Source organism: Pseudomonas azadiae, assembly GCF_019145355.1.
Lineage (GTDB): Bacteria > Pseudomonadota > Gammaproteobacteria > Pseudomonadales > Pseudomonadaceae > Aquipseudomonas > Aquipseudomonas azadiae.
Map to the genome: position 1 here is coordinate 1,417,092 of NZ_JAHSTY010000002.1, position 114,716 is coordinate 1,531,807.

Consider the following 114,716-nt stretch of genomic DNA (forward strand, 5'->3'; position numbering starts at 1 on the left):
GCGACGCATGGGCTCAAGGACGCGAAGCAATCTCATCCAGGTGCTGCAACATATCCAGCGGGTCTTCGTAGACGCGCAGCGCACCGGCGCGCTCAAGCTCACCGATGTCATAGCCGCCGGACAGCAAGCCAATGCCGGTGGCTTTTGCGCGACGCGCGGCGAGCATGTCCCAGACCGCGTCGCCGATCACCAGGCACTCGTCGATCGGCACCTGCATGCGCTCGGCGGCGGCGAGGAACAGGTCCGGGTCAGGCTTGCCGTACTTCACATCGTCACGGGTAATGATGTTGACCTGCTCAATGTCCAGTTGCAGCGCCTTGAGGTTGATCTTCGCGGTATCGACACCGCCGCTGGTGGCGATGCACCAGTTGAGGCCGGCCTCGCTGAGGGTCTCGAGCAGCTGCAGCGCACCGGGCAGCGCAATGATCTGGCCCTGCAAGCGTGCGTAGGCCTCGGCATGCAAGTCTTCGAGACGCCGGGCCTGCGGCTCGCTGATGTCCAGCCCGGTTTCACGGGACAAGGACTTCAACATCAGGCCGCCGCTCATGCCGATCCTGCGGTGAACGCGCCACATCGCCAAGGGGATGCGTTCGGCGTCCAGCGCTTCTTTCCAGGCGGCGACGTTTTGATAGACGCTGTCGGTCAGGGTGCCGTCGAGGTCGAAGATAAATGAAGTGTGCGGTCGCATGGGGCTGTTCTCCAATCAAAACGGGGTGATGGGATATCAGCTTGAGTGACATCACGTGGCTTGGAGTGCGCTGCGGTGTTGGGGTTCGATTTTTCGCGCAGTGCTGCGCGTAGTGCAAAAGCCTGAACTTTGCGCGCAAACCCCTCATAATGGCGGCCATTTTTGTCTAGCCGTTATTCTGGTGTGCCCCCATGGAAATCAAGGTCAACTTTCTCGACAACCTCCGGCTCGAAGCCAAGTTCGATGACTTCACGGTGATTGCCGACCAGCCCATTCGCTACAAAGGCGATGGCTCGGCACCGGGACCTTTCGATTACTTCCTGGCGTCGTCGGCGTTGTGTGCGGCGTACTTCGTCAAGCTCTACTGCAGCACGCGCAACATTCCCACGGACAATATCCGCCTGTCGCAGAACAACATCGTCGACCCGGAAAACCGTTACAACCAGATCTTCAAGATCCAGGTGGAGTTGCCGGCGGACATCAGCGACAAGGATCGCCAGGGCATCCTGCGTTCCATCGACCGCTGTACCGTGAAGAAAGTGGTGCAGGCCGGGCCTGAGTTCGTGATCGAAGAAGTCGACAACCTCGACGCCGATGCCCAGGCACTGTTGATGCCGGCTGCTGCCGGCGCGACGCCTACCTACATCGCCGGCAAGGACCTGCCGCTGGAACAGACCATTGCCAACATGTCGGCGATCCTGGCCGGCCTGGGCATGAAGATCGAAATCGCCTCGTGGCGCAACATCGTGCCCAACGTGTGGTCGTTGCACATCCGCGACGCGCATTCACCGATGTGCTTCACCAACGGCAAGGGCGCGACCAAGGAGGGCGCCCTGGCGTCGGCACTGGGCGAGTTTATCGAGCGGCTCAACTGCAACTTCTTCTATAACGATCAGTTCTGGGGTGAGGAGTTGGCCAATGCGCCGTTCGTGCATTACCCGGACGAGCGCTGGTTCCAGCCAGGCCCCAATGATGAGCTGCCCAGCGAAATCCTCGACGCGTACTGCCTGAAGATCTACAACCGCGAAGGTGAACTGCGCGGCTCGCACTTGTTCGACACCAATTCCGGCAACGAAGCGCGCGGCATCGTCTCGCTGCCGTTCGTGCGCCAATCGGACGGCGAGGTGGTGTACTTCCCGTCCAACCTGATCGAAAACCTCTACCTCAGCAACGGCATGAGCGCCGGCAATACCTTGGCCGAAGCCCAGGTGCAGTGCCTGTCGGAGATCTTCGAGCGCGCAGTGAAGCGTGAAATCATCGAAGGTGAGTTCGCCTTGCCGGACGTGCCGGCCGAGGTGCTGGCCAAGTACCCGGGGATTCTCGCCGGTATCCAGGGCCTGGAAGCCCAGGGTTTCCCGGTGCTGGTCAAGGATGCATCCCTGGGCGGCGAGTTCCCGGTGATGTGCGTGACCTTGATGAACCCGCGCACTGGCGGCGTGTTCGCCTCCTTCGGCGCGCACCCAAGCCTGGAAGTGGCGCTGGAGCGCAGCCTTACCGAACTGCTGCAAGGCCGCAGTTTCGAAGGCTTGAACGACCTGCCGCAGCCAACCTTCGAAGGCCAGGCGGTGACCGAGCCGAACAACTTCGTCGAGCACTTCATCGACTCCAGCGGCGTGGTGTCGTGGCGCTTCTTCAGTGCCCAGTCGGACTATGAGTTCGTCGAGTGGGATTTTTCGGGCGAAGGCGAAGACTCCAATGCCCAGGAAGCCGCCACCCTGTTCGGCATTCTCGAAGGCATGGGTAAAGAATCCTATATGGCGGTGTACGAGCATCTGGGTGCCACCGCGTGCCGGATCCTGGTGCCGGACTACTCGGAGATCTACCCGGTGGATGACCTGATCTGGGACAACACCAACAAGGCGCTGTTTTTCCGCGCCGACATCCTCAACCTGCACAGCCTGGATGACGCCGAGTTGCACGCGCTGGTCGAGCGCCTGATCGAAAGCGAGCTGGACGACTACACCGACATCACCACCTTGATCGGCATCGAGTTCGACGACAACACCGTCTGGGGCCAGCTCACCATCCTGGAGTTGAAGCTGCTGATCTTCCTGGCCTTGAAGCAATACGAAGAGGCTAAGGAATGCGTGGAAATGTTCTTGCAGTACAACGACAACACCGCCGACCGCGGCCTGTTCTACCAGGCGATGAATGCGGTGCTGGAGATGGAACTGGACGACGACCTGGACCTGGCGGACTACGAAGCCAATTTCCGGCGCATGTTTGGTAACGAGCGCATGGACGCGGTGATTGGTTCGGTCAACGGCAGTGTGCGTTTTCATGGCTTGACGCCGACCAGCTTGAAACTGGAAGGACTGGAGCGGCATCAGCGCTTGATAGAGAGCTACAAGAAGCTGCACGCGGCGCGCGCCAACCTGGCCTCAAGCTAACGCAAATCCCCTGTGGGAGCGGGCTTGCTCGCGAATGCTGAGTGTCAGTCGACAGATTAATCGACTGACCCACCGCATTCGCGAGCAAGCCCGCTCCCACATTTGGATCTCCGCTGTCTGCGCTGTTTATATATGAGCCAAGGCCTGCGCCAGATCGGCACGCAGATCTTCCACATCCTCAACCCCCACCGACAGCCGCACCAAACCATCCCCAATCCCCAACTGCGCCCGCGTGGCCGCCGGGATGCTTGCGTGGGTCATGATCGCCGGGTGTTCGATCAGGCTTTCCACGCCGCCGAGGCTTTCGGCCAGGGCGAAGAGCTTGACGTTTTCCAGGAAGCGCCTCGCGCCGGCCAGATCGCTGTTCAGGTCGATGGAAATCATCCCGCCAAACCCGTGCATTTGCCTGAGTGCCAGTTCGTGCTGCGGGTGTGTTGCCAACCCTGGGTAGTAAACCCGCGCCACTTGCGGTTGCTGTTCCAGCCAGGTGGCCAGTTGCAGGGCGTTGCTGCAATGGCGCTCCATGCGCAGCGCCAGGGTTTTCACGCCGCGCAGGGTCAGGAAGGCATCGAAAGGGCCGGCGATGGCGCCGACCGAGTTCTGCAGGAAACCCAGGCGTTCCGCCAGTTCGGGGTTGTCGCCGACGATGGCGATGCCGCCGATCACATCGGAGTGGCCGTTGAGGTATTTGGTGGTGGAGTGCACCACCACGTCAAAGCCCAGCTCCAACGGGCGCTGGACCCAGGGGCTGGCGAAGGTGTTGTCGGCGACGCAGAGGATGCCGCGGTCGCGGCAGATGCGCGCGATGGCGCTGAGGTCGGAGAGGCTCAACAGCGGGTTGCTTGGCGTCTCGACCCAGACCATGCGGGTGTCGTCCTGCACGCTGGCTTCAAACGCCGACAGATCACTCAGGTCGACATAGCTGAAGCGGTGCCCGGCGCTGCGTTGGCGCACCTTGTCGAACAGGCGGAAGGTGCCGCCATACAGGTCATTGCCGGACACCACGTGGGCACCGGCATCGAGTAATTCCAGCACCGTCGAAATCGCCGCCAGCCCGGAGGCAAACGCGAACGCCTGGCTGCCGCCTTCCAGATCCGCCACGCAGCGCTCCAGGGCAAAGCGCGTGGGGTTGTGGGAACGCCCGTAGTCGAACCCCTTGTGCACACCGGGGCTGTCTTGCAGGTAGGTGGAGTTGGCGTAGATCGGCGGCATCAGCGCGCCCGTGGTCGGGTCGGGAGATTGACCGGCGTGGATCACACGGGTAGCAAATGCGCTTTTATCGGGCTGGCTCATGCAAGGGACCTCCGTAGATGGTTGAGCAGGTCGACGCGGGTGATCAGGCCGTGGAAGCCCGAGGCGTCGGCGATAATGGCGACCAGGCCGCGATCCAACTCCGCCTGCAGCTCGCCCAGGCTGGCGCTGGGGGGCAGGGTGTGCAGGGTGTCGGTCATGGCGCTGGCGACGATCATGGAAAAATGCGCGGCGTCTTGATGCAGGCCCAGCAGGATGTCGGATTCATCGATCACACCGACCAATCGCTTGCCGTCCACCAGCACCGGCAGCTGTGAGACGTCCGCCAGGCGCATGCGCTGGAACGCGGTGAGCAGCGTGTCGTCGGGGCTCACGCTGATCACGCGGCCGTCTTCGAAGCGCCGCGCGATCAGGTCGCGCAGGTCGCCGTAGTGCTTGTAGCGCAGCAGGCCCGCGTCGTTCATCCATTGGTCGTTGTACACCTTGGACAGGTAGCGCGTGCCGGTATCGCAGACAAAGGTGACCACGCGTTTGGGCTCGGTCTGTTCGCGGCAATAGCGCAGGGCGGCGGCCAGCAGGGTGCCGGTGGAGGAACCGCCCAGAATGCCCTCGGCCTTGAGCAACTGGCGGGCGTGATCGAAGCTTTCCTCATCGCTGATGGAATAGGCGTGGCGCACGCTGGACAAGTCGGCAATCGACGGGACGAAATCCTCGCCGATGCCTTCCACCGCCCATGAACCGGGCGTTTCCAAGCGGCCGCTGCGGCTGTATTCAGCCATCACCGAGCCGACGGGATCGGCGAGCACCATGGCCAGTTCGGGCTGCACGCGTTTGAAAAAACGGCTCAGGCCTGTGAGCGTGCCGGCCGAGCCGACGCCCACCACGATCGCGTCCAGGTCATGCTGGGTTTGTGCCCAGATTTCCGGCGCGGTGCCGGTCTCATGGGCCAGCGGGTTGGCCGGGTTGTTGAACTGGTCGGCGAAAAACGAACCGGGCGTATCCTTGGCCAGTCGCGTGGCGACATCCTGGTAATACTCGGGATGGCCCTTGCCCACGTCCGAGCGGGTGATATGCACCTCGGCGCCCATGGCCTTGAGGTGCAACACCTTCTCCGTGGACATTTTATCGGGTACCACCAGGACGACGCGGTAGCCCTTGGCCCGGCCGACCAGCGCCAGGCCCAGGCCGGTGTTGCCGGCGGTGGCTTCGATAATCGTGCCGCCGGGGCGCAGGCGGCCGTCGCGTTCGGCGGCGTCGATCATGGCCAGGCCGATGCGGTCCTTGATGGAGCCACCGGGGTTTTGCGATTCCAGCTTGAGAAACAGCGTGCACGGGCCGGTATCGAACCGGCTGACCCGAACCAGCGGTGTGTTGCCGATCAGTTCGAGGACGGCGGGGCGGGGTAGGCTGGGCATGTCGTCACCTGAATACGGATGGGATGGACAGCAAAAAGATAACAGCGTGGGTTCGACGATAGGCCGGGATCGGGCCGGTCGCAACCGGACAGTCCTTTGGTTGTCTGGATTTGGCGCATCAGGCCGCCAAGCGCGGTGTCGCGAAGGTTACATTCAGTAATAAACTATTCACTGACCAAACCCAGGGTTCATTGCTCCGCGCTGCCGGGGGCGACGGACGGTCCTACAGGCAGCCAGATCAGTGGCGACACAGGAGAACCAATAAGGAGTTTTCCCCATGTTACTGCGTAAACTTGACCTGGCGCCCCGATCCGCTTTCTGCTTTGGCTTCTTCTGCGTGCTGATCATCGCGCTGGGCGGTATCGCACTCATGCAGGCTTCCAGTCTGAACGCTTCCGAAAAGTTCGTGGAGACCAACGTCGTGCCCAGCATGTCGCTGTTGGGTCAGATCGACAGGGAGTTCGTCAGCATCAGGGGCAGCAACGCACGCTTGCGTAACCCGATCGAACCGGCGGATCGTAAGGTGCAGTCGCTTGAGGAGGTAAGGAAATCGAGGGCCCATCTGCAGGAACTGCTGTCCCAACTGCAGGCCCTGATCGTGACGCCCATGGGCAAGCAGAACTTCGCCGAGCTGACCCAAACCTATGGCAGTTTTCAGCAGGTACAGGATCAGTACCTGGCGCTTATCACCGCCGGCAATCTGGAGGCGGCGGTCAAATTTTCCAGTGAGACGATGAAACAGTCGGCCGATGCCGTAGAGAGCGGCATCAAGACGATGATCGAACTCAATAACAACAAGGCCAAAAAAGCAGGCGAAGACGCCACACACACCTACAACCAGGCAAAGCTCACGGTCGGTGGATTTATCCTGGTCAGCACGTTGATGGCCATCGTGCTGGCGCTGATGTACACCCGCAGCATTACCCATCCCTTGGGCCGGTCGCTGGCGATCGCCGAGCGCATCGCTGAAAACGACCTCAGCGAAGCCATCGACGTGCAGGGGCATGACGAAGTCGCCAGGCTCATGCAGGCCTTGAAAGCCATGCAACAGGGCCTGCGCAACACCCTGACGCTGATCTCCGATTCGTCCAACCAACTGGCTTCGACCTCCGAGCAGATGCACGCGGTCACCGAGGACGCGAACAAAGGCATACAGCGCCAGAATAACGAAGTCGAAATGGCAGCCACCGCCGTTACCGAGATGAGCGCAGCGGTCGAAGAAGTCGCCAGGAATGCCTCGGCGGCCTCCGAAGCCGCCAATCGCTCCAACAGCGCGGCACTGGCAGGGCGCGCACGGGTGGACGAGACCGTGGCCGCGATCAGCCTGATGGTCGCCAATGTGGAAAACGCTTCCCAGGAAGTGCAGGGGCTGGCGGTCATGGCCACCGACATCAGCAAAGTGCTGGACGTGATCCGCGCCATCGCTGAACAGACCAACCTGCTCGCGCTGAACGCCGCCATCGAAGCCGCCCGCGCAGGCGAGGCGGGCCGAGGGTTCGCCGTGGTGGCCGATGAGGTACGGGCCCTGGCGCATCGTACCCAGCAGTCGACCAGCGAAATCGAGCAAATGATCAGCTCGATTCAAAAAGGCACGGGCGCCGCCGTTTCGGCCATGACCAGCACCAACGCCCAAGCCCAGAAAACCCTGGACACCGCCCAGGGCGCCGGCACCGCGCTGGTGGACATCACCGAATCCATCGACAACATCACCGAGCGCAACGTGCTGATCGCGACCGCGTCGGAAGAGCAGGCTCAGGTCGCCAGGGAGGTCGACCGCAATCTGGTGAGCATCCGCGATCTGTCCAACCAGACCTCCGAAGGCGCGAGCCAGACTGCGATCGCCACGTCTGAACTGACCAACCTGGCCGTCGAGCTGAATCGGATGGTCAAGCAGTTCCGCATGTAAGCCTGACCCGGGCTTTACCCTGAGGGATGCGCGGCGGCGCAGCCCTCATGCACGGCGCGCCGTCAACAACACCGTCGCCGCCGCCGACAACAACCCCGCGCAGCAGCGATTGAACAGCCGCTTGCCACGGGGCTCGGCAAACCAGCGGCGCATATGCAGGCCCATGTAGGCGTACGCGCTGATGGCGACCCATTCCAACAGCAGGAACAACGCGCCCAACAGGGCGAATTGCGCGGCAATCGGCTCGCCAGGTACCACGAATTGCGGCAGGAAGGCGGTGAAGATCAGGATCGCCTTCGGGTTGCCCGCCGCCACCAGAAACTCCTGACGCGCCAACGCCCACACGCCCACCGTGGCGTCAGGCGATTGCTCTTGCGCTTCCGGATTGGCCCGCCACAGCTGGTACGCCAAGTAGAACAAATACGCCGCGCCCAAAATCTTGATCCCGAAGAACAACAACTCCGAGGTTTGCAACACCACCGCCAAGCCCGCCGAGGCGAGGGCGATCATGCCGGCGAAGGCCAGCAGGCGGCCGATACCGGCCAGGCATGAGGTGCGGTAACCGTAGCGGGTGGCGTTGCTGACGGACAACAGATTGTTCGGCCCGGGCGCCATGTTCAGGGCGAAGCAGGCGGGGAGGAAGAGGGCGAGGGTGGCGAGGTCCATGGCGGCTCCGGGTTCGCGTGGGCGGGAGATGCGAGGATAAGGGCAATGGAGGCGGTTGGACAACGTGCGCGTTGGGTCTGCAATGACGCCAACGCGCGCTGATGTGCTTAGCTCTCGCTTGGCGGCGCTTCTTGGGTCGTTGAAACTTCGGCACGTAAACGTTGACCGATAATGTCCATCAGGTCACAGCCGTCACGCAATGGGATTGCCAACAATTGCGCGAAGTCGGAAAGCACGACGGTGTCAGCTTCCAATTCGCTTCGAAAGGCAATATTTTCCAATACCTGAGTCACGGTGCGTATGCGGTAATCCGCCATCGCTTGCAGGACATCGAGTGGGGCTTCTGAGTCAATCAGCAGAGAGGCGGGAATCAGGTCGATTCCAGTGAGGGGGACGTATCTTTCCATTTTGAAACTCCGATAAGTGCAGTGGTTAACCGCCACTCAGTCGTCGCCAAACGATGGGGTGGCAGCTGTACGCAGGTTGGCGAACCGGTATCGGAGAACCCGGCAGACCCGAAGGTCTCCCGCGCACAGCCACCATCAAGGCAGCTTTGCAGGCGTGCAACAGCATCCACAAAAAAGCGCAGTGCTTTTGCATCCGATAGACAGGTCGCCAAACCTGATCGCCATATGGGCGACGGGGCGGACTATAAGCGGCATTGGGTTTGGGGGGCAACTGGAAGGTTGTAAGCGATATGGATAGGAGGGGCGGTGCGACGATTCGACTTGCTCGTTAAGGCGGTGTGTCAGCGGCTAAATCTGTCATTGACCCGCTTTCGCGAGCAAGCCCGCTCCCACAATTTTGACTGAGTTCGACACGCAATACCGGTCGGCCTTACGGCCGCCGGGAGAGCAAGCCGTCTCTCCACAGATCGCTAAAAAGTTGTGTAAATACCCCTGCTGCGATGACACCAACGCGAGCGGACCGCAGAATCGAAGCAGTTTTCAGATTCCGACGCTTTCTGCTCACCAGAACAACATCCTCAATGCCAAAGCGATCACGATTGTATTGAAAACTGACTCCATCCATTGGTCGCCCTTCTTTAGCGCGAACTTCGCGCCGGCATCCGCACCCAATAGCGTGCCAATAACCAGGCAAGCTCCGTACGGCCAGTTAATGATGCCATTTACGCCGAAGATTATAAGTGAGCCCGCCGAGAGGATGAGCCCGCCGACTTTGCGGGTACCCACCGATTCGCTGATGGTTTTTCTGAAGAAGATAATGAATAGATACGTCGAAAGTTTGGCTTGTCCACCGAATAACCCGCCGATCATTCCTACCGGAATGAAGAGGATATAGCCAAACAGACGCCTGATCGCTGAGGAAGGTGTTTCGCTGGCAGAAGGTTTTCTTATCAGGGACAGTGCGACGAGCAGCAATGTCAGCGCGCCAATGACTTTGTGCAGCAGTGCTGGATCTATTTGAAGGAGCAGGCTCGCTCCTCCCAGAGCGCCGGCCAGCCCCAATGCCGCAGCCGGAACGGCCAACGCATAATCGACCTTTCCTTGAGTATGAAAGTGTCGCAGTCCGGCAACCATGGTCCCTACCGAAGCCAGGCGCGCGGTAGCGATCGACGACTGGGCCGGAATTCCCAGCCAGATCATCACCGGGACGGTTAAAAAAACACTCCCTCCCGTGTTGGTCCCAACGAACCCCGTTATTATTCCGAGGAGAACCAGACCGACGCCTGTCAACCACTCATGACCCATCATGTTGAGGTGCTCGCATTGCTGTATCGGGAATCGGCGGTCACATGAAGCTTTGCGGGTTGTCCCGATTTCGAGCTACTGCGCCGTTTGCGACGCTGCACGAATCACATCCGCCGCCATCTGCTCCGCACTGCTCATCCCGTCAACGCGTATGATCGGGACCGTCTGGCGTGATAGCCACGCCTCGTGCCGCGCTCGGTTGCGTTCTGGAAAGTTCGGGTCGTCATACTGCGAAGCCCATTCCCGAAAGGCCACATGTATTTCATGCATGTCACCACCCGGTGCGATCCGGTCTCCAAACTGCGCGTTTTCACGTGCAGCGAGCCGTTCAAGGCGAACAGTGGTCGGGGTCACAACGAATACAATCAGATCCGCATCGCCAATCAACGCATCTCCCCAACCCATGCAGGAACCGCTCAGCACCCAATCGCCGCTACCGAGTGCTTGCTGCATCAATGACACACGATCACGGGGTGGACGTTTGGTTGTAAACGGTGGGTCCGTTGGTATCCAGTAGAAGTGATCGACATCGACCTGGCGTATATCAAGCTGCGTTGCGAGGTTTCGACCCAGGGTGGTCACGCCTGCGCATGAGGCGCCGGTGATGTAGAGCCGCATTTTTCCTCCATTTGTCATTCTGGCTATCAATTTGCCGCTGAGTGTCGTGATGCCAGACACCTAGCCACCCATGCTCAAAACACCCTCTTGATTGCGACGCACGTCCACTAGCTCATCTTCCATCTCGCCAGCAAAGAAGCCACAGGTATACGAGGCGGTACCGTCGGGCTCAATCCAGATATCAAACACTTTTGAAGGGGCGGCACTTTCAACCGCTCTGGCAGCCATGACTTCTACTGCACTCAAATCTGCGATCAAGGCAGGCAACAGCGCATCTGCACTGCGTAAACGCGCCGGGTAATCGGCGCCGATGGGCACACGAACGCAAACACGCAAGCTGGAGCTGTTGCCGGGAACCAGTGCTTCAACAAACCCGTGTTCCTGGAATTCGCCAATGATGGAGTTTTTGAGGGGTTCCACTGAGGTGTCCTTTGCTGATTCGAAGTCAGGATGTCAGGTGTGGAGCCGATCGAACAATTGTTGCAGGAATGCGTCACCCGCCGTGGAGTCTGAAAGCAAATAATGCCCAGACCAAATGTCCCAGCCAGCCGCGAGGCTGAAATCGGCGCACTGGAAGTCGGGGTGAATCTGTTCATCCAAGCCGAAGCCTGGCGATCCGACTCGTTGGAATCCGTGTTGATTGACGAGTCTGTCGGCCAGCGAGTGCCAAAACGCGTCAGGCACCTCGTTGAGGTCCAGAGTCAGATGACCATTGGCTGCGGTGTGAAGGGTTGGGCTCATGGATCACCGTTCAATCTGCTCGAAGAGTGCTCACGCATTCGCAACGCTACTCCTGCACGGTCCAGACCGCCAGTTCATACCCGTCAGGATCGGTGAAGTGGAACCTGCTGCCTCCGGGGAACGAAAATGTCTCGCGGGTGATGACAGCGCCCAGGCCTTTGAGCCGCTGCTGCGTGGCGTCGAGGTCATCGGCGTACAAGATGACCAGAGGGCCACCTGGTCTTACCGGCTCTCCGGTGGTCAAGCCACCGGTGAGGCGGCCATCGCTGAATTCGCTATAGCTGGGGCCGTAGTCGACGAATGTCCAGCCGAACGCCTGGCCGTAGAATGCTTTGCTGCGGGCAATGTCGCTGACGTTGAACTCGATGTTGTCGATTTGCCGGTCTTTACCGCGGACGCTCATGCTTGCCTTCCTGGCTGATGTGTAGAGCGGCAAGTGTAACGTAAGTTTATTTCTTGATGAATGCGGGAACTAAGGCGGCAGCGTAGTGCATTGCCTTGCGCCGTCGGTCTGCCTCAGACTCAATGCACAATCGATTGTTCAGGGAAGCATGGAATGACACTCAGGGTGATGGTGATCGGTGGCTACGGCAACTTCGGCAGCATCGTTTGCCGGCATTTGGCGCAAGCGACGGGCATCGAACTGGTGATTTCGGGACGCGACCCCCATAAGCTGCAGCGCAAACTCGATGAGTTGAACGCGCAGTTCGATACCGTTTACGAAGGCTGGTGTGGCGATGCCTTGGGGGCCGGGTTCGCTGGCGTTCTGCGGTCGAACGGCATTGGGTTGGTGATTCATACCGGTGGCCCTTTTCAGGGGCAGCCCTATGCCGTTGCCCAGCACTGCATCGAGGCGGGCGTGAACTACTGCGACCTGTCCGACTGCCGCACCTTCGTCAATGGCGTGGGCGTCTTGGATACGCAGGCCAAGCAGGCGGGCGTGGCGATACTCAGTGGTTGCAGTTCAGTGCCGACGCTGTCGTCCGCGATCCTCGATCAGTACCGGTATCGCTTCTCGCGCATCGACTCGATCGAGCACGGCATTTCTTCCTCGGCCAAGATGCCGGGCCTGTCGACGGTCGAAGGTGTGCTCGCCTATGCGGGTAAACCGATCAAGCAACTGCGCAATGGCCAGGTGCATGAAGTGGTGGGTTGGCAAGACCTGACGCTGCGCAAGTTGCCTCAGCTCGGCACGCGGGTGCTGGCCAATGTGGACGTGCCCGACATGGATATATTCGCCAGCCGGTATGGCGCCCGCACCTTGAGTTTCAAAGCGGGCGCGGGGCTCAAGCTGGGTGGCGTCGCCAACTGCGTGTTGGCCCACGCGCTGCGGGTGGGGATCGTGCGTGATTATCAGGCCTGGGCTGCACGGTTGCATCGGCTGGGCACCTGGTTCGAACGATTGGGCGACGGCAAGAGCGCGATGTACATCGATGTTCAGGGCTTGGGTGCCGATGGCCTTCCCTTGTCGTTGGCGGTGCAACTGACCGCCTTGAATGATAAAGGCCCGCAAATCCCCAGTTGCGCCGCTGTCGCACTGGCGATCAAAATCGCCCAAGGCTACTCGCCGGAACCCGGCGCGCGGCCGTGCGTCGGCGAAGTCACCGTCGATGAGTACCTGACAGCCATCAACGACCCGGCGAACCTTAGCCTGGACGTGCGTTTCTCTGACGCGCATGCCACGCCACTGCACACAACGCCAGCCCGGCCACATTGAGCGATACAGGGTTAAACGCCGCCCTGAGCATCGCTGGGCTGACCAACGCCACATCCACCAGCAGCCCCGTCAATGCCATCGCCGCCACCGCGATCGGCCAGGGGCTGCGCGGCGAAAGCACGATCCATAACGCCAGGGCAATCTCCCCAACGCCCGCCAGCGTCGCGAACAACTGCACCTGCTCGATCCCATGCGCCTGCATCATCGACTGCTCATCCGCGCTGAGCCACAGCAGCTTCGGCACCAGCCCGTGGTAAGCGAACACGAACGCCAGGCCGCCTCGGGCGATCCAGTTGATCCGCGCCAAGGCGTTCACAGCGGCCCCTTCAAAAAGCGCTGTTTATGATCCGGGTGTGGCAACAGGCAGGTGTCGTATCGGCCAAAGAGCCGATAGCGGTTGCGTGCGATGCGATCGTAAGCCCAATCCCGAAGCCTGCGTGGGATGGCGCGCAACAGCAGCAAGGGACGCCAAGCGGCGGGCAGTTGCGCGATGATTTCGAACACCGCGTCCGAGCGCACCCAATAGTGGTGGTCGCGGACGACCGCCAAGGTGTCGAACTGATCCAGTGGCAACCCCGCCCAGGCCAGCAAGGATTGCCCCTCGGGGGATTGCACGGCTGCCAGCCTTAGGCGCCGTTGGTGGTCATGGCGAATCAGGAACCTTGCCCAACCGTTGCACAGCTTGCACACACCGTCGAATAACACCACGGTCTCGCCGGGCTGAAGCAAAGGCGCGGGGGAAGGGCGGGTTTGGGTGGTGGCCATGAGCGTGGGTCCAGTGCGGTCGATTTAGCCTGGATCATACCCGGGTTCTGCACGATTCGTGGGCGCTGTCGAGCCTTGGCGAGACTGGAAGGCGGCGGTATTGCTGGGATTTTCTGCGCCTGACCCACCGCTTTCGCAGCCTCGCTAAAGCTCGACAGCTCCCACAGGGGATTTGCGTTGCCGGCGGAATCTCGGTTATGCCTGCGAACACAATCTCTGCCGCAGCGTAGCCCAACTGTGGGAGCTGTCGAGCCCCGGCGAGGCTGCGAAGGCGGCGGTACGGCTGACGTTTTCTTCGCCTGACCCACCGCTTTCGCAGCCTCGCTAAAGCTCGGCAGCTCCCACAGGGGATTTGCGTTATCGGCGGAATCTCGTTGTGCCTGCGAACACAATCTCTGCAGCGAAGCAGGTCAAATGTGGGAGCTGTCGAGCCCCGGCGAGGCTGCGAAGGCGGCGGTACTGCTGGCACTTTTTTCGCCTGACCCACCGCTATCGCAGCCTCGCTAAAGCTCAGGAGCTCCCACAGGGGACCTGCTTTGTCGGCTGGATCTCGTTGTGCCTGCGAACACAATCTCTGCCGCAGCGTAGCCCAACTGTGGGAGCTGTCGAGCCCCGGCGAGGCTGCGAAGGCGGCGGTATTGCTGGCATTTTTATCGCCTGGCCCACCGCTATCGCAGCCTCGCTGAAACTCGGGAGCTCCCACAGGGGATCGGTGCTCAATCTTGCAGCCGATTCATGAACCTACCGCGAAACCAACGCCGCTGCGCTTTGTTCCTCTGTGCCCACGTCATGCAAGGAGATCCGCGAGGTTTCCGGCAACGCCAACCCGCCTGCCAGTGCCAGTAACGCCACCGCAATCAGGTAGAACGCAGGGGACAGATTGCTGCCCGTGGCGCTGATCAGCCAGGTCGCGACCAGCGGCGCGGTGCCGCCGAAGAGGGTATAGGCCATGTTGTAGGTGATCGCCGAGGCTGTGTAGCGCGTGCGGGTCGGGAACGTTTCCGATAACAGCGCCGCCGTGACTACGCCACACAGCACTGCCCCCACCGCCAGCAACATCACGCCGACAATAGACGCCGCGAACGAACCGGAACTGGCCATCAGGAACGATGGATACACCACGACGATCAACAACACGCACGCGGTCATCACCGTGACCCGACGCCCCACGCGGTCCGAATACAGCCCCGCCAGCGGGCAGATCACCGCGGCAAAGATCAATGCAAGCAGCGACACCAGCAAGGCCAACGCCCGGCTCAGCCCGCCCGCCACTTGCAGGTACGTCGCAAAGTAGGTGGTGAACATATAAAACGACAGCGCCGTCAGCGACACAAAAGCGCCCAGGCAGCAGATCGCCGCACCATGGTTGCGCAAGGTGTCCTTGAGTGGGGAGTGGGCCACCGCGTGTTCCTGTTTCACGGCCTCGAAGGCCGGCGTTTCATCCAGCTTCCAGCGCAGGTAGAGCCCCACCAGGCCCAGCGGTGCGGCGATCAGGAACGGCAGGCGCCAACCCCAACTGCCCATTGCCTCGGCGGACAATGACGCTTCCAGGGCGTACGCCACCACGGCTGCGGCGGCGAAGGCGGAAAACGTCGACACCGGCACGAAGCTGCCGTACCAGGCGCGTTTATCACTGGGCGCGTGCTCCATCAGGTAGGCGCAGGCTCCGGCGTATTCGCCCCCGGCCGAGAAACCTTGCGCGCAGCGGATCAGCGACAATAGGATCGGCGCCGCGACGCCGATGGCGGCGTAAGTGGGGAGCAGGCCGATCAAGGTGGTGGCGGCGGCCATCAACAGGATCGTCATGGCCAGGGTGCGTTTGCGGCCGATCCGGTCGCCAAGCATGCCGAAGAAAATACCGCCCAAGGGCCGGAACGCAAAGGCCACGGCAAACACCGCAAAGGTCTTCAGCAGCGCGGCGCTGGCATCGCCACTGGGGAAAAACTGTTGCGCGATGGTGGTGGCGAGGAAGCCGTAGACGGCGAAGTCAAACCACTCGACGAAGTTACCGATGCCGGCGGCGATGATGACTTTTCGCAGGGTTTGGGGGCTGACCTGTTCGGTGGATGGGCTCGTCATGGGGGAAGGCCTCGGTGTGGCGGGGGATGACCGATTATCCGGGCAGGCGCGCGGGCGACGGGGCCCAAAAGAGTCGTCCGCATAGTCAGCAGCGACTTGCTGGCAATGGAGCACGCACGAAATGGGCCAAGTCAGGCGCAGGGATGACGGTTACCGAGGCGCAGGCCGAGGCGCCTTGCGATACGTCAGCAGCACAATCCCCGTCACGACAATCACACCTCCCGCCAGCTGCCCGGCGCTGAGCATTTGATCGAGCACGATCCAGCCCATCAGCAATGTCGCCAGCGGCTCAATGTTCATCACCGGTGCGTTGCGCGGCATATCCAGGCGCGGTACTGAGATGAACAGCACGATAAACCCGGTCCCATACAGCACCACCAACGTGGCCAGTGCCAGCCAGCCGGTGCTGGTCGCCGGCGGGTTCAGGCCGCCCGGCAGGGCGCCAGTCAAGCCTGCGAGGTTGACGCTGCTGAACACGATGAAAATCGTCAGCAGGCTGCGCACCGAACCGCGTACCTGGGACAACTTGTGATCGGTGATCCACAGCGCGCAGGCGAATGCACAGGCGGCGCAGAAGGCCAGGCTTACACCGAGCAGCCATTGCGGGCCGAGTTCGGTGCTGCTTGAGAGGCGGCCTGGTACGTCAAGGACGAACACCAGGCCCACCAGGATCAGGCCCATCAGCAAGGCGGTGCGAGCGGTAGGACGCGGGCCGCCGCAGGCCCAAGTGAGCAGTGCCAGCAAGATCGGGAACACGTTACCCAACAGCAGCGCCAGCGCGACCGGTACACGTGCCACGGCGGAATAAAGGCACAGGCTTTGGGTGGCGATGAGTACGCCCAACAGCCCTTGCCAGCGCCACGCACCTGGCGGCAGGCGCAGGCTTTGGCGCTGCCACAGCACCAGCACGGCCAGCACCAACAAGGTGCCGCCTGAGCGCAACAGGATGGCCAATAGCACGCCGGCACCATCATCGAAGGCGACGCGCGCGGCGATGTGGTTGCCTGCAAAGGCACAGCCCATGCACAGCAGGATCAACACGGCGATGTGGCGGGAGAAAGGAGTGGGGGCAGGGGGCGTCATGGCGGGCTCGAGCAGTTGGCGCCACCGTCGAGGATGGCAGATTATTTTTAGTTGTCGTACAACATTGCGAGGGATTTGTAGCGCGTTTTAATCGAAGGGGCAAGGAAGTACTTTCTGGAAGTTGCTTAAGACCTTGTATTTACATGTTCTGATTCGGTTCGCGTAAGCCGTTCCGCCGAGTCGAGTAAATCGATTAAAACCGGTAACGGAATAGAGATCGTATGACTGGTCGAGGCCATTCCGCGTCCATAGCCTGGGGCAATTCGACCGCCCCAGTTTCGCCCACCGGAATATTTTTGCTCAACTATGCTTTGAGCGTTAAAGGAGCTTTTTGACCATCGGACGGCCTCAATATGCAACATGGCATGCCGATAGACTTGATATGACCCAAGAGGCGGCTTTCCATGTTCAATACCAAAATCAAGAACCAGCTTCAATCGCAGTCAGCCGAGCTGTCGGAGTTGCGCCAACTGCGCGATGGCCTGGACCGTGAAATGCTCATGTTGAGTATCGATCCGGTGTTCGAAATCATTGCCTGCAACGACAATTTTGCCCAAGCCTTGGGCTATACAAAGGATCAGCTTCTGGGCCGTGCCATGGCCCAGATTGTTCCGCAATACGTGTCCAAGCTGCCGTGCTTTCATAACTTTCGCGCTGCGGTCGCCGCTGGCAAATCAATCACTGACGAATACAGGTACCTGCACGCCGATGGTTCACTGGTGTGGCTGCATGCCCATTGGCGGCCCATAACGGATGCGACCGGCAAGTTGAGCCATGTCACTTGCTATGCGACGAATATCACTTCCCGCGTGGAAAAATCATCGGAAAATGCCTCCTTTATCGACGCACTGCTGCGTTCGACGGCGGTGATCGAGTTCGATCTTTCAGGGCATGTCCTCAAGGCCAATGACCAGTTTCTACAAGCGATGGGTTACAGCCTGGAGCAGGCCAGAGGCAGTCATCACCGTATCTTCTGCACGCCAGAGGAAACGTCGTCGCAGCGATACAAGGATTTCTGGGCAACCTTGAACAGAGGCGAATTTGTCGCCGGCCGATTCGAACGCGTTGACAGTCGCGGCCAGACCGTATGGCTGGAAGCGACGTACAACCCGGTTTACGACACCGAAGGCAACCTGTGCAAGGTGGTCAAGTTCGCGACGGTGGTCAGCGACCAGGTTGCCCGCGAACAAGAGGTCAGTGGGGCCGCCCACACGGCGTTTGAAATATCCCAGCAGACCGATGTCACTGCCCAGCGTGGCGCGGTGGTCGTCAACGACACGATGCACACCATGCGTAAAATCGCGGTGGACATGCAGGCGGCCTCCGGTGGGGTTGAGGCGCTCGGCAAGCAGTCCTTGTTGATCAGCTCGATCATTCAGACCATCAGCAGCATCGCCCAACAAACCAACCTGTTGGCACTGAATGCCGCGATTGAAGCGGCCCGCGCGGGCGAGCAGGGCCGAGGTTTCGCGGTGGTGGCGGATGAGGTTCGACAACTGGCCGGGCGCACCAGCACGGCGACGGAAGAAATCGCTTCGGTTGTGCTGCAGAACCAGAAGCTGGTGGACGAGACCGTCGCCGAGATGGCCAACAGCAAGTCCCAGGCCGAGCAAGGCCTTGAACTGGCCACGCAAGCCGGCCAGGTCATTGTCGAAATTCAGGACGGCGCAAAGAAAGTCGTCGACGCAGTGGGCAGGTTTGCCACCCAGGTGGCTTAGCCAGGAGGAGAACCAGCCATGCCCGACCGGTTCAATCTGTCGCGTTTTGTCGAGGCCCAGCGCCCGGTGTTCAGTCGCGTCATGGCCGAACTGCACGCGGGGCGCAAGACGAGTCACTGGATGTGGTTCGTCTTTCCGCAAGTGCAGGGGCTCGGTCGTTCCGAGATGGCCCAGCATTTCGCTATCTCTGGCGTGGCCGAGGCACGCGCTTATCTAGAGCACGAGGTGCTCGGCCCAAGGCTCGAAAGCTGCGTCAAGGCGGTTCTGCAACACCGCGGAACAAGCACCGGGCAGCTATTCGGCACGCCCGATGACTTGAAGTTTCGCTCTTGCCTGACGTTGTTCATGAGCGTCCAGACCGAGTCCACTGTGTACCAAACGGCACTGGATCAGTTTTTCGACGGTGAACCGGATCGCAAGACACTCTTGTTGCTTGAGGCAGGATAAGCAGGGCGCATCACGCTTGATGAAAGTGCTTGCCCAGCGCATCCAGCCGCACGGCAATCGGCGGCAAGCGCTCGCTGCTGCGGGCAAGGGTTTCGACGTCATCGGCCGTGCTTTGGGCGATGCTCTGCACCGACTGCAACCGCCCGACAATCTCCAGGTTGGCCGAGGTCTGCTCGCGCGTAGTGGTCACGATCCGTCCATTCAGGTCGTTGATGTGCGTGATGTCGTCGCCTACTGCTCGCAGCATGTCCACCGCCATCTGGCTATCTTCCACGCAGCGCTCCACGCCCTGGCGGCTATCGTGCATGGCGTCGACGGCTTCACGGCTGCCTTGCTGCAAGCCTTCAATGATGGTTTTGATTTCCTGGGTGGACACCGCCGTGCGTTGCGCCAGGCTGCGCACTTCGTCGGCAACCACGGCAAAGCCGCGGCCTTGCTCGCCGGCGCGGGCGGCTTCGATGGCGGCGTTGAGGGCGAGCAGGTTGGTCTGGCTGGCGATGCTGCTGATCACTTCAAGCACGCTGCCGATCTGTTCGGCCTGCGCGGCCAGGCCTTGCACGGTCGCGTGGGTGCCGTTCAGGCGTGACGCCAACTGAGTGATTTCCTGCTGGGCGCGGCCGACGCTTTCCTGGCCACGCAGGATCTGCGCGCTGGCCCTGTCGGCGCGATCCACCGCTTGCTCGACGTGCACGGATATGTGGCCCATGGCGTCTTCCATGCGCTGCATCGAGCCGGTCATCTGGGTGATTTCCACCAGTTGATGGCGCGCGCCTTGTTCCAATGTGCCGCTGGCGCTGGCCAGCTCTCGACCGAGCTCGCCAAGGCCCTGGGAGTCGCGGGCGACGCCATCGATCAGGTGGGTGATCTGCTGCAGGAAGTGATCAAAACGCTTGGCCAGCGACACATGCGCCTTGCCTTCGCCTTGGTTGGTTTGCGCGCTGACCTGGGAGGTGACCGCGAGCATTTTCTCGAGCATTTCCTGGCTCTCGACCGCTTCGGCCTGGCTGTGCACGGCGAGGTAGAGCAGGGCGACGGTTTCCATGACCACGTAGAACGCGTGGACGAAGACCATGGTCCAGCCGCCATGGTGCTCCATCACAAACACCGGGAATCCCTGATGTTGCAGAGCATGGAATACCACGTGGTGCACGGCGATGGTGGCCGCCGCGACCAGGATCGGCAGCCAGTCGCGATAAAACGTCAGCACCGCCAACAGCGCGAAAATACCGAAGTGGGCTTCGATCACACCCTGGGCCTGGTTGATATGCAGCGCCGCCATGACCATCAGGCCGGCGCCGAGGACGCAACGCATCACACGGGTTCCACCGATGGCGCGGTAGAGCGCGGTCAGCACCAGGCTGGTGCCGCCGCCCACCATGACGGCCTGCATCAGCGTGTCATGCCAGAACCCCAGCCCCAAGGAAAACAGGAACATCAGCCAGATCAACGCCAGCATGATGCGGTCGGCTTTGCGGTAGTGTTCGAAAAAACGCGTGGGGGTGGGCATTCACACTTACTCCATGGGGGCTGGCCGAAACAAAGCGAGGGCAGGGTGGAGCGAATCGGTGTTTTTGGTTTTTTTATTGGAATCATGGATGCCAACCGTATATCGGCATCAGAGGGCAGGACTTTAGAGGCGGCTACCTGGGAGGGTAGCCGTTGATGGGGCTGGGGTCAGAAGCTGTATTTTGCGGTGAGCATCATGTTGCGCGGGTTGCCATAAGCGTCGCCGCCATAGCTCACGGAGTTGGCAATGGTCGAATAGTACCGACGGTCGAAGATGTTGTTGGCGTTGAGCTGCAGGTCCAGGTGGTCGTTGACCTTGTAGCCTGCCATCAGGTCGGTGACGGCATAGGCGCCTTGCTTGATACGGTAGCTGCCGCCGTTGGCCAGATCGAGGTCGTTGTACATGCGGCTCTGCCATGAGACGTTGCCGCCTACGCGGAGTTTTTCCAACGGGCCCTGAAAGTGGTAGCTGGTGGTCAGCTTGAACAAGTGCTCCGGGGTATCTGTATCGAATTGCTTGTTGACGTTCTGCGGGTTGGCTTCATCTTTTATGGTGTGCGTACGCGCATAGGTGTAGCCGCCGCCGACCTGCCAATGCTCGGTCAAGGCGCCTTGCAGTTCGAAGTCGATGCCCTGGCTGCGGATCTCGCCCGAGGCTTGCGAGCAAGATGCCTGCGGACAGTTGGGCACGGTCACCCCCACGGCACGGTTTTCCTGGTCGACGCGGAACAGCGCCACGCTCGCATTCAGCGCGCCCCCCAGGTATTCGCCCTTGATACCCACCTCGTAGTTTTTGCCGATGATGGGCTTGAGCGGAGTACCGGAGGTATCCTTTTCGCTTTGTGGCGTGAAGATGTCGCTGTAGCTGACATAGACCGAATGATAGTCGTCCAGGTCGTAGATCAGGCCCGCGTAACGGGTGAGATTGCGGGTGACCTTATAGTCGCCGGTGTCGCTGCCATGGGCATCGTAGTCATACCAGTCCAGACGCGCGCCGAGGATCAGCTTCAACGGATCTGCCAAACTCAGGCGCGTAGTGACATAGAGGCCGTCCTGGGTCGTGACGTCGCGGTCATTGGTGGTGTGGGTGAAATCCGGCTTGCCAGCAGTGAGTGGCCAGTTGAGGTTGTACGGGCTGTAGTTGTGGGTGGTCATGTCGTAGATGCGCCGGCTGGCGCCCACCACCACCTCATGGGTACGCCCGAACGCTTGGAAGGGCCCGCTGGCAAACGCGTCGACACCCGCCTGGTTTTCATCGTAGGCCGCCTGGTAGACCGTGCGTGCCGGTGTGTTGGCAACCCAGCGGGACTGGTAGGAGCCGGAGAACAATGCGTTTTGTTCGGCGTAATTGGCGTTGACTTGTAGCTTCCAGTCATTGGCCAGGCGTTGACGCAATTCTGCGAACACCGTGTTGATTTCCTGGTCTTTGTTTTCCCAGTCGGTGCCGGGGTTGTAGGAGCGCGGCAGGTTCAGGTGATGGCCGTCCTGGCCGACCATCGATGAACCCCAGAAGTAATTGGTCTTGTCCTTCTGGTTCGAGAAGCCAAGGGTCAGGGTGGTGTCTTCGCTCAGGTCGGCTTCGGTAACAGCATAGAACAGGCCGTGATATTCCTCGGCGTTGTCGATGAAGCTGTTGGCATCGCGATAAGAGGTCACGACGCGCCCGCGCCACGTGCCGCTGTCATTGAGCGGGCTGGACGCGTCCAGCTCGCCGCGATAGTCGTCCCAACTGCCGGCGGCGCCGGTGAGGGTGACTTTCTGCTCGTTCAGTGGCCGTTTGCGTACTAGATTAATGGCAGCCGAAGGGTTACCCGCGCCGGTCACCAAGCCGGTAGCACCGCGCACGACTTCGACCCGATCGAACATCGCCAGGTTCGGCTGTGCACCCACCGAAACACCGTTATAGCCGCTCGGGATGCCGTCATACATGAGGTTGTCGATGTCGAAACCGCGCGAAGTGTAAGACTGTCGGCCAGGACCGCTGGAGAAGTTCAGGAACAGTCCCGGCGTAGCCTTGACTACATCGTTGATGCTGGTCATCGCCTGGTCATCCATACGTTGGCGGGTGATCACGGTCACGGCCTGCGGTGTCTCACGCATGGTCAACGGCAGCTTGGTCGCGGTTTTCATCGCCCCCGTGGTGTAGGACTGCGTACCTTCGGTGGTTTCGCCCAGTTGTTCTTCGCCGGAAATTTGCGTGGCACCCAGTTCCAGGGTGGCCGTCGGCGCTTGCGTATCGGCGGCGAATACCGCTTGCGAGCTTGCGAGACAGACAGCCAGCGCCACAAAGCTGGGTGCAAAACCTGTACGACCGTGATATTGCGCAGACATGAAACTGACACTCCCCAAATGCCGTCCTTGGCGAATAATAAAGATGTTGATAATTATTCGCATAAGTCTGGCAGATTGTGTCTTGGGGAAAAAGCCTTTTGGGATAATTAGTTAACGAATTTTTCACATCACAGCTGACCCGCGTCCAGCAGGCCGGCTTGATGTGTTGGCGCGCACCCGTCGCAATTTGTGCGATGCACGCGTGGAATCTAAAAGTTCACCCTTAGTCCCACTCCGGCTTCTTGGCCGTTGTAGCTGTTGCTGTCCAGATTGCGGTTGTAGCCCATTTCGCCGTACAGGTTCACCCCATCAGCGACCTGCAACGTCGCCCCCAGGCTGACCTGCAGCGTGGTGGATTTTTGTTCGGTATCGATACGGGTGGCATCGTTGAAAATCACGCTATTGTCCCCGGCGCTGGCATGCCAGACGTTCGCGCGCAGATACGGTCGGAATGGCATGTTGCTGGCCAGGAAATCACCGCGTAGCCGCGCACCCAGGCGAGTGGTGACGTGGGTGTCGGCTTTAAATTCAACTTCGGAAATCCGATCGTTCTGGCTGTCGAGTCGGGTCTTGCCAACGATGAGTTGAGCCTGGGGCTCAATCACCCAGCGCTCGCTCACCGGGAACGGCCAGCCGACTTCGGCGGAGCCTGTCAAATTGCGCCCACGGGTTTTCATTTTCACCCCCCGGTCTGATTCGTTGTTGCCATACAAGCGGGTTCCCATCACCACCAGGTCTACATAAGCCTGATTCGCACCGATCAGCGTCCAGTAACCCCCCACGCTGTCACCGCGCAACGTGGTCTTGCCGGCGTCCTTGTCCTCCCAGCCACCGTTAAAGCCCTTTACATTGCCTTTGAGTGTGCTGTGGCCCACGAACAGACCGGCATGCTGAGTTCGGCCGCTGTCGTCGGTGTGGGCATAAACATCAGTGCCCACTTGGAAGCCTTTGACGGAACTGTCCAGCGTCGGGCTTACAGTGCCCTCAAACTGTTGCCGACTACGGTTGCCATAGACACGGCCCCAGCCTCCCCGAGTACCGCCCGTCTGTTGTGCACTTTGGTCGCCCATGCGTTCGTGATAAGTCCCCATCGTTGCACGCACCATCTGGTCGGCAGCCGGAAGCTGCGCTGAGTAAACAGGCACCTCGGGGCGATAGAGCGGGATTTCCTTGCCACCGGGATTGGGCGGTAGCGGCGGGGTGCCGTCCACGGGAATCGGCAACTGTACGGGTGGATCCTCGGGTGTCGGCAGCGGCGTGACAGGAAGGGTGGAACGCAGGTAGTAACTCTGCTCGGTGCCGGCAGTGGCCCCACCTTTAAACAGGTAGTAGTCAAATGCTCCAGCTGACACTGCGTTCCCCAAGGTGAACGCGGTGCCAGGCCCGGTTGCCCCGTTGATCGCCTGGACTACCTGAATACCGTCCTGCAGGGTCGCTGCGCCCGCGCCGCCCAGGTTGGTGACGAACAGATCGGTAGTGCCCTGGATTGCGCCACCGCTGATCACCAGTTTATCGCTGAGCGAAGTCTCGTCACCCAACACTGTTTGCAGGTTGAGCTGGCCGTCCGTGCCGGTGTAGTTTCCGTTTACCGTAAACGTGTCGGACGCGGTGGAACTACCCCTGACCATGTCGATCATTCCGCGGTTGTTCAACGTCGCCAGTTGGGCCGGGTCAAAGGAAGCGAGGACCCCAGTGCTGACCACCAGAACGCTGCTGCCATTGACGTTCATGGTGCCGGTGCCTGTGCCGGCATCGCCCAGGGTAAATGTACCGCCGAGATTGAGCGTTGCGTTGTTGTCCAGATTCACGGTTTCCCAGCTCATGTACCGTTCCGGCGTACTGAGTTGGCTGTTGTCCAAGGTCAGGGTATCAACCCCGAGGCCGCCATCGATCAAGGGGGTAGACGCTACGATGGTTTCGGTCAGGTTCTGTAACAGTGCGGTGTCGTTGTCGCCACCCATCAAGATGAAGGAGTTGACCTGACCGCCACCGACCCATTCGAGCCTATCCTCGCCGAGGCTGGTAAGGATCTGTCCGTTCACGGTACCGCCGGTGATCGTGACGCGATCCGTACCGCCGCTGAGGCTGATATTGCCCCCGATATAACTGGGCCCCGACACCCGAATGGTGTCGTTGCCAAACCCCGTCACAAGGTTGGCGACAATGGTTCCCCCTTTCATGTCGAACACATTGTCATCGAGCAGCATATTGACCCGGCCGATGCTACCGCCAGTCATGGTCGCGCGGTCACCCGATAAAAATGCGCCGACGATTGTGCCGGCGTTCATGACGAAGTCGTCCAGCCCGTCACCCTGATCAACATCTCCGGTGACTGTGCCGGCGCTCATGGTGTAGATATCGACACCGGCCCCTTGGAGCACCTCGCCTATGCTACCGCCACTGAATTGCACAATATCCCTGCCGGCGCCCTGGATAACCGAGCCCGTGATGGTGCCGTTGTTCATCTGGAGGATATTGTCGCCGTCGCCCTGATTGAGCGAACCGTTGATCTGCATCCCTGTGCTGGAGGCGTCGAGAAGGGTGACGATATCGATACCAGCACCAAAGGTGGCATTCCCGGCGATGGTGCCGGTTCCGCTCATGGTCAAGGTATTGTCGCCGCCGGTATCGGTGAAGGCTGCGCTGATCCCGCTATCGCAGATGAAGGTGTCGTTACCGGCAGTGGGTACGATGGCACAGGCGCCGTGTGTGAGCGATGACCATGTGACAAGAGCCGCCGAGCAGGTGATGCCCAAAAACAACAGGTGTGATATCCGCATGCGCATGATCCGTCCTCATCCAGGGAAAGATTGCCCTGCACCTGCAATGGCAGGTGCGGCCAGGCCATGACAACGTGATGCGCGATACGGATCAGGGGACAGCGGGTTACCCGTTTCTGAAAACACCGGCCAATGCAAAGGGTTGGCATGGCTTTCTCGACTGCACCTGAATCCGTGCAGTACTTTTTCCACCATAGCCAGCCATTGCCCAGGCCGCTACTGTCAGAAATAACAGGTACAAAACGAGTCTGGTATTAAGACAGCACAATCTCATAAGGCTCGCGCATGCGCTCCAGCAGTACCTGAGCCAGCATGGGCGCCAGGCCGATCTGCGGGTCACCGGCCAACTGGCTGGCATACGCATGGGCGGCGTGGAGTTTGCGCGCCACGCTCCAGGCGTCCAGGCGCACCTTGCGCGCTCGGTGCCAGGGGATGATCGCCGCTTCACGGGCGGGCCAGTGCCAGGCTCGGATCGGCAGTTCATGCAGTTGCGCGCCCACCAGGCTGCAGGCACTGGCACTGGCGCGGCCGACGCTGTCATGGTCGTCGTTGCCGTCATTGCGCCAGGGGCTGAACACCACATCGCCAGGCTGCAGGTAGCGTGCAATGAATTGGCTCAGTTGCGCTTCCCGCGCGGCCAGGGCGTTATCGCAGAATCCGCCACGGATCCACTTCAGGCTGTGCAACGGCATGCCCAGGCGGCGCAGGGCTTCGACGCTTTCCTGGGGGCGCACGACGCTCAAGCGGCTCGCCGGCCAGACATTGGAGCCCGGATGGCTGGCACTGCCATCGGTGAGGGAGATCAGTTTCAGCGGGTGTTCCAGGTTGCTGAGCAATTGCAGCAGGCCGCCGCAGGCCAGGACTTCGTCACCGGGATGAGGCGCGATGATGACCACGCGGGCGCCAGGGGGCACCAGCGAGGAAGGGGTGATGGGGGGAATCTGCGCCAGCTGGGGGGCGCTGTTCCAGATCTGTGCGGAGCCGCTACGGCCGTCGCTTGGGGAAGCAAGCTTCATGGGGGGCACATCCTTGTCGGTTAGCGCTGGGCCGTGCCGCGTGGGCGCCACGACTCGCTTGTATTCACCACGGGCTCCGCCGTAGTGGTGGCCTGGCACTTCCAATCGTGGAGTGCCAGCAAGACGTCCTCAGCATAGACAAGGATGGGGGCTTTAACATTCAGGCACGCCGTTTTTCAGACGGCATGCCTTCAGGTCATCGCCACACCGCTTTATGTCACGCCTCGTCTTCGCGCTGCAGTTCGAACAGCAACAGCGAGCGGCCGGTGACGCCGTACTCATGTTCGAAATCGAAGCGTTCCTGGCCGCGCACCGCGGGCTCGTTGGTGTCGAGCATGCAGGTCCAGAACTCACCCTCGGGCACCGGCGGCAAGCGGAAATTGACCACGTCATGGTGGGCGTTGACCACCAGCAGCAGCGTGGCATCGGCGCCGGGACGGCGAATCCCGGTTTCCTGGGCGCGACCATCCATCAACATGCCCAGGCAGCGACCGTTGCTGTCTTCCCACTGTTCAGTGCTCATCTCCGAGCCGTCCGGCGACAGCCAAGTGACGTCCTTCACGCCGATATCTTCGTTGTAGTCGCCCACCAGGAAGCGGCCACGACGCAGGATCGGGTAGGCCAGGCGCAGCTTGATCAAGCGCTTCACAAACTTGAGCAAATCCTTGCCGTCTTCGTCCAGATCCCAATTGATCCAGCCGATTTCGCTGTCTTGGCAATACGCGTTGTTATTGCCGTGCTGGGTACGCGCGAATTCGTCACCGGCCACCAGCATCGGCGTGCCCTGGGACAGCAGCAGCGTGGCAAAGAAGTTGCGCATTTGACGCAGGCGCAACGCGTTGATTTCCGGATCGTCGGTAGGCCCTTCGACACCGTGGTTCCAGGACAGGTTGTTGTTGCTGCCGTCCTGGTTGTTTTCGTCGTTGGCTTCGTTGTGCTTATCGTTGTAAGACACCAGGTCGTGCAGGGTGAACCCGTCATGCGCGGTGATGAAATTCACCGAGCTGTACGGACGGCGCCCACGATGGTTGAACATCTCGCCGGAAGCCGTCATGCGCGCGGCGAAATCGGCCAGCTGAGCGTCATCGCCTTTCCAGAACGCCCGCACGGTGTCGCGGAAACGGTCGTTCCATTCCACCCAACCTGGCGGGAAATTCCCCACTTGATAGCCGCCAGGACCGCAATCCCAAGGCTCGGCGATCATTTTCAGCTGACGCAACACCGGGTCCTGGCGGCAGGCGACGAGGAAGCTGTGACGCTCGTCAAAGCCGTCACGGTAGCGGCCAAGAATGGTCGCCAGGTCGAAGCGGAAGCCATCGACATGCATTTCCGTGGCCCAGTAGCGCAGCGAGTCAGTGACCATCTGCAAAACGCACGGGTGGCTCAGGTCCAACGTGTTGCCGGTGCCGGAATCGTTGATATAGAAGCGCTTCTCGTCCGGCATCAGGCGGTAGTACGAGGCGTTGTCGATACCGCGCATGGACAGGGTCGGGCCGCGCTCGTTGCCCTCGGCGGTGTGGTTGTAGACCACGTCGAGGATCACTTCGAGCTTCTGCTCATGCAGGTGCGCGACCATTTCCTTGAACTCGGCGATCTTGCCGCTGGCGAGGTAGCGCGGGTCCGGGGCAAAAAACGCGATGCTGTTGTAGCCCCAGTAGTTGGTCATGCCTTTTTCCAGCAGATGCTGGTCGTTGACGAAGGCGTGCACCGGCAGCAGCTCAACCGAAGACACCCCCAACTGGCGGATGTGCTTGAGCACGTCGTCTTCCATCAGCCCGGCACAGGTGCCGCGCACCGCCTCGTCGACCGAAGGGTGACGCATGCTGATGCCACGCAAGTGGGTTTCGTAAATGATCGTACGGTCCCACGGCACCCGCACTGGCTGGTCGTTGCCCCAGGTGTGCGCGGGGTCGATGACTTTGCATTTGGGCACGAAGGGCGCGCTGTCGCGTTCATCGAAACTCAGGTCGTCGTCCGGGTGGCCGATGGTGTAGCCGAACAGCGCTTCGGACCATTTGAGTTCGCCCACCAACTGCTTGGCGTAGGGGTCGATCAGCAATTTGTTGTGGTTGAAACGGTGCCCGTTGGCCGGGTCATACGGACCGTACACGCGATAGCCGTAAATCAGCCCGGGGTGGGCGTCGGGCAGGTAGCCGTGGAAGATCTCGTCGGTGTATTCCGGCAGCTCTATACGCTCCAGCTCGACTTCGCCGGTGTCGTCGAACAAGCACAGCTCGACCTTGGTGGCATTGGCCGAGAACAGCGCAAAGTTGACACCCAGGCCGTCCCAGGTGGCACCGAGGGGGAACGGTAAACCTTCACGAACCCGTGACGGTTCACCGCCCGGCGTCGCTGGGGTCTTATGGGGTTTGCTCATGTAGGTTGCTCCTGGAAGGGGAAATACTTTGGGCCGAACGGGGCCCTGCCGACGGAAAGTCAGCTGATCGGTATCAAAAACAGAATCCCCTCCTGCCGACGCCGCCGGGAGGAGGGTTATCGAATGACGAGGGTCAGGGTTTGGGCTTTTTCGGCGCCGCCGGCTTTTTAGCGGCCGGCGCCGGTGTCGGTTTGCTCGCAGGCGCCGGCTTGGCTTTGGCGGCCGGCGCTTTGGCGGCAGGCGACTTGGGCGCCGTCTTCGGCTTGGCCGCAGCTTTTGGCTTGTTTGGCGTCAGCGCTTCGGCTTCGGCCAGTTTGCGCGCCATCTCCCAGTGGCGAGCATCTTCACCATGGGGTTTGCCCTCAGACTCCCAGATCTGATGCGCCAGCTCGCGTATGCGTTTGTCTTCAGTACTCATCACAATGCTCCTCGCAGAATTTTTCAGCTTTCTTGATCATCAGAATTGATAAAGACATTGACCGGGAAATCCCCCAGCGCTGTGCTGACCAACAGCTCCTTGTCTGGTGTGACTGCGCCTGTGTGAAAAAGTCCCTTCCAGTGTTGGTTTGGCACGGCGAACGGTAATTTGACCCGCGTATCGCCCCAAACCTGCGCATTGATCTGCGGGTGCACACCGTTTTCAAGCAGTTGATGCGACCAGCGCGGTACCAGCACCAACAGCTGTTTGCCCTCATGTTCGCGACAGAACGCGACCACGCGCTCGGCGTGCTTGCCTACCACTTCCAACGGGGTATAGGCGCCGTCGCGGAATAGCTCGGGATGGGCCGTGCGCAGGGCCAGGGCCTCGGCGATCAGCGCCTGTTTGATACGCCCGTCGCGCCAGTTGAACAGCAGTTCGCCAACGTCCGGTGGCGTATTCAGTGCCTGCTGCCGTGCGCTGAAATCCACCGGGCGGCGGTTGTCCGGGTCCACCAGGCTAAAGTCCCAGAATTCGTCGCCCTGGTACAGGTCCGGCACGCCCGGCACGGTGATGCGAAGCAAGGATTGCGCCAGGCCATTGAGCGCACCGGCCGGCGCAATGGCCTGCGCGGCGTCGCCGATGGCGGTGCGCAGCACCTGGCCTTCGTCACTGAGCAACAGCCGTGACAGGAAGGCCTCGACGCCCTGTTCATAGGCCTCGTTGGGCGCGCTCCAACTGCTCTGCAATTTCGCTTCGCGCAGCGCCTTTTGCTGCCATTGCCACAAGCGTTGTTTATAACCGTCAAAGTCAGCGTCTTGATCCAGCGGCCAACTGCCCAGCAACGCCTGGTAGAGGATCAGTTCATCACCGGCCGACGGCGCATTGGCATCGGTACGCAACGGGGCGGCGAGGGTACGCCACTGTTCGACCTGCTCGACGTACCACGGCGCGCACTCACTGAGCACGGCCAGGCGTGCACGGGTGTCTTCGCCGCGCTTGTGGTCGTGGGTGGCGGTGGCCAGCAGGTTGTCCGGGAACGCCTGCAGACGCTCAGTGTTGACCTGATGAAACTCGGCCAACGGCGCGCTGAACTGCTCGGTACTGAAGCCCACGTCGTTGCGCGACAGCAAGACCGCCGAGCGATAGAACGCAGTGTCTTCCACTGCTTTGGCAGCGGCGGGCGAGGTCAGTTGCTGGAACCGCACGCAGGCATGCTTGAGGATCTTGCGCTCTCGGCCCAGCGGGCGCTTGCGCCAGGGCTGGCCGCCGAGCCATTTTTCCAGGTGATCGAGCACCGGCCAATCGCCTTCGCTCAAGGTCGTGCGCGCGCCTTCCATGGCCTGGCGGAAGATCTTGTCGTCTTCCGCGCTGCGGCCACGGGCGCTGATGTAGGTGCGGTACACCGGGAAGTGCACGATCAATTCCTGCAAGGCCCGGCGGATGGCGCCCAGGGTCATGTCGCGAGTCATCACATCATCGCGTGCCACTTGCAACAGGGCCTGGGCCACGCTTTCAAAGTCGCCGCCGAGGGAACCGTTGAGGATCTGCTGTCGCGCCAGCCGTGCCTCTTCCATAAACGCTGAAGGCCGTTCGCTGTGGCGCGTCCACAGCTCGGCCAACGGCGCAAAGCCGCTCGGGTCATGTTGCAGCAGTGAGAGCTGGTTCATGAATTCGTAGCCGGTGGTGCCGTCCACTTGCCAGTCTTTGCGCAGGGTTTCGCCTTCGCCGAGGATTTTCTCGACGAAGATCGGCAAATGCCGCTGCGGCGACAATGAATCGACACGGCGGCGCAGCTTGCGGCAGTAGCCACGCGGGTCAGCCAGGCCGTCGATATGGTCGATGCGCAGGCCATCCACCAGGCCTTCGCTGATCAGTTCGAAAATCTTGCCATGGGTGGCTTCGAACACAGCGGTACGTTCGACCCGCAGGCCGCCCAGTTCGTTGACATCAAAGAAGCGCCGCCAGTTGATATCGTCCGCCGCAGTGCGCCAGCTGGCGAGGCGGTAGGCCTGTTGTTCGAGCAACTGATGCAGACGTTCGAAGCCCTCCGGCTGGCGGCCGTCGAACTCGCTCAGGCGCTGCTCGATGGCGGGCAATACTTCGGTGGCGCGTTCCGCCAGGGCTTGTTTGAGCCACGCCGCCTCGTGGTAGGCGTCGTCCTGGTAGGCGAGGGCGCTGAAGCGGTCGGCGAGGGGCTTGAGCTGTTCGCCAGTGCCTAGAATCGCTGCGTAATCCTTGGGGCAGATCGGGAAACGGTGTTCGTAATGCTCGACGTAGAACGCACCGTGGCTGGCATCGAAGTGCAAGGTCAGCGTGCCGTTCTGCAAGGCTTCGCCGTAGTCGCTGCCCAGGAACGGCATCAGCAGTTGACCCTTGAGCAAAGGGTCGGGCGAATGCCACTGGATATCGAAGAACTCACTGTAGGGGCTCAGTCGGCCCCACTCCAGCAGGTCCAGCCACCAGGGGTTATCGGCACCGCCCACGGCCATATGGTTGGAGACGATATCGAGGATCAGCCCCATCTCGTGCTCACGCAGTGCAGCCACCAGGCGGCGCAAGGCCGCTTCGCCGCCAAGCTCCGGGTTGACGGTGGTCGGGTCGACTACGTCGTAGCCGTGCATGGAACCGGCGCGGGCGCTGAGCAGCGGCGAGGCGTACAGGTGGCTGATGCCGAGCTGGGCGAAATACGGCACCAGCGGCACCGCGTCATCGAGGGTAAAACCTTTATGGAATTGCAGGCGCTGGGTAGCGCGCAGGGGCAGTGCTTTCATCGGTCACGCTCATAGGCTTGGTTACGCGCGACGGCCAGCAGCTCGAGGCGACGGGCAGCGCCGGCATTGTCGAGCAGGCTGGAGGCCTCACCCGGCAGGCGGCGGCGCCAATTGGGGTGGGTGTCGGTGGTGCCGGGCAGGTTGGCTTGTTCCTCGATGCCCAGCGCATCTTCCAGCGGCAGCAATACCAGGGGCGCACGGGTGTGGCCGAGGTAGCGCACGCTGGCGTCGATCATGTGGTCGGTTTCATTGCGGATCTCTTCGACGAAGTTCTGCGGGTCCTGGCTCAAGGCCTGGCGCAGTGCCTGGCGTTCGCGCAGGCGGTGCTCACTCCATTGTTCCACGGTGGGGGCGTCGATCAGGCCGAGCTGGACGTTCCAGTCGATATCGCGGCTGTGCCACCAACCGTTGAGGGTCGGCAGGTCGTGGGTGCTGGTGGTGGCCAGCGCATTGTCGGGCCAGTCGAGGATCGGCTTGAATTGGCCTTCGTGGTCTTGTTCGAACAGCAGCACACGCATGCCCAGGATCGAGCGGGCGATGAGCTTTTCACGCAGGCCGTCCGGCACGGTGCCCAGGTCTTCGCCGAGCACAATGGCTTGGTGGCGATGCGATTCCAGTGCGAGCAGGCGCAACAGGTCATCCACCGGGAAATACAGGTACGCACCGTCCTGCGGCGAAGCGTCCATGGGCATCACCCACAAACGCTGCAAGCCCATGACATGGTCGATACGCAGGCCGCCGGCATGGGCGAAATTGGCGCGCAGCATTTCGATGAATGCGCGAAAGCCATTGCGCTTGAGGCCTTCGGGGGAGAAGGCGGAAATGCCCCAGCCTTGGCCGGCACGGTTGAGAATGTCGGGTGGCGCGCCCACGGTCAGGTCGGCGAGCAATTCATCCTGGCGGCTCCACGCCTGGCTGCCGCCGCCGTCGGCGCCTACGGCCAGGTCGGCGATCAGGCCCACGCCCATGCCGCTGCCACGCGCGGCTTGTTGCGCGCGCGCCAGGCAGCGGGCGATCAGCCATTGGCTGAACGCGTAGTAACCGATTTCATCGGGATGTTCTTCGGCGAACCTGGCCAGTGCCGGGCTCTGCGGGCTACGCCACTCCTCGGGCCAGTGGCGCCAATCCAGGCTTTCACCGGCGGCGGCACGCGCTGCTTGTACAGCTTCGAAGCGGCAGTGGTTTTCCAGGGCCTCGCCACCGACCTGGCGGAAGCTCAGGAAATCGGCATGTTGCGGGTGATGGCCGTGGCGGAAGTCCTCATACAGTGCGCGCAACAGGCGCTGCTTGGCGTTGGCGGCGGTGGGCCAGTCGATCAGGCTGTGCTGTTCCAAGTCGTGCAGCTCATCGGTCAGGCCGATGGCTTCGATGGCGTTGCGCACTTCGCGCTCGCCCAGAATGCAGCCCGGCGAGGCGTACAAACTGTTGAGGAACAACCGACTCGAGGGCGAATACGGGCTGAACCGGCCGGTGTCGGCGCTGAACATCGCGTGCATTGGGCTGATCGCCAACGCATCCGCGCCGCGCTCGGCGGCCGAGCGGGCCAGGTGTTCCAGCGCCAGGGTGTCGCCAAAGCCGCCATCGCCCAGGCGGCGAAGGGCATAGAGCTGGGCGCTGAGGCCCCAGGCACGGGCGGGTTGGGTGTCGACGGCTTCGGCCACGCTGTAGCAGTGGGCAGGGGCCACAGCGAGGGTGAAGGTCTGGTCGGCGATATGCACCTGGTGATACCCCAGCGCGATGATGCCGGGCAGCACGGCATCGCCATCGAGCCGCAGTTCCAGGGTTTCGCCCTCTTCAAGGCTGACACGGCACAGGGTGTCGGGTTCAAAGTAGCGCGCCAGGTCCAGGCTTTCGCCGCTGTCGATGGTCATCAACGGTGGCAGGACTTTGTTCTGCTGCTCCTGCTCCAGTTCGCGCAGGCTGGCGTCGATCTCGGCGTCCGTGTCGGCCGGATGGCCCAGGCCTTTGAGAACGGCGCGCAAGGCGTCGGGTTTCACTCGTTGCGGGCGGCCGTTTGCGTCGATCCAATCGACGGCCAGTCCCGCTCGGCTGGCGAGGATTTCCAGGTTCGCTTCGCTCAAGGGTGCTCTCCAACAGGGAATAAGGTGACGCGGGCGCTGAACGGCGGCAGGTGTGCGCCATCGTTGACAGGCGTTTCGAACAGGACATGTTCCGTCGCGGGACGATCCAGGGGCGTAGCGCTGAGGTTCAGATCAATCTGCAACAGGCTGCCGTTGCCCAGGCGCCAACGCGCACTCACCGCGCCGTCGGCCAGCACCTCGGCGCCCAGCGTCACGCTGCCGGGCAGGTTCGGCACAATGTGCTGGTGGCGCAGGCTCAGCAGTTGGCGATAGAACTGGGTGTGCGCGTTCTCGGTAAAGCTGGGCGTGGTCTGCAGGAACGTCGCCAAGGCATTCGGATCAGGGATGCGCTCGCGTCGCTGCGGGTCCTTGAAGGCGGCAAAATCGGCAAATTCGTTGCGCCGGCCCTCACGCACCGCTTCGGCCAGTTCGCCATGGTGGTCGGTGAAAAACAGGAAAGGCTCGCTGGCGTTGGTTTCATCGCCCATGAACATCAGCGGAATCATCGGCGACAACAGCAGCAAGGCGGTCGCCGCCTGCAAGGCCTGGGGCGGGCAGAGCTGGTGCAGGCGCTCGCCCAGGGCACGATTGCCGATCTGGTCGTGGTTCTGCAAGAACGCCACAAAGGCGCTCGGTGGCAGATGCCCACTGGGTTCGCCACGCTCATGGCCATGTCGTGTGGTGTGGCCCTGGTAGATGAAGCCTTCACCCAGGCAGCGTGCGAGCTTGGCCGTAGGCTCCTCGGCAAAATCGCTGTAATAGGCGTCGGTTTCGCCGGTCAGCAACACGTGCAGCACGTTGTGGAAGTCGTCGTTCCATTGCGCGTCGAAGTCCAAGTCGTCCTGCAGCAGGCTGGCCTGGTTAAGCTCGTTTTCCAGCATCAGCCACACGTGTCGGCCGGCGTCCACTTGCTCGCGGACCCGGTGGGCCAGCTCCCTGAGAAAATCCGGGTTGTCGATGGCATGCACCGCGTCCAGGCGCAGGCCGTCGAAGCGGTATTCAAGCAGCCACATCAGCGCGTTATCCAGGAAGAAATCCCGAACCTGGCGACGATTGAAGTCGATGCCGGCGCCCCATGGCGTGTGGACGTCTTCCTGGAAGAAGCCCTTGGCATACTGGCCCAGGTAATTACCATCGGGGCCGAAGTGGTTGTAGACCACGTCAAGGATCACCGCCAGGCCCTGTTCATGGGCGCTGTCGATCAGGTGCTTGAGCTGTTCGGGTGTCCCGTAGGAGGCTTGGGGCGCGTAGGGCAGAACCCCGTCATAGCCCCAGTTGCGCTCACCGGGAAATTGCGCCAAAGGCATCAATTCGATCGCGGTGACGCCCAGCTCGGCCAGGCGTGGCAGGTGCTTCTCGACGCCGGCGTAGCCACCCATCGCGCCGACGTGCAGCTCATAGATGACGGCTTCGTGCCAGGGGCGGCCCTGCCAGTTGGCGTTGCGCCATTGGTAGGCGAGCGGGTCGACCACCACGCTCCAGCCATGCACGTCCGAGGCCTGGGCCCGGGACGCAGGGTCGGGGACATCTTTTTCGCCGTCGATATTGAAGCGGTAGCGCGTGCCCGCCGGGCACGCTATTTCGGTTTCAAACCAGCCCTCGGCCTGGGGCAGCATGGCGACCGATTTGCCCCCTTCCAATTCAACGCTGACATAAAACGCATCTGGCGCCCACAAGGCGAAACGCGTGTGTTGCGCGTCCAGCATGATTGCGCCGTGGGGCCAGGTTTCCAGAGTCCGTAAAGGCATCTATAAAAACCTCTCTTTGATTATTTGACTGATTTCCCCAAGGCCTTGGCGACAAGCTGTTCGTACAGTTCGGCGTAGGGTTCCACCGCCTGGCTCCAGTTGAAGGGGCGGGTCATTGCCCGGCAACGCATGGCGTTGAGCAGGTCAGGGAAGGCGAACACCTTGAACGCGCGGCTCAGGGCTTCCTTGTAGCTGTCGACGGTGGATTCATTGAACAGGAAGCCCGTCACACCGTTTTCGATGGTGTCGGCCAAGCCCCCGGTGTTACGTGCAACGGGCAGCGAACCGAAGCGCTGCGCATACATCTGGCTCAGGCCGCAGGGCTCGTAGCGCGACGGCATCAACAGGAAGTCGCTGCCGGCGAACATGCGACGGGCATCGGTCTCGTTGAAGCCGATGCGCACGCCGATCTGGCCTGGGAAGCGCAGCGCCAGTTCACGCATGGCGTTCTCTTCCTCGGGCTCGCCGCGACCGATGATCGCGATCTGCCCACCTTGCTCGACGATAAAGCTGGCAACGGCTTCGGTGAGGTCCAGGCCTTTCTGGAACACCAGGCGGGACACCACAGCGAACAGCGGGCCAGTGGACTCATTCAAGCCAAACAGCTCGCGTACTTGCGCAGCGTTGATGGCCTTGCCTTCCCAGTCGCCCACGTTGAAGTTGTGGGTCAGGTGCGGGTCAGTCGAGGTTTCCCAGCTGTCTTCGATGCCGTTGGGGATGCCGCTGAGCAAACCTTGCTGGGTCTTGCTGGCCAGGAAGCCGTCAAGGCCGCAACCGAATTCAGGGGTGGTGATTTCCTGGGCGTAAGTGGCGCTTACCGTGGTGATGTGGCTGGAATAGGCCATGCCGGCCTTGAGGAACGACATCTTGCCGTAGAACTCCATGCCTTCCTGTTGCAAGGCGTGGGGCGGGATGCCCAGCTCAGGCGTGCAACCCAGGCTCACCACGCCCTGGTACGCCAGGTTGTGGATGGTGAACAGCGTCGGGGTGCGTGAACCACGCCAGTGCATGTACGCCGGCGCCAGGCCGGCCGGCCAGTCGTGGGCGTGCACCAGGTCCGGGCACCAGTGGATCTGCGCCAGGTTGGCGGCCATGTCGGCGGCGGCCAGACCCAGGCGGGCGAAACGAATATGGTTGTCCGGCCAGTCGCGGCCGTTGTTGGCGCCGTAAGGGGTGCCTTCGCGCTCGTAGAGTTCAGGGCAGATCAGCACATAGATGACCAGGCCGTCCTTGAGGTCCATGCGCCCGATCTTGCACGGCGGCAGCGCGGCGTGGCCACCCAGCTCGCCGATGATGTGAATCGGGTTGTCGCTTTCCATCACCTGCGGGTAGCCGGGGATCAACACGCGCACATCGTGCAAGTGAGCCATGGCGCGGGGCAGGGCCGCCGACACATCGCCCAGGCCGCCGGTTTTCACCAGGTCGGCAAACTCGGAGGTAACAAACAGCACCTTCTTTCGATTGGGGTTATGACTGGACACCGGCCGCACCGTATTGAGGTCGACTACCAAAGAGGTCGACCCGCCAACTGGCTGACTAACACGCTCTCCCTGAATACTTGCTGCGGCACTGATCATAGTTCTCTCCAACGTGTTGGTTAGCTAATGGCCCGCTGCCATTAGCTCGATGACCGCTTCCTGCGGCCAAGCGCACAAGCGCACGACAATCTGGCAAGGCGTATGCCAGTTGCACGGTTAACTGAAAAAGATTGGATGGACGGGCATGTAGCGTGAATCGCGGAGTGCTCGCCTTGCCTTAAAACTTGACCAAGGGCCGAGTTGAAAAGTTTAGTTTTTTTGCGGGGTTTTTGTTTTGGAAGGGACCCATCGGTCAGGAGTCTAGGACAGATCCCAGAGCCTGTAGGGTTTTCAGACGAATTTTGTAGGACGAAAAACTTTTAACGATATGCCCATTGCGGTGATCTCACGATTCTGTCGTGGGTGTGTGCGCGTGGATGTAGTGAGCGGGCTTGCCCCGCGCTGGGTGGCGAAGCCGCCCCAACAAGAGACACCGCCGCGTTCCAGGAAAACTCCGGTCGCCCGGTTTGGGGCGGCTTCGCCACCCAGCGCGGGGCAAGCCCGCTCACTACAAGGAATCGCCGGCATCGGGAGATGGCAATGGCGTTGCACCGGGGTAGTGCGTTAGCGGAGCAGGCAGATGTCAAGGGTTTTGCACCAGCGTGGTGCGTCAGCCGAGCAGGCGAATGGGTGCGCCATTGGCCCATGCCTGGATGTCTTCGATCATCTGCCCATAGAACTGCCGATAATTCTGTTCGCTCACGTAACCCACATGCGGCGTGGCCAGTACATTCGGCAAGCGGCGGAACGGGTGGTCCAACGGCAGTGGCTCCTCGGCAAATACATCCAGCGCCGCTGCAGCCAAGCGTCCGCTTTGCAGTGCCTGCACCAGCGCCGCCTCATCCACGATCGGCCCGCGTGCGGTGTTGACCAGGCGGGCGCCGGGTTTCATCCAGCCCAGCGCCTGGGCATCCACCAGCCCGCGGCTGCGCTCGCTGAGCACCAAGTGAATGGTGAGGATGTCTGCCTGTTCGAACAGCGCCTTCTTGCTGACCCACGTCACGCCCGACTCGGCCGCCCGTTGCGGCGTGAGGTTTTCACTCCAGGCAATCACCCGCATGCCGAACACCTGGGCGAACTGCGCGACTTTCTGGCCAATGCTGCCCAGGCCGAGAATGCCCAGGGTCTTGCCATACAGGTCACCGCCCAGGCCAACCTGCCAGTTGCCGGCACGCAACGCGTTGGCTTCGGCCACCAGGTTGCGGGTCGAAGCCATGATCAGCGCCCAGGTCAGTTCCGGCGCCGCTTGTTTATAGCTGTCGGTGCCGCAAACCTGGATGCCCAGGGCCTTGGCTGCGGGGATGTCGATGGCGGCGTTGCGCATGCCGCCGGTCACCAGCAGTTTCAGCGCCGGCAAACCTTGCATCAGGGCTTTGTCGAAGCGGGTGCGTTCGCGCATCAGGCAAATCACCTCGAAGCTCTTCAAACGCTCGATCAGGGTCGCGGTGTCCGCCGGGTAATCGTGCAGGAAATGCACCTGGCCCACAGTGTCCAGAACCGACCAGTCCACCACGCCGCTGGCGACGTTCTGCCAATCATCAATGACCGCGATCTGTACCGACATTCACCAGTGCCTCGAAAAGATGGGGTTAGAGGGCGTTCAATCCCTGCAACAGCGCTTTGTGGAACCGGGCCGGTTCCTCCATTTGCGGTGCATGCCCCAGCCCGGGGAATTCCACCAGGGTCGCGTGGGGAATCAGTTCGGCCACGTGCTTGCCCAGCACCGCATAGTTGCCGAGCTTGGCCTTGACTGCCGGCGGCGCAACGTCCTTGCCGATGGCGGTGTTATCGGACGTGCCGATCAGCAGCAGCGTAGGCATCTGCAGGTTCTTGAACTCGTAGTAGACCGGCTGGGTGAAGATCATGTCGTAAATCAAGGCCGAGTTCCAGGCGACCAGCGTACGCCCTGGGCCGTTGGCCAGCCCGGCGTACATGTCGACCCAGCGTTCGTACTCCGGTTTCCAGCGGCCCACGTAATAGGTGTTGAGCTGGTAGTTGCGGATCCCTTCGGCGTTGACCTTGAGTTCACGCGCGTTCCACTGGTCGACGGTGAGCGAAGGCACGCCCAGTGCCTTCCAGTCTTCCAGGCCGATGGGGTTCACCAGTGCAAGCTGCTCGGTTTGCTCGGGGTACATCAGCGCATAACGCGTGGCGAGCATGCCGCCCGTGGAGTGGCCGAGGAAGGTGGCCTTTTGAATCCCAAGCTTTTCCAGGAGTTGGTGGGTGTTGGTTGCCAGTTGCTGGAAGCTGTATTGATAGTGATCGGGCTTGCTGGAACTGCAGAAGCCGATCTGGTCCGGCGCAATCACTCGGTATCCGGCGTCGCTCAACGCCTTGATCGAGCCTTCCCAGGTGGCACCGCAGAAGTTCTTGCCGTGCATCAGCACCACGGTGCGAGCGTTGGCCTGGCCTGCGGGCGCGACGTCCATGTAACCCATCTGCAAGGACTTGCCTTGGGATTGGAATTGGAAATGCTTGAGCGGGTAGGGGTAGGTGAACCCTTGAAGTTCAGGGCCATAGGTTGCGGCAAGCACCGGGGCGGCGATGGCCGTGAGCAGGCCGGCGATACAGAAAGCGCGGATCAGAGGCATGGGCAGGGCTCCGGGAAAGGTGATCGGATGCTGTTGCGAGGAGATTAAGTGGGGATTAACGCCCACTGCAAGGTCACGGCCGCGAGCACGCCGTATCGAACGCTTTTGGCCAGGGTCACCAGCAGCAGGAATCGCCACAAGGGCTCGCGCATTACCCCGGCGACCAAGGTCAGCGGATCACCGATGATCGGCAGCCAACTGAGCAGGAGTGTCCAATGCCCCCAGCGCTCGTAGTGCGTGCGCGCTTTGCCCAGCTGCCGGTCGCTGACCGGAAACCAGCGCCGCGCCTTGAAGTGTTCAACCCAGCGTCCCAGCCACCAGTTCACCACCGAGCCGAGTACATTGCCCAGGGTGGCAATGGCCAGCAGCAACCACAGGTCGAAATGCCCGCTGACGAGCAGGCCCACCAGCACGGCCTCCGATTGCAGCGGCAGCAAGGTCGCGGCGCCAAACGCCGCGAAGAATAACCCCAGGTAAGCCGCGATCATCGCGCCGGGTAGTCGGCCACCACCACATCTTTACCCTCACGGGTGAGGCCGATGACCTGATAGGCCTCGCCGCGGCCTTCCACTTCCATGCCGGGCGAGCCCAGGGGCATGCCGGGTGCGGCGATGCCCAGCAGGTCGTTGCGTTTGCGCAAGGCCAGCACCTGTTCGGCGGGCACGTGGCCTTCGACGAACTTGCCGTCGATCACGGCCGTATGGCATGAGCCCAGGCGCGGAGCTACACCGAGGCGTTTCTTGACGCCGCTCATGTCGGCTTCCACGTGGTCATTGACCTTGAAACCGTTGCTTTCCAGGTGGCTGATCCACTTTTTGCAGCAGCCGCAGTTGGCGTCGCGGTGTACGTCGATCAGGACCGGTTCGGCGGCTTGGGCCAGGGTGGTGAAAAACAGGGCAGACAGCAGGGCCAGGCGCATTGGGGTTTTCATGGGAGGGCTCGCGTGCAGGAGGTGGCCGTTGGGATGGCGGCGATCATGACGACGTCATCGCAGGCAAGCCAGCTCCCACGGGTAAACGGCGGCGCTGGTAATGTTTCTAAATTATACGAGATTCTACGAGAGGCGGGTTTTCCAAGCGGTGCTTGAGTTGGCCCAGGGCGATGGTCGACAGTTCGACCATGCGCGCTTGCAAGGTCGCCAGTTGCAATTGGGTTTCATAGGTGAGCACGCGCTTGAACAGTGTGCCGCCTTGATGGGGCAACAGGAAAAAGTGAATCGAGCCATCCACGGCCACTGAGGTGAACACCGCCTTGAATTCGCCAGGGCGGCGGTCGATTTGTACGCGGTAACTCAAGGGAACCCGCACACCCAGCAAGTCGATGAACTCGGTAAAGCGTGCACCGGCCGCCAGTGATCCGCGGGTGCCGGTGTCGGCACTCAGCGACGTGGGGTGCCATTCGTGCCAGCGATCCGGTTGGGTCACGTAGTCGTAGGTGGTCTCGATAGGGGCCTGGATAAAGCGTTCCTGACTGATCCGCTCCAAGCGGACCGACTGCTCGGCTGCGCGCATGGCACACCTCCTGTGTGGCGGTACTGAGTACGTCGAACTCTCAGAATAGTCCCACTCCCGCACATTGCACGGGAGTGTTTCATCCGTTTATCACCGCACCTTGAATCGGCCCATCAAGGCAATCACGCGACCGTTCGCCTCCAGCAGGCTCTGGGTATTGGTTTCAGTGGCATGGCCGCTCTGCACCAGCTCTTCGACCATCTGTCGGATCTGCACCATGCTGCGGTTGATCTCCTCGGTCACCGCACTTTGCTGCTCGGCGGCCGTGGCGATCTGGGTGCTGAGGTTATTGATATGGCTGACGGAGCCGGCCATCTCATCCAGGCCGGTGTTCACCCGCGCCGTGGCGTCCGCCGCCGACTGGCAACTGGCCTGGGTGTTTTCCATGGCCGCCACCGACGAACTGACCCCGGCGGTCAGGCGCGTGAGCATTTCATTGATCTGCGAGGTGCTGGCCTGGGTACGTGCGGCGAGCGCGCGGACTTCATCGGCGACCACCGCAAAACCACGGCCTTGTTCGCCGGCACGCGCCGCTTCGATAGCGGCATTGAGCGCCAGCAGGTTGGTCTGGCCGGCAATCGCGCCGATCACGCCGAGGGTTTCGGTGATGCGCGCGGCGTCCTGGCGCATGTTTTCCACACTGTGGGTGGCGCTGGACACTTCGCCGATCAAGGCGCTGACGCTGTTGGACGCTTCACCCACGACCACGCGGGAGCGGTCGGCGTGCTCGTTGGCGCGCTGGGTAAACGCCGCGGTTTCGGCAGCGTTCTGCGCAACGGTGTCGGCGGTGGAGCTCATTTCGGTGATGGCGGTGACCGTCTGGTCGGTTTCCGAAGCATGCCGCACCAGGATCTGGTTGGTGTGCGCCGAGGTCCGTTGCAGTTGCTCAAGGCTCGACGACATGGCGCCGGTGGCTTGGGTGATTTCGCCGATCATGTTTTGCAGGTAAACGATAAAGCGATTCACCGAGTGGCCGATGGCGCCCAGTTCGTCTTCGGCGCGGATGGTGATGCGCCGGGTAAGGTCGGCGTCGCCGGCGGACAGCGCGTCGATATTGCTTTTCAGAGTGGTCATGCGCTGCACCAGCTGGCGGATCGCATACACCGCGAGCAGCACCAGCAGCAATACCATCGGGATTTGCAGCAACGCCAGGGTACCCAGCACGTCATCGCGCTGGGCGGTGATCAGCGAGGTGGGCAGGGCGGTGGCGAGGAACCACGGCGTGCCGGCGATCGGGCGCATGTAAAAGGTGCTGGCCACGCCTTGGTTGTCGAACTCGCTGCGTTGCAGCGCCTGGTCGCGGTGGGCCAGGGCCTTGCTGACCTCGGCGGCGAACGCCGAGGTGCCGGTGAGCTCGCTGATGTTCTTCAAGACCACCGGGCTGCTGATGCGCGTGCTGTTGCTGATGATCTTGCCGTCGCCTTCGACGATCAGCATTTGCCCGCCGATGTCTTTCTCTTTGCTGGCGACCAAGTCATTGAAGAAGCCCAGGGTCACGTCGATGGTGGCGACACCGTACGGCGCGCCGTCGCGCTGGATCGCCATGGCGCAGTTGGTGCGCGGCTCCTGGCTGGCGTCGTCCTTGTAGGCGGCCGCCCACGCGCATTGGCCGCGTGGCGAGGCCAGGCCGCCCTTGTACCAGCTCTGGTCGTAGTAGTTGGGCGCAGGGTCGCTGTTCCAGAAGGTATTCACCGCCAGCTTGCCCGAGGCATCACGGTGCCAGAACGTGCTGTGCTTATTGCGGCCAGGTGTGCGCTGGTTGGGCAACGGCCAGATGCCGCCGCCGAAGACCTTCAGTTCGCCGTATTGATCGACCAGCCCCGGCAGGACCTTGTCGATGGCATCGCTGTCGAGCAACGGGATGGTCTGGGTGATGGTGCGTTGCTGGGATTGAACCTTGTTCAACTCGCCCTGGATCTGTACGGCGACCTCCGCGATGCGGTTGAGCACTACTTGTTCTTCGGTATGGCGCAACGTGGGCGCGACCAACTGGCCGATACCCACCACGGTCAACACAAATAACACCAGGACAAACAGCACCAGGAACAGGGTGTAGCGGGCTTGGATGGAGCGCAGTGGGGGCATGGGGTCGTCCTTACGAAGCGTTTATTGTCGACGCGGCTTTGTTAGAGCTTCGTAGGGCTATCGGCTCGGGAAGGCGCAGCTTTAGGTACGCACGTGCAAGAAAAACCGGGCGCCGGTGATGGCGCCCCCGTCGCTTGTCGACTCAGAGGCCATCACCCTGGGCACTGGGTTTAAGTGCGTAAGTTGTTTTCAAGGGTCTGCCCATTTCTTCATTCAGCGCGTTTTCAGTAAAGGGCCATGGATTCAGGGTGTTGGGCGGGGTGGAAGGATCGTCATCAAGGTCCTGGGGTTGTGCGTCGCTGTGCAAGCCAACGGCCTGACGTTCGTCGTTGTCGACGTAATAGGGCTCGCCGTGTTTCGGGCGCTCAAGGCTCTCACCAGGCAGGAACGTGCCGGTAGCACCGTTATAGGCATGGACCATCTCATGGAAGAGCGAGGTGACAGGAACCATTGTCTCGGTACGGCTGGAGTTCTCGATGATAGACGGTGGGTCAAAATGGATCGTGGCGCGATCCATGCGGGAGCCGGGAACGCCATCCTTGATGTAGCCAAATTTGGGGTCGTAGGTGTCTTCGCTTACCTCCACCGCCTCGCTGTCCAGTTCGGTGCTGCCAGGCCTGTAATCGGTCCCTCCAAAGCCGATGGGCCTGATAGTGACCTTGCCGCCAGCCTCCACCGCGAGTTCATCCATACGAGTAAGGGCTTGTTGGCCTGTGGGGGAACTGCGCAAGAACTCGAAGTCGTCGGCTACGCGCTGTCGGAAATCCTCATCGTCTCCCTCAGTGTCCACGACGAAACCCTGGCGGCCGGCATCGCTCGGTTTCACCTCCGTGAAAGCGGACCCTTTGGTAGGGTCGAAACGATCATTGGCGCCCGCGTAGATACGGTCGTTGCGCTGGTTGTTCCAGACGCGATCGTAGCCTTTGCCGGTATAGAAGGTCGTGCGGTCGTTACCCACCAAGTGATCATCGTCGTTGCCACCATGCAAGACACTGTGCCCGCCTCCGGCATATAGCGTGTCCTTGCCATCGCCACCGTCCAGATAGCTTTGTTTGGTCGCTGCGCCGTGCCCGGCATAAAGACGGTCGTTGCCCTTGTTGCCATACATCACAGCGTTGCCGCGACCACCGATCAGGAGGTCGTCGCCGTCGTTGCCTTCCGCATAACCCAGGCCACTGCCAAGCCGCAGGCAATCGTTGCCGCGTTGCCCATACAGCCGGCTCCGGCCACCTCCCGCCTGGATGTGGTCGTCCCCATCGCCGGCATCCACATCGACGCGGATCATGACGTCATCGTCGATGACGACCGTGTCATCGCCGCCCTTGGCATTGATCCAGAGATGCTGTTCCGGGCCTTGTTCCTCCTTGGCATCGAACAGGTACGGCTCGCCGTTAACGATAATCTGCAGCTTGTCGCCAGGCCAATTGCGCACGTGTACGCGGTCTGCCTTGTCACCGGTCTCCACGACAATCCGGCTTTGCAGAATCTCTGGCTGTTTGGGGGGGTTGGGGACCCAGCAAATTTCCCGACTGATCCTGATGTCTCCCCTGGCATGCAGCGTGTGCATTCTGACGTTCACGATTCCAGGCATCAGGTCGTTGGGCGGGTCATAGGGCGAAGGTGCAGGCATATCGGGGAGTGTTGGCGCAGTGACGCGGTGGCTGGTTGTCGAATGAGCGAGGGTTGGCAGCATGGACACATCCTTACGTGGGTCGGCAGTAGAAACCTGATTGCTTCTCAGGCTGCCCAGTACGTGGAGCATTCAATGAAAGCGTTCCCAACCTGCCAGGCGCGGACTGATGCGCGATATGTCCAGCCGGCGCCCGGCGTTCGACCGTCCTGAGGCTTGTCAGATATCCAGCATCGCCATCACCTCCTTGGGGTAGCGGTGGCCGGCTGCCGCATCGCTCGGGAAAATCGCGTCCAGGGCTGCCAGGTCCGCCGGGCTGAGGCGGATCGCGACGGCCGCCGCGTTTTCTTCCAGGTACGTGCGCTGCTTGGTGCCGGGGATCGGAATGATGAAGTCGCCCTGTGCCAACACCCAGGCCAGCGCGAGTTGCCCGGCGCTGACGCCCTTGTCGGCCGCCATTGCCTGCACCTGCTTGACCAGTTGCAGGTTCCTGGCGAAGTTCTCGCCCTGGAAGCGCGGGCTGAAGCGGCGGTAGTCATCGGCGCCGAAGTCATCCGGGCTTTGCAACGCGCCGGTCAGGAAGCCACGGCCCAGCGGGCTGTAGGGCACGAAAGCAATGCCTAGGCGTTGGCAGGCGGCGAGGCAGCCGTTGTGTTCCTGGTCGCGGCTCCACAGCGAGTATTCGCTTTGCAGGGCACTGATCGGGTGCACCTTGTGCGCGCGTTCCAGGGTAGCGGCGCTGGCTTCGCTCAAGCCCAGATAACGCACCTTGCCCTGTTGCACCAGCTCGGCCATCGCGCCGACGGTTTCTTCGATGGCCACGTCCGGGTCGATGCGGTGCTGGTAGTAAAGGTCCAGCGTGTCCACACCCAGGCGCCGCAGCGTGCCATCGATGGCTTGGCGCACATATTCGGGGCGGCCGTCCACCCCACGCGACGTGGGCTGGGCCGGGTCACGCACGATGCCGAACTTGCTCGCCAGGAACACCTGCTCACGTTTGCCGGCGATGGCCTTGCCGATCAGCTGTTCGTTGGTGTGCGGGCCATACATGTCGGCGGTGTCGAGAAAGTTGATGCCCAGCTCCAGCGCACGGTGCAGGGTCGCGACGGCTTCCCGGGTGTCGCTGCCGGGCGCGTAGAAATCGCTCATGCCCATGCAGCCGAGGCCGATGGCGGAGACGAGCGGGCCGTTGGTGCCGAGTTGACGAGTGTGCATCGGTTGAGCTCCTGTGTGAGTAGGCGCCTATTGTTACGCTCGACAAATCCTGGATAAACCGGCTAAAAGCACTATCACTATTCGTATTATCTAAACAATCTGCTTGAGGAGCTGCGCCGTGGACCGTTTCAACGCGATGCGCGTGTTTACCCGGATCGTCGAACTGCGCGGCTTTGCCAAGGCAGCCGACAGCCTGCAGCTGCCGCGCGCCTCGGTGACGGTGTTGATCAAGCAGTTGGAAACGCACCTGGGCGTGCAGCTGCTGCAACGCACCACGCGGCAAGTCAGCCCCACGTTGGATGGCGCCGCGTACTACAAGCGCTGCGTGCAATTGCTGTCGGACCTTGAGGAAACCGAAGCGGTGTTTTCCTCCCGGCGACAGAACCCGCGCGGCACATTGAGCCTGGATATGCCGTCGGGTATCGGGCGCTTGATCGTGATCCCTGCGTTGCCGGCATTCGCCGCGCGCTACCCGCAGATCGACCTGGAAATCGGCCTTAACGATCGCCCGGTGGACCTTATCCGCGAAGGTGTGGATTGCGTGCTGCGCGCAGGCCTGACGCTGGATGAATCGCTGGTGGCGCGGCCTTTGGCGATGATGGATCAACTGACCCTGGCGAGTCCGGAGTACCTGACCCGCAGGGGTGTCCCTACATCGCTGGAAGATTTGGCTAATCACCAAATGGTCGAGTATGTGTCCGGTGTCAGTGGCAAACGGTTCGGCCTTGAGTTCCAGGTTGGCGGTGAACTGCGAACGGTCAACCTTTCGAAAGGCTTGACGGTGAACAGCTCCGACGGCTACTTCGCCGCGTGCGAGGCCGGGTTCGGCCTGATCCAGGCGCCGCATTACCATGCGATGCGGCAATTGGCCGAGGGGTCCCTGGTGCAGGTACTGCCGTGGTTGACCGTGCCGAAAATGGCCCTGACAGCGCTGTATCCGCCGCACCGTCAACTATCCCAACGGGTGCGAGTATTCGTCGATTGGCTGGTTGAGCTCTGTGCTCGGCCGGGCACCGGTTTGCAGCGGCAGGCATCGCCTGTAACATGAGCGCTGTCGTACCCGGTCGGCGATTCACACTGGCTACATTTTTTCAGGTTCAGGAACCCGTCATGACACAAAAGCAGCGTTTGAAATATTCGATTCTGATTGCCCTGGCCGTCCTGGCAACGATGTTTGGCCTGTCCTACCTGCAGAACACCGGGGTGATCAGCGAGAAGACATTCCAGACCATCGCCATTGCCGTCGCGGTGGTCGTGGTGGTGATCAACGGCGTCATGCGCCGCAAGGTCAAGCTCTAGACCACGGGGCGCGAATCAGGCGCGACCTTCGAGTACCTTCGCAGCCTCTTCATGGAGGCTGTAGCTTTTGTCCGCATTAAGGGTGATCACGCCCTCGCTGCACAAGCGCTTGAGCACTTCGCGCACGCTGAGAAACGACAACGGGATGCCCAGTTCCAGCAAGTGGCTGTGCACGCCGCGCACGCCCAGGGTGCGCCTGTTGTCGGCGGCAGTGAGCAGGGCATCGATGACCTTCAGCCGGATCAGGCTGGTGCGCAAGCCAAAACACTTGAGCAGGTGGCGGATACGCTGGTTGCCTTGCTGTTCGGGCGCCTTGCCGAATGTTTGTGTGCCGTTGGCGAAATTGGCCTCGGCAGCCGGTGAATGTCCGTCCGTGGGCACTTGCGGGTTATACATGCAAAAACTCCTTATCAGAGCCTGATCAGGAAAAAATGAGCGCTCTTGGTTAGTAAGACGAACGAGCGAGCGAAATCATGAAGTCCTGGATGTAGAAATTTCGTCAGTATCGGTTCTGTCACATTCACGCGGCCTTCAATAAACCTCGTCCCCCGCTAAATTATTCCCCCTGGTTTGCGTTCTTACGGTGGGGTGATTGCCCCGTGTAAGACGGTTAAATCTGACGGTGGAGTGTGCGTGATTATTTCCAATGGGTTGTCCAGGGTGGGCGTGGCCGGGGTGCTGCTGGGGTTGAGCCTGGCCGTCTCGGCTCGGGAGCAGGTGGGGCAGGCGTCGGCGGATATCCGTCGCACCAGTTACGGGGTACCGCACATTCGCGCCACCGATGAGCGTGGCCTGGGCTTCGGCATCGGCTACGCCTATGCACAGGACAACCTGTGCCTGCTGGCCAACGAAGTCGTCACCGTGAATGGCCAGCGCGCCCGGTTCTTTGGCCCCGAGCAGGCAACCCTGGAAGAGCGCAACAACCTGGCCAGCGACCTGTTCTTCAGCTGGCTGAATACGCCGGAAGCGGTCGCCGCGTTCTGGAAAGCGCAGAGCCCGCAGATCCAGCAGCGCATTGACGGCTATGTGGCCGGCTATAACCGTTTCCTGAAAGAGCAGGGCGCTCCGGCGCAATGCCAGGCGGCCTGGGTGCGGCCGCTGGTGGCTGAAGATGTGGTCAAATTGACCCGTAGGCTGTTGGTCGAGGGCGGTGTGGGCCAATTCGCCGAAGCCCTGGTCGGCGCGACACCGCCCCAAGCCGCCGTCAGCGTAGCGTCCACAGCCAAGGCCTTTGAGCTGGCCGCCGCGAACCGCGAGCGTTTCGCCTTTGATCGCGGCAGTAACGCGGTGGCGGTGGGGCGCGATCGGTCATTCAACGGGCGCGGCATGTTGCTGGCCAATCCGCACTTTCCGTGGGTGGGCGGCATGCGTTTCTATCAGATGCACCTGACCATTCCCGGCCAACTGGATGTCATGGGTGCCGCGTTGCCGGGTCTGCCGGTGATCAATATCGGTTTTAACCGGCATCTGGCGTGGACTCATACGGTGGACACCTCCAAGCACTTCACCCTGTACCGCCTGACCCTGGACCCCAAGGACGCCACGCGCTATATGCTCGATGGCAAGTCCGTCCCCTTGGATAAAACTACGCTGAGTGTGCAGGTCAAGCAGGCCGATGGCAGCCTCAAGAACCAATCGCACACGGTCTATAGCTCGCAATTCGGCCCGGTGGTGCAATGGCCGGGCAAGCTCGACTGGGACAATCACTACGCCTTCAGCCTGCGTGACGCCAACCTCGGCAACGACCGCGTGCTGCAACAGTGGTACGCGATGAACCGCGCCGACAGCCTCGAAACGCTGAAAACCTCGGTGCACACCCTGCAAGGCATCCCGTGGGTGAACACCCTGGCCGCCGACGACCAGGGCCAGAGCCTGTACATGAACCAGTCGGTGGTGCCCAACGTCAGCGCGGCCAAACTGGCGCAATGCAGCGACCCGCGCGCCGGCCTGCAAATGATCATGCTCGACGGCGCCCACAGCGCCTGCGCCTGGGACATCGACCCGCGCGCGGCCCAGCCCGGCATCTTCCCGGCCGACCAACTGCCGCAACTGCAACGCAGCGACTACGTGCAGCATTCCAACGACTCGGCATGGCTGGCCAACCCCAAGGCGCCACTCACCGGGTTCTCCCCGGTGATCAGCCAGGACCACATCGGCCTCGGCCCGCGCGCGCGTTTCGCCCTGCAACGCCTGCAATCGCTGCATAAACCCATCAGCGTTGCCGACCTGCAAAACATGGTGATGGACAACGAGGTGTACCTGGCAGGGCAAGTCATGCCAGACCTGCTCGCGTTCTGCGCCAAACACCTCGGCGCCGACATCACAGCCCTGTGCACCAGCCTGAAAAGTTGGGACCGGCGCGCCAACCTCGACAGCGGCCTGGGCCTGGTGCACTTCATCAACCTGATTCAATCGCTGCAGCAGACCCCCGATGCCTGGCGCGTCGCCTTCGACCCGGCGCAGCCCATCACCACCCCACGCGGCCTGGCCATCGACCGCGCTGCAGTGGCCAACGCCCTGCGCGAAGCCATGCTGGCCTCCAGCGCCGAGGTCGCCAAACTCGGCTTGAGCGCCGACAGCACCTGGGGCGACGTGCAGGTCAGCGGCCAAACCCCGATCCACGGCGGCCCGCAAGAACTGGGCATCTACAACGCCATGCAAACCGTGCCCCGCGCCGACGGCAAGCGCGAAGTGGTCAGCGGCAGCAGCTACCTGCAAATCGTCACCTTCGACGACCAAGGCCCCCATGCCACCGGCGTGCTCGCCTTCTCCGAGTCCGGCAACCCGGCTTCCCCCTACGCCAAAGACCAGACCCAAGCCTTCTCGCGCAAACAACTGCACCCGCTGCCCTTCACCGAAGCCCAGATCAAGGCCGACCCGCACTACCAACAGCTGCACATCAAGGAGTAGGGCGGGCACGCAAACCCTTGATGCCAATACGAAATATTTTTGAAATCAAGGGGTTGCACGGTATGGTAAATACGTACATAATGGCGCCCATCGAACGCAACGAGGCATTAAAAACCTCAATGTATTCAATGAGTTAGAGTAGAGGCGTGGCTTTATGGCCCGCTCAAGTTTTTATGCGATGAGTGCCGGTAGTTGAGGCATTTGACGTTTGAGGCCGAGTAGCAAAATGGTTATGCAGCGGATTGCAAATCCGCCTACGCCGGTTCGATTCCGACCTCGGCCTCCACTCTTGGAAACCCCGTAGATTAGCGTCTGCGGGGTTTTTTATTGTCTGGGATTTGGTCGTCGCTTCCGCGATTTTTCTGATGGTTTGCGCAATCCTATCTTTTTGTCGGGAAAAATTGAGGCGCCGTTATCGGTAAGTCTCTCCTCGATTGGGCGGGGGGATTGTGCTCAAGACTGAGCACTAACGGCCAAGGCTGTGTAAAAACGTTTCTCAGCGCGATTGGAGCCCTGTATGGGACTGAAAGTCGTGTTTCTACGCAAAATTTAGATAGGCTGAGCAGCCGATAATTTTCAGATTTCGTATAGCGGCGCGAGCCTTAGTTTTGACGAAGCGTTTACACTCTCTGGACCAAAAGCTGTGGGTCAGTGAAGATGGAAAAGGCAACCCCGAGGCTTTTTCACCATCAGCGTCATACAGTTTGCGCAATGAATCTTGATCGTTGAGTTTGTGTAGGTTGCAGTGATTATAGAAGGTTTGGCCCAACCGCTGTTGCTTGAAGCTTCCTTGACCCACAGCCGGATGAACTCGTCATAGGCTGCGCATTCGATCAGCAGCGGAAAATTGTTTTTCATCTTCAGGCAGCCATCAGTGAAGGGACTCAAATTTACGAACCGGTCACGAATCTCTCAATCACATCCGTTGCGCTCTGACAGCGTTTTCGGCCAGAAGCGGACATATCATCACGTGGATAAATAACGTCCGACTTTCTCTTCCAACAGCTTCGTCAGAGCAGGCGCCATGTATCCATAATTATCAGGAATATGCAGGCAGACGATACGTTTATTGGCCAATTCCGAGGCAAAGCGAACCGACAGTTTCTTCCGATGGCTTTGCTCCATCACAAACACGAGATCGGCCCACTCTAGAAGTTCTTGGCTTACGGGCACATCCGCATCGTTATTAACCCCAGCCGATGCTGTCTCGACCCCCGACCAATCAGCGAATAATTGCTCGGCGGTCGGGCTACGCAGACGGTTTTTGCCGCAGATGAAAAGCACGTTCAAATTTGGACTGGCTCCAGACTGTGACGTCGATCCGATGCTCAGATCCGACACGTGGACATACTGACAGCGGAGGATCTGCGAGCCAAGAAACGTCTGCTTTGGGTAGAAATTTTTCAGTTATCAGCACGGAGAACTGCCTCCTCTAGCTGCCCATCGAAATGTTCTGTGTCATCGCGCGACTCTGACCTCAATCGCCGCTTAGCCTCGACCAGCAATTGAGGAACAGCGATCCGCTGATTGAGAAACGTGGCGACCGCGAGGTCTGAAAGCTGATCAAACGGCGTATCCAGGCGTCTCGACATCGCTCTTGTAAGGTTGTCATTGCCACGCCTTTCCAAGGGCCGATGATGCTATTTACTGTCGTCGGTTGGGGCACGGGCGTCGATTTCTCTTGTTGCTTGTATGGGGGCGCTACCACAACTTCCACCACGCTTTCTGAACAATTACCTCAGGCATTGGCGTAAAACGGGGTCAGACCACAATATCGGACCAAGGACCCTTGGTCTGCCCCTTCGATTTCAGCGCAATTTAAACGGGTCGAGTGCTGGCTGGATCGATCTTATCAAGTGCCGCATTCACGAGAAGCCCTGCGTTCTCAATAATCTGCGCCAACCCGAAGGTTTGAAGACGATGCGTTCCACTTGCCGCGAACGCTTGTTCGTTCGCTATCGCTGACGCTGAAGCCAATAGCTCACTCGCGTTCACTAGTGCTTCCTCGGAGCTCAAGCCTGGCTTCACGCTGAACACGCTGGTTGCAAATTCATCATCAATTGGGTGTATTTTCATGAGTGGCGCTCCAGTGCACCGCACATGGATCGAATCACCAGCGCTGAATACTGATGGGGTGTTTTAAAAGTTGCGTTTGGAACCTGGCAGCTTCGATTTGTAGAAAACATCCTCTATACCCTCGGAAAGTTAAGAGGCCACCACCGCCGTTGCGACACGGTTGGGTGGTGGACCGTGCGAGGGTCGCAAACCGGTGTCCGAGGGTACCGGCCGGGCAAAAGCCCGCCTCACACGGTCTACCATAGATGCGGTAAGCAGGCATAAAAAAAGCGCCTGCTACAGAGCTATGGCGCTACCGCGCCTCAGACTACTTCAGGTTGCGACACCCGACCACAGGATTTACTGCGACGGCGCATCCTAGCCAGGTTGCTTCCTATGGCTCAACCTCGGCAAGTTGTGGGAAATGTCCGAAGCTCGGCAGGCCAGTGGTTTGTTATTCAAATTGCAGTGCTTAAGCCACTCGTCGAGGCAACAGCACTTTCCGTCCACGTAAACCCTCTCAACCCTATGCGCAACCCTGCGCTACCGATAGGAGGTGATTCATGGTGGACGACAACAACGGTCCTGCAGCGCCATACCCTGGACCTAAAAAAGAAGTGCCTGATGCTGGCGAGGGTCATGAATCCGGTCTTGATCAAGCCGAGTCCGAGCCCAAGCAGGGTACGGGCGAAAAGCCGTCAGATTGGAACCCGCCGCCTGGCAACCCGGGATCGGATCAGGACGCCCAGACCGACCGTGACAATGGCGGAGCCCGTTAGGCTCAATCCGAACACGTAGAGCTTCACGAAAACCCGGCCAGTGCGCCGGGTTTCTTCGTTTTCGACCCCGCCACACCCCCTGCACTTTATCTGTCTATATCACTGAAGATCTGACGATGCGCTGCTCTTTCACCTCACCCGCATACCCACCGATTTTCCCCTGCTGCGCCGTCAGCAACGCGCAGATTTTCATCAGTGCTGCGGCTTCACTCGGCGTTCTGGCGCCGGCCGCCATCGCGGTCAATTCAACCACCGACCAGCCGATCACCGCCGCTGCGTCCTCCAGGTCATAGAACAACTCCTGCTGAGCGGTCCTGGGGCCGTCAAGGCCTTGTATCAACTCGTCCATCCTGTCTTCCTGGCCGCTTAGGTTTTTATCCCCTGATATCCATCAGAGTCGCTTGCCGAACGTTGAACACAGGCATCCCCGTGTTGCGCTTTCGACGAGCAAGTGTGGCGCACGCGCCCGGCGGGTGTAAATGCCGCGGTCGGCCAGATGCGCAGGCATATTCATAACAAATACCTGGGCGATGTGCTGTACTGGCGGCGATTGTTGAGTCGATCCTGATGCTGAACCCGAGGGAATACGATGCTGATCTACGCCGCTACCATTCCGTGTTTTTCCCAGATGTTGAATACGCTCAAAGGCCTGTTGGCCAAGGGCAATGAGCACGCCAGCGCGCTCGGCTACGATCCGCAGAACCTGCTCGATTCGCGCCTCGCGCCGGATATGCATCATCTGGCGACTCAAGTCCGTTTCGCCTGTACCCAGGCCCAGGACGCTGTCAGTCGGCTTAGTGGGCAGCCTGCATCGGCATTGGAAACCCCGGCGTCAATGGACGAGGCCATCGCGCTGATCGACAAGACGCTGCAGGCACTGGTCGGTGCGGATCGTGAACTGATCGAGGAGCGGGCAGATGTGTTGATTGTTATCGAGCTCCCAGGCGGGATCGTGTTTGAAATGACGGGTAATGAATACGCCGTCAACTGGGCGACGCCACAGTTCTATTTTCACCTGATGACGGCGTATAGCATCCTGCGACATAACGGCGTGCCGTTGGGCAAGGCGGACTATGTACCGCATATGTTTGCTTATTTACGTAAAGGCTAGGGCAGGGTTGGTTTGCGGCAGATTCGTTCGCTCGTGCTCGAATCTGCCTTGACCGTCTTCTCACTTGCCCCCAGTCACATCCAGAAAGGTCCCGGTAATAAACGACGCCTCTGCACCGGCCAGCCAGAGCACCGCGCGTGCCACTTCTTCGGGTTGGCCGCCGCGGCCCATCGGGATGCTGTCCTTGACGCGGTCCACGCGGCCGGGTTCGCCGCCGCTGGCGTGCATGTCGGTGTAGATGTGTCCGGGGCGTATGCAGTTGACGCGTATGCCTTCGCGCGCGACTTCCTTGGACAGGCCGATGGTGAAGGTCTCCAGAGCGCCTTTGGACGCGGCGTAGTCGACGTATTCGTTCGGGCTGCCGAGGCGGGCGGCGCCCGAGGATATATTGATCACGCTGCCGCCCTTGCCGTTGTGACGAAACGACATGCGTTTGACCGCCTGCTGTGCGCAGAGCATCGGGCCGATGGCATTGATCGCGAAGATGCGTTGCATGCGGGGGAAGTCGAGGTCTTCGAAGCGCGATTGCAGCCCGAGGACGGCGGCGTTGTTGACCAGCACGTCGAGTCGGCCAAATGTCTGGTCAATGGCGGCGAACAGCTGTGCGACCTGGTCCGGGTCGGCACTGTCGGCACGTACGGCCAGGGCGCGGCGGCCGAGTGCTGTTACATCAGCCACCACGCCCAGTGCGGCGGCCTCGTTGCTCACGTAGCTGATCGCCACGTCGTAGCCTTGCGCAGCCGCAAGTCGCGCCGTGGCCGCGCCCACGCCTCGGCTTCCGCCGGTGATCAGAATCAGGGGAGCTGAAGAGACAGTATCCATTTCTCGTACCTTTATGAGGGGTGAAGGTCAGCCGATCAGCATCGTGCCGCTGGCAATGACCACGCACGCCAGCAGTTTTCGAACGCTCAGCGATTCGCCGAGGAAGACGTAGCCGATCAACGCCGCGAACACCACGCTGGTTTCGCGCAGGGCCGAAACGGCGCCCATGGGCGCTTCTGCCATGGCATAGATAACAATGCCGTAAGCCAGCAGGGAAACGAGCCCGCCCGCCAAGGCCGTGATGAATCCCGGTCGCTGGGCAAACAGGCTGCGTGCATCGCGCAGGCCGATGTACACCAAGGGCATCAGTACGCCCCAGAGCGCGCACATCCACGCAGTGTAGGCCAGCGGTGCGCCGGAGAGTCTCGCGCCGATGCCATCCGTGACGCTGTAGGCCGCAATGAAACAACCCGTGCCCAAGGCATAGGGCAGGCTGGGCACGGCCAGCCTGCGCTGCTTGAAAGCCAGTGAAATAATGCCGCCCGAGACCAACGCGATGCCAAACAGGGCGCTGGCGCTCACCGTCTCACCGGCAAACGCCAATGCGAACAGCGTGATCAGGATAGGCGAGGAGCCCCGGGCGATCGGGTAGGTTTGCCCGAGGTCGCCGACTTTGTAGCTGCGCACCAGGAACAGGTTGTAACCCACGTGCAAGACGCCCGACAGAACGGCGTACGGCCAACTGGCCACGGCGGGTGCCGGCAGGAATAGGGCGATGCCAGCGCTGGCGACCGCGACCGCCAGGCACATCACGGTCATCGACCACAGCCTGTCGTTGCCGGCACGCAGCAGCGCGTTCCAGCTGGCATGCAGGAGCGCGGCGAAAAGGATGAGTACTACGATAGGTAAGGGCATGCGCAATAGTAGGCACCGGCATCGGCAGTTGAAAGCGAAGTCCCCTCATCCTGCCATGAGCTATTGCTCATTCTATCAGCGATAGCTGTGTTGGGCCCGCGTCGACTCTTCCAGCAGCCAGTGACGAAAGTTGATGATGTGAGGCTGGGACTCGACGCCTTTGGGGCAGACAAAATAGTAAGCGACCGGCGATGCGAAGGGCACCTCGAACAGCCTGACCAGGCGACCGTCGTTGATCTGGGCTTCAACGTGGCCGCTGCGGACCAACGCAATGCCCTGGCCCAGCAGCGCCGCCTCGATGGTCATGTTGGTGTCGGCAAACCTGACGCTTTCATTCAGTGCGCTAATGCCGACGCCGACGTGCTCGAACCAGGCTTCCCACTTGGGCACCAGGTCCGCGCCGTCACGCGTCAGCAGTGGGTAGCGCAGCAGCTCGGCGGGTTCGTGCGGGGTGCCGAAACGGCTAAGCAGGTCGGGGCTGGCCACGGGGAAAATCTGTTCCCTGAGCATGAACTCCGAGTGCAGGCCCGGGTAATTGCCGTTACCCAGGCGGATCGCCACGTCAGGATCCGCGCTGGAGAATTTGATCGCCTTGTCGCTGGTCTCCAGCGTGATCAGGATCTCCGGGTGCTGCTGCGACAGGCTGGGCAACCTGGGGAGCAGCCATTTGAGTGCGAACGAGTAGGTGGTGCTGACCTTGAGCCGGACCCTGCCTTTTTGTTCCCGCAGGTCGGACAGAGTGGCCGCAAGGCTCGTGAGAAACTCACGCACGATCGGCGCCAGCGCGGCACCGGCCGGGGTCAGTCGCAACGATTTTCCACGCTGGAACAACTGCAAGCCCCAGAGCTCTTCGAGGTGCTTCAACTGATGGCTGACAGCGCTCTGGGTGACGTGCAACTCTTCTGACGCCGAGGTGAAAGTGGCATGCCGGGTGGCGACTTCGAAAGCGCGTAGGGTGGCGGTTGGCGGTAGGTCTCTCATCGATTGGGTCCCGGCGATCAGCTTCCATGAGTGAAGCTTCATGGTAACGGTTTTCTGTAGTGAGCGGGCTCGCCCCGCGCTGGGGGGCGAAGCCGCCCCAAAACCAGACGGCTCGATTTTTCCTGAAACCCCCGAGGTGTCTTTGTTGGGGCGGCTTCGCCGCCCAGCGCGGGGCAAGCCCGCTCACTACGGGTTGTATGGAACGTTTACTAAACCTCGGACAAAGAAAAGCCCGCTTGGGGAGCGCGGGCTAAAAGGATGTTCACTAGGAGCTGGGTCCACCATAGGGCGGCGTCTGTGAAAGCTTTGTGAAAGCTTCGGTAAAAAAGTGTATGCCTCAATCGCGCAGTGGCTGTACGGGGCAGGACGGTCGATTACGCTCTACTGTCGCAGGCACATCACACCTTCTGGATGCCGCGTCATGTCTATGTCTACCAGCCTGCTGTCAGCCTTTGTGCTGTTCGCCTTCGTGTCTTCGATCACGCCGGGGCCCAATAACACTATGTTGCTTGCCTCGGGGGTGAACTTCGGGTTCCGCCGTTCGATGCCGCATGCGCTGGGGATCAGCATCGGCTTCATGGTGCTGGTGATTTCGGTGGGCCTGGGGCTGGGTGAGGTATTCAAAGTGTTTCCGTGGGCCTACACGGTGCTGCGTTATGTGGGGGCAGCGTATTTGTTGTACCTGGCGTGGAAGATCGCGACGGCGGGCGGCCTGTCCGACAGCCCCGATGAACAGGGCAAGCCCATGACCTTCCTCGGCGCGGCCGCGTTCCAGTGGGTCAACCCCAAGGCCTGGATCATGGCGTTGGGGGCAATCACCACCTATACGCCAGCCGAGGGCTATGTAACCAATGTGCTGGTGATTGCGCTGGTGTTCGCCGTGGTCAACTTGCCCAGCGTGTGCGTGTGGGTCGGCTGCGGCAGCGGCTTGCGCACGGTGCTGCGTGACCCGCGCTGGGTGCGGCTGTTCAACTGGTCCATGGCCGGCTTGCTGGTGCTGTCGTTATACCCCATGTTGTTTGTGGCTTGAGCCTCAGACCGGCGAGATGGTCGCCAGCAGGCCGATGCCGATGGTCAATACCAAAAAGCCGAACAGGAAAAGTGCCATCTTGGTCATAAGGCCTCCGAAAGGAAGGGGGTGGGGAGGGCGCCATTGTCCGCCCCGACGGCTTTTCGATACAGAGGCAGATAGCAAAGAAAAAACCGTATCAGATGCGTCTGCCGCTGTTCTGCCGTGGGCTTTGCCCGGTTGCGGTTTTTTCCAGCTCAGCGCCTGAGACAGTCGACGCGTTTGCCCCTAAGATGGCGCCATTGCATCAACAATAAGAGTGGGCCAACCCTCGATGGAAAGACGTCAATTCAGCGGCGGCATGAAAGGCAAGAACCTGCGCTACCTCAACGAAACCCAGCAGCCGGCGTCGGTCACCCGCGTCGGCTTCCTGTTGCTTGAACACTTTTCCCTGCCCGCATTCACCCAGACCCTCGACACCCTCGTCACCGCCAACCTGCTGCGTCCCGAACTGTTCGCTTCGCGGACTTTCGGTTGGGACGACGGCGAAGTCACCAGCGACCTGGGCCTGGTGATCCGCCCCGACGCACGCCTCGATGCGGCAACTCTGCAAGACCTGGATTTGCTGGTGATCTGCGGCGGCTTTCGCACTGAACTCAAGGCCAGCGACGACTTCATCCACCTGCTGCGCAGCGCCGCCGAGCATGGCATCAGCCTCGCCGGCCTGTGGAACGGCGCCTGGTTTCTGGGGCGCGCCGGCTTGCTGCAAGGTTATCGCTGCGCCATCCACCCCGAACACCGCCCGGCCCTGGCGGAGGTGTCAAAAGCCACCCACGTCACCAGCGAACCCTACGTGATCGACCGCGACCGCCTCACCGCTTCCAGCCCGTCCGGCGCGTTCCATATGGCATTGGATTGGATCAAGGCCTTGCACGATAAAGCCCTGGTCGAAGGGATCGAAGATATCCTGGCCTTCGAAGAATCGCGCTACCGGCGCATCAAGCCCACCGAAAACGTCAGCGTCAGCGCGCCGCTGCGTGAAGTCGTGAAACTGATGGACGCCAACCTCGAAGAACCCCTGGAACTGGACCAGCTCGCCGTGTATGCCGGCCGCTCCCGGCGCCAGCTCGAGCGGCTGTTCAAGGAGCAACTGGGCACTACGCCGCAGCGCTACTACATGGAACTGCGCGTCACCGAAGCGCGGCGGCTGTTGCAACACACGGAGTTGTCCCAGGTGGAGGTGCTGGTGGCGTGCGGGTTTGTTTCGCCGAGCCATTTCAGCAAATGCTACAGCTCGTATTTCGGTTATCGCCCCTCCAAGGAAAAGCGGTTGGTGAAGTAATATCCCCACTGGCTCATTTTTTCAAGGAAGACCCATGTCTCTGACACTGTTGGATCGTTATCGCGGTAGCTTGCTGGGCCTGGCGTGTGGCGATGCGGTAGGCACCACCGTTGAATTCATGCCGCGCGGCAGCTTCACACCGGTTACCGATATGGTCGGAGGAGGGCCGTTCAGCCTGAAGCCGGGCCAATGGACGGATGACACCTCGATGGCGTTGTGTCTGGCCGAAAGCCTGATACGTAAAGGTGGGTTTGATGCCGCCGACCAGATGGGGCGCTACCTGAACTGGTGGAAGTGGGGCTACTTGAGTTCCACGGGCGATTGCTTTGATATCGGCATGACCGTTCGTACCGCGCTGGCGGAATTTGAGGCGCACGGTGATCCGTTCGCAGGTTCAACGGCGCCTTTTTCCGCCGGCAATGGTTCGATGATGCGCTTGGCGCCGGTCGTGCTGTATTACTTTCCAGACCTTCAACGGGTCGACGATTTTTCCCGTCAGAGTTCGCGTACCACCCACGGCGCCCAAGAGGCGATTGAATGCTGCGTGGTGCTGGCGCGGGCAATCGGCAATGCCTTGAGCGGGGCGACCAAGGAGCAACTGTTGAGCGTCTCATGCGCCGGCCTGACTGCCCCCAAAGTGTTGGCGATTGCCCAGGGGGAGTATCGCGATAAACCCCGCGCGGACATCACTGGCAGCGGCTACGCCGTGGCCTCGCTGGAAGCCGCGCTGTGGTGCGTGCAGCACACAGACAGCTTCGCCGATGCCGTCTTGACGGCCGCTAACCTGGGCGATGACGCGGACACCACGGCGGCCATCGTGGGTCAATTGGCCGGTGCGCATTATGGCGTGCAAGGTATTCCCGAGGGGTGGCTGGAAAAGCTGTGCATGGGCGATGACATAGAAGCAATGGCCGATGCACTGTTCAACGCCGCCGCCCAACACCCCGAATAACTTGTAGTGAGCGGGCTTGCCCCGCGCTCGGTGGCGAAGCCGCCCCAAACCAGGCGACTCGGTTTTATCTGTCATTCGGCGGCGACTCGGTTAGGGCGGCTTCGCCACCCAGCGCGGGACAAGCCCGCTCACTACAAGGGTCCGTTTTTATCAGAACCGATCCAGGCGATACGGCCTGAGCGCCTGGCCGCCATTCGCCAACGCGCCAACCCACTGCGCCGTCACCGCCGCCTGCGTCAACCCCAGGTGCTGGTGCCCGAACGCCAGCAGCACCTTGCCGTCACACACTCGGTCAATCACTGGCAATGAATCCGGCAACGACGGCCGAAACCCCATCCAGGGCGTGGCCCCTTGTGCGCTCAGGTCCTCGCGAAACAGCCCCTGGCTCAGCCGGTGCAACTGCCAGGCGCGCTGCATATTCGCTGGGCGCTCAAGGCCGGCAAATTCCACCGTGCCGGCCAGGCGCAGGCCGTCGGTCATGGGCGTCATGATGAATTTTCGCTCCAGGGAGGTAACGGCGAACGGCAGGCGATGAGGCTCGCTGGGCAGCATGAGGTGGTAGCCGCGCTCGGTGTCCAAGGGCACGGTTCTTCCGGTCAAGGCGGCGGTGAGCTTGGCCGAGTGGGCGCCGCAGGCGATCAGCATCTGGCGTGCGCTCAGCGGGCCCTGGTCGGTGATGAGCGAGACGCCGTGTTCTCCCACGCGACCCTCCAGCACGTGGCGCTTGAGGAACTGCACGCCACAGGCCTCGGCTGCCCGGACCAGTTCGCGCACCACCTGGTAAGGGTCAAGGAAGTGACCGGTGCCGGGGAAAAACAGACCGCCCTGGATGTTGTCGCTCAACTGCGGCGCTGCCTTGCGTATCGCATCGCCAGACCAGAATGCCACGGGCACCTGCTGCTGTTGCATACGTTGCTGCAAGGCATCCACGGCCGGCCGTGACTGCGCGCGCTCAAACACCAGCAGCGAGCCATTCTCACGCAGCAAGTCCGGGCGCCCGATGCTCTGCAGCAAACGCTGCCAGGCGCCCAGGCTGGCTTCATTGAGCATGCGGATCCCCGCGACCGTGCGCCGGTAGTTCGCCGGGCGCAGGTTCAACAGCAGGCGCAAGAACCAGGGCAGGGCGCGCGGCAGGTATCGCCAGTCCAGACGCAGCGGGCCCAAGGGGTCGAGCAGCATGCCGGGCAAACGCTTGAGGATCGACAGGTCGGCAATCGGGAACACTTGCTCGGTCGCCAGATGCCCCGCGTTGCCATAGGACGCACCCATCCCGGGTTCCTGCGCGTCGAGCACCACCACTTGCCGGCCCTGGCGTGCCAGTTGCAAAGCGCAGGCCACTCCAATAATGCCGGCGCCCACCACGACGATATCGTGCTCGGCCATGACCTAGGCTTCTCTTTGGCAATTCTGTTGCGCGGACCAGTCGGCGTACCACTGGCGGAACAACGCGTACTGGCTCCGGGCGTAACGGCGCTGGGCCTCGCTGAGCACGTCGGTTTCGTTGAAATGCACGCTGTAGCCCTGGTCGCCGTTAAGCACCATCAGGTACTTGTAATACAGCACCAAGTCGCAGCCTTCATCGAAGGACGACAGCACTGCCAGCGCGGCCTCCAGTTCAAGGGCCTGGCGCCGGGCCTTGACATCGCCCTTGGCCGCTTGCTTGCTCAACGCCACCAGTTGCAGGACTTCCCGGGGCAGTGCGTTGCCGACTCCGGTGATAGCACCCGTGGCGTTGCAATTGACGAAACCGTGCACCACCTGGGTGTCGACGCCGACCATCAAGGTCACGCTGTCATCCTGGGAGGTGATGTGTTCCGCTGCGTAGCGCAGGTCTGCGCCACCGCCGAACTCCTTGAAGCCGACGAGGTTCGGGTGTTCGCGGCGCAGTTCGAAGAACAGGTCGGCGCGAGTGGCGAAGCCGTAGTAGGGGCTGTTGTAGATCACCGCCGGCAGGTTGGGTGCGGCCTTGAGAATCGCCGAGAAGTGGGCCTTTTGCGCAGTGGCGGATGCGCCACGGGACAGCACGCGCGGAATCACCATCAAGCCGTGGGCGCCCACCTCGGCGGCGTGGGCTGCATGGGCGATCGCTTCGCGGCTGTTGACCGCTCCCGTACCGACGATGGTCGGCACACCGGCCGCTACCAGGCGCGCGACGCCCTCCTGGCGCTGGGCTTCAGTCAGCAACGGCCAGTCGCCCATGGAGCCGCAATACACTACGGCGTTCATGCCGATATCGACCAACTCGCGGCCCTTGGCGACCAGTGCATCGAAGTCCGGCTTGCGATCAAGGGTGCACGGCGTCATCAGGGCGGGGATGCAGCCGGTGAAAATGTCGTCGTTCATTGTTCTTGCTCCTCGAGTCAATTAAGCAGAGCCGGGGCGCCGATGCCCCAGGCGAAAGGGTCGCGTTCGTCGATCAGCAAGGTGCTGTCGGCGGTCATGTAGGCGCTGCCGGTGATGAAGGGCCGTACGTGCTCGCCTTCCCATTCATAGTGGCCGGTGAACTGGCTGCCGGTGATGCTGGCCTGGACCCAGCTTGCGCCGGGCGCAAGTTTTCCGTCGGCCGCCAGGCAGGCCAGCTTGGCGCTGGTGCCGGTGCCGCAGGGCGAGCGGTCGTAGGCCTTGCCGGGGCACATCACGAAGTTGCGGCTGTCGGCCAGGTCGTCGTCGGCGAACAGTTCGACATGGTCGATCAACGCGCCGTCCTCACCGTGAATGCCTTGGGCTTCGAGCGCCCTGAGCATGGCCCAGGTGTACTCGGTCAGGGCGTCGACGTTGTCCATCTGCAAGGCCTGGCCGTGCTCCGATACCAGGAAAAACCAGTTGCCGCCCCAGGCAATGTCGCCGTGGACTACGCCATGGCCCGGCACATCCACCGGCACCTGCTGGCGAAAACGGTAGGCGGGCACATTGCGCAAGGTCACGCTGGCGTCTTCGTGCAGCGTCGCCGCCACCGGGCCGACGGGCGTGTCGATGGTGTGCACGCCGGGCTGGATGAGGCCCAGGTAGTGTAAGGACGCCACCAGGCCGATGGTGCCGTGACCGCACATGCCGAGGTAGCCGGCGTTGTTGAAGAAAATCACGCCGCACACCGCGCCGGGGGTGACAGGCTCGCAGTACAGCGCGCCAACCAGCACGTCATTGCCACGCGGTTCCAACAGGCAAGCGCGGCGCCAGGGGTCGTGCTCGTTGCGCAGGTTCGCCAGTCGCTCGGCAAGGGTGGCGCCGTGCAGGGCCGGAAAGCCGGTCATCACCAGGCGCGTGGGTTCGCCGCCGGTGTGGGAGTCGATCACATGCAGTCGCTTCATAGCGCGTTCCGTGTGTGTGAAGGGGTAGGCTTACAGTGAACTTACGGACGGCGGCGCGATTGATGTTTTTTGTGCGCATCGATGACGAAATCAGCACAGTTTTGGCAGCTCGACAGCGCCCTGGGCATCGGGCAATCTGCTATGCGTCGAGGCAATTTGCGGGGATCCACGGTCATGATGCAGAGCGCGTTTGCGACCCTTTGCCAGGGGGGCGAGGCAAATCGTCCGCACAGCCTTGAGCAGTTGTTGACCGGTGTCGCGCAGCTATTGCCGATGCTGGATGTGATCCCGAATGCGGCGATTTTCATCAAGGACACCCAGGCGCGTTATGTCCTGGCCAACCGCACGTTGGTGCAACGTTGTGGCCTCAAGCAGCTGCAACCGCTGCTGGGCAGGACCAGTGCAGAAGTCTTCCCCGCCCAACTGGGGCCGGGTTACACCGAACAGGACCGCCGCGTGCTGGAGCAGGGTTTCGTGCTGCAAGACCAGTTGGAACTGCACCTCTACGGCACCCGCGAACCCGGCTGGTGCCTGACCCACAAATGGCCGTTGTACAACCGTGGCGGCGCCATCATTGGCCTGGCCGGCATCTCGGTCGACCTGCAAACCGCCAGCGAAAGCCACCCTGCATACCAGCGCCTGGCCGCGGTGGACGCGCACATCCGCGCGCACTTCAACCGCCGTGTCACGCTGGCAGAATTGACGCGCATCGCGGGCATTTCCGTGGCGCAGCTGGAGCGTTACTGCAAACGCGTGTTCCATCTCACGCCCCGGCAGATGATCCAGAAAGTGCGCCTGGAGCAGGCCCACCGGTTGTTGCAGACCTGCATGCCGATTACCGAAGTCGCGTTGCAGTGCGGCTATACCGATCACAGCGCCTTCAGTCGCCAGTTCAAGGCCTCTACGGGGTTTACGCCGAGGCAGTATCGGGAGACCTGCTAAACACCTGACTCCTGTTCTGTAGTGAGCGGGCTCGCCCCGCGCTGGGGGGCGAAGCCGCCCCAATAAGGCCGCCGCAGTCTTTCAGAAAGACTGAGGTGCCTGGGTTTAGGGCGGCTTCGCCGCCCAGCGCGGGGCAAGCCCGCTCACTACAGTTCGTTTCAGGCCAGCCACATCGCAATGCAACGAATGCCCCGCGCAACCCTCATATGTTCACGAGTAATGCATACGACGACAGGTACCAAGCTTATGACTGCGGCTGAAAACAACCATGTGAACTGGCTGGTGGAACAATCGATGCTGCATGCGGCACGCCAGCGCGCCAAGCTCTATTCGGGGCAGGGCCGGTTGTGGCAGCAGCCTTACGCGCACACCCGGCCGCGCGACGCGTCGGCGCTGTCGTCGGTATGGTTCACCGCTTACCCTGCGTCGATCGTGACTCGCGAGGGCGGCACGGTACTGGAGGCGCTGGGGGATGAAGCGCTGTGGCATGCCTTGTCGAAGATCGGCATCCAGGGCATCCATAATGGCCCGCTGAAAAAGTCCGGCGGCCTGAACGGTACCCGACACACGCCGACCATCGACGGTAACTTCGACCGCATCAGTTTCGACATCGACCCGCAGCTGGGCACCGAGGCGCAATTGCAGGCGTTGACACGCATGGCGGCGGCGCACAACGCGGTGATTATCGACGATGTGATTCCGTCCCACACCGGCAAAGGCGCGGACTTTCGCCTGGCCGAGATGGCGTACGAGGACTACCCGGGCCTCTACCACATGGTCGAAATCCGCGAAGAAGACTGGCCGTTGCTGCCCGAGGTCGCCGAAGGCCGCGATGCGCAGAACCTCAGCCCGCTGCAGGTCGACGCGTTGCGCGACAAGCACTACATCGTCGGCCAATTGCAGCGGGTGATCTTCTTCGAGCCTGGCGTCAAGGAAACCGACTGGAGCGCCACCGACGTTGTGGTGGGCGTGGACGGCAAGCCGCGTCGCTGGGTGTACCTGCATTATTTCAAGGAGGGCCAGCCGTCGCTGAATTGGCTGGACCCGACCTTCGCCGCGCAGCAGATGATCATCGGTGATGCGCTGCATGCCATCGACGTGATGGGTGCGAAGATCCTGCGCCTGGACGCCAATGGTTTCCTCGGCGTGGAACGCAAGCTCGACGGCACCGCGTGGTCCGAAAGCCATCCGCTGTCGATCACCGGCAACCAGTTGCTCGGCGGGGCGATCCGCAAGGCCGGCGGTTTCAGCTTCCAGGAGCTGAACCTCACCGTGGACGACATCGCGTCGATGTCCCATGGCGGCGCCGACCTGTCCTATGACTTCATCACCCGTCCCGCCTATCAGCACGCGCTGCTGATGGGCGATGCCGAGTTCCTGCGCTTGATGCTGCGCGAGATGCACCGCCAGGGCATCGACCCCGGTTCGTTGATCCATGCATTGCAGAACCACGATGAATTAACCCTGGAGCTGGTGCATTTCTGGACGCTGCACGCTCATGACACGTTCCTCTATCAGGGCCAGACCTTCCCCGGCAATATCCTGCGCGAACACATTCGCGAACAGATGTACGAGCGCCTGACCGGCGAACATGCCCCGTACAACCTCAAATTCGTGACCAATGGTGTGTCGTGCACCACCGCCAGCATCATCACCGCAGCGCTGGGCATTCGTGACCTGGACGCGATCACACCGGCAGACATCCAGCAGATCCGCCAGATCCATTTGCTGCTGGTGATGTACAACGCCATGCAGCCCGGCGTGTTTGCCTTGTCCGGTTGGGACCTGGTGGGCGCGCTGCCGCTGGCGGCCGAAGACGTCGAGCATCTGATGCAGGACGGCGATACGCGCTGGATTCATCGCGGCGCTTATGACCTGGTGGAGCTGAACCCGGATGCGCAGCTTTCCGCCGGGAACATGCCACGCTCGAAAAGCCTCTACGGCAGCCTGAACAGCCAGTTGCAGGACCCCGAGTCCTTCGCCTCGCAACTGCAAAAAATTCTTGCCGTACGCCGCGCCTACGATATCGCCGCGAGCCGTCAGATCCAGGTGCCGGAGGTGGAGAATCCTGGGCTGTTGGTGATGGTGCACGAATTGCCGGCCGGCAAAGGTACGCAAATCACCGCATTGAATTTCGGGGCCACGCCGATTACCGAAACCTTGCACCTGCCCGATATTGCTGCGGGGATGGTGGTGGACATCATCAACGAGCGGGTCGAGGGGGATTTGACCGCAGAGGGGGCGTTCACGATTACGCTGGATCCGTATGAAGGCTTGGCGCTGAGAGTCGTCAGCAGCGCGCCGATGTAGCGCTCACTGCACTATCGTTGTAGTGAGCGGGCTTGCCCCGCGCTGGGCGGCGAAGCCGCCCCAAAACCCGTCGATCCGGTTCTATCTGACAGACCGCGGCGATCCGATTGGGGCGGCTTCGCCGCCCAGCGCGGGACAAGCCCGCTCACTACAGCACGTTCAAAAGCGCTGGGTCAGTAAAGTTGCGGCACAATGAGTTCCGGTGGCGTCGGGCTGCGCGAATAGTCCTCCTGCCGTTCGCGCTGCGGCAGTTCGATCACCGGTAGCTCAACTTCCTCATAGGGCATTTGCCCGAGCAGGTGACTGATGCAGTTGAGCCGCGCTTTCTTCTTGTCATCCGCCTGCACCACCCACCAGGGCGCTTCGGCGATGTGGGTGCGTTCGAGCATGATCTCCTTGGCCTTGGTATAGGCTTCCCAACGCCGGCGCGACTCCAGGTCCATGGGACTGAGCTTCCACTGCTTGAGCGGGTCATGAATACGGCTGAGAAAGCGCAGGTGCTGTTCCTGGTCGGAAATCGAAAACCAATACTTGATCAACTGAATACCGGAGCGGGCGAGCATACGTTCGAACTCCGGCACGGTGCGGAAGAACTCTTCGTACTGGTCGTCATTACAGAACCCCATGACTTGCTCGACGCCGGCGCGGTTGTACCAACTGCGGTCGAACAGCACGATTTCACCGGCGGCCGGCAAGTGCGAGACGTAGCGCTGGAAATACCACTGGGTTTGTTCGCGGTCATTCGGTGCCGGCAGGGCGGCCACCCGGCAGACCCTGGGATTGAGGCGCTGGGTGATGCGCTTGATCACGCCACCTTTGCCGGCGGCATCGCGGCCCTCGAACAGGATCACCACTTTGTGGCCGGTCTTGACCACCCAGCTTTGCAATTTCACCAACTCGCCCTGCAGGCGGAACAGCTCGCTGAAATAAATCCTGCGCGCGGCTTTTTCGCTGCTTTCACCGACATGCTCATCAAATAGCGTGTTCAGGTCGTGCCCGTCTTCGGACAGTTCCAGTTCCAACTCTTCATCACTGTGATCAAGGAGTTCACGGTGAATGCGCTGCATCAAGGCGTCTTCTACAGAGGACATGGGCGGAACTCGCAGGGTGGGGATGGCCAAGTCATAGACGCAATTTGTTACCAACCAATTACACCGAATCGCATGTTTGCGAGGGAAGAGGGGGGCAACCGGGCGTTTTGCCACTGCACGTTCATAAAACCGTAACAAGATTGTTGCAGAGTTGCCGAGCCCGAAATCACTAGGATTCTCCTTAATGAAACGTCTGATGAAGTCTGCTGCAATCGCCGTCGCGGTTTCTTTGAGTGCCACCTCGGTATTTGCGGCGGAAAACGTCCGCCTGACAGGTTCTGGCGCAAGTTTCCCGGCTCCGATCTACCTCACCTGGTTCAAAGACTTCAGCAAGAAGACAGAAGGTGTCACGGTTGACTACCAATCCAAGGGTAGCGGCGCTGGCGTACAGGACTTCCTGAACAAAACCGTCGACTTCGCCGCCAGTGACTCGGCAATGAAAGACGAAGACATCGCCAAGGTTGCCGAAGGCGTGCAACTGCTGCCGATGACCGCGGGCGAAATCGTCCTGGCGTACAACCTGCCGGGCAGCCCAAAAGGCTTGAAGCTGCCGCGCGAGGTGTACTCCAACATCTTCCTGGGCAAGATCACCAAGTGGAACGACCCGCAAATCGTCGCGGCCAACCCGGAGCTGAAACTCACTGACATGCCGATCACCGTCGTGGTGCGTGCAGACTCCAGCGGTACCACTGCGGTGTTCACCAAGCACCTGTCGGCCATCAACCCTGCGTTCAAGCAGGACCTGGGCGAAGGCAATACCGTCAACTGGCCTGCCAGCGACAAGTTCATCAAATCGCCGAAAAACGACGGCGTGACCGCCACCGTACGCCAGACCCCAGGCGCCATCGGCTACATCGAGTACGGTTTCGCCAAGCTGGCCAAGGTCGATTTTGCCCAGCTGCAGAACAAGGCCGGCAAATACGTGGTGCCGAACGCCGAAAGCGGCGCCGAAGCGCTGGCTGCGGTGAAGATGCCGGAAAGCCTGGTGGCCTGGCTGCCGGATCCGGATGGTGCCAAGTCCTACCCGATCACTTCCTATACCTGGATGATCTTCCGCAAGGACAACGGCAACCCGGCCAAGGCCAAGGCCATGCGTGAAATGGTCGAGTACAGCCTGACCGAAGGCCAGAAAATCGCCGATTCGATGGGCTACATCCCGCTGCCGAAATCGGTTGTCGATCAGGTGCGCAAAGCTTCCGCCAACATTCAGTAAGGCTTGCCAGGCCGCTCCCGGCGTGGGCTTGCCCGCCATGCCGGAAGCGTTCCCCCCTTGTTCCGGAATCAGCCAATGAACTCACCTTTTGTCGTACCGGTTAACCCGGACTCTGCGTGCCGGCCACCGTCCACGAAGGACTTTGTGGTTGACCGCACCTTCCGGGCCCTTGCACGCATCGGCGTAGTGCTGATACTGGCGCTGGTTTTCGCGCTGGTGTTCGAAGTAGGGCGCAAGGCACTTCCCGGCATGGAAAAGCACGGTTTTGACGTGCTGTTCGGCAGTGTCTGGGATGTGAACCAAGGTAAATACGGCATTCTGCCGGCTATTTGGGGCACGCTGTACAGTGCCTTCATCGCGTTGCTGATCGCAGGCTTTTTCGGCGTCAGCATGGCGATTTTCCTGACTCAGGATTTCTTACCGGCCAAGCTGGCTGCAGTGTTTCGCACCATCGTCGAGTTGCTCGCCGCCATCCCCAGCGTCGTTTACGGCCTGTGGGGGATCTACGTGGTGATCCCGGCGATTCGCCCGCTCACGGCGTGGCTGAACAGCGAGCTTGGCTGGATCCCGTTTTTCGGCACCTCCCTGAGTGGACCGGGTCTGCTGCCCGCGGCGCTGGTCCTGGCCATCATGATTCTGCCGACCATCGCCGCCGTTTCCCAGGATGCGCTCACGGCGGTGCCAATGAAAACCAAGCAAGCCGCCTACGGCATGGGCACCACCCATTGGGAGGCGATTCTCAAGGTAATGGTGCCATCCGCCGCGACCGGCATCTTCGGTTCCCTGGTGCTGGGCCTCGGCCGCGCCCTGGGTGAAACCATGGCCCTGGCCATGCTGGTGGGCAACGCGAACAATATTTCCCTTTCGCTGTTTGCACCGGCCAATACCCTGGCGGCCTTGCTGGCGCTGAACTTCCCCGAAGCCGGCCCGAACGAGATCGAGGTGCTGATGTACGCCGCACTGGTCCTGATGTTCATCACGCTTTTGGTGAACATCATCGGTTCGATGATCATGGTCTACGCCCAGCGGGGGACTAAACAATGACTGACCTCTCTTCCCCAATCACCGCCATGCCGAGCCTGCAACGCCGGTTCGAAGGCCGTGCCCTGCGCAGCCTGGTGTTGACCAGCCTGGTGTGGTTCGGCGCACTGCTGGCCAGCGTGCCGCTGATTTCGGTGCTTTACATGCTGATCACCCGGGGCGGCGCTCGCCTGAGCCTGGAGGTGTTCACCGAATTGCCACCGACCGGGTTCGAGACCGGCGGTGGCTTCGGCAACGCCATGGCGGGTACGTTTGTCATGGTCGGTATCGCGGCTGCCATCGCGGTGCCGGTCGGCATCCTGGCCGCCGTGTTCCTGGCTGAGCTGGGGCCGGACAGCAAACTGGCGAACGCTTCGCGCTTTGCCGCGAAAATGCTCACCGGCCTGCCGTCGATTCTGGCGGGCGTGTTTGCCTACGCCCTGGTGGTGATGACCACCGGGACCTACTCGGCCCCTGCCGGCGGCATCGCACTGGCGGTATTGATGCTGCCGATCGTGGTGCTCACGGCTGAAGAGTCGATGAAGATGGTGCCCAAGGTCATGAAGGACGCCGCCTACGGCATGGGCTGCACCCGCTCGCAAGTGATCTGGAAAATCGTCCTGCCCACCGGCATGCCGGCAATCCTCACGGGCGTCATGCTTGCCGTGGCGCGCGCCGCCGGCGAAACCGCACCGCTGTTGTTCACCGCGCTGTTCAGCAACTACTGGATCTACCACGACGGCAACCTGGCGGTGATGAATCCGACGGCCTCCCTTGCCGTGCTGATTTACAACTTCTCCGGCATGCCCTTTGACAACCAGCTCGAGCTCGCCTGGGCGGCCTCATTGGTGCTGGTGATGATCGTGCTGGTCGTGAATATCGTGAGCCGTATTTTCGGCAAGCCCAAGTACTAAGAACGGGAGCAACTGAATTTTGAACACGTCATCTGCGCAAATAGCCGCTCCGTTTATCACCCAGGCGCCTGTGGTCATGGACTGCAAGCTGGACAAGATTTTCTACGGCAACTTCATGGCGGTGCGTGATAGCCATGTGCCAATCGAGAAAAACAAGATCACCGGCTTTATCGGTCCGTCCGGCTGTGGCAAATCCACCGTGCTGCGTAGCCTCAACCGCATGAATGACCTGGTGAAGGGCTTTCGCTTCGAAGGTCATGTGCATTTCCTCGGCCAGGACGTGTACGGCAAGGGCGTTGATCCGGTGGTCGTACGCCGTTACATCGGCATGGTGTTCCAACAGCCGAACCCGTTCTCCATGAGCATTTTCGACAACGTGGCCTTTGGCCTGCGCCTCAATCGCTACAAGGGTGACCTGGGTGACCGCGTCAAGCACGCCCTGCAAGGCGCCGCGTTGTGGGATGAGGTCAAGGACAAGCTCAAGGTCAGCGGCCTGTCGCTTTCCGGCGGCCAGCAGCAACGCCTGTGTATCGCCCGTGCCATCGCCACCGAGCCGGAAGTGTTGCTGCTCGATGAACCGTGCTCGGCGCTTGACCCGATTGCCACGCGCCGCGTCGAGGAACTGATGGTCGAGCTCAAGAAGGACTACACCATCGCGCTGGTGACGCACAACATGCAGCAGGCGATTCGCGTGGCCGATACCACTGCGTTCTTTTCGGTGGATATCTCCCAGGGCACCCGCACCGGCTATCTGGTGGAAATGGGCCCTACCGCGCAGATCTTCGAAAACCCGCGCGAACAAATGACCGGGGACTACATCAGCGGCAAGTTCAGCTGATCCGCCCATGCACCGTTTTTCAGGATTGCCAATGACTGCAACACGTCGTCTTGATTTGCTCGCGATCGAACGCGCACTGCGTAAGGTACAGGGCCGTTTTGCCCAGCTCAGCCGGGACTTTACCGAGCCACGCGACCCGCTGACAGACGAGGTGCTGCAGAATGTGCTTGAAGGCTACGCCCTGATTGACGAGTATGTGGCGCGCGGTGTCGACCTGTTCAACCTTCAGCAACTGAACCTGATGCTGGAGATCAATGCCACCGTGCTCTGCGGTAAAGACCCGCAGCGGCGGCAGGAGTACGCCCAGCATCTGGCCGCGACCGAAGTGCATTTTTTCAACAATGTCGAAGGCGGTATCAAGGATTTGTACAACTGGTACTGCAAGCACCACGATGAATCGGTGTGGAAGCGCGCCGCCGGTGTCTATGTGCGCGTCCTCAGCAAGCCGCAGTTGTTCATTGAAGGTAATCACCGCAGCGGGTCGCTGATTGTCAGCTACCTGCTGATGCGCGCGGGGCTGCCACCGTTTGTACTGACGCTGGACAACGCCGAGGGCTACTTCAACCCATCCTCGGTCATACGCAACTCCGCCAAGCATGGCGTCAAGGCCTTGTACGAATTGCCCAAGATCAAGAAGAAATATGCCGCGTTCCTGGAAGATAACGCCCCTGATCCAACGGAGTTTTTCCTGGGCGACACCCCGGCACCCGTTTATCAAGGTGGCTATTGATATGCTCGGCACTCTCAAGCATGCGTTCAAGCGCCAGCGCATCCGTATCTCGTTCGATATCGATGACACGCTGGCCTGCCAACTGCACCACAGTGCGACCGAACACAGCCGCTTGCCGGCGTGTGTGCACCGCTGGCTGGGCGAACCGCTGCGCAGCGGAACCCGTGCCCTGACCCGCGAGTTACGGCGCCAGGGCTGCAGCGTGTGGGTCTACACTTCGTCCGGCCGCACTCCGTCCTACATCCGCCGCTGGTTGTTGCTGTACGGCATCCACGTCGACGGTGTGGTCAACAGCGTGCGGCACAACCAGGCCCTCACGGACCGTGGCCTGGCGAGCACCCCATCGAAATTCCCGCCAGCGTTCGACATCGACTTGCATGTCGATGACTCCGAGGGCGTGCAGCTTGAGGGCGTCGATCACGGGTTTCGCGTCGTGGTGGTGGACCCGCAAGACACGCAATGGGCGCAGCGGGTGCTGGAGGCGGTTGCACAGGTCCAGACGCAGCTTGCACGCCAGCAACCGCACAGGCACAAGCTGCCGGTGCGCGGTTATCCGGGGCTTACGTTGAACGGGTGAAGAAGCTTGCCGTATAGGCAGGGTTAAGCAGGGGGCGGCTGAGGAATCAGTTGGCCCCCTTTTTTATGCTTGTTCAATACAGCTTTCAGAGACTGACAATTCCCTGTAGTGAGCAGGCTCGCCCCGCGCTGGGCCGCGAAGCGGCCCCAAACCCGGCGATGTGGGTTATCTGAAATTGCGCGGTGTCTTTATTGGGGCGGCTTCGCCACCCAGCGCGGGACAAGCCCGCTCACTACAAAAATGTGTTGATACCTATGTGCATCGCAGGCACGCCAGTTCCCACAGAGAAGCAGCGCGGCGCTTTTTATCTGGCCATTCGTCTAAAGCCCGGCACTCTGAATGGCGTGCCGCCTCTCAAGTGTAAGCGCGGATATCCCGAGCATCAGCAAGGAGAGTCAATATGCACAGCAATGAAAACGCCCCCGCTAACGAAGCCGGGCATGAGCCTGAGCGTGATGAGGACAATATCCCGTTGCCGCCGGACGACGAGGCGCCTGTTGAAGAGGACATGTCCGATGTGGACGCGGCCGATTCGGTCGCGAGCGAGCATCCTGACAACTGATTGTCCTGTGTAATCCGAAGTACCCGCCGGCCTTGTTCCGGCCGCTGCCCCACAGCGGCCGGGACTATGGATTGGCGCCGGTCGAACGGGCGTTCTGCGCGCCCAGTGGAATTTTTCCGAACCTTCCCAGGCGCACACCTATCAGAACTAACAAGGCGGTCGCCCAACGGCACCGCGCGAGGTACGTGGCTTATCGAAATGTTCAGCGTGAGGCCGCAGTTTCAACATGTGCACCGGCGGCACAGTCACAGCAAGGACATATCTGATGCATCAAGATAACCCGGTTGACCAAATCATCGTGATCGGCGCGTCCAGCGGCGGTTTAACGGCATTGCGCACACTGCTGGCCCAGCTCCCGAGCGATCTGCAGGCCGCGGTTTTCATCACCATGCATATCGGCGATCAACCCAGCCTGCTGCCGAGCCTGCTGGCTAAGACGACCTCGTTGGACATCGATTTTGCCTTGTCTGGAGAAGCCATAAAGAACGGTCGTGTCTACGTGGCGCCACCGGACCAGCACCTGCTGATCAAGCGCGGCACCTTGCAGTTGGTCCGCAGCGCTAAGGAAAACCACTCCCGCCCCGCGATTGACCCGATGTTTCGCTCCGCTGCGATCAGCTACGCAGAGGGAACGATCGGCGTAATCCTCACCGGTGAACTGGATGACGGTGTGGTCGGCCTCCAGGCGATCAAGGCTTATGGGGGCAGGGTGTTTGTCCAGGATCCCGAGACGGCCGAAGCGCCCTCCATGCCGATGAATGCACTGCGTCATGTCGAGGTGGACACTTGCTTGCCGCTCGATGAACTGGGCCGCGCCCTGGGTCGCGCTGTTGCGCAGCGCGCGCCTGAAGCGCCCGCGCCCAGGGAGCCCAAGCGTATCGAGCCGTACGCGACTGAAAACGATCTGACTGAAGACCTCAGTTCAGGCGGGGCCTATGCTCTGGACGCGATCGGGAAGGTCTCGGGAATATCTTGCCCGGAATGCGGGGGCTCGTTGTGGGAGGTAGGCGCTGCTCCGCCGCGCTTTCGTTGCCACACCGGCCACAGCTATACCTCGGTCGCGTTATTTCATGGCCAGAACGAAATGATCGAGGAAGCGCTGTGGGTGGCCATTCGGGCCATGCACGAAAAGCAGCTGCTACTCGGTCGGCAGATTCAAAGCAGTAAGGATTTCGGGCGAACGGGCGCGGTAAAAGAATACGAGCTGGCGAGCGAAGGCCTTGAGGGCCACAAGGACACCCTTCGCGCATTGGTAACAACGCTACGCCCGGTTTCGTCCAGTGATGCGCAAACGCCTAAATGAAAGCCGACACTGACACTCGAGACCAGGTCGCGGCGATCTTTGACCAGCTCCTTGCGCTGCGTGAGAGCGTGACCGCACTCGAGCGGGCTGAGGAAGAACGGGCGGGTTCACTGCGTGGTCATCAAACGGTGGATGTGGACGGTGCGTTCCGTTTGGTCTTCCAGAAGCTTCAGGACGAGATCGCCAGCATGGAAGAGACGTTGGCTACCCTTGCTGAAGCGACCGGTGATGGGCCCACGTTCTAGCCCATGTCAGGTGCGCAACCGACCGGCGTCCTTGACCGGCGGAAGGCCGAACATGCGCACATAATCCCGGCTGAATTGCGAAGGGCTCTCGTAACCCACGCGAAAGCCTGCGCCCGCGGCGTCCAGCGCTTCGGCGACCATCAGCCGGCGCGCTTCCTGCAGCCGCAACTGGCTGCGAAACGCCAGCGGGCTCATGGACGTGACGGCCTTGAAGTGTGCATGGAAGGTGGAGCGGCTCATGCCGGCAATGTCGGCGATGGCATCGATCCGGCAGGGCTCGTGGTAGTGGGCGCGCAACCAGGCGATGGCCTTGGCGATCTGGTTGAGGCGGCTGTCGGCCTTGGCCATTTGCCGCAGTGCGCCGTGACCACTGGCTGTGAGCAGGCGATAGAGGATTTCGCGAATCGTCAGCGGCGCCAACGCCTCGATGTCTGCCGGTGTGTCCAGCAGCCGGGCCAGCCTGACGGCCGCGTCCAGCAGCTCGGCGGTGGTGGTGTTGAGTTCGATGCTGGCGCCCGGCTGCGCGGGTTGCTCCAGGGACGCCGGATGACGCATCGCCAGCTCGCTCAGCACGGCCATGTCCAGGTCGAGCACCAGGCACAGGTAAGGCGTTGTCGCGCTGGCCTCGATCACCGACCCCATCACCGGAATGTCCACGGACGCCACCAGGTAAGTCGCTGCGTCGTAGACGTAGCTCGCCGTGCCGGCGACCACTTGCTTGCGGCCCTGGGCAATCAGGCACAGGGTCGGCTCGTACACCACCGGCATGGGCATTGTCGGCGCGGCTGAGCGCACCAGGCTGACGCCGGCGACCGGCGTGGAATGAATGCCGTCAATGGGGGCGTGACGGCTGATCAGGTCGATGAGGTGTGCCAGGGCATCCATGGCGGCTCCGTTGATGGGGCTGGGCAGGGCGGTCCGACTGGTCGGACGATCGTGCAAGGATGCGCGACGATCCTGCTACAGGCAGCCGACCTGCGAGGGGCAGACTCAAGGCTACCGGCTTGAACGCCCTATACACAAGGAGACCATCATGTCCTCAACGACAGCACTCGACCATTACCGCCTGCTCGGACGATCGGGTATGCGCGTTTCACCCCTGGCCCTCGGTACCATGACCTTCGGCGACGATTGGGGCTGGGGCATGCAGGAGGCCGAGGCGCGACAGATCTTCGACGCTTACGTTGATCGCGGCGGCAACCTGATCGACAGCGCCGTCAACTACACCAACGGCGCCTCCGAGCGCATGCTTGGCCAGTTCCTCAAGGGCAAGCGCGAGCGCCTCGTCGTGTCCACCAAATACACCATGGCCCGTGATCCGGGCGACCCCAACAGTGGCGGCAACCACCGCATGAACCTGATGCGTTCGGTGGAAACGAGCCTCAAACAACTGGACACCGATCGCATCGAACTGCTGTACCTGCACGCCTGGGATTTCACCACCAGCGCCGACGAAGTGATGCGCGGGTTGGATGACTTGGTACGCAGCGGCAAGGTGCTGTACCTGGGCATCTGCAACACCCCGGCGTGGAAGGTCGCGCACCTGCAAACCCTGGCTGACCTGCGCGGCTGGTCGCCGTTGGTGGCCTTGCAGATCGAGTACAGCCTGGTGGAGCGCAGCGTCGAGCACGAGCTGATCCCAATGGCTGCGGCGCTGGGACTGGGCGTACTGCCATGGTCGCCGTTGGGCGGCGGCATCCTGAGCGGCAAGTACAGTCACGCCGACCTCGGCCAGGCCAGCGAAGCAGGCGTGTCGGCGACGCGCAAGGGTGTGATCAGTTCGTCCGGGCATTTGAACGAGCGTGCCTTGCACATCGCCAGTGTGGTCGGCGCGGTCGCGAGTGAGATGGGCGTGACGCCGTCCCAGCTTGCCCTGGCCTGGACCCTGCAGAACCCGGCCGTCGTCGCGCCGGTCATGGGGGCCAGGACCCTGGCCCAGGCTCAGGACAACTTTGGGGCACTCGCCACTCCACTGGATGCCGAGCATCTCGCTCGGCTGGACCAGGCCAGCGCGCCGGAGCCGATCTTTCCAGAGCGCTTCGTGTCGCGGCCTATGGTGCAACAGTTGATCTTTGGCGGGACGTCGTTGCGCCACCGCGAGGGCTCGGTATGAAGCGTTCAACGGTTCACCGCATGGCCTCGGCTGCGCTGTTGTGCCTATGGGCGGGCCTTGCCGGTGCGGCTTCGCAGGCGCAAGTCGAAGCCGGCAACAAACAACGCGTGACCGAAGCCTTCGACCACTGGGCCGCCGGCGGCACGCGCTTCTTCAGCGACATGCTGGCCCCGGACGTCGTCTGGACAATCAAGGGATCGGGCCCCAGCGCGGGCGTATACCGCGGCGTCGATACGTTCGTCGAGAAGGCCGTGCGGCCCTTGGTAACACGCCTGGCCACGCCGGTCAAACCGCTGAGTCGGCAGGTCTGGGCCGACGGTGACCATGTGATCATCCAATGGGAGGGCGCCGGCGTAGCGCGTGACGGGCAGGCCTATCACAACAGCTATGCCTGGATCTTCCGGATGCACGAGGGCAAGGCCGTCGAAGTGACCGCGTTTCTGGACCTGGCGCCTTACGACGAGGTGCTGCGGCGGGTCCCGGCGCAGGCGGGGCAGGGATAGCCAGGTCGCTGCCGCGCAGCCAGCGTTGAATGCCGTCACATTTGCCTGGCACAGATACCCATGCACAGATAACCAAAGCCAATACCGGGCGGGCGACGTGTCGTTCCAGAGTGGCCCGCATCTAGTGCTGAGGCGCGGCCCAGATCGAAAGCTCCTTGAGCTTTATTTCGGTGGAGATATCAAATTCGGTTTGAAGCCGCTGTGCCGCATCGTCCGTGATGCTTGCCGAACACTGTAAGCCCAGCACGAAACCGTTCGCCCTTGCGCCGGCCTTGACTGCCATGATCATCGACCCGGACTTCTGAATTTCCGCCATGATTTTTTCCGCCTGGCGAATGATCGAAGCAGGAAGCTCTTTTTTGAAATCGGCCATTTTTTACTCCAAACGCACACAAGGTATTACTGGCTTAACGCCATTACGCGGAGCTGAATGCTCTCTGATGTAGGAGATTCATGGGAGGTAGCTGCGTTCAAAAAATAAGGTCCGATTCCGCTCGACGTGACGCTACTCGGTTCCGGGTGTGCCGTTGGGCGCGCAGACAAGGGGGGCCGACGGCGGCCAGTGGGCCATGCCGTCGGCAGAGTGGATCATTACTCGAAGGTACAGACCCAAAGGTGGTCGTGCCGGTAGGGCGCACGGGTGAAATGGACGTCCGAGACCAAGTACAGCCCCCGCTCCTGGAGTGCCTCGGTCAGTTGTACGAGTGTCTCTGCTTGGATAGTCATTGCCGTCACCTCGTCAGATTATCGCCTTCATAATGCTTGACCGGGAGGGCAACGGGCTAATTCAAAATTTTTACACGGTTGACTAATACACGGTCACATCAGCGCCTGCGTTGAAGCGTGCGCAAGCAAATCGGTGAGTTCAGCCATGTGAGAAAGATCAGGCAATTGAAACTTCTGCCGTCCTGCAACTATCTCCTAAGCATCAGCCAAAAGGAGGTCATGTATGAATTGCTATCTTTGTGGGTTACAGGCGCAAGCGCAGCAATCCGGAGAGGATCAAGGCACTGAGCTTGTCGACTGTTCCGACTGCGGTACCTATAGAATTTCGAGCAGCGTCTTGAAAATGCTGGCGTCGAGGACGTTCAACTATCCGAAAATGCGGGACGACCTGCACCGCCAGCGCCAGTTCAACGCCACCTCTGTGGCTGAGATCAATACGCAGACAGCTATTTGGGCCTGATGCCTAGACTCAGATTCCGTCTCGTTTGCGAAGGGGCCGAGCTGGGCGCAGTCCTCGTGAGCCAAAAGCGTGAACGCGACGAGAGGGTGTCTGAGAATGACGTGCTCGATAGGTCTATTGGTTAAGCAACCTACGATTAATCGAGCTTGGCTTTGCACAGGGCACTGAATGCGGACGGGCGCTTGCCAAATTCGCGGAGATAATACTTACAAAAAGTCTGGTAGTTGTAGAATCCACATAAGCTTGCCACCTCTTTTGGCGAACAGACGGTGTCATCTGCTTCAAGCAGGCATTGGGCTTTTAAGAGCCTTTGTTGCCGTAGGAATGCGATGGGGGTGGTTTTTTTAAAGTGCCGAAATCCCATTTGCAAAGAGCGAACACTTAAACCTGCAAACGCGGCAACCTCGCCGACAGTTAAGTGTGGGTCAGCGTTTGAGGCCATATAATCAGCTGCCTTATTTATCGAGTGCGGCGTTGGCGTGAGCGTGCGATGAGGGCTCAAGATAGCCTGGGTAAAATTATTAGGAAAATTATAGAGAAAAAAACCTATCAGCGTCTCCTTAAGGCTGTTGCCTATGCAGTGAATAGGCGATGATGAGTTCGCAGATAAGTTGATGATTGATTCGGTTAATCGCTGAACAAATTGAATCTGCCACGCAGCGCCGCTGTTCGTGTGAAAAAATATTCTGGTTTTAGGGGGCGTGCCCAGCACTAAGGTGAGTAGTTTGTGTATGTCGATATTGGAAAGATATACCGTTGTGTATTTTGTCCCGGGTGCATAGACGCAATCGAACACTTCTCGTTGATCAGTCAATGCGAGAGCGTTACGTTCCACGCTGTGTTTACCCTTATAAGCCCGCCATTGTACGAAGCCTGAGTGGGGAAGGGTAATCAAGAAACCATCTATTTCATTTTGGGTTTCGTACCCCCACCCAGAGCGGCTAAACGTAAGGCTGACAAAGGAACTGCCAAGTATACAGAATTGCTTGCAATAATCGAATGACCCATCCAGGCCAGGCATAAGTGACATGAAATTATCATATTTTATGAAGTGCTCAGACGCCGTAGCTATATCGTCAAGGTGGAGCTGGGTAAAGCCGTAAGTTTCCATTTTTTACTCCTGGCATAACCACGATTTTCGTTTATGTTTGTGGCGTAATCAAGGCGTCAGTGCAAAGAACGGAAAAATAAAAAACGAAAAATTATAAAAAAACGAAGAAGATTTTGAGGCCAGCGCAGAGCATAAGTAGTTCCTATCTATACCCGCCATCGGAACGCGGTTAGCGTGGCCGCAAGCTGTTTACTGCTGTGCTTCTATTAAAAGCGGAGTGTAAATGGAACAGGTATCGAGAATACCTGCTATTTGGCCGGGCTATCGGAGGTTTTATGTTTAACAGAACGCTTAGGGCTGAGCTCGCGGACACAAGAGCGCAAGTGATTGAGTTGCGGGGCGCTATCGCAACGCTTGAGCAGTCAATGGCCTATGTCGAATTTGGCGTTGATGCAAATGTGATTCGTGCCAACGACCGTTATGCGGCGGCGCTGCAGTATCGACCCCAAGATATTATCGGCAAATCGCATAAAGACCTTTGGTCGATTGATAAAGTTTTGGGTACGGAATACACAGGCGTTTGGGAAAAGCTGCGTTCAGGACGCGTCGTAACTGGAACGTTTCCACACCGTGACAGCCGAGGGGAGAATGGTTGGCTTGAAGCCAGTTTCAACCCGCTGATCGACAGCGCGGGAAATACGATAGGCGTGGTTATGTTAGCCCTTGACGTAACGGCAAAAATTACGCGGGAAGAGGGTATGCGGGCCACGTTGAACGCGCTTGACCGAGTGATGGCTGTCATTGAATTTGACTTGTCAGGAAATATCATCACCGCAAATAAAAATTTTCTCGATACCGTGGGTTATCAGCTGCTCGACCTCACAGGAAAAAATCATCGGATGTTCTGTGAGCAAGCCTTATTAGAAAGTTCGGACTACCCAGCATTCTGGCATCGATTAAATGAAGGGCGGTTTGTGAATGGTCAGTTCAAGAGGGTCGCGAAAAACGGAAGGATTGTCTGGCTGGAGGCCAGTTACAATCCCGTATACAGCGTTGATGGGGCCCTGGTTAAAATAATAAAATTCGCAAGCGACATCACTGAGCGTGTCGAGAAATCTGAACAGGACTCACGTGGCGCCGCTCGCGCATATCATATTTCAGCAGATACAGAGCGAGTGGCGGAGCAGGGCGCGCTTGTAATTGAAAACACGGCGGATGAAATGCGAACGATAGCAGGCAGTATCGCGGCTTCCGCTCAGCTAGTTGGATTGTTGGGTGAACGGTCTAAACAGATTACGGCCATCGTTAACACTATTCGTGGCATTGCGGAGCAAACTAACCTGCTTGCTTTAAATGCCGCGATCGAGGCTGCCAGAGCAGGTGATCAAGGGCGAGGGTTTGCCGTGGTGGCGGATGAGGTCAGGCAACTGGCAGGGCGCACTAGTCGATCAACGGCTGAAATTGCCGACATGATTGGAAAAATCATATCTGAAACTCACGATGCAGTTGAAAGCATGCACAGTACTCGTGACGGGGCGCAAAGAGGGGTTTTGCTGGCTGATGAAGCTAAAAAAGTGATTTTGCAGATTCGCGCCGGTACAGCCAACGCTGTTGAGGCTGTAAGCATGTTTGCGTCAAAGCTTGATGAAAGGTAAGTCCGGCAGACCCTGGCTAAATCCGGCGACTTGTATAGCGCAAAGAATAAGGCGCTGGAAATCGACCCCGTTAAGATCGGACTCGTCCTTTAGGTAAATACTCATGTCCGTCCGGTGTCTACTGATGCATTTCCGTTACGGACATGGTGAACACCAACTTGGATCTGCCAGCGTTGGAATAGGAGTGGGCAACATCGGTTCTCGCCACTGCAGAGCTCCCGGCGGGGATGACCAGCTCTGTTTCTCCCACCACGCATTTCAAGGTGCCTTTCTCGACATGAAACAGTTCAAGCGTGCCTTGAGGGTGTCCCGGTGAAGCGAAGGACTCGCCTGGATGCATTTCCCAGCGCCACAGCTCGATCATGTCAGGGCCTGAGGTTCCCGCCAGAAGGCGCGCCGTTCCTCCCAGGTCGCCGGTCCAGAGCGTGGGGATGTCCTGGCTGTCAATGAGATGAGCCGATGGGGCTTCGGTCACATTGACGATGTCTGCGACGGACATTCCCAAAGCGGCGGCGATTTTGCAAAGGATGCCGATACTGGGGTTGGCCGTACATCTCTCTATTTCGACGACCATTCCTTTGCTTACGCCTGCGCGGCGGGAGAGTTCATCCAACGTGATCTTCTGTGCTTTGCGCGCCTGTTTGAGGGTGCGCGCCACGGCCAGGCTGACGGCTTGAGCATCTGCGCCCGCGGTAGTAGTCGACAGGCTGGTATTGGTGGTCATCGACGGGATCATGAAAAAAATGTGTGATGATTCTCGGCTTTTACCCATCGTCCCGTCAATCTGCTCATGGGTGATGGCACATACGCTGGTCATTATATTGACTTATTCGGTCATTGCTGACTAGCATGAAATGAATGTGGATTTCTGGAGATTCCTGATGCAATCCGTAATGCCGTTGATCGACCAGGCCGTGGCTGAATTGGCTCCGCAGTTCAGGGCCCTGAGTATCGTGGTGGAGGCTGCGCCGCTGGCCCATCCTGAGGTGGCCCAGGCCGCGCTGGACCGCGCCTGCAAGGCCGTGCAAGAAGGTGGCCCCAGCTGGGGAGAAGCCCATCTGGCGGGCTGGGCCGAGACATTTCGAAAGTTCGGGGCCAAGCCACAGCGCACGCCTTGTTCAGCTGACGCACTGCGTAAACGTGTTTTACGTGACGGCAGCTTGCCCAGCCTGGATCCCATCGTCGATCTCTACAACGCAATCAGTATCGAGTACGCCGTCCCGGTTGGCGGGGAGAATATGGCAGCCTATGCGGGCTCGCCACAGCTGGTAGTCGCCGAGGGCACCGAGCCTTTTGACACGATGAAAGAGGGCGCTCCTGCCGTCGAGTATCCAGACGCCGGCGAGGTCGTCTGGCGCGATGACAAGGGCGTGACGTGTCGCCGCTGGAATTGGCGGCAAGGTGTCAGGACCCGTCTCGGTGCCGATGCGAAGTGCATGTGGTTCATTCTGGAGAGTTTGCCGGCGATGCCGCTTGAAGCCTTGACGGAAGCGGGGGACAAGCTGATCGAAGGTTTGCAGCAAATGATGCCAGGCGTCCGGATCGAAAGCTCGCTGATTGGCCCTGGCGCGGAATAAAGCTCCTGGGATAGCCGGGCAGGTCGGAGCCCAGCATCAGCACCATGACCTCACCGTTCGAGTCATGCCGAGAGTGCGTGCCGTCGATCTGGCCAAGCAGTCGATCATTGGGCATCAATGCGGATCGTAGCCAATTGGGATCGACTTTTGAAATGAGGGTTCAGAACGCCCAAAGCCTGACAGCGGATTGGTTGTGTTACTCACTCTCCATTAATGGCATCGCTCAATACAACAGGCTCAGTGCCTCGGCAACGAGTAATGCTTGATGCGGCACGGATAGTCCTTGCCGTCGCCTTTGCAGATGCCGTCCAGGTATCGGTAATCGACGCCGACCACTTGCCCTTCTTGGGGCCAGGTTCGGCGTGGAAGCACAGCCTGATAGTCCGACGTTTCCGGCGTGAACATGATCGTTGCGCCTCGCTCCGGGCAAATGACCGTCGCCGTCTTTGCGCTTACTTTCAGGATCTTGGCCCGCAGCTGTGGATAGGGTTTTGTCACGGTATCAGTGACACGCAACTCCATACTGCAGACCTGCCACGATGAGGCCAGGACAGGTTGGCTGAGCGTTGAAAGCAACGCAGTAAGCAGCACGTAGCAGGGCGCCTGATTTTTCATAGTTGCCAGGTCCTGGATAACCTGTCCCTGGTGGGGGATGAGCACAACATTTCGCGTCGCCATAATAAGCTCCAGCTTCGCTAAACAGTTTCTTAAGGCCATTGGCATATCATGCCATTTACGTGCGAACACATTGTTGGAGATTTTGATCTTACGGACTATGTCATACGGGGCGTCTTTGCATCGAACCGTGTGAATACGTAGCCAGCCGGGTAATGACGATAGCCACCTCAGTGCGGGAGATCGACAGCGTCGAAGCCGTCCCGGCGCTGGAGGCCGGCGACATCGACCGGGCCTTCGCTCGGCTGGACGGTGATCTTGGGGCTTCGATACCTGCAATGCTTTTTCCATGCCACTGCGCTCGTCACGACATTTTGCGAAGCGACGGAACGCACTTCATGCCGCACCCGAGGGGAAAAGCCGCTGGTCCGGCAGGTTGCGATCAGATTGTCGAAATACCAGATCTGCGGTTGCGTTTGCGTCCCCCCTATGGGCGAGTCCACGTTGCCGACAGAACTGCAGGGGTCAGATAGTGGGCAAACAATTACGCAAGTGTTATCTTTTGAAATAGACTGACCTAACGTTAATCAGACTGGGTGTATCAGGATGACATCTTCGACAGGTTGGTCAGCATTGCTCCTCGGGAAAAATGGATTGCGCTCCGCGGCATTGGCAGGAGGCGTTGCGCTCCACGCGATCAATGTCTACTTGGTGACGACGATTCTGCCTTCAGTGGTCGCCGACATCGGCGGCCTCGACTATTACGCCTGGAACACCACGTTGTTCGTGGTGGCCTCGATCATCGGTTCCGTGCTGTCGACCAAGTGCCTGGCAGGATTGGGCCCCAGGGCTGCCTATGTCTGGGCGGGAGTGATCTTCGCCATCGGCTGCGCGGTGTGCAGCCTGTCGCCGAACATGGCGGTCATGATTCTCGGCCGGACGATTCAAGGGCTGGGCGGGGGGCTATTGTTCGCGCTGCCCTACGCCATGATCCGCCTGGTATTTGCCGAGCCATTATGGCCGCGGGCGATGGCATTGATCTCTGGCATGTGGGGGGCGGCAACGCTGATCGGGCCGGCGGTGGGCGGTATTTTCGCGGAGTACGACGCTTGGCGCGCAGCCTTTTTGGCACTCATTCCGATCACTGCGTTGTTCATGTTGTTGGCCTGGTCGCTGCTACCGAAGAAAAGCGTCGAGGCACCTCGACCTGTCGGAGTTCCGATGGCGCAGCTGGTGCTGTTGAGTGGCGTGGTGCTGGCGATTTCGGTAGGCAGTATCAAACCGGATGCGCTGTATAGCGTCCTGGGCCTGGCGGTCGGTCTGTTGCTTCTGTATTTCGTCTACCAAGTGGAAGTGCGTGCGACCTTGCGGTTGTTGCCCAAGGGCGCGATGACGACCCGCCATGCATTGCTGCCGCTGTATTTCTCCATGAGCTTGATGGTGATAGGCATGACCAGCGAAGTCTTCGTGCCGTATTTTCTGCAAATACTGCATCTTCAGACACCGCTGCTGGCCGGTTACATCAGCGCGCTAATGGCGGCAGGCTGGACGTTGGGCGCGCTGTACAGTTCTGGGTTGAAGCCCGATTCAGCGACCCGCGCGATTGGCATCGCACCGTTCTGCATCGTCGCAGGGCTGATCGTGGCGTTTATCTTCGTGCCGCGCTCGGGGCCTTCGATCATCAACGTGGCAGGTGTGTGTGTCGGGATGCTGGTGATTGGCCTCGGAATTGGCCTGGCGTGGCCGCATTTGCTGACTCGCGTACTGGAGAGCGTGTCCGAGGATGAAAAGGAATTGGCGGGTGCGTCGATCACCACTGTCCAATTGATCGCCACGGCCATCGGCGCGGCATTGGCCGGCATGATCGTAAACCTGAGCGGGTTGTCTTCGCCCGGTGGGCTTGCCGGCGCGTCCAGTGCTGCGGCCTGGCTCTTTGGTGTATACGCCGCGCTGTCGGTGCTGATCTTTGTCACGGTCAGGCCGGTCATTCGAAGCAAGACCGAGCAACCGACGTTTGGCCCGGCTTGACGGTGCTTCGCGCAGAGACCGACTGAATATTCAACAATGAGGCCTCGACGCTACTGACACTTTTCGCATTGGCCTTCCAACCACACACCACCGCCGCCAGGACAGTGTGACAGTCTTTCGCGGGTAACCCCCTACAGCCCCTCACGCCGGCTTCCGAGCTTGGCGTGACTGCGCCAAGCACCCCGGCGAGCACTTGCCAGACAGCGTTTTGCAACCTTCCTGAACGATCTCCCGTAGAAAGTTAAATCTTGTATTTAGGCGCCTGCGCTGTATTATCCAAGCAATGTCTTGTGTATATACCTGAGGCTGGATTTACCTTTAGGCAGATACGGAGGTTTGAATGACTGTGGAGGCGTGGGTACTGGGTTACTCGATGTCGGTGTTCCTGGGCGTACAGGCCGTTGGCGTGAGCCTGTGGCTGAGCATCGCGGTGCTTAACAACTGGCAAGCGTTTCGCAGCTCGGTAGGCGCGGTGGGCGCGACCATGGCCATGGAGCCGTTGCGCCAGAGCCCTGCCATCGAGATTCCCATCTTGGTGCGGGCCGTACGCTCACCCCGTTTGCACCAACTGGCCCTGCTGATAGTTCTGGCCCTGCAATTGGTCGCTGCTCTGGCGGCCTGGACCGGCAGCTATCAGCTGATCCTCGGCGACGGCCTGTTGTCGGCACGGCCCTGGCTCAACCTCGCCCTAAGCGCGTTTTCGGCGTTTGTCTTCGCCATGCTGCTGGGGGGCTTATGGTTCGGCTACTGGATTCGCCAAGAGGGTTTGCAATTGACTCATCTGGTGCTGTCGATCTGGGCGGTGTTGGCCTTCTTCCTGTTCAACCACAGCTGGCTGTGAACCGCGCGTAACACTCTCATCGTGATAAGGACGTCCATGAACAAGAAGAAGATAACCAGCCTGGTGTTGATTCCGGTGGCGGTCATTGCGGTGGTGATGATGTCGCGCGCACCATCCCAGGCTCAGCCTGCCGATGCCCCGGCGGGCGCGTTGACCAAAGTCGCGCTGGGGGCGGTGCAATTACGCCCGGCCAATGTGTATTTCGCCGGCGTCGGTGAGCTGGAAGCGGCTTCCCAGGTGCAGGTTTCCGCCGAGGTCGGCGGGCGGGTCACCTTGATCAACTTCGAGTCGGGCCGCCAGGTCAAGGCTGGCGAGGTGCTGGTCAAACTCAACGATGGTCCGGAGCAGGCCGAGCAGCTGCGGCTGCAGGCCCAGGTGCGCAATGCCGAGATCATTCGCAAGCGGGTGACCGGGCTGGTCAGGGAAAACGCTGCGACCCAGGAACAGCTCGACAACGCCCGGGCCGCCCATGACATGGCTCAGGGCGAGTTGAAAAAAGTCCAGGAACTGATTGCCCAGAAGACTATCCGCGCACCCTTCGCCGGAGTGCTCGGCATTCGCCAAGTCAACGAAGGGCAGTACCTCAATGTCGGCGACCGCATCGTCAGCCTGGTCAACACCCAGGTCCTCTATGTCAATTTTTCCCTGGATGAGCAGCTCAGCCGCCGCCTGGCCGTCGGGCAAACCGTGGGCGTGCTGATCGACGCCTACCCTGACCGGGTGTTCAAGGCGCGGATCAGTGCCGTTGACCCGATGATCGGCCGCTCGCGTACGGTGCAGGTACAGGCCACCCTGGACAGATCGGAGGCCACCCTCAAGCCTGGCATGTACGCCAGTGTCAAAGTGGCCGATACCGAAGTGGCCGATGTCCTGACCGTGCCGGAAACGGCGGTGGCCTACACCGCCTATGGCGATACCGTTTTTCTCGCCCGCCCGGATAAGGGCGCCGCGCTGGTGGTCAAGCGGGTGGCGGTGAAAATCGGCCAGCGCCAGGACGGTTGGGTCCAGATCCAGGAAGGCCTGCAAGAGGGTGACCAGGTGGTGACCTCCGGGCAACTCAAGCTCAGTGACGGCATGGCGGTGCAGCCGACCGATGACACCCTGGTCCTGCCTGCGTCCAAACCGCCTGTGACGGGCATCTGATTCTTCGTCCAGAGAACGCTCATGACTTTCACCGATATTTTCGTTCGGCGGCCGGTGCTTGCGCTCGTCGTCAGTATTCTGATCCTGCTGCTGGGGGTCATGTCCTTGCTGCAGTTGCCGATTCGCCAGTACCCGATGCTGGAAAGCTCCACCATCACCGTGACCACTGAATACCCCGGCGCTTCGTCAGACCTGATGCAGGGCTTCGTCACGCAACCGATTGCCCAGGCGGTGTCGTCGGTGGAAGGCGTGGATTACCTGTCGAGTTCGTCGGTGCAGGGGCGCAGCGTGGTCACGGTGCGCATGGAGCTCAACCGTGACTCGACCCAGGCGCTCACGGAAGTCATGGCCAAGGTCAACCAGGTGCGTTTCCGGCTGCCGGAGCAGGCCTATGACCCGGTGATCGAGCGCTCGTCCGGCGAGTCGACGGCGGTGGCCTATATCGGGTTCTCCAGCCCGACCCTGTCGACCCCGGCCTTGACCGATTACCTGGCACGGGTGGTGGAGCCGGTGATGAGCACCATCGAGGGCGTGGCCAAGGTCCAGGTGTTCGGCGGGCAAACCCTGGCGATGCGCCTGTGGATCGACCCCGCACGGCTGGCCGCTCGCGGCCTGACCGCCGCCGATGTGGCCGACGCGGTACGCCGCAACAACTACCAGGCGGCGCCGGGCAAGGTCAAAGGCCTGTTTGTGGTCGCCAACCTGCGGGTCAATACCGACCTGACCAACGTCAATGAATTTCGCGATTTGGTGCTGCGCAACGATGGCAACGGCCTGGTGCGCCTGAAGGATGTCGGCACCGTGGAGCTGGGCGCGGCGTCCAGCGAAACCAGCGCCACCATGGACGGCGTTTCAGCCGTGCACCTGGGGTTGTTCCCGACACCCGGCGGCAACCCGCTGGTGATCGTCGACGGTATCAAGAAACTTCTGCCGGACGTGCGCAAGACCCTGCCGCCGGACGTCAAGGCCGAGCTGGCGTTTGAAACGGCGCGCTTTATCCAGACCTCCATCGACGAGGTGATGAAGACCCTGCTCGAAGCCTTGCTGATCGTGGTGATTGTCATCTACCTGTGCCTGGGGTCGTTGCGCACGGTACTGATTCCGGTGGTGACCATCCCCTTGTCGATGCTGGGCGCCGCGGCGCTGATGCTGGCGTTCGGTTTCAGTCTCAACCTGTTGACGCTGTTGGCGATGGTGCTGGCCGTGGGGCTGGTGGTGGACGATGCGATTGTGGTGGTGGAGAACGTGCACCGGCATATCGAGGAGGGCAAGACCCCGGTGGCGGCCGCTCTGGTCGGTGCGCGGGAAGTGGCGGGCCCGGTGATCGCCATGACCATTACCCTGGCGGCGGTGTATGCGCCTATCGGCATGATGGGCGGCCTCACGGGGGCGTTGTTTCGTGAGTTCGCCCTGACCCTGGCCGGCGCGGTGATCGTGTCCGGCGTGGTGGCGCTGACGTTGTCGCCGGTCATGAGTTCGTTCCTGCTGCAGTCCAAGCAATCGGAAGGGCGCATGGCACACCTGGCCAACCGCGTTTTTGACGGTCTGGCACTGCGTTATGCCAAGGTGCTGGACCTGTCGCTGCGGCATCGCTGGCTCAGCGGGCTGTTTGCCTTGCTGGTGATGATCAGCCTGCCGTGGTTGTACCAGTTGCCGCAGCGGGAGCTGGCGCCCACCGAGGACCAGGCGGGGCTGCTCACTGCGATCAAGGCGCCGCAACATGCCAACCTGGAATACGTCGAGCGCTTTTCCGCCAAGCTGAATGAGGTCTACGGGCGGCTGCCGGAAACCGTCAGCACCTGGATCATCAATGGCAGCGACGGCATCGCCTCGAGCATTGGCGGCATCAACCTGACGCTGTGGGGCGAGCGCGAGCGCACCGCCGCGCAGATCCAGGTCGACCTGCAAGCGGCCACCAACGACGTGGAAGGCACCAGCATCTTTGCCTTCCAGCTGCCGGCCTTGCCGGGCTCCACCGGTGGCCTGCCGGTGCAACTGGTGCTGCGCAGCTCCCAGGATTACCGCGTGCTGTACGAAACCATGGAGCAGATCAAGCAGAAGGCCCGCGACAGTGGTTTGTTCGCCGTGGTCGACAGTGACCTGGACTACAACAACCCGGTGGTACAGGTGCGGGTGGACCGGGCCAAGGCCAACAGCCTGGGGATCCGCATGCAGGACATCGGAGAATCGTTGGCGGTGCTGGTGGGGGAAAACTACCTCAACCGCTTTGGCCTGGAGGGCCGTTCCTATGATGTGATTGCCCAGAGCCCGGGCACTGAGCGACTGACGCCCGAAGCCCTGACCCGCCAGTATGTGCGCACGGAAGACGGCACACTGATTCCGCTGTCGACGGTGATCCAGGTGTCCGAGCACGTCGAACCCAACAAGCTGACCCAGTTCAACCAGCAGAACGCCGCGACCTTCCAGGGGGTGCCGGCGGCCGGGATCACTCTGGGCGACGCCGTGGCGTTCCTGGAAGGCGTCACCGCCGAGTTGCCCGTGGGGTTCAGCTACGACTGGCAATCCGATGCGCGGCAATACACCCAGGAAGGCAATGCGCTGCTGCTGGCGTTCCTGGCGGCGGTGATCGTGATCTACCTGGTACTCGCGGCGCAGTACGAAAGCCTGATGGACCCCCTGATCATCCTGATCACCGTGCCGCTGTCCATCAGCGGCGCGCTGATTCCCCTGGCGCTGGGCTACGCCACGATCAATATCTACACCCAGATTGGCCTGGTGACCCTGATCGGGCTGATCAGCAAGCACGGCATCCTGATGGTCGAGTTCGCCAACGCCCTGCAGGCCCAGGAACACCTCGACCGTTCCGAGGCGATACGCAAGGCCGCGCAGATTCGTTTACGGCCGATCCTGATGACGACGGCGGCCATGGTGGTCGGCCTGGTACCGTTGCTGTTCGCCTCGGGAGCCGGGGCCAACAGCCGCTACGGTCTGGGGGTGGTAATTGTATCGGGCATGCTGATCGGTACCTGCTTCACCCTGTTCGTGCTGCCGACGGTCTACACCCTGCTGGCCCGCAAGCATTCAGTGGCGGCCTCGACCCCACGGGCCCAGTCCCTGGCACAAACCCTGAGGAGCGAACCATGAAGCCCGGCAAAACTGGCACCACCGTGCTGGCGCTGACGCTGCTCAACGGCTGCATGGTCGGGCCGCATTACGAAACGCCCACGACCCCACCGATCAGCCTGGTCACTGCACAAAAGGCGTTGTTCGCCCAACAGGCGCCGGTGCAGGCCCGGTGGTGGTCGTTTTTTGACGACGCCGAACTCGATCGCCTGATCGACACGGCGCTGGCGCATAACCATGACATCCGCCAGGCACAGGCCAACTTGCTGGCTTCCCGCGCGGTGTTTGATGATCGCCGGCTCGACCAGTATCCCGGCGTCACTGCCCGTACCGCCTATGGCCGCAGCCTGGAGCAGCAGTTGCCGTTCGACGGTGGGCCACCCGAGCGGATGCTGTCACAGACCTATCGCGCCGGCTTTGATGTGCAATGGGAGATTGATGTGTTCGGGCGGTTGCAGCGCCTGACGGCCTCGGCCATGGCGCGCTCGCAGGCGGCCCAGGCGGACCTGGCGCTGATGCAGTTGAGCATCGCTGCCGACGTGGCGCGTTATTACTACGAGCAGCAAGGCTTGAGCCGCAGCCTGGAGGTGGCCCAGGCCCAGGTCAGTGCCTGGCGCGAAACGCTCACGCTGACCAGCGCTCAGGTGCGCGCCGGCAGCGGCCAATTCGAGGATCAGCAAAACGCCCATGCCAACCTGCTGCTCAGTGAGGCGGCGATTCCACCGTTGCTGACACGGATCCAGGAAACCGGTTATCGCCTGGACGTTTTGACCGGCCAACCACCGCGTCAACAGCAGGCCCTGGCCAAGGCGCACTTCCTTGCGCCCCTGGCCCGGCAACTGCCCTTGGGCGATGTCGACCAACTGATCCGCAATCGTCCGGATGTGGTCAGCGCCGAACGCCTGCTGGCTGCCAGCACCGAAGACGTCGGCGTCGCCACAGCCGACTTGTACCCACGCCTGAACCTGGGCGGTTTCATTGGCTTCTTCGCCCTGCGCGGCGGCGACCTGGGCAGCGCATCGCGGGCTTATGAGCTGGCGCCGTCGGTGGACTGGCCGGCGTTTCGCCTGGGCAACGTGCGCGCACGCCTGCGCGGTTCCCAGGCCCAGGCCGAAGGTGCCCTGGCGCGCTATCAACAGTCGCTGCTCAAGGCCCAGGAAGATGTGGAAAATGCACTGATGCGCCTGGCGCAGGACCAGACCCGCCTGGGCGCGTTGCTGGCGTCCGCCACACATGCCGAGCACGCGATCGACATCGCCAGCAAACGCTACCGCAGCGGTTCGGGCACCTACATGGCGGTGCTGGAAAACCAGCGCGCGTTTTTCCTGATCCAGAAGGACGTGGCCGATGCGGAGACAGCGTCCTATCTCAACGCCATCGCGCTATACAAGGCGCTGGGCTGGGGCAGTGGCGGTGCGGCTCAGGCTCAATCAGCGGACAAACCATTGGCTAGCAATTGAGCCTTGAGGTCGGGCCGGTAGTTGCGTGCGTACGTGCGGCCCACGGTGCTTGACCAGGACTGGCCGTCCGCACGGCCAATGATCTGCCAATGGCGCATCAGGTGCTGGTCATAGGCACTGATCGCCGGTGCCAGCGCGGCCCGGTTGTAGCGCTCGTCGTGACGGAAGGCCTCGATGCCCATGCGCGGTTTCTGCGGCGCCGGCTCGTGCACATGACCCAGGGCCAGGCCGCACAGGGCGAAGGTCTGCTCGGGCAGCCCGAGCAGTTCGATCATCGCCTCGGCGTTGGCACGAATGCCGCCCACCGGCACCACGCCCAACCCCAATGAGCGCGCGGCGATCATCAGGGCGCTGAGGATAATGCCGCCATCGGTGCTGGCGGCGATCAGCCCTTCCAAGTGCCGCTGGATTTGCTGTTGCTGACCATTGAGCGCGGCACCGACGGCGGTCTTGTGAAAGTCCACCACCAGCGTGATAAACACCGGCGCCGACACGATCCAGGGTTGGCCGCCCGCGACCGCCGCAATGCGCTGGCGGGTGTTTGCATCGCGCACGACCACTACGGAAATATGCTGGGCATTGAATGACGTCGGTGCCAGGTGGCCGGCCCGCAAGATGGCATCCAGGTGTTCGTCGCTGACGGGCGTGGATTGGAAGCTGCGGTCGCTGCGGTGGCTGGCGAGCAAGTCGATGGTCGGGGTCATGGCCTTATTCCTTTAGGGCGGCTGGAGTGGGGGCGGTCAGGCGCGCGGCTGGATGTTATAGACGCAACGCCGGTCGCCGGAGATCAGGTGTTCGCAACGTTCGACAAGCGCGTCCTCGCCCATGGCTGCACGAAATATCTGCAACTCCGAGCGGCAGAAACCCTGGCATTTGCGCGCGGCGGCACAGATCGGGCAATGGTTTTCGATCAGCAGCCAACCTTTACCCGCAGGTTCCATATGCGCCATATAGCCGGCGAGTTCGCGGATGCGCACCAGGATGGCGACTTTCTCTTCCAGGGACGAGGCTTGCGAACACGCCTGAACGTACTCCTGGCGATTGGTCGCTTCCATGCTGGTGATGATTTTCTCGATGCCGTCACTGCCGAAAACCCCCTCGATGGATTCGATCAGGTGCAGGGTCAGCACGCTGTGGGAATCGGGGAATTTGTTGTGCGCAGTGTCCGTCAGAGCCCACCTCAACGAAGGGCGGCCGGCCCCGGAAGTGGGCGCAGAAACGCCGAGGATCAAATCCGATGCCTGCAACTTCTGAATTTGTTGCCGGGCTGCCTCAAACGTGAGTTCGAGCAAGGAAGCCAGTTCGGTGGTTTTCAATGGGCCACGGGTCTTGAGCAAAAACAGGATGCGTTCAGCGGTGGATGGCTGGGTATCGTCGGCAGGTTTGGAGGTCATAAATCGCGTGTAACCATGGGGAGTGAGGGCATCACTGGAGTTCGTCGACCTTTGGCGCCATCCATTGCGTAAGGGGTATTGGACATGAGCATAGTCATTTTTGCTGCTCAGGAAAATAATAAATAAAAGGAATTAATAGTAAATTATAAAGAACAAATAATTATAAAAGGTTTGCCTTGCTTTTGTAGGGCTTACGACTAGGATCGTAGCTAGCTTTTTGGAAGCTGCTCGTAAACGTTCATTTGCACACGACTCCGGACCGTTAGAAAACACGCTACGTCCCAAGCACTGATCGCTTGCCGACGCCGGTGAACACAAAGACCTCCAAGGAAGAGAATCTGTATGAATGCGCAAAAGCCTACGACCATCTATGAGCACGCTGATGAAGTAACCGCTCTGTCCAGCGTGGTCGACCTGGTGAAACTCTCCGACCAGTATCGACAATCCGCCATCCTTCACTTCGCCGTAGCGCAGCACCTCTTCGATCAAACCACCCGCCCGGCTACCGCCGACGCAATCAGCCAGCAATTGGGCTGGGTGCCCAACAAGGCGAAGATCTTTCTCAATGGCCTGGTTGCCCTGGGCCTGTTGAAGAAGTTCGCCGACACCTATACCAACCTGCCCTTGGCCGAGCGTTTCCTGGTCAGCCGCAGCGCCGAGTTCATCGGCCCGATCATTGCTCACCAGCGCTTGCAGTGGCAGAACTGGCCGCGCCTCGGGGAAATCCTGAGCAGCACCGAGTCCATGGATTTCCAGCAAGAGAACCGCTTCAAGCACGACATTGCTGCGCGGGATGCCTTCAACGATGCGATGGTGCGCTTCAGTCAGCCCATGGTCGATGTGCTCAAGGAATTGCCAGTGTTCGATACGGCCAGCAAGGTCATCGACCTGGCCGGTGGCCACGGCACCTACATCGCTGAAATCGCTCGGCGCCACCCCCAGGTCCAGGGCGAAATCTGGGACCTGGCCGCTACGCGCCAGTCTGCCGAAAGCACCATCGAGAATTACCAGTTGGCGGGGCGACTGACGTTCAAGGAACGTAACCTGCTGGACCTGGCCCGTTACGAAGGTGAAAGCGCCGACGTAATCATGGTCAATGACTGCCTGCATTATTTTAACCGCGAAGAAACCAGCACGCTGATCCGCTCGGCTGCACAGTTGGTCAACGACGGCGGTTCGCTGCTGGTGCTGAGCATGACCTTGGAAGACGACGAAATTCATCCGGCGCTGTCGGCGGATTTCTCCTTGCACATGATGGTCAACACGGTGCACGGCGAACTGCATCCCACCCGATGGATTGCCGAGCAGATGGTCTCCCAGGGCTTTGAGGTGGTCCAGGAGCCTATCGGGCGCTACAGCCTGTTGGTGGGTCGCCGTAACGAGGGGAGGGTCGCCTGATGCTGCGCTTTATTACCCTTTACAGCCCCAACACGGCGACACGTCTGAACGGGTTTCTCGAACCGTTGAACACCTGCGCGAAAGCGGCCGGTTTTGAAGTGTGCGCGGCCGTGGAGGGCGCACAGTTACCGCAGGCCGATGGGTTTATCCTGCTGGTGTCAGCGGCAGACAGCCTCGACACCCTGAATACTCGGCTCGCGCAATTGGCGGATGGTTATCACAATAAGGCCGTCTGCGTCGTGCGCCTTACCGAAGGCCGCGCCGGGCAAGCTGCCGGCGATCCGCTGAGCGCGACATTGCTGCAACACGCGGCCTGTTTCATTTACCCCCATGGCCTGGCGATCACTGACGCAGGCGTGTCCGCGGACACCGTGAAAAACTGGCTGGCCGGTTTTTCCAAATTCGCCGCCGCGATCAAAATGTGGCGCTCCCTGGAAGGTGTATCCATCGAGGCTGCCGCACTGGAATCCCAGCGCCCGCAACTCACCCATATCAACATCCTCACCCGTAACCTGGAAGCCTCCCAGGCGTTCTATCGCGAAATCTTCGGCGCCCACTATTGCTACAACCTGGGGCCGCGCAAAGTGGTGATGGAGTTGAACGGATTCGACTTCTTCATCGAACACAATCCCGACTTTGTCTACCCGCCGGGCTACCACATCGGCATTCGTGCGCTGCCGGACGACGTCAAGCGCATCGCCGACAAGGTGGCCGCCGACGACAACATCACCCTGGTCAGGGGCAATGGCCCTGCGCCGGGTTATCACCGCGGCCCGGACAACGTTCGCACGGCGGTGTATTTCGAAGACCCCGATGGCTTGGTGGTTGAGGTGTATTCCACCGAAGTCGAGATGATCGAGACCAATCGAAGGTTGCTGCTCGACCGACTCTGATACCTGACTGACCCACACACGCCGAGCGGTTTCGCGCTCGGTCGTGGACGTGTTCGCTCGGAAAAAAGGTGTACCTATGACGAATCAATACGGTTGGCATTGGCCGACGCTACCGAGCCCTTTGCCAAAGAACGTGTCTGATCGGGTATTGATGGGCTACCCGCAGGCTTACGTCGAATATGAACTGACCCGGCAAATCGCCGACGCCACCGGACAGTTGATGAGCGCGCCTATCGAGCAACTGCTGCGGGTGGTCGAGTCGCTTGCCGAACCCCTGGTGCGGCGTATCGCCGCCGGTGAAGTGCTGGGTTGCAAGGGCGACCCGCGTATCGACGTGTTCAGCCCAGCCATGTGCGACGTTCCCGCTGCCCAGGTCGAGATCGGCCTGGAGCCGCAGCGCGTCGACGCGGTCATGACCGCCTACGCCGGGCTGGGCCTGGACCGAAGTTGGATCGAGAAGGAAACCCCCAACCATCGGGTCAGCCTGGCGAGCTTTCGCATCGGTCGCTACCCGGTGACCAATAGCGAATACCGCGCCTTCCTGCTGGATACCGGTTATCCGTTCTTGCCTACCGGCTGGGCCTTTGGGCGCTTTCCCCAGCACCAGGCCAACCATCCGGTGTACAGCGTCAGTGACGTCGATGCCGACGCCTATGCCCAATGGCTGAGCCGGCGCACCGGGCGCGCCTTCGCACTGCCCAGCGAGGCGCAGTGGGAATACGCCGCGGCAGGGCCGCAGCGCTCCCAGTTTCCCTGGGGCGAAACCTTCAATGTCGAGTACGCCAACACCATTGAGTTGGGGTTGCTCGCTTCGACACCCGTCGGGGTGTTCCTCGAAGGCGCCTCGATGTTTGGCGCGCTGGACATGGCCGGCAACGTGGAAGAGTACGTTGCCGACGATTATCGGGCCTATCCGGGCGGGCCTGAGATCAACGATGACCTGGTGCTGGATGTCGGTCGGCACCGGGTAGCCCGTGGAGGCAGTTTCACCCGCTTCAGGGATCTTGCGCGCAACCAGCGCCGACATGGACGTTATCCAAGACCCATCTATGTCATGGGATTCCGTTTGGTAGAAAACAACGTTGACCAGAACGTCCCACACGCATAGAGGCTTAGTCATGGACACTCCAGTAACGCTCCATACGCAAGTTCCCATCTCCATTCTCGGCGGCTCCGTCAACGCCCACTTCTTCGGGTTCAAGGGCTTTGACAAGAACAATGAACACTTTGCCGTCAAGGCCGGTGAGCCCGATGCCGATGTGCCCCTGGTGCGCGTGCATTCCGAATGCATTACCGGTGATGTATTCGGTTCCCAGCGCTGCGATTGCGGACCGCAGTTACAGGAAGCCTTGAAAGCGCTTGATGCCGAAGGCGGCTACCTGATCTACCTGCGCCAGGAGGGTCGCGGTATCGGCCTGTATTCGAAGTTTGAAACCTACCTGCTGCAAGACGCCGGTATGGACACCTACGAGGCCAACCTGAAGCTCAACCACCCGGAAGACTCGCGCAGTTTCGCCCCGGCGGTCGCCATGCTGCGTGCCCTGGATGTACATCGCTGCCGGCTCCTGACCAACAACCCGGACAAGGTCAAGCAACTGCGCGACGGCGGGATCGACGTGGTCAGCTCAGTGCCGACCGGGGTGTTCCTGACCAAGCAGAACCACAACTACCTGCGATCAAAAGTCAGTAAGTCGAGCCACACCATCAAGCTTTGATTTCATTCCTCAGGAAAAGGACTTTTCGATGAGACACATAGGCCCTATCAGCGGCGTCGCCGCCCATGCTGGTGAGTTCATCGCCACCGCCGGTTACGACAACCAAGTCATTTTATGGAATGCCCATACCGGGCATTCGATCCACCGTGTCAGCCATGACCACTTAGCCAACCAGTGCGCGTTCAGCGCCGATGGCAAGTACCTGGTGAGTGCCAGCAGTGACTACACCGCCCGCGTTTGGGAAGTGCCGAGCATGCGCCTCAAAGCCGTGCTGTCGGGGCATGACGACGATGTGGAAATGGCGGTGTTCTCACCGGACGGTGCGTCAATCGCGACCTGCTCGCGCGATCATCAACTGCGCCTCTTCGACCTCGACGGCAACCTCAAGGGCACCTGCCGCGGGCATCAGGCCGACGTGATTTCCGTGGTCTGGTCGCCGGATGGCAAGCGCCTGATTTCCAGCAGCGACGACGGCACGGTGCGCCAGTGGGACACCACCACCTTCGAGCAATGCGATGAAGTCGACATCGGCGGCGTCGAGACCGATACCGTCGCCATTACCCGTGCCGGCGTGGTGTTTGCCGGTGACGACGAGGGGCGCATCTCGATCATCCATGGGGGCGATATCCGCTCCATCCCTGCCCACGATGCCGGGATCAAGCGCATCGTCTGGAATGATGAAAAACAGCTGCTGGTAACCTTGAGTTATGACCGCCTGGCGATCCTCTGGCGCTTCGATGGCACCGAGCTGGAGCGCCTGCGCAGCACCAATTTGCCGAGCATCGTCTGGCCACGCAGCTGTGCGTTCGTCGGCAGTGATGCCTTGGTGTTCGCCACCTTCGGCTCGCGCTACGCCACCTGGGATTATGAAAACGATCAGTGGGCGGTGGACGGCATCCAGCCGGCGGTGAGCATCAATGCCGTGGTGACCACCGACGGCGGGCAATACAGCATTGGTGACGCGGGCTTGCTGTTTCGCGATAACCAGCCCGTGAGCGGTGTCGGCAGCCTGTGCAACTTCCTGCTGCCGTTCGGCCCGCTGCTGCTGACCGGCGGGCAGATGGGCCAGGTGTTCGATGCCCTGAGCGGGCGCCTGTTGTATCAACATCGCTCGCCGCTCAATTGCGGCACGACGTTCCAGCGCAATGGCCAACTTCATGCACTGATCGGAACCTACACCGGCGAAGGCCTGGTGTTTATCATCGCTGGCGATAACAGCCTGGAGCTGGTGGCGTCGATCCCGATGCACGACAACGCGATCAAAGGCGTGGCGGCCAACGAGCATCACCTGTTCAGCGTATGCGCCTCGGCCGCCGCCGCCCTGCACACCATCAGCGACTTCAGTTGCGCACGGCATATCGAAAATGCCCACACGCGTATCTCCAACGGTTGCTGCCGGGTCGACGGCGGTTTCGCCAGCATTGGTCGCGACCTGAAGCTGCGCCTGTGGCTGGAGTCCGGTGACGAGGTGTATGACACGCCGCACCGCAATTCCATCAAGTGTATTTGTGCCTCGGCCGACGGGGAAGTGATTGCCACTGCGAACTACAGCGGCACCATCGCGCTGTTCGACTTGCCCAGCCGTTCCTGGCAGCAAGTACAGCGTCCCACGGCCAGTGGCATCTCCTGCATCACCCACAGCACGGCCAGCGATGATTTCCTGGCCAGTTCCTACGATGGCCAGATCTACGGGATCGCCACCCGTCGCGCCTCTTGACCCAAGGACTGCCTGATATGAGCAAGCAAGCGCAATTCATGGACGTATCGACGTACCGCCGGGCGCTCGACACCTCATTCGTCCACCGCTACAGCCATGGTGAAGATGAGTGGTCCTGGGACATCGGCATGGCCAAGGCCGCCCGGGTTTTCCTCGATGCACTGGGGCCGAAGCCGGACCAGCACATCCTCGACGTGGGCGTTGGCCGTGCACGAGATGCCTCGGAGTTTATCCTGGCAGGGCACCGGGTGACCGGCCTGGACATCGTCGAGAATTCCAGCTGGCCGCTGCTGCGCAAACGCTGGGGCGAGCGTCTCAGCCTGGTGTGCAGCGCCCTGCAGGATTGGCAGCCACCGGCAGGGGAGGTGTTTGACGGCGTACTCGATAATGGCTGCTTCCATCACCAGCATCCGGATGAGTGGAGCCGTTACCTGGCCAATATCCGCCAGTATGCGCGCCCTGGCGCGCTGATTGGGCTCAACGTCTTCGGTGTCGACGCGAGCAACCCGGAGCCGGGCTGGCGCGAGATGGATAACCAGCGTCAAGGTTATTTCTTCACCGAACAGGGTGTGCGCGACACCCTGGAAGCGTTTGGTTTCACTTGGCAGGACCTGGTGGTGATCGAGCGTCAGCACGGTGAGGCGGTGTACCTGTTGGCGCTGGTTCGCACATGAGCCTGGCGCTGGCGCGCGACATGCACTTCATGCGGCTCGCCCTGAAACTGGCTGACCGGGGCGCCTTTACCACGGCGCCGAATCCCCGGGTCGGTTGCGTGATCGCCAACGGCGACCTGCTGCTTGGCCAGGGCTGGCACGAGTGGGCGGGGCAGGCTCACGCCGAAGTCAATGCGTTGCGCGAGGCGGGCGTCGATGCGCGGGGCGCCACCGCCTATGTCACCCTGGAGCCGTGCGGCGGTCATGGGCGCACGCCGCCCTGTGCCGACGCGTTGATCAAGGCCGGCGTGGCGCGGGTGGTGATCGCCAGTGTCGACCGCTCTCAGCATGAGCATCATGGTGTTGAGCGGCTTGAGGCGGCGGGGGTGCAGGTCGAACATCTGCCGTGCCCGGAGGCACGCGAGTTGAACCAGGGGTTTTTCTCGCGTACCGAGCGCAAGCGGCCGTGGTTGCGGATCAAACTGGCCATGAGCCTGGACGGTCGAACGGCCCTGGGTAACGGGCAATCCAAATGGATCACCTCGCCCGAGGCCCGGGACGATGTGCAAGTGTGGCGCGCCCGGGCCTGCGCCGTGCTCACCGGCAGCGGCACGCTGCTGGCAGACAACCCGCGCCTGACGGTGCGCCTGCCCGACCCACACACGGCGTTTTCCGCGCCGCTGCGGGTGGTTCTCGACCAGCACCTCAAGGGCGATGCCAATGCCCATGTGCTGGATGGCGCGGCACCGACCCTGGTGTTTCATGGGCCCGGCGCACAGCCGTCGCACCCGCCACCTGCGGGCGTGCGTTTCCGACAGGTCGGGCTGGACGGCGAAGGGCTTGATCTGCGGCAGGTCATGACGGTCCTGGCTGAGGAGGGGTGCAACGAGGTCCAGGTCGAGGCCGGCCCGGTATTGTGTGCCGCCTTTGCGGCGGCAGGCCTGGTGGATGAGTGGCTGGTCTACATCGCCCCGATGTTCCTGGGCAGTGATGCTCGGCCGTTGCTGGCGCTGGATGGCTTGACCGATCTGGGGCAGGCGCAACGGTTGTCGATCATCGAGCAATGCCTGGTGGGGGCGGACATTCGGGTGCGATTGCGGCCAGTCAGCGCCCTGGCGTGATCGTTCCCACGCGCGTGGAAACGATCACTGCGCGATTATTTGCGGCAGGTCAAACCGATCTGCAGGCTGTTGCGCTCGAACAGTTGCCAGTACCCCGCACCCATGGTAGTACGGCTGTGTTCACTGATCAGCGGGGCGACCCAGGTGAGCTGGTTGAAACCGGCTACCCGTGCGGCTTCTTCGTACACGCCTTGCTCCCAGCGATAGTAGGTAAACGGTGCGGGGGGCGATGACATGAACTGCGCGTTGCAGCGAAACCCGCCGGCGACCGGGGTTTCATCGAACACCTCAATCCCATAGCGGGTGAAATTGCCTTTTTGCAGTTCGAACGACGGGTTGGCGGTGTAGGCCACCAATTGACCACCGGGCTTCAGGTTGTCGGCCGCCGACTGAAACATCTTGCTCAGTTCGTCGACACTGCTGGCATAGTTGAACAGCCAGGCCGCTGTCACCATATCGTAGGTGCCGATACGGCCCATCTTCGCCACGTCCCGCACTTCGTAGGCGATACCGTCGTTGGCTTGCCGTGCCTGGTAGATCATGTTTTCGGAAATATCCACGCCATGCACCTTTTCCGCCCCCCAGTCCTTCAACTGGCGACTGAAGAAACCATGCCCACAGGCCAGGTCCAGGATACGCAGGCCCTCGACATTGCCGACCATGCTACGGAAGGTGTCGACCTCGACTTTGCGTTGAGAGGCCCTGGTGGTGAAATCCTCGAACTGTTCACTGATGCGTTCGTACACTTCTTTGGATTCTTTCATCTGCATGCCACTCCTTCGAATATGCGGGCTGGGTGATGAGCAAGCCTTGACAGTTTTTACGCAAGGTAAGACTTGCGATATTAGGCGCAACCCCTCGCTTTAACAAACGGCTTAGTGGGCGGTACTGCTCGATTGGATCAGCCTGCTGATGGGAGAGTTGTTTTGGTGTTTGCGAAGATCAATGGAGGTGTTTTCGAGAGGGCACTGCTGAACGTGAGGCTGGGAGCATCCGTTTCAAGCCATCCCATGCATGCCCTCAACTATGCCCAGAAGGTAGCAATTCACTGGAAGTGGATGGACTTCCAGGGTCTACGAAAAAACAGAAGCGATCAGGATGAACAGGCTTCCTGACGACGCTCAAAGGCTCTGAGGGTCGCCGAAAAACATTTTGACAGGTCTCTAGAACGGTGGTTTCAGCCTGAAATAAACGAATTGTGCCCCCAGTTTTGCCCCCATCCACATCGGGTTGCGAGCGATTGCGAATGGTACGCGCGCCTGGTGATTTCCGCCTGAGGCGCATCATCCGCCGTCGTTTGTTCCTCCGATCAGCACTCCTTGCCAGAGCCGTTACAAGGCAAGACCTCATGAGCTCGCCATTCCTTGATAAGCTGGCGTCGGTTACGACTGTAGCGCTCGGCAAGCACTTCCAGTTTTGCGATGTCATCCATCGCTATCACGCGGAAACGGTTGTCCCCTTCACACCACGCCGACAGGAAGCGCTTTGCGTCTATGAAGCCCAGCATGATCGGCCAGATAATTTGTTTATCTGCAGGTGCGTGGGATATCGACAAGGTGATAAGCAGTTTGCGCTGATCACGCAATGCGAATCGGACTTCACTCAGGTCGATTGAAGTGGAAAGGTTGGAGTGGGCGCCCACGTAGAACGTTTCGTCGTCAAAGGTGTGACGCATATCCAGAGGCAACACGGCATTGATTTTGGCCAACGCATTCTTTACCGCGAGGGCAAATTTATCGTCTGTCTGACGACTGACCCACTGGGCACCGACTACAAGCGCCTGTATTTCTTCTTCTGTAAATGCAAGCGGGGGTAACAGAAAACCAGGTTTCAAAATATAACCTAAGCCAGGCTCGCCCTCGATGTCGGCGCCCATCCCCTGCAAGGTCACCACATCGCGACGTATGGTGCGTAATGAAACGCCCAACTCCCGCGCAAGTGTCTGGCCCGACACCGTTCTACGGTGTCGGCGCAGCACTTGCATTAGCTCAAACAAACGGTGACTCCTGGCCATGTCTACTCCATCGCGATGACACCTTTACCGCCGAGCTTACGGCCTTTCTCAAGCTCAGTGATAAGTCGAATCGCCTCGGCCATCGAAACGGTTTCCGCTACTCGGACGTTGTAGCGCTTATCACTGGCAGCCTTGGCAAGCTGATCCAATATATCGGCGCGCGGTGAGCCTATGATCATTTTGAGTCTGCGATCAAAAAAAGCGCGGACAAACTTGCCTGGGCCGGGGTTTAGATCCAGAAATACGCCGCCCGATTTTAGCGTCGCAACGCCTTCAGATATCGACAGCGTTGCCGCGGTGTCGTAAACCACGTCGAATCGAGTGGCAATACTTGATAGCTGCAGGTTCCGATAATCATAAACAGTGTGCATCCCCAACGACTTTGCTCGCTGCATGTCCCTGTCGCTGCAGCTGCCCGAGACGACGGCTCCCTGCATCAGCGCTATTTGTACAGCCGCTTCGCCTACGGCTCCGGCGCATCCATTGACGAAGACATGCTGGCCGGCTCGCAGCTTGGCCTTGTCTATAAGCCCGTTCCAGGCAGTTATACCTGGGGTGCCCAGGCAGGCGGCGTGCTCGAATGACACATCATCCGGCTTATGGGCTAAAAACGCCTCTTTTGTGATAAGGGCTTGGCCGAACGCTCCGCTTTCTTTAAAACGGGCAAGTCCAAACACCGAGTCCCCGACTTTGAATCGCGTGACGCCGGTACCGACCGATATAACCCTGCCAGAGAAATCCATTCCCATCGCGCGAGGGAATTTCCTACCGGTAACGATCTTCATTTGCCCAGTCCGCAGCTTCCAGTCAATGGGATTGATCGCTGAAAACTTGACGCTGACACCGACCTCACCTTCGCCTGGGGAAGGAAGCTCAAAGTCCTGGACCTGCATGACCTCTGGCCCGCCATATCTGCTGTACTGAATGCGTTTCATGATGCGTCTCCAAAATCCGGCATACGACTGGGGTAGTCACCGATTGGAATCTACAGAGCAAGGCGGTCAGTTTTTGTCACCATTCGATCAGTTTTCTTCCTGGTTCGCCTGTGCGGAACTATTGCCGATTTCGATGGCGTGCAATAGTTCGTTGAGGGGGTTGAAGCCGATGGTTTTGCAATGCCGGCAAACGACGTACTCGCACTTGGAGGCTAATTAAAAATCAGCAATAAACTGCACCCCCCCGACCACCGCGCCGGTGGTTTGCGTGAGCCCACCGGGGTATTTCACATATTGCAGGTTGGGACGCACCATCAGCCATTTGGTTGCTTGCACGCCGTAGTTGATCTCGTAGCTGTACTCGCGGCGTTGCTCGGGGACGTACAGCGGGTCGTCGATATCGGTAACGCCATTGGCCGCATTCAGCATTTGAGTGTTGCGGGTATAGCGGTCGCTGACCTGCAGTTTCGAGGCGCCGATGCCAAAGGTGTCGTCCGGGCGTGAGTCGAATGGGCCACGGTAGATCAGGCCGACCTGGATCAGGTTTTTGATCACGCTCTTGTCCGGGTCGTTCATGGTCAGGTTCGCAAACACATTGAGCCCGCGCTTGCTATTGCCGTCCACCGTGGTCAGTTGCTGCTGGCCCGACAGCCACCAGCCGTCGTTGCTGGAGTACAGCCGATAAGGTTTTTGCGAGCTGGCGGCATAGTTGCCATCGGCGTCCTTGAGCATGTCCTTGGTGTCGGCGTTGGCATAGTAGTAGCCGGCGTGATACTCGGAATTCAGCCCGGCGATCTGGCCTTTCCAGATGACCTCGATGGGGAAACTGGTGCCCTGGGAGCCGCTGATAAACGGCTTGAAGCCATTGCTGGCTTCAGCGTTGCCAGGGTTCTTGTCATAGGCACCGACCTGCACCGCGAACTCATCGGTGAACTGGTACTTGGCGCGCACCGCCCATTGGCTGATGGGGAAGCTGTTCCATACGCCGTTCCAGTTGCCCTCCTGGGAACCGCACAGGGTGACGTTCTGGAATTCGCAGGGGAATTGATCGAAGTCTTCACCGTGGCCGAAGCGTCCGAGCTTGAGGGCGAACTTGCGGTCGAAGAACTTTTGCTCGTACCACAACTGTGAGAGCCGCCAGGCGTTACCACCGCCGAACACTTCCATAGTGGAGGTCAGGCCAGTGGCGTTGGGCTGGTGCACGCGGTCGTTGGTGATGTCCTTGCCATGGCGCTCGCCGATGCCGATGCGCAAGGTCGCGTCCTGCCAGCCCAGCAGTTTTTGCAGGTCCATGTTCACACCGAGGATCAGTTGATCGCTCCAGCGTGCGGTGGTGTGTGAGTCGTAGCCACCGCCGAGATTGGAGCCGACTTCGCCGACATATTTGAGGGTGAAGTCATAGCCTTGTTCGGCCAATTGCGGGCGCATGCCGTTCCAATCGCCGAGCATGGCGGGGGAGTTGGGGGCGAGCAGGCCGGCGCTGAGGGCGCAGGTGGACATGGCGCTGCACAGCAGGGCCAGGGGGAGGGTGGGGCGCATGGAGGTGCTCCTGGATTGTTGTTTTTATTGGGGTGAAGCTCAAATTTCAGGCGTGCGCGATCCTTGTGGGAGCCGGGCAAGCCCGCTCCCACATTGGAAGTGTGATGTCTGGGAAGCGGTGGTTACTGCAGGTTTACGAACAACCCGCCATCCACCAGCAACGAAGCACCGGTCACATAACGCGCCATGTCCGAGGCGAGGAATACGATCGGCCCGGCCACATCATCCGGTTCACCCAGGCGACCCAGCGGCGTGCGTGAGGTCATGTAGGCGAGTTTTTCCTCGTCGGCCAGGTCGTCCTTGTTGATATCGGTGGCAATGGTCCCCGGCAGCACCGAGTTACAGCGAATGCCGTAGGACCCCAGGGCAATCGCGCAGGATTGCATCAACGAATGCAGTCCTGCCTTGGTCGGCGTGTAGTGGGTTTGCATGCCGCCGCCAACCAGGGCACTGATGGAGCTGACGGCGATGATCGCGCCACCACGGCCCTGGTTTTTCATCTGATTGGCCGCCGCCTGCACGGCGAAGTAGGCGCCGTTGAGGTTGGTGTTGATGGTTTTCAGGTAGACCTCGCGGGGCATGTCGAGGAACGAGTGGAACGGGCAGATGCCGGCGTTGTTGACGAACACATCGACGCTGCCGAAGGCCTGCACTGCGGCGGCCACCAGCTTGTCGCCGGTGTCCGGGTCTGCCGCGTCGCCCCCCACTTCAATGGCCTGGCCGCCAAAGGCCTTGATCTCTTCGATCAACGAATACGCCGCCTCGGTGCCTTGGCTACTACCGCTATGGCCGATAACCACGCGGGCACCCTGGCGCGCACATTCACGGGCGGCTGCCCGGCCGATACCACGGGAAGCGCCGGTGACGATCACGGTTTTGTCTGCAAGCAACATAAAAACACTCCTTCAAAAATAAGCGGCATCAGCCGAGATAATTGCCGTAGCCGACCATGGCGATTGCACCGAGGATCACCGCGATACCCGCTACCAAAACGCCCTTGTTGGCGGCGCTGGTGCCTTGCCATTCGCGGAAATACAGGCCCCAGCAATTGGACACGATGATGATGAAAGACATGTGCAGCACCCAGGAGCTGGCGTCGTTCTGCAGGCGGCTTTCGCCCATGCCGTAGAAGAAAAACTGCAGGAACCACAGGGTGCCGGCGATGGCCACCAACAGGTAGTTGCCGAGCAACGGTGTGCTGCGGTCGGTGTAGTTATGGAAGGTACGGTTGCGCCAGTTCAGCCACAGGCACCAGATACCATTGGTGGTGAGGCCGCCCCACATGATCACCATGAAGGTCACGTTGTTTTGGAACAGACTGTTGGCACCCTGTTCCACTGCTGCGGCGGCCAGTGGGCGACCGGCGGAAATGCCGTAGCTGAAGCACGCACTGAGCACGCCGGAAATCACCGCCACCAGCATGCCCTTACCCAGGGAGAACTCGCTGACACTGGCGAACTTCACCGCCTGGGACACTTCGCGTTCCTTGATCAGCCCGGCTTTGCCGCACACCGCGATACCGACCAGCGACACCGCCACGCCCCACAGCACCCAATGCCCGCCCTGGGAGGCCAGCATCGAGGTCAGCGTACCTTCGGTTTCAGCGGTGAACAGGTCGCGGTAAAGCGCCGGCATCAAGGCGCCGAGGGCCGAGGTGAGGCCCATGATCAGCGACATGCCCAGGGACAAGCCGAGGTAACGCATGGTCAGGCCGAACGTCAGCCCGCCAATACCCCATAACACGCCGAACATATAGGTCCAGAGCAAGGTGCTGGTGTCGGCGTTGCGCAGGATTTCCACCCAGCCTGGCACCGTCAGTTGGGCGGCGATCAGCGGCACGATCAGCCAGGACACCAGGCCGCCGGTGATCCAGTAGCTTTCCCAGGCCCAGCCGCGGACCTTCTTGTAAGGGATGTAGAAACTGCCGGAAGCGAAGCCGCCGATAAAGTGCAGAATCACACCAAGGAGAATGATTTCCACGTAGTTGAATCCTTTTTATTGTTGTTGTGGGTCGGTTGGATCAGGGGCGCGTCAGTTGGAACATGGGAAGCAGGTCGACACTTATTGGCGAAGCGTCTGCATGGCTGGGCATGATGTCCTGCATGTAGGTCCACCAGCGCTGCATCAAGTCGGTACCGGGCAGTTCATCCAGGCTATGCAAGTCCTCGTGGGTGAGCACGGCAAACAGCGCGTTGGCCGGCTCATCGAGGAAAATCCGGTAATCCACCACGCCCGCGTCCAGCAGGGCTTGGGCCAGTTCCGGCCAGATCTGGTCATGGCGTCGGCGATACTCGGCGGCCTGGCCGGGGTTGAGGTTCATGCGAAAGGCACGGGTCTGCATCACTGGTCTCCATGGGGCGGCGTCGGCGTGTAGATGCGCACCGCGTTGTGCAGGAAGAACTTCGCTTGCACCGCCTCGGGTTTGTCGGCCATGCACTGTTTGACGAGCCCCAGGGTGGTGGCGAAATTCGCCAGGTGATCGCTGTTGGGCCAGTCGCTGCCGAAGAAGCATCGCTCTTCGCCAAAGGCCTCCCACAGCACGGCCAGGCGGTCGTGGTAGAACGCCGTGTCGGTGATCAAGCCGTGCGGTCCGAGCTGGGGGATTTCCGCCAGTTTGGCGAACACATTCGGGCGCTCGCCGAGGCGCAGCAGGTCGGCGTGGTAGGCGGCTTCTTCACCCGCCGGCACTTGGGCGTTGGGCAGGTGATCAACGATGATGCGCAGTTGTGGCAAAGCATCGCTCAGGTGCAACAGCGCCTTGATCAAGCGCGGGTTCGGATTGGCGCTGTCCAGGCCACGGCCGCAGGCGGCCAATTGGCGCAGGCCGTCGATAAAGCCGGGGCGAGTCTGGTCTTGCAGCAGGTCGCGGTCCCACAGGTTGCCGTAGCGCAGGCCGAGGAACAGCGGTTCATCCGCCAACGCCTCGAGGTCGGCGGCGAAGTCGGGGTGCAGCGGGTCCAGGTTGCCGACAAAACCCAGCATGCGCGGCTCACTGCGCAGTGTGTCGAGCAGCCAGCGGTTATCGTCGCGCCACGGGCTGGCTTCCACGGCAATCGCGCCGATCACATTGTGTGGGCCGGCCAGGGCCCAGTAGTCCGCCGGCAGGTGCGCGGCGTACAACCGGTTGCCCGGCTCGGGCCAGGGGATGCCCTGGGGGCGGCGCGGATCAAACAGGTGCAAGTGGCTGTCGATGATCGGGCCGCTATAAAGCGTCAGGGGCATGGCGCAGTCCTTATCAAAAGCAAATTTTGAAGGGCCAGCACGCTAGCGTGCGTGGCCCGGTTTAAACAGCTCAGCCCTGCAGGTACACCACATGCGTGTGGGTGTATTCGTACAGGCCGTGCTTGCCGTCGGCACCGCCGATCCCGGATTTTCGTACGCCGGCATGAAAGCCTTGCATGGCCTCGAAGTTCTCGCGGTTGACGTAGGTTTCGCCAAAGTCGATCTCGCGCACCGCGTGCATGGCCTTGCCCAGGTCGCGGGTGTAGATCGACGAGGTCAGGCCGTAGTCGCAGTCATTGGCCAGGGCGATGGCTTCGTCGAGGTCGTCGACAATCTGGATCGGCAACACCGGGCCGAAGATCTCTTCGCGCATGATCTCCATATCGGCGCGGCAGCCGGCCAATACCGTGGGCTGGAAGTGGAAGCCCGCGCCCAGGTCGGCGATCTGCCCGCCGCTGATCAAGGTGGCTCCCTGGCTCAGTGCGGTGCGAACCTTGCGGTCGACGCTGTCGAGGCCCTGGCGGTTGATCAGCGGGCCCATTTCCACGTCGGCCTGGGCGATGGGGTCGCCGTAGCGCGTCGCGGCCATCGCCGCGCTGATGCGCTCGATAAACTGGTCAGCGACCTTGCGTTCCACATATACCCGTTCGGCGCAGTTGCACACTTGGCCGGTGTTGATGATGCGCGAATCGCGGATGGCTTTGACCGCCAGCTCCAGGTCGGCATCCGCGAGTACGATGGCCGGCGCCTTGCCGCCCAACTCCAGGTTGAGCTTGGTAATGTTCGGCGCGGCGGCGGCCATGATCCGCGTGCCGGTGGCGACGCTGCCGGTGAAACTGATCATGTCCACGCCCTTGTGGGCAGTCAGTGCACCACCGACCTGGCCATCGCCGCAGACTACGTTGAATACGCCGGCGGGCAGGTCGGTTTCGGCCACCAGTTTGGCGAATTCAAAGCAATTGTTCGGGGTTTCTTCGCTGGGCTTGATCACGATGGTGTTGCCAGTGAGCAGCGCCGGGGCCAGCTTGCGGGCGATCAGGAAGAACGGGAAGTTCCATGGCAGGATGCCGGCCACCACGCCCAACGGCTTGCGGAACAGGAAGATATTTTCATTGGGGCGGTCGCTGGTGATGATCTCGCCTTCGATGCGCCGCGCCCACTCGGCCATGTAGTCGAGGTAATCAGCGGTGAAATTCACCTCGACTTCGGCCAGGCCCGTGATCTTGCCTTGCTCCAGGGTAATGGTGCGGGCCAGATGGGCGACGTTTTCGCGCAGCTTGGCAGCAATGCGGCGCAGGTGCCCGGCGCGTTCGATCGCGGGTTTGCGTGCCCAGTTTTTTTGCGCACTGCGGGCAGCGGCGAGGGCCTGGTCGACGTCGGAGGTGCTGGAGGCCGGGACCTTGGACAGCAAGGCGCCGGTGGCCGGATTGAGCACATCGATATGCGCTTCGCTGGAGACAAAGCGGCCGTTGATGAAGTTCTGGTAAACGGGAACGGATGACATGGGCAGGTTCCTCAGTAAGTGCGCGAAGGCGCTTGGGTGTCGGCAGCCGGGCGATAGCGGGCGAGGGTGGCCAGGGCGCTCTGGCGTAGCAGGCTGATATCAATGGCCACCGCGATAAAGCGGCAACCCCAGGCCTGGTAGCGGCGGGCGTCTTCTTCATTGGGCGCCAGAATGCCGCTGACCTTGCCGGCGGCGAGGGTCGCATCCACTGCGTGCCTGATACGCTCCTGCACCTCGGGGTGGCTGGGGTTGCCGGCGTGGCCGAGGCCGATGGACAGGTCGGCGGGGCCGATAAACACCGCGTCCACGCCTTCCACGGCGGCAATCGCCGCGACGTTTTCCACGCCCAGGCGCGACTCCACCTGCACGATCAGGCACAACTCTTCATGGGCGGTATTGAGGTAGTCCGCCACGCCATCCCAACGTGTGGCACGGGTCAGTCCGCCGCCGACACCACGAATGCCGTGGGGTGGGTAACGCATGGCGCGTACCAGGGCCTGGGCCTGTTCGGCGGTTTCGACCATGGGGATCATCAGGGTCTGGGCGCCGACATCGAGCAGTTGCTTGATCAGGCTGGCATCACCGTTGACTGCGCGTACGACGGGCGCAGTGGTGTAGGGCGCTACGGTCTGCAACTGGTTGAGCACGCTCGGCACGGTGTTAGGTGCGTGTTCGCCGTCTATCAGCATCCAGTCGTAGCCGAGGCCGGCGACGATCTCGGCAGCGTAGCCGGTGGCGAAACCGGCCCAGATGCCATATTGGGTGGCGTTCCGAGCGAGGGCGGCTTTGAAGCCATTGCGGGGCATATTCATGGCGACGCTCCTTAGCGGTTGTACGGACGGTGCAGTTGGCAATCAGGGTTCAGGTCAACACCGAAGCCGGGCTTGTCCAGCGCCGACAAACGCATGCGGCCATTCACCGGCACCGGTTCACCGAGCAGTTGCGGGTGGAACATCGGCACCACTTCGTCCGCCTTGGGCGCCATCATCAGGAACTCGGCGAATGGACTGTTATGGCGGGTGGCAACAAAGTGGTAGCTGTAGACCGACGAGCCGTGGGGCACGACCATTGCGTTATGGGCATCGGCCAGGGCCGAGATTTTCACCAGCTCGGTGAGGCCGCCGCACCAACCGACATCGGGCTGGATAATGTCGCAGCAGCCCATTTCCAGGAGCATGCGGAAACCCCAGCGCGTGGCTTCATGCTCGCCAGTGGTCACCAGCATGCCTTTTGGCACGTTGTTGCGCAGGGCGGCGTAGCCCCAGTAATCGTCCGGAGACAGGGCCTCTTCGATCCACTTGAGCCCATGTTCGTGGGCGCCTATGGCCAGTTTGGTGGCGTAGTTCACATCCAGGCTCATCCAGCAATCGAGCATCAACCAGAAGTCCGGGCCGACCCGTTCACGCATGGTCGCCAGGGCTTCGAGGTTTTTGCGCAGGCCTTCTTCACCTTCGCTGGGGCCGTGGTGCAGGGGCATCTTGCCGCCGATAAAGCCCATTTTCTGGGCCAGATCGGGGCGCGCGCCGGTGGCGTAAAATTGCAATTCATCGCGCACCGCACCGCCGAGCAGATGGTGAACGGGCTCCTGGCGGATCTTACCGAGCAGGTCCCACAGGGCCAGGTCGACACCGGAAATGGTATTGATCACCAGACCCTTGCGGCCGTAGAAAAGGGTGGACTGGTACATTTGGTCCCAGATCTTTTCGATATCGGTGACGCGCGCACCTTCGATAAAGCGCGCCAGGTGTTTCTCTACGATATAAGCCGCGGGTTCACCGCCGGTGGTCACGGCGAAACCGACGGTGCCGTCGCTGGCTTCGATCTCCACCACCAGGGTGCCGAGCACGTTGATCCCGAAGCTACGACGGCTCTGGCGGTATTCCGGATATTTGCTCATGGGCGTGGAGATATGATCGTCGATCCAATGGCCGTCGGCTTGATCGTGATAATCGGCGCCGCCGCCTCGCAGTACAAAGGCGCGTACGTGTTTGATGGTGAGATGACCCATAGTGTGACTCCTGGCGTTAAACAGTGGCCGGCGTATTCGACGCGTTACGGCCGGGTGAATGGATGCCCAGCACCAGCAATGCGGCCAGTACCGTGGTAGCGGACAGCAGGTACAAACCGGCTGCCGGGGAATGGAAGGCACCTTCGGCCCAGTGCTTGATGACCGGGGCAATGAAGCCGCCGAGGGCACCGAAAGAGTTGATCAGGGCAATGCCGGCGGCAGCGGCGCTGCCGGCCAGATAGCTTGATGGAAAGGTCCAGAACACCGGTTGCACGGCGATGAAACCCGAGGCAGCGAAACACAGGGCGAGCATGCCCAGCAGCGGGTTGGCGAAGGTCACCGAGCAGGCGATGCCGGCGGCGGCCATCAGCAACGTCAGGCAGGCTGTTTGGCGACGTAAACCGGAGCGGTCGGAATAGGCCGGAATCCACCAGGCAGCGAATAGTGCGCAGACCCAGGGGATGGCCGAGACCAGTCCCACCATCAAGCCCACCTTGGAGCCGAGCAGATCGCCCACTTGCGTCGGCAGGTAAAACACCACGCCATATACGCTGGCCTGGATCAGCAGGTACACCAGGCACAAGTACAGCACCGAGGGTTGGCACAACACGGTCAGCAGGCTGCGGCCATGGGAGGTTTTGTGTTGGTCTTCCAATTCGAGCAAGCGCTGGATTTGCTGGCGCTCCTCGATGCTCAGCCACTTGGCGTCGGCGGGGCGATTGTCCAGATACCAGTAGGCCCAGATGCCGACGGCGGTGGCCATCAAGCCTTCGACGGCGAACAACCATTGCCAGCCGTGAATCCCACCGAAACCGTCCATCTCCAACAGCAAACCGGACAACGGGCTGCCGAAGATGAATGCCAGGGGGGCACCGAAGTAAAAGAAGCCCATGGCCTTGCCACGCACTGCTTGGGGAAACCAATAGGTGAGATAGAGGATCACGCCGGGAAAGAAGCCGGCTTCGGCCACGCCTAGCAGGAAGCGCAACACATAGAAGCTGGTTTCGTTATGGGCGAACACCATCGCCGCCGAGATCAGGCCCCAACTGACCATGATGCGGCACATCCACAGGCGGGCGCCGACGCGGTGCAGGATCAGGTTGCTCGGCACTTCCAGCAGGGCGTAGCCGACGAAGAACACACCGGCGCCAAAGGCGAAGGCGGCATCGCTCAACCCGGTATCAGCCTGGAAGGCTTGTTTGGCAAACCCGACGTTGGCGCGGTCGAGAAACGCCATGATGTACATCAGCAGCAGAAAGGGCAGCAGCCGCCAGGACATCTTGGCGAGCAGGGGCGCAGGCAGGGTCTTCATAAGGGAGTCCGTCGTTTTGTTCTTATGGACC

Annotated in this window: 100 protein-coding genes, 1 tRNA gene and 7 pseudogenes; 45 read left to right on the plus strand and 63 right to left on the minus strand. The window is 60.9% G+C overall.

The features are described from left to right. Positions 1–13: 13 nt before the first annotated feature. Positions 14–688, minus strand: a complete 675-nt coding sequence (locus tag KVG91_RS22840) for an HAD family hydrolase (protein WP_169376941.1) — start codon at positions 686–688, stop codon at positions 14–16. A 191-nt stretch (positions 689–879) separates the two neighbouring features. On the opposite strand from KVG91_RS22840, the gene KVG91_RS22845 reads away from it, so the two are divergent. Next, on the plus strand, positions 880–3,078 hold the full coding sequence (locus tag KVG91_RS22845; RefSeq protein WP_169376940.1) for an OsmC domain/YcaO domain-containing protein: 2,199 nt from the start codon (positions 880–882) through the stop codon (positions 3,076–3,078). Positions 3,079–3,204: 126 nt separating this feature from the next. Here KVG91_RS22845 and KVG91_RS22850 read toward each other — a convergent pair whose 3' ends face one another. Together KVG91_RS22850 and KVG91_RS22855 are read right to left on the minus strand one after the other, a co-directional pair. Next, complete coding sequence (locus KVG91_RS22850; protein WP_169376939.1) at positions 3,205–4,371, minus strand: cystathionine gamma-synthase; 1,167 nt, start codon at positions 4,369–4,371, stop codon at positions 3,205–3,207. Next, positions 4,368–5,744: a pyridoxal-phosphate dependent enzyme gene (locus KVG91_RS22855; RefSeq protein ID WP_169376938.1), complete on the minus strand. Its 1,377-nt coding sequence runs from the start codon at positions 5,742–5,744 to the stop codon at positions 4,368–4,370. Before KVG91_RS22855 ends, KVG91_RS22850 begins: the two co-directional genes overlap by 4 nt. Positions 5,745–6,021: 277 nt before the next feature. Between KVG91_RS22855 and KVG91_RS28105 the strand changes: the two are divergent. Beyond that, positions 6,022–6,792, plus strand: a pseudogene (locus KVG91_RS28105) (MCP four helix bundle domain-containing protein); the annotation flags it as partial. A 129-nt stretch (positions 6,793–6,921) separates the two neighbouring features. Further along, positions 6,922–7,650 carry a methyl-accepting chemotaxis protein gene (locus KVG91_RS28110; protein WP_404822461.1) on the plus strand — a complete coding sequence of 243 codons (729 nt, stop codon included), beginning with the start codon at positions 6,922–6,924 and terminating at the stop codon, positions 7,648–7,650. 45 nt (positions 7,651–7,695) lie between these two features. Here KVG91_RS28110 and KVG91_RS22865 read toward each other — a convergent pair whose 3' ends face one another. From KVG91_RS22865 to KVG91_RS22895, 7 genes are all read right to left on the minus strand, one after another. Then, positions 7,696–8,316 carry a LysE family translocator gene (locus tag KVG91_RS22865; protein WP_169376936.1) on the minus strand — a complete coding sequence of 207 codons (621 nt, stop codon included), beginning with the start codon at positions 8,314–8,316 and terminating at the stop codon, positions 7,696–7,698. 107 nt (positions 8,317–8,423) lie between these two features. Continuing rightward, on the minus strand, positions 8,424–8,723 hold the full coding sequence (locus KVG91_RS22870; protein WP_169376935.1) for a hypothetical protein: 300 nt from the start codon (positions 8,721–8,723) through the stop codon (positions 8,424–8,426). A 561-nt stretch (positions 8,724–9,284) separates the two neighbouring features. Next, positions 9,285–10,031: a sulfite exporter TauE/SafE family protein gene (locus KVG91_RS22875; protein WP_169376934.1), complete on the minus strand. Its 747-nt coding sequence runs from the start codon at positions 10,029–10,031 to the stop codon at positions 9,285–9,287. Between the two features lie 72 nt (positions 10,032–10,103). Beyond that, positions 10,104–10,646, minus strand: a complete 543-nt coding sequence (locus tag KVG91_RS22880) for a P-loop NTPase family protein (protein ID WP_169376933.1) — start codon at positions 10,644–10,646, stop codon at positions 10,104–10,106. A gap of 60 nt (positions 10,647–10,706) precedes the next feature. After that, a complete protein-coding gene (locus KVG91_RS22885; RefSeq protein ID WP_169376932.1) occupies positions 10,707–11,066 on the minus strand; it encodes a hypothetical protein in 360 nt (119 codons plus the stop codon). A 33-nt stretch (positions 11,067–11,099) separates the two neighbouring features. Next, positions 11,100–11,387, minus strand: a complete 288-nt coding sequence (locus KVG91_RS22890; protein ID WP_169376931.1) for a hypothetical protein — start codon at positions 11,385–11,387, stop codon at positions 11,100–11,102. Positions 11,388–11,433: 46 nt separating this feature from the next. Further along, the gene (locus tag KVG91_RS22895) at positions 11,434–11,790 is read right to left on the minus strand and encodes a VOC family protein (RefSeq protein WP_169376930.1); all 357 of its coding nucleotides are present in this window, start codon (positions 11,788–11,790) and stop codon (positions 11,434–11,436) included. A 153-nt stretch (positions 11,791–11,943) separates the two neighbouring features. Here KVG91_RS22895 and KVG91_RS22900 point away from each other — a divergent pair, with 153 nt between their 5' ends. Beyond that, a complete protein-coding gene (locus KVG91_RS22900) occupies positions 11,944–13,104 on the plus strand; it encodes a saccharopine dehydrogenase family protein (protein ID WP_169376929.1) in 1,161 nt (386 codons plus the stop codon). Here the strand turns inward: KVG91_RS22900 and KVG91_RS22905 are convergent. The 4 genes from KVG91_RS22905 to KVG91_RS22920 all read right to left on the minus strand — a co-directional run bounded on the left by KVG91_RS22905 (position 13,034) and on the right by KVG91_RS22920 (position 17,031). After that, a complete protein-coding gene (locus tag KVG91_RS22905; RefSeq protein WP_169376928.1) occupies positions 13,034–13,420 on the minus strand; it encodes a DoxX-like family protein in 387 nt (128 codons plus the stop codon). The two genes, KVG91_RS22900 and KVG91_RS22905, sit on opposite strands and share 71 nt — an antisense overlap. Continuing rightward, positions 13,417–13,869, minus strand: coding sequence for a thiol-disulfide oxidoreductase DCC family protein (locus tag KVG91_RS22910; protein ID WP_169376927.1), 453 nt, complete (start codon positions 13,867–13,869; stop codon positions 13,417–13,419). The genes KVG91_RS22905 and KVG91_RS22910 overlap by 4 nt, the downstream gene beginning before the upstream one ends. A gap of 741 nt (positions 13,870–14,610) precedes the next feature. Beyond that, positions 14,611–15,948, minus strand: coding sequence for an MFS transporter (locus KVG91_RS22915; protein WP_169378710.1), 1,338 nt, complete (start codon positions 15,946–15,948; stop codon positions 14,611–14,613). 150 nt (positions 15,949–16,098) lie between these two features. Continuing rightward, positions 16,099–17,031, minus strand: coding sequence for an EamA family transporter (locus KVG91_RS22920; RefSeq protein WP_169378709.1), 933 nt, complete (start codon positions 17,029–17,031; stop codon positions 16,099–16,101). Positions 17,032–17,531: 500 nt separating this feature from the next. Between KVG91_RS22920 and KVG91_RS28115 the strand changes: the two are divergent. The 3 genes and pseudogenes from KVG91_RS28115 to KVG91_RS22930 all read left to right on the plus strand — a co-directional run. Continuing rightward, a pseudogene (locus KVG91_RS28115) lies at positions 17,532–18,212 on the plus strand (PAS domain-containing protein); the annotation flags it as partial. Between the two features lie 102 nt (positions 18,213–18,314). Further along, positions 18,315–18,749 (plus strand): annotated as a pseudogene (locus KVG91_RS28120) (methyl-accepting chemotaxis protein); the annotation flags it as partial. Positions 18,750–18,767: 18 nt separating this feature from the next. Further along, positions 18,768–19,196 (plus strand): DUF1810 domain-containing protein, encoded by a 429-nt coding sequence (locus KVG91_RS22930; RefSeq protein WP_169378707.1) that lies wholly within the window; start codon positions 18,768–18,770, stop codon positions 19,194–19,196. Between the two features lie 10 nt (positions 19,197–19,206). On the opposite strand, the gene KVG91_RS27900 is transcribed toward KVG91_RS22930, so the two are convergent. The 19 genes and pseudogenes from KVG91_RS27900 to KVG91_RS23020 form a co-directional block, all read right to left on the minus strand. Further along, positions 19,207–20,703 (minus strand): methyl-accepting chemotaxis protein, encoded by a 1,497-nt coding sequence (locus KVG91_RS27900; protein ID WP_169378706.1) that lies wholly within the window; start codon positions 20,701–20,703, stop codon positions 19,207–19,209. A gap of 167 nt (positions 20,704–20,870) precedes the next feature. After that, positions 20,871–23,033 (minus strand): TonB-dependent siderophore receptor, encoded by a 2,163-nt coding sequence (locus tag KVG91_RS22940; protein ID WP_169378705.1) that lies wholly within the window; start codon positions 23,031–23,033, stop codon positions 20,871–20,873. A gap of 209 nt (positions 23,034–23,242) precedes the next feature. Then, the gene (locus KVG91_RS22945) at positions 23,243–25,819 is read right to left on the minus strand and encodes an autotransporter family protein (RefSeq protein ID WP_169378704.1); all 2,577 of its coding nucleotides are present in this window, start codon (positions 25,817–25,819) and stop codon (positions 23,243–23,245) included. Between the two features lie 248 nt (positions 25,820–26,067). Next, complete coding sequence (locus KVG91_RS22950) at positions 26,068–26,829, minus strand: PIG-L deacetylase family protein (protein ID WP_169378703.1); 762 nt, start codon at positions 26,827–26,829, stop codon at positions 26,068–26,070. Between the two features lie 217 nt (positions 26,830–27,046). Further along, complete coding sequence (gene glgX / locus KVG91_RS22955; RefSeq protein ID WP_169378702.1) at positions 27,047–29,206, minus strand: glycogen debranching protein GlgX; 2,160 nt, start codon at positions 29,204–29,206, stop codon at positions 27,047–27,049. 133 nt (positions 29,207–29,339) lie between these two features. Next, on the minus strand, positions 29,340–29,624 hold the full coding sequence (locus KVG91_RS22960; RefSeq protein WP_169378701.1) for a DUF2934 domain-containing protein: 285 nt from the start codon (positions 29,622–29,624) through the stop codon (positions 29,340–29,342). A 23-nt stretch (positions 29,625–29,647) separates the two neighbouring features. After that, positions 29,648–32,398 carry a malto-oligosyltrehalose synthase gene (locus KVG91_RS22965; protein WP_169378700.1) on the minus strand — a complete coding sequence of 917 codons (2,751 nt, stop codon included), beginning with the start codon at positions 32,396–32,398 and terminating at the stop codon, positions 29,648–29,650. Next, positions 32,395–34,479, minus strand: coding sequence for a 4-alpha-glucanotransferase (malQ, locus tag KVG91_RS22970; protein WP_169378699.1), 2,085 nt, complete (start codon positions 34,477–34,479; stop codon positions 32,395–32,397). Before malQ ends, KVG91_RS22965 begins: the two co-directional genes overlap by 4 nt. After that, positions 34,476–36,227: a malto-oligosyltrehalose trehalohydrolase gene (gene treZ, locus KVG91_RS22975; protein WP_169378698.1), complete on the minus strand. Its 1,752-nt coding sequence runs from the start codon at positions 36,225–36,227 to the stop codon at positions 34,476–34,478. Before treZ ends, malQ begins: the two co-directional genes overlap by 4 nt. 20 nt (positions 36,228–36,247) lie before the next feature. Continuing rightward, a complete protein-coding gene (gene glgA, locus KVG91_RS22980; protein WP_169378697.1) occupies positions 36,248–37,804 on the minus strand; it encodes a glycogen synthase GlgA in 1,557 nt (518 codons plus the stop codon). A 610-nt stretch (positions 37,805–38,414) separates the two neighbouring features. Then, on the minus strand, positions 38,415–39,368 hold the full coding sequence (locus tag KVG91_RS22985) for a D-2-hydroxyacid dehydrogenase family protein (RefSeq protein WP_169378696.1): 954 nt from the start codon (positions 39,366–39,368) through the stop codon (positions 38,415–38,417). Positions 39,369–39,393: 25 nt separating this feature from the next. Further along, a complete protein-coding gene (locus tag KVG91_RS22990) occupies positions 39,394–40,395 on the minus strand; it encodes an alpha/beta fold hydrolase (protein WP_169378695.1) in 1,002 nt (333 codons plus the stop codon). Positions 40,396–40,439: 44 nt separating this feature from the next. After that, positions 40,440–40,883 (minus strand): YqaA family protein, encoded by a 444-nt coding sequence (locus KVG91_RS22995; RefSeq protein ID WP_169378694.1) that lies wholly within the window; start codon positions 40,881–40,883, stop codon positions 40,440–40,442. Then, a complete protein-coding gene (locus KVG91_RS23000; protein ID WP_169378693.1) occupies positions 40,880–41,326 on the minus strand; it encodes a DUF411 domain-containing protein in 447 nt (148 codons plus the stop codon). The genes KVG91_RS22995 and KVG91_RS23000 overlap by 4 nt, the downstream gene beginning before the upstream one ends. Positions 41,327–41,432: 106 nt before the next feature. Then, on the minus strand, positions 41,433–41,906 hold the full coding sequence (locus KVG91_RS23005; protein WP_169378692.1) for an SRPBCC family protein: 474 nt from the start codon (positions 41,904–41,906) through the stop codon (positions 41,433–41,435). 90 nt (positions 41,907–41,996) lie between these two features. Beyond that, positions 41,997–42,842, minus strand: a complete 846-nt coding sequence (locus tag KVG91_RS28125) for a methyl-accepting chemotaxis protein (protein ID WP_404822462.1) — start codon at positions 42,840–42,842, stop codon at positions 41,997–41,999. A 15-nt stretch (positions 42,843–42,857) separates the two neighbouring features. After that, positions 42,858–43,991, minus strand: a pseudogene (locus tag KVG91_RS28130) (HAMP domain-containing protein); the annotation flags it as partial. A 142-nt stretch (positions 43,992–44,133) separates the two neighbouring features. Then, positions 44,134–45,684, minus strand: a complete 1,551-nt coding sequence (locus KVG91_RS23015; RefSeq protein ID WP_225927043.1) for a M91 family zinc metallopeptidase — start codon at positions 45,682–45,684, stop codon at positions 44,134–44,136. Positions 45,685–45,840: 156 nt separating this feature from the next. After that, the gene (locus KVG91_RS23020; protein WP_169378690.1) at positions 45,841–46,836 is read right to left on the minus strand and encodes an aldo/keto reductase; all 996 of its coding nucleotides are present in this window, start codon (positions 46,834–46,836) and stop codon (positions 45,841–45,843) included. 118 nt (positions 46,837–46,954) lie between these two features. Here KVG91_RS23020 and KVG91_RS23025 point away from each other — a divergent pair, with 118 nt between their 5' ends. Next, complete coding sequence (locus tag KVG91_RS23025) at positions 46,955–47,884, plus strand: LysR family transcriptional regulator (protein WP_169378689.1); 930 nt, start codon at positions 46,955–46,957, stop codon at positions 47,882–47,884. A 62-nt stretch (positions 47,885–47,946) separates the two neighbouring features. Next, the gene (locus KVG91_RS23030; RefSeq protein WP_049713137.1) at positions 47,947–48,135 is read left to right on the plus strand and encodes a hypothetical protein; all 189 of its coding nucleotides are present in this window, start codon (positions 47,947–47,949) and stop codon (positions 48,133–48,135) included. A gap of 15 nt (positions 48,136–48,150) precedes the next feature. Here KVG91_RS23030 and KVG91_RS23035 read toward each other — a convergent pair whose 3' ends face one another. After that, on the minus strand, positions 48,151–48,531 hold the full coding sequence (locus tag KVG91_RS23035) for a fe2+ zn2+ uptake regulation protein (RefSeq protein ID WP_169378688.1): 381 nt from the start codon (positions 48,529–48,531) through the stop codon (positions 48,151–48,153). A 237-nt stretch (positions 48,532–48,768) separates the two neighbouring features. On the opposite strand from KVG91_RS23035, the gene pvdQ reads away from it, so the two are divergent. Beyond that, entirely contained in the window at positions 48,769–51,045 is a 2,277-nt protein-coding gene (pvdQ, locus tag KVG91_RS23040) for a bifunctional acylase PvdQ (protein WP_169378687.1), read from the plus strand. Between the two features lie 212 nt (positions 51,046–51,257). After that, positions 51,258–51,331, plus strand: a tRNA-Cys gene (locus tag KVG91_RS23045). Between the two features lie 680 nt (positions 51,332–52,011). Here the strand turns inward: KVG91_RS23045 and KVG91_RS23050 are convergent. From KVG91_RS23050 to KVG91_RS23060, 3 genes are all read right to left on the minus strand, one after another. Further along, positions 52,012–52,335 carry a low molecular weight protein tyrosine phosphatase family protein gene (locus KVG91_RS23050; protein ID WP_169378686.1) on the minus strand — a complete coding sequence of 108 codons (324 nt, stop codon included), beginning with the start codon at positions 52,333–52,335 and terminating at the stop codon, positions 52,012–52,014. A gap of 528 nt (positions 52,336–52,863) precedes the next feature. Beyond that, the gene (locus tag KVG91_RS23055) at positions 52,864–53,121 is read right to left on the minus strand and encodes a DUF6124 family protein (RefSeq protein WP_169378685.1); all 258 of its coding nucleotides are present in this window, start codon (positions 53,119–53,121) and stop codon (positions 52,864–52,866) included. A gap of 852 nt (positions 53,122–53,973) precedes the next feature. Next, positions 53,974–54,228, minus strand: a complete 255-nt coding sequence (locus KVG91_RS23060) for a hypothetical protein (protein WP_169378684.1) — start codon at positions 54,226–54,228, stop codon at positions 53,974–53,976. Between the two features lie 240 nt (positions 54,229–54,468). Between KVG91_RS23060 and KVG91_RS23065 the strand changes: the two genes are divergently transcribed. Beyond that, entirely contained in the window at positions 54,469–54,990 is a 522-nt protein-coding gene (locus tag KVG91_RS23065) for a DUF1993 domain-containing protein (protein ID WP_169378683.1), read from the plus strand. 60 nt (positions 54,991–55,050) lie between these two features. Here KVG91_RS23065 and KVG91_RS23070 read toward each other — a convergent pair whose 3' ends face one another. The 3 genes from KVG91_RS23070 to gcvA all read right to left on the minus strand — a co-directional run bounded on the left by KVG91_RS23070 (position 55,051) and on the right by gcvA (position 57,648). Beyond that, a complete protein-coding gene (locus KVG91_RS23070; protein ID WP_169378682.1) occupies positions 55,051–55,812 on the minus strand; it encodes an SDR family oxidoreductase in 762 nt (253 codons plus the stop codon). 27 nt (positions 55,813–55,839) lie between these two features. Further along, entirely contained in the window at positions 55,840–56,667 is an 828-nt protein-coding gene (locus KVG91_RS23075; protein WP_169378681.1) for a DMT family transporter, read from the minus strand. A 75-nt stretch (positions 56,668–56,742) separates the two neighbouring features. Then, positions 56,743–57,648: a transcriptional regulator GcvA gene (gene gcvA, locus KVG91_RS23080; RefSeq protein WP_169378680.1), complete on the minus strand. Its 906-nt coding sequence runs from the start codon at positions 57,646–57,648 to the stop codon at positions 56,743–56,745. A 421-nt stretch (positions 57,649–58,069) separates the two neighbouring features. Between gcvA and KVG91_RS23085 the strand changes: the two genes are divergently transcribed. From KVG91_RS23085 to KVG91_RS23095, 3 genes are all read left to right on the plus strand, one after another. Then, a complete protein-coding gene (locus tag KVG91_RS23085; protein WP_076953898.1) occupies positions 58,070–58,678 on the plus strand; it encodes a LysE family translocator in 609 nt (202 codons plus the stop codon). 340 nt (positions 58,679–59,018) lie between these two features. Further along, positions 59,019–59,999 carry a GlxA family transcriptional regulator gene (locus tag KVG91_RS23090; protein ID WP_178115316.1) on the plus strand — a complete coding sequence of 327 codons (981 nt, stop codon included), beginning with the start codon at positions 59,019–59,021 and terminating at the stop codon, positions 59,997–59,999. A gap of 34 nt (positions 60,000–60,033) precedes the next feature. Continuing rightward, entirely contained in the window at positions 60,034–60,951 is a 918-nt protein-coding gene (locus tag KVG91_RS23095; protein WP_169378678.1) for an ADP-ribosylglycohydrolase family protein, read from the plus strand. A gap of 150 nt (positions 60,952–61,101) precedes the next feature. On the opposite strand, the gene KVG91_RS23100 is transcribed toward KVG91_RS23095, so the two are convergent. From KVG91_RS23100 to KVG91_RS23110, 3 genes are read right to left on the minus strand one after another with little or no spacing between them, the layout of a single operon-like run. Continuing rightward, positions 61,102–62,334 (minus strand): NAD(P)/FAD-dependent oxidoreductase, encoded by a 1,233-nt coding sequence (locus KVG91_RS23100; RefSeq protein ID WP_169378677.1) that lies wholly within the window; start codon positions 62,332–62,334, stop codon positions 61,102–61,104. A 3-nt stretch (positions 62,335–62,337) separates the two neighbouring features. Further along, positions 62,338–63,294 (minus strand): dihydrodipicolinate synthase family protein, encoded by a 957-nt coding sequence (locus KVG91_RS23105; RefSeq protein ID WP_169378676.1) that lies wholly within the window; start codon positions 63,292–63,294, stop codon positions 62,338–62,340. A 17-nt stretch (positions 63,295–63,311) separates the two neighbouring features. Next, the gene (locus KVG91_RS23110; RefSeq protein WP_169378675.1) at positions 63,312–64,259 is read right to left on the minus strand and encodes a 4-hydroxyproline epimerase; all 948 of its coding nucleotides are present in this window, start codon (positions 64,257–64,259) and stop codon (positions 63,312–63,314) included. Between the two features lie 174 nt (positions 64,260–64,433). Here KVG91_RS23110 and KVG91_RS23115 point away from each other — a divergent pair, with 174 nt between their 5' ends. Together KVG91_RS23115 and treS are read left to right on the plus strand one after the other, a co-directional pair. Continuing rightward, entirely contained in the window at positions 64,434–65,201 is a 768-nt protein-coding gene (locus tag KVG91_RS23115; protein WP_178115315.1) for an AraC family transcriptional regulator, read from the plus strand. A 246-nt stretch (positions 65,202–65,447) separates the two neighbouring features. Beyond that, on the plus strand, positions 65,448–67,511 hold the full coding sequence (gene treS / locus KVG91_RS23120; protein WP_169378674.1) for a maltose alpha-D-glucosyltransferase: 2,064 nt from the start codon (positions 65,448–65,450) through the stop codon (positions 67,509–67,511). 173 nt (positions 67,512–67,684) lie between these two features. On the opposite strand, the gene ppk2 is transcribed toward treS, so the two are convergent. Continuing rightward, positions 67,685–68,602, minus strand: coding sequence for a polyphosphate kinase 2 (ppk2, locus tag KVG91_RS23125; RefSeq protein ID WP_169378673.1), 918 nt, complete (start codon positions 68,600–68,602; stop codon positions 67,685–67,687). Positions 68,603–68,786: 184 nt separating this feature from the next. Between ppk2 and pstS the strand changes: the two genes are divergently transcribed. The 9 genes from pstS (at position 68,787) to KVG91_RS23170 (ending at position 76,004) form a co-directional block, all read left to right on the plus strand. Continuing rightward, positions 68,787–69,815: a phosphate ABC transporter substrate-binding protein PstS gene (gene pstS / locus KVG91_RS23130; RefSeq protein WP_169378672.1), complete on the plus strand. Its 1,029-nt coding sequence runs from the start codon at positions 68,787–68,789 to the stop codon at positions 69,813–69,815. A 75-nt stretch (positions 69,816–69,890) separates the two neighbouring features. Further along, on the plus strand, positions 69,891–70,859 hold the full coding sequence (gene pstC, locus KVG91_RS23135; protein ID WP_169378671.1) for a phosphate ABC transporter permease subunit PstC: 969 nt from the start codon (positions 69,891–69,893) through the stop codon (positions 70,857–70,859). After that, a complete protein-coding gene (gene pstA, locus KVG91_RS23140) occupies positions 70,856–71,749 on the plus strand; it encodes a phosphate ABC transporter permease PstA (protein WP_169378670.1) in 894 nt (297 codons plus the stop codon). The genes pstC and pstA overlap by 4 nt, the downstream gene beginning before the upstream one ends. 76 nt (positions 71,750–71,825) lie before the next feature. Next, positions 71,826–72,587, plus strand: coding sequence for a phosphate ABC transporter ATP-binding protein PstB (pstB, locus tag KVG91_RS23145; RefSeq protein WP_010210300.1), 762 nt, complete (start codon positions 71,826–71,828; stop codon positions 72,585–72,587). Between the two features lie 31 nt (positions 72,588–72,618). After that, positions 72,619–73,317: a hypothetical protein gene (locus KVG91_RS23150; protein WP_169378669.1), complete on the plus strand. Its 699-nt coding sequence runs from the start codon at positions 72,619–72,621 to the stop codon at positions 73,315–73,317. A 1-nt stretch (position 73,318) separates the two neighbouring features. Then, positions 73,319–73,894, plus strand: coding sequence for a hypothetical protein (locus tag KVG91_RS23155; RefSeq protein WP_169378668.1), 576 nt, complete (start codon positions 73,319–73,321; stop codon positions 73,892–73,894). A 400-nt stretch (positions 73,895–74,294) separates the two neighbouring features. Beyond that, a complete protein-coding gene (locus KVG91_RS23160; protein ID WP_169375196.1) occupies positions 74,295–74,456 on the plus strand; it encodes a hypothetical protein in 162 nt (53 codons plus the stop codon). Positions 74,457–74,721: 265 nt separating this feature from the next. Next, the gene (locus KVG91_RS23165) at positions 74,722–75,759 is read left to right on the plus strand and encodes a chemotaxis protein CheB (protein ID WP_169375209.1); all 1,038 of its coding nucleotides are present in this window, start codon (positions 74,722–74,724) and stop codon (positions 75,757–75,759) included. Further along, positions 75,756–76,004 (plus strand): hypothetical protein, encoded by a 249-nt coding sequence (locus KVG91_RS23170; protein WP_169375208.1) that lies wholly within the window; start codon positions 75,756–75,758, stop codon positions 76,002–76,004. The genes KVG91_RS23165 and KVG91_RS23170 overlap by 4 nt, the downstream gene beginning before the upstream one ends. Positions 76,005–76,010: 6 nt before the next feature. Here KVG91_RS23170 and KVG91_RS23175 read toward each other — a convergent pair whose 3' ends face one another. Further along, positions 76,011–76,889, minus strand: coding sequence for an AraC family transcriptional regulator (locus KVG91_RS23175; RefSeq protein WP_169375207.1), 879 nt, complete (start codon positions 76,887–76,889; stop codon positions 76,011–76,013). A 148-nt stretch (positions 76,890–77,037) separates the two neighbouring features. Between KVG91_RS23175 and KVG91_RS23180 the strand changes: the two genes are divergently transcribed. Both KVG91_RS23180 and KVG91_RS23185 read left to right on the plus strand, forming a co-directional pair. After that, the gene (locus KVG91_RS23180) at positions 77,038–78,117 is read left to right on the plus strand and encodes an aldo/keto reductase (RefSeq protein WP_169375206.1); all 1,080 of its coding nucleotides are present in this window, start codon (positions 77,038–77,040) and stop codon (positions 78,115–78,117) included. Beyond that, a complete protein-coding gene (locus KVG91_RS23185; protein ID WP_169375205.1) occupies positions 78,114–78,620 on the plus strand; it encodes a nuclear transport factor 2 family protein in 507 nt (168 codons plus the stop codon). Before KVG91_RS23180 ends, KVG91_RS23185 begins: the two co-directional genes overlap by 4 nt. Before the next feature lie 121 nt (positions 78,621–78,741). Here the strand turns inward: KVG91_RS23185 and KVG91_RS23190 are convergent, their stop codons facing one another. Further along, positions 78,742–78,993, minus strand: a complete 252-nt coding sequence (locus KVG91_RS23190; RefSeq protein ID WP_169375204.1) for a hypothetical protein — start codon at positions 78,991–78,993, stop codon at positions 78,742–78,744. 576 nt (positions 78,994–79,569) lie between these two features. Here KVG91_RS23190 and KVG91_RS23195 point away from each other — a divergent pair. Then, positions 79,570–79,806, plus strand: coding sequence for a hypothetical protein (locus KVG91_RS23195; RefSeq protein WP_169375203.1), 237 nt, complete (start codon positions 79,570–79,572; stop codon positions 79,804–79,806). 136 nt (positions 79,807–79,942) lie between these two features. Here the strand turns inward: KVG91_RS23195 and KVG91_RS23200 are convergent, their stop codons facing one another. Next, complete coding sequence (locus KVG91_RS23200; RefSeq protein WP_169375202.1) at positions 79,943–80,917, minus strand: helix-turn-helix domain-containing protein; 975 nt, start codon at positions 80,915–80,917, stop codon at positions 79,943–79,945. A 275-nt stretch (positions 80,918–81,192) separates the two neighbouring features. On the opposite strand from KVG91_RS23200, the pseudogene KVG91_RS28135 reads away from it, so the two are divergent. Both KVG91_RS28135 and KVG91_RS28140 read left to right on the plus strand, forming a co-directional pair. Beyond that, positions 81,193–81,966 (plus strand): annotated as a pseudogene (locus KVG91_RS28135) (PAS domain-containing protein); the annotation flags it as partial. A 108-nt stretch (positions 81,967–82,074) separates the two neighbouring features. Then, positions 82,075–82,512 (plus strand): annotated as a pseudogene (locus KVG91_RS28140) (methyl-accepting chemotaxis protein); the annotation flags it as partial. Positions 82,513–82,630: 118 nt separating this feature from the next. On the opposite strand, the gene KVG91_RS23210 reads toward KVG91_RS28140, so the two are convergent. Further along, positions 82,631–83,329 carry a helix-turn-helix domain-containing protein gene (locus KVG91_RS23210; protein WP_225927044.1) on the minus strand — a complete coding sequence of 233 codons (699 nt, stop codon included), beginning with the start codon at positions 83,327–83,329 and terminating at the stop codon, positions 82,631–82,633. Positions 83,330–83,393: 64 nt separating this feature from the next. Between KVG91_RS23210 and KVG91_RS23215 the strand changes: the two genes are divergently transcribed. Continuing rightward, entirely contained in the window at positions 83,394–84,089 is a 696-nt protein-coding gene (locus tag KVG91_RS23215; RefSeq protein ID WP_169375200.1) for a B3/B4 domain-containing protein, read from the plus strand. Positions 84,090–84,326: 237 nt separating this feature from the next. On the opposite strand, the gene KVG91_RS23220 is transcribed toward KVG91_RS23215, so the two are convergent. Next, on the minus strand, positions 84,327–84,806 hold the full coding sequence (locus tag KVG91_RS23220) for a hypothetical protein (RefSeq protein WP_318840907.1): 480 nt from the start codon (positions 84,804–84,806) through the stop codon (positions 84,327–84,329). Between the two features lie 119 nt (positions 84,807–84,925). Here KVG91_RS23220 and KVG91_RS27730 point away from each other — a divergent pair. From KVG91_RS27730 to KVG91_RS23245, 6 genes and pseudogenes are all read left to right on the plus strand, one after another. Beyond that, positions 84,926–85,045 (plus strand): annotated as a pseudogene (locus KVG91_RS27730) (LysR family transcriptional regulator); the annotation flags it as partial. A 265-nt stretch (positions 85,046–85,310) separates the two neighbouring features. Then, positions 85,311–86,732, plus strand: coding sequence for an MFS transporter (locus tag KVG91_RS23225; RefSeq protein ID WP_169375199.1), 1,422 nt, complete (start codon positions 85,311–85,313; stop codon positions 86,730–86,732). A 340-nt stretch (positions 86,733–87,072) separates the two neighbouring features. Further along, positions 87,073–87,573 (plus strand): DUF2165 family protein, encoded by a 501-nt coding sequence (locus tag KVG91_RS23230; RefSeq protein WP_169375198.1) that lies wholly within the window; start codon positions 87,073–87,075, stop codon positions 87,571–87,573. A 36-nt stretch (positions 87,574–87,609) separates the two neighbouring features. Beyond that, positions 87,610–88,716 carry an efflux RND transporter periplasmic adaptor subunit gene (locus KVG91_RS23235; protein WP_217894942.1) on the plus strand — a complete coding sequence of 369 codons (1,107 nt, stop codon included), beginning with the start codon at positions 87,610–87,612 and terminating at the stop codon, positions 88,714–88,716. 21 nt (positions 88,717–88,737) lie between these two features. Further along, complete coding sequence (locus KVG91_RS23240; protein WP_169378890.1) at positions 88,738–91,821, plus strand: MexW/MexI family multidrug efflux RND transporter permease subunit; 3,084 nt, start codon at positions 88,738–88,740, stop codon at positions 91,819–91,821. After that, on the plus strand, positions 91,818–93,260 hold the full coding sequence (locus KVG91_RS23245) for an efflux transporter outer membrane subunit (RefSeq protein WP_169378889.1): 1,443 nt from the start codon (positions 91,818–91,820) through the stop codon (positions 93,258–93,260). The genes KVG91_RS23240 and KVG91_RS23245 overlap by 4 nt, the downstream gene beginning before the upstream one ends. On the opposite strand, the gene KVG91_RS23250 is transcribed toward KVG91_RS23245, so the two are convergent. After that, a complete protein-coding gene (locus KVG91_RS23250; protein WP_217894943.1) occupies positions 93,227–93,964 on the minus strand; it encodes a nitroreductase family protein in 738 nt (245 codons plus the stop codon). The genes KVG91_RS23245 and KVG91_RS23250 overlap by 34 nt on opposite strands. A 36-nt stretch (positions 93,965–94,000) precedes the next feature. Then, a complete protein-coding gene (locus KVG91_RS23255) occupies positions 94,001–94,654 on the minus strand; it encodes a helix-turn-helix transcriptional regulator (protein WP_169378873.1) in 654 nt (217 codons plus the stop codon). 342 nt (positions 94,655–94,996) lie between these two features. Between KVG91_RS23255 and KVG91_RS23260 the strand changes: the two genes are divergently transcribed. The 7 genes from KVG91_RS23260 to ribD all read left to right on the plus strand — a co-directional run bounded on the left by KVG91_RS23260 (position 94,997) and on the right by ribD (position 102,151). Then, positions 94,997–96,052 carry a class I SAM-dependent methyltransferase gene (locus KVG91_RS23260; RefSeq protein WP_169378872.1) on the plus strand — a complete coding sequence of 352 codons (1,056 nt, stop codon included), beginning with the start codon at positions 94,997–94,999 and terminating at the stop codon, positions 96,050–96,052. After that, positions 96,052–96,945 carry a VOC family protein gene (locus tag KVG91_RS23265; RefSeq protein WP_169378871.1) on the plus strand — a complete coding sequence of 298 codons (894 nt, stop codon included), beginning with the start codon at positions 96,052–96,054 and terminating at the stop codon, positions 96,943–96,945. The genes KVG91_RS23260 and KVG91_RS23265 overlap by 1 nt, the downstream gene beginning before the upstream one ends. Positions 96,946–97,021: 76 nt before the next feature. Continuing rightward, positions 97,022–98,053, plus strand: a complete 1,032-nt coding sequence (locus KVG91_RS23270) for a formylglycine-generating enzyme family protein (RefSeq protein WP_057722508.1) — start codon at positions 97,022–97,024, stop codon at positions 98,051–98,053. A gap of 10 nt (positions 98,054–98,063) precedes the next feature. Beyond that, positions 98,064–98,660, plus strand: a complete 597-nt coding sequence (gene ribA, locus KVG91_RS23275) for a GTP cyclohydrolase II RibA (protein WP_057722507.1) — start codon at positions 98,064–98,066, stop codon at positions 98,658–98,660. A 28-nt stretch (positions 98,661–98,688) separates the two neighbouring features. Continuing rightward, positions 98,689–100,377, plus strand: a complete 1,689-nt coding sequence (locus KVG91_RS23280; protein ID WP_169378870.1) for a WD40 repeat domain-containing protein — start codon at positions 98,689–98,691, stop codon at positions 100,375–100,377. Between the two features lie 17 nt (positions 100,378–100,394). Beyond that, positions 100,395–101,051: an SAM-dependent methyltransferase gene (locus KVG91_RS23285; RefSeq protein WP_169378869.1), complete on the plus strand. Its 657-nt coding sequence runs from the start codon at positions 100,395–100,397 to the stop codon at positions 101,049–101,051. Further along, entirely contained in the window at positions 101,048–102,151 is a 1,104-nt protein-coding gene (gene ribD / locus KVG91_RS23290; RefSeq protein WP_225927045.1) for a bifunctional diaminohydroxyphosphoribosylaminopyrimidine deaminase/5-amino-6-(5-phosphoribosylamino)uracil reductase RibD, read from the plus strand. The genes KVG91_RS23285 and ribD overlap by 4 nt, the downstream gene beginning before the upstream one ends. Positions 102,152–102,186: 35 nt before the next feature. On the opposite strand, the gene KVG91_RS23295 is transcribed toward ribD, so the two are convergent. From KVG91_RS23295 to KVG91_RS23350, 12 genes are all read right to left on the minus strand, one after another. Then, on the minus strand, positions 102,187–102,915 hold the full coding sequence (locus KVG91_RS23295) for a class I SAM-dependent DNA methyltransferase (RefSeq protein WP_169378868.1): 729 nt from the start codon (positions 102,913–102,915) through the stop codon (positions 102,187–102,189). 545 nt (positions 102,916–103,460) lie between these two features. Beyond that, complete coding sequence (locus tag KVG91_RS23300) at positions 103,461–104,165, minus strand: helix-turn-helix transcriptional regulator (protein WP_169378867.1); 705 nt, start codon at positions 104,163–104,165, stop codon at positions 103,461–103,463. A gap of 2 nt (positions 104,166–104,167) precedes the next feature. Beyond that, on the minus strand, positions 104,168–105,100 hold the full coding sequence (locus KVG91_RS23305) for an NAD(P)-dependent alcohol dehydrogenase (RefSeq protein WP_169378866.1): 933 nt from the start codon (positions 105,098–105,100) through the stop codon (positions 104,168–104,170). A gap of 216 nt (positions 105,101–105,316) precedes the next feature. Further along, positions 105,317–106,639, minus strand: a complete 1,323-nt coding sequence (locus tag KVG91_RS23310) for a carbohydrate porin (protein ID WP_169378865.1) — start codon at positions 106,637–106,639, stop codon at positions 105,317–105,319. A gap of 122 nt (positions 106,640–106,761) precedes the next feature. After that, the gene (locus KVG91_RS23315) at positions 106,762–107,532 is read right to left on the minus strand and encodes an SDR family NAD(P)-dependent oxidoreductase (protein WP_169378864.1); all 771 of its coding nucleotides are present in this window, start codon (positions 107,530–107,532) and stop codon (positions 106,762–106,764) included. Positions 107,533–107,560: 28 nt separating this feature from the next. Then, positions 107,561–108,619 (minus strand): L-rhamnose/proton symporter RhaT, encoded by a 1,059-nt coding sequence (gene rhaT, locus KVG91_RS23320; RefSeq protein WP_169378863.1) that lies wholly within the window; start codon positions 108,617–108,619, stop codon positions 107,561–107,563. Between the two features lie 40 nt (positions 108,620–108,659). Further along, entirely contained in the window at positions 108,660–108,980 is a 321-nt protein-coding gene (gene rhaM / locus KVG91_RS23325; RefSeq protein WP_178115329.1) for an L-rhamnose mutarotase, read from the minus strand. Next, a complete protein-coding gene (locus KVG91_RS23330) occupies positions 108,980–109,861 on the minus strand; it encodes an amidohydrolase family protein (protein ID WP_169378862.1) in 882 nt (293 codons plus the stop codon). Before KVG91_RS23330 ends, rhaM begins: the two co-directional genes overlap by 1 nt. Positions 109,862–109,931: 70 nt before the next feature. Beyond that, a complete protein-coding gene (aldA, locus tag KVG91_RS23335; RefSeq protein WP_169378861.1) occupies positions 109,932–111,365 on the minus strand; it encodes an aldehyde dehydrogenase in 1,434 nt (477 codons plus the stop codon). Between the two features lie 11 nt (positions 111,366–111,376). Then, positions 111,377–112,177 (minus strand): aldolase/citrate lyase family protein, encoded by an 801-nt coding sequence (locus tag KVG91_RS23340; protein WP_169378860.1) that lies wholly within the window; start codon positions 112,175–112,177, stop codon positions 111,377–111,379. An 11-nt stretch (positions 112,178–112,188) separates the two neighbouring features. Beyond that, positions 112,189–113,373 carry an L-rhamnonate dehydratase gene (rhmD, locus tag KVG91_RS23345; protein ID WP_169378859.1) on the minus strand — a complete coding sequence of 395 codons (1,185 nt, stop codon included), beginning with the start codon at positions 113,371–113,373 and terminating at the stop codon, positions 112,189–112,191. Positions 113,374–113,389: 16 nt separating this feature from the next. Next, positions 113,390–114,685, minus strand: a complete 1,296-nt coding sequence (locus KVG91_RS23350) for an MFS transporter (RefSeq protein WP_169378858.1) — start codon at positions 114,683–114,685, stop codon at positions 113,390–113,392. Positions 114,686–114,716 lie beyond the last annotated feature (31 nt).

Bases quoted from the DNA above. Each gene is read 5' to 3' on its own strand.
- KVG91_RS23190 (WP_169375204.1), bottom strand. From the start codon at position 78,993: ATGGCCGATTTCAAAAAAGAGCTTCCTGCTTCGATCATTCGCCAGGCG.
- KVG91_RS23095 (WP_169378678.1), top strand. From the start codon at position 60,034: ATGTCTCTGACACTGTTGGATCGTTATCGCGGTAGCTTGCTGGGCCTG.
- KVG91_RS23115 (WP_178115315.1), top strand. From the start codon at position 64,434: ATGATGCAGAGCGCGTTTGCGACCCTTTGCCAGGGGGGCGAGGCAAAT.
- KVG91_RS23280 (WP_169378870.1), top strand. From the start codon at position 98,689: ATGAGACACATAGGCCCTATCAGCGGCGTCGCCGCCCATGCTGGTGAG.
- treZ (WP_169378698.1), bottom strand. From the start codon at position 36,227: ATGCCTTTACGGACTCTGGAAACCTGGCCCCACGGCGCAATCATGCTG.
- KVG91_RS22865 (WP_169376936.1), bottom strand. From the start codon at position 8,316: ATGGACCTCGCCACCCTCGCCCTCTTCCTCCCCGCCTGCTTCGCCCTG.
- KVG91_RS22910 (WP_169376927.1), bottom strand. From the start codon at position 13,869: ATGGCCACCACCCAAACCCGCCCTTCCCCCGCGCCTTTGCTTCAGCCC.
- KVG91_RS23180 (WP_169375206.1), top strand. From the start codon at position 77,038: ATGTCCTCAACGACAGCACTCGACCATTACCGCCTGCTCGGACGATCG.
- KVG91_RS22960 (WP_169378701.1), bottom strand. From the start codon at position 29,624: ATGAGTACTGAAGACAAACGCATACGCGAGCTGGCGCATCAGATCTGG.
- KVG91_RS23195 (WP_169375203.1), top strand. From the start codon at position 79,570: ATGAATTGCTATCTTTGTGGGTTACAGGCGCAAGCGCAGCAATCCGGA.
- glgA (WP_169378697.1), bottom strand. From the start codon at position 37,804: ATGATCAGTGCCGCAGCAAGTATTCAGGGAGAGCGTGTTAGTCAGCCA.
- KVG91_RS23245 (WP_169378889.1), top strand. From the start codon at position 91,818: ATGAAGCCCGGCAAAACTGGCACCACCGTGCTGGCGCTGACGCTGCTC.
- KVG91_RS23085 (WP_076953898.1), top strand. From the start codon at position 58,070: ATGTCTATGTCTACCAGCCTGCTGTCAGCCTTTGTGCTGTTCGCCTTC.
- KVG91_RS23015 (WP_225927043.1), bottom strand. From the start codon at position 45,684: ATGCTGCCAACCCTCGCTCATTCGACAACCAGCCACCGCGTCACTGCG.
- KVG91_RS22845 (WP_169376940.1), top strand. From the start codon at position 880: ATGGAAATCAAGGTCAACTTTCTCGACAACCTCCGGCTCGAAGCCAAG.
- KVG91_RS23075 (WP_169378681.1), bottom strand. From the start codon at position 56,667: ATGCCCTTACCTATCGTAGTACTCATCCTTTTCGCCGCGCTCCTGCAT.
- KVG91_RS22940 (WP_169378705.1), bottom strand. From the start codon at position 23,033: ATGTCTGCGCAATATCACGGTCGTACAGGTTTTGCACCCAGCTTTGTG.
- KVG91_RS22870 (WP_169376935.1), bottom strand. From the start codon at position 8,723: ATGGAAAGATACGTCCCCCTCACTGGAATCGACCTGATTCCCGCCTCT.
- KVG91_RS23100 (WP_169378677.1), bottom strand. From the start codon at position 62,334: ATGGCCGAGCACGATATCGTCGTGGTGGGCGCCGGCATTATTGGAGTG.
- KVG91_RS22985 (WP_169378696.1), bottom strand. From the start codon at position 39,368: ATGTCGGTACAGATCGCGGTCATTGATGATTGGCAGAACGTCGCCAGC.
- KVG91_RS22855 (WP_169376938.1), bottom strand. From the start codon at position 5,744: ATGCCCAGCCTACCCCGCCCCGCCGTCCTCGAACTGATCGGCAACACA.
- KVG91_RS23210 (WP_225927044.1), bottom strand. From the start codon at position 83,329: ATGACCAGCGTATGTGCCATCACCCATGAGCAGATTGACGGGACGATG.
- KVG91_RS23175 (WP_169375207.1), bottom strand. From the start codon at position 76,889: ATGGATGCCCTGGCACACCTCATCGACCTGATCAGCCGTCACGCCCCC.
- KVG91_RS23235 (WP_217894942.1), top strand. From the start codon at position 87,610: ATGAACAAGAAGAAGATAACCAGCCTGGTGTTGATTCCGGTGGCGGTC.
- KVG91_RS22965 (WP_169378700.1), bottom strand. From the start codon at position 32,398: ATGAAAGCACTGCCCCTGCGCGCTACCCAGCGCCTGCAATTCCATAAA.
- KVG91_RS23020 (WP_169378690.1), bottom strand. From the start codon at position 46,836: ATGCACACTCGTCAACTCGGCACCAACGGCCCGCTCGTCTCCGCCATC.
- KVG91_RS23315 (WP_169378864.1), bottom strand. From the start codon at position 107,532: ATGTTGCTTGCAGACAAAACCGTGATCGTCACCGGCGCTTCCCGTGGT.
- KVG91_RS23090 (WP_178115316.1), top strand. From the start codon at position 59,019: ATGAAAGGCAAGAACCTGCGCTACCTCAACGAAACCCAGCAGCCGGCG.
- KVG91_RS22880 (WP_169376933.1), bottom strand. From the start codon at position 10,646: ATGCGGCTCTACATCACCGGCGCCTCATGCGCAGGCGTGACCACCCTG.
- glgX (WP_169378702.1), bottom strand. From the start codon at position 29,206: ATGAGCAAACCCCATAAGACCCCAGCGACGCCGGGCGGTGAACCGTCA.
- KVG91_RS23165 (WP_169375209.1), top strand. From the start codon at position 74,722: ATGCATCAAGATAACCCGGTTGACCAAATCATCGTGATCGGCGCGTCC.
- KVG91_RS23220 (WP_318840907.1), bottom strand. From the start codon at position 84,806: ATGGCCTTAAGAAACTGTTTAGCGAAGCTGGAGCTTATTATGGCGACG.
- KVG91_RS22995 (WP_169378694.1), bottom strand. From the start codon at position 40,883: ATGATCGCGGCTTACCTGGGGTTATTCTTCGCGGCGTTTGGCGCCGCG.
- KVG91_RS23260 (WP_169378872.1), top strand. From the start codon at position 94,997: ATGAATGCGCAAAAGCCTACGACCATCTATGAGCACGCTGATGAAGTA.
- KVG91_RS23240 (WP_169378890.1), top strand. From the start codon at position 88,738: ATGACTTTCACCGATATTTTCGTTCGGCGGCCGGTGCTTGCGCTCGTC.
- KVG91_RS23070 (WP_169378682.1), bottom strand. From the start codon at position 55,812: ATGGATACTGTCTCTTCAGCTCCCCTGATTCTGATCACCGGCGGAAGC.
- KVG91_RS23030 (WP_049713137.1), top strand. From the start codon at position 47,947: ATGACACAAAAGCAGCGTTTGAAATATTCGATTCTGATTGCCCTGGCC.
- KVG91_RS22840 (WP_169376941.1), bottom strand. From the start codon at position 688: ATGCGACCGCACACTTCATTTATCTTCGACCTCGACGGCACCCTGACC.
- KVG91_RS23230 (WP_169375198.1), top strand. From the start codon at position 87,073: ATGACTGTGGAGGCGTGGGTACTGGGTTACTCGATGTCGGTGTTCCTG.
- KVG91_RS23000 (WP_169378693.1), bottom strand. From the start codon at position 41,326: ATGAAAACCCCAATGCGCCTGGCCCTGCTGTCTGCCCTGTTTTTCACC.
- KVG91_RS22850 (WP_169376939.1), bottom strand. From the start codon at position 4,371: ATGAGCCAGCCCGATAAAAGCGCATTTGCTACCCGTGTGATCCACGCC.
- KVG91_RS23150 (WP_169378669.1), top strand. From the start codon at position 72,619: ATGACTGCAACACGTCGTCTTGATTTGCTCGCGATCGAACGCGCACTG.
- ppk2 (WP_169378673.1), bottom strand. From the start codon at position 68,602: ATGTCCTCTGTAGAAGACGCCTTGATGCAGCGCATTCACCGTGAACTC.
- pstA (WP_169378670.1), top strand. From the start codon at position 70,856: ATGACTGACCTCTCTTCCCCAATCACCGCCATGCCGAGCCTGCAACGC.
- pstB (WP_010210300.1), top strand. From the start codon at position 71,826: ATGGACTGCAAGCTGGACAAGATTTTCTACGGCAACTTCATGGCGGTG.
- ribA (WP_057722507.1), top strand. From the start codon at position 98,064: ATGGACACTCCAGTAACGCTCCATACGCAAGTTCCCATCTCCATTCTC.
- KVG91_RS23270 (WP_057722508.1), top strand. From the start codon at position 97,022: ATGACGAATCAATACGGTTGGCATTGGCCGACGCTACCGAGCCCTTTG.
- KVG91_RS22915 (WP_169378710.1), bottom strand. From the start codon at position 15,948: ATGACGAGCCCATCCACCGAACAGGTCAGCCCCCAAACCCTGCGAAAA.
- KVG91_RS23170 (WP_169375208.1), top strand. From the start codon at position 75,756: ATGAAAGCCGACACTGACACTCGAGACCAGGTCGCGGCGATCTTTGAC.
- KVG91_RS23225 (WP_169375199.1), top strand. From the start codon at position 85,311: ATGACATCTTCGACAGGTTGGTCAGCATTGCTCCTCGGGAAAAATGGA.
- KVG91_RS23215 (WP_169375200.1), top strand. From the start codon at position 83,394: ATGCAATCCGTAATGCCGTTGATCGACCAGGCCGTGGCTGAATTGGCT.
- KVG91_RS23005 (WP_169378692.1), bottom strand. From the start codon at position 41,906: ATGCGCGCAGCCGAGCAGTCGGTCCGCTTGGAGCGGATCAGTCAGGAA.
- KVG91_RS23255 (WP_169378873.1), bottom strand. From the start codon at position 94,654: ATGACCTCCAAACCTGCCGACGATACCCAGCCATCCACCGCTGAACGC.
- KVG91_RS23285 (WP_169378869.1), top strand. From the start codon at position 100,395: ATGAGCAAGCAAGCGCAATTCATGGACGTATCGACGTACCGCCGGGCG.
- KVG91_RS23105 (WP_169378676.1), bottom strand. From the start codon at position 63,294: ATGAACGACGACATTTTCACCGGCTGCATCCCCGCCCTGATGACGCCG.
- KVG91_RS23310 (WP_169378865.1), bottom strand. From the start codon at position 106,639: ATGCGCCCCACCCTCCCCCTGGCCCTGCTGTGCAGCGCCATGTCCACC.
- KVG91_RS22875 (WP_169376934.1), bottom strand. From the start codon at position 10,031: ATGATGGGTCATGAGTGGTTGACAGGCGTCGGTCTGGTTCTCCTCGGA.
- treS (WP_169378674.1), top strand. From the start codon at position 65,448: ATGACTGCGGCTGAAAACAACCATGTGAACTGGCTGGTGGAACAATCG.
- ribD (WP_225927045.1), top strand. From the start codon at position 101,048: ATGAGCCTGGCGCTGGCGCGCGACATGCACTTCATGCGGCTCGCCCTG.
- pstC (WP_169378671.1), top strand. From the start codon at position 69,891: ATGAACTCACCTTTTGTCGTACCGGTTAACCCGGACTCTGCGTGCCGG.
- KVG91_RS22920 (WP_169378709.1), bottom strand. From the start codon at position 17,031: ATGACGCCCCCTGCCCCCACTCCTTTCTCCCGCCACATCGCCGTGTTG.
- KVG91_RS23160 (WP_169375196.1), top strand. From the start codon at position 74,295: ATGCACAGCAATGAAAACGCCCCCGCTAACGAAGCCGGGCATGAGCCT.
- KVG91_RS23065 (WP_169378683.1), top strand. From the start codon at position 54,469: ATGCTGATCTACGCCGCTACCATTCCGTGTTTTTCCCAGATGTTGAAT.
- rhmD (WP_169378859.1), bottom strand. From the start codon at position 113,373: ATGGGTCATCTCACCATCAAACACGTACGCGCCTTTGTACTGCGAGGC.
- KVG91_RS22895 (WP_169376930.1), bottom strand. From the start codon at position 11,790: ATGAGCGTCCGCGGTAAAGACCGGCAAATCGACAACATCGAGTTCAAC.
- KVG91_RS23350 (WP_169378858.1), bottom strand. From the start codon at position 114,685: ATGAAGACCCTGCCTGCGCCCCTGCTCGCCAAGATGTCCTGGCGGCTG.
- aldA (WP_169378861.1), bottom strand. From the start codon at position 111,365: ATGTCATCCGTTCCCGTTTACCAGAACTTCATCAACGGCCGCTTTGTC.
- KVG91_RS23200 (WP_169375202.1), bottom strand. From the start codon at position 80,917: ATGGAAACTTACGGCTTTACCCAGCTCCACCTTGACGATATAGCTACG.
- KVG91_RS22945 (WP_169378704.1), bottom strand. From the start codon at position 25,819: ATGCGCATGCGGATATCACACCTGTTGTTTTTGGGCATCACCTGCTCG.
- KVG91_RS23055 (WP_169378685.1), bottom strand. From the start codon at position 53,121: ATGAAAATACACCCAATTGATGATGAATTTGCAACCAGCGTGTTCAGC.
- pstS (WP_169378672.1), top strand. From the start codon at position 68,787: ATGAAACGTCTGATGAAGTCTGCTGCAATCGCCGTCGCGGTTTCTTTG.
- KVG91_RS23155 (WP_169378668.1), top strand. From the start codon at position 73,319: ATGCTCGGCACTCTCAAGCATGCGTTCAAGCGCCAGCGCATCCGTATC.
- KVG91_RS23305 (WP_169378866.1), bottom strand. From the start codon at position 105,100: ATGAAACGCATTCAGTACAGCAGATATGGCGGGCCAGAGGTCATGCAG.
- KVG91_RS28125 (WP_404822462.1), bottom strand. From the start codon at position 42,842: ATGATCGGCGAAATCACCCAAGCCACCGGCGCCATGTCGTCGAGCCTT.
- KVG91_RS22930 (WP_169378707.1), top strand. From the start codon at position 18,768: ATGCCCGACCGGTTCAATCTGTCGCGTTTTGTCGAGGCCCAGCGCCCG.
- KVG91_RS23060 (WP_169378684.1), bottom strand. From the start codon at position 54,228: ATGGACGAGTTGATACAAGGCCTTGACGGCCCCAGGACCGCTCAGCAG.
- KVG91_RS23330 (WP_169378862.1), bottom strand. From the start codon at position 109,861: ATGCCCCTGACGCTTTATAGCGGCCCGATCATCGACAGCCACTTGCAC.
- KVG91_RS22950 (WP_169378703.1), bottom strand. From the start codon at position 26,829: ATGAAGCTTGCTTCCCCAAGCGACGGCCGTAGCGGCTCCGCACAGATC.
- KVG91_RS23110 (WP_169378675.1), bottom strand. From the start codon at position 64,259: ATGAAGCGACTGCATGTGATCGACTCCCACACCGGCGGCGAACCCACG.
- KVG91_RS23340 (WP_169378860.1), bottom strand. From the start codon at position 112,177: ATGAATATGCCCCGCAATGGCTTCAAAGCCGCCCTCGCTCGGAACGCC.
- KVG91_RS23035 (WP_169378688.1), bottom strand. From the start codon at position 48,531: ATGTATAACCCGCAAGTGCCCACGGACGGACATTCACCGGCTGCCGAG.
- KVG91_RS27900 (WP_169378706.1), bottom strand. From the start codon at position 20,703: ATGCCCACCCCCACGCGTTTTTTCGAACACTACCGCAAAGCCGACCGC.
- gcvA (WP_169378680.1), bottom strand. From the start codon at position 57,648: ATGAGAGACCTACCGCCAACCGCCACCCTACGCGCTTTCGAAGTCGCC.
- KVG91_RS23185 (WP_169375205.1), top strand. From the start codon at position 78,114: ATGAAGCGTTCAACGGTTCACCGCATGGCCTCGGCTGCGCTGTTGTGC.
- KVG91_RS22990 (WP_169378695.1), bottom strand. From the start codon at position 40,395: ATGCCTCTGATCCGCGCTTTCTGTATCGCCGGCCTGCTCACGGCCATC.
- KVG91_RS28110 (WP_404822461.1), top strand. From the start codon at position 6,922: ATGGCAGCCACCGCCGTTACCGAGATGAGCGCAGCGGTCGAAGAAGTC.
- KVG91_RS23300 (WP_169378867.1), bottom strand. From the start codon at position 104,165: ATGGCCAGGAGTCACCGTTTGTTTGAGCTAATGCAAGTGCTGCGCCGA.
- rhaM (WP_178115329.1), bottom strand. From the start codon at position 108,980: ATGCAGACCCGTGCCTTTCGCATGAACCTCAACCCCGGCCAGGCCGCC.
- KVG91_RS22890 (WP_169376931.1), bottom strand. From the start codon at position 11,387: ATGAGCCCAACCCTTCACACCGCAGCCAATGGTCATCTGACTCTGGAC.
- KVG91_RS23295 (WP_169378868.1), bottom strand. From the start codon at position 102,915: ATGAAAGAATCCAAAGAAGTGTACGAACGCATCAGTGAACAGTTCGAG.
- KVG91_RS22900 (WP_169376929.1), top strand. From the start codon at position 11,944: ATGACACTCAGGGTGATGGTGATCGGTGGCTACGGCAACTTCGGCAGC.
- KVG91_RS23250 (WP_217894943.1), bottom strand. From the start codon at position 93,964: ATGACCCCGACCATCGACTTGCTCGCCAGCCACCGCAGCGACCGCAGC.
- KVG91_RS23265 (WP_169378871.1), top strand. From the start codon at position 96,052: ATGCTGCGCTTTATTACCCTTTACAGCCCCAACACGGCGACACGTCTG.